This is a genomic window from Puniceibacterium confluentis, from assembly GCF_007923445.1.
Taxonomy (GTDB): Bacteria; Pseudomonadota; Alphaproteobacteria; order Rhodobacterales; family Rhodobacteraceae; genus Puniceibacterium; species Puniceibacterium confluentis.
Map to the genome: position 1 here is coordinate 56,755 of NZ_VOJI01000003.1, position 110,661 is coordinate 167,415.

Sequence of the window (110,661 nt, forward strand, 5' to 3'; positions counted from 1 at the left end):
CCGGACTAAGCCCCCACAGCAGGGAACGACCGCCCGCAGGCGGGACAGCAGGAGGACAACAGATGCAGTTCGACACGGTGATCCACGACGGCACCATCGCCACCGCCGACTACACCGCCAAGGGCGACATCGGCATCAGGGACGGGCGCATCGCCGCGATTGCCGAAACCCTTTCGGGCGGCGCGCGCCGCATCGACGCCGGCGGGCGCATCGTCATGCCGGGCGGCATCGAGGCGCACGCCCATATCGCCCAGGAAAGCTCGTCCGGTGTCATGACCGCAGACGACTACCTCTCGGGCTCGATCTCTGCCGCCTTTGGCGGCAACTCGTCGTTCATTCCCTTTGCCGCGCAGCAGCGCGGCCAGTCGGTGGACGATGTCATCGCCACCTATGACGCGCGCGGCGCTCGGTCGGTCATTGATTATTCCTACCACCTGATCATCTCGGACCCGACGCCCGAAGTGCTCGAGGACCAGCTGCCCCGCGCCTTTGCCCGCGGCATCACCTCATTCAAGGTTTTCATGACCTATGACCTGATGAACCTGGGCGATGGCGGCATGCTCGACATTCTCACCGTGGCACGGGCGCATGGCGCCATCACCATGGTTCATGCCGAAAACAACGACATGGTCAAATGGATGAACCGGCAGCTGGCGGCCAAGGGGCTGACCGCCCCGAAATACCACGCCGTCTCGCGCCCCGAGCTGGCCGAGGAAGAGGCGATCAACCGCGCCATCCAGCTGGCCAAGCTGGTCGACGCGCCGCTGTTCATCGTGCATGTCTCGACCCGGGGCGGCGCCGAGATCGTCCGGCGCGAAAAGTTCAACGGTGCCAAGCTTTTTGCCGAGACCTGCCCGCAGTATCTGGCGTTGACCCGCGCCGATCTCGACCGGCCGGGCATGGAGGGGGCGAAATACATCTGCTCGCCGCCGCTGCGCGACGCGCAGACCCAGGACGCGCTTTGGCATCACATCGGCATGGGCACCTTCGAAAGCGTCAGTTCCGACCATGCGCCCTACCGGTTCGATGACACCGGCAAGTTTCTGAACGGGCCGGACGTGCCCTATCCCAGGATCGCCAACGGCATGCCCGGCATCGCCGCGCGCCTGCCCTACCTGTTTTCCGAAGGGGTGGTGAAGGGGCGGATCACGCTCGAGCAGTTTGTGGCGCTGTCCGCGACCAACGCGGCAAAGACCTTCGGCTGCGACACCAAGGGCCGGATCGCCCCGGGCATGGACGCCGACATCGCGATCTGGAACCCCGAGACCCGGCTGACCGTCACCGCCGCCGACCAGCACGACAACATGGATTACACCCCCTTCGAGGGCATGGAACTGACCGGCAGGCCCGAGGTGGTGATGAACCGCGGCGCGGTCATCGTCGAACACGGCGTGCTTCGGGCCAAGGAGGGCCAGGGCCGCTTTGTCGCCCGCGCGCCCGTCGACCTGCGCGGCAGACCCGGCTGGACCGCCAAGGAACTCGATCCGTCGCAGAACTTTGGCGCGGTGCTGCGATGACCGGCCCGATCCTGATCATCAACCCCAACTCTGCCGCCAGCGTGACGCAGGGCATCCGCGAGGCGGTCGCGCATCTTGCCCCGGCGCGGGGTCCGGACTTCGAGGTCATCGACCTGCCCGCGTCGCCGGCGACGATCCTGACCGCGCAGGACGTGGCGCGCGCCGGACTCGGCTTTGCCGACGCGGCGCAGGCCCGGCCCGACGCGGCGGCCTATGTCTCGGCCTGCTTTTCCGACCCCGGTGTCGAGATGACCCGCACGCTGGTGAAACAGCCGGTCATCGGCGTGCAGGAGGCAGGCATGCTGACCGCCATGGCGCGCGCCGATCTCTTCGGGATCATCGCGCTGGCCCCCGGCTCGGTCGCCCGCCACCGGCTGCGCATCCGCGCCATGGGCATCGAAAGCCGCCTCGCGGCAGAGCTTGCCCTGCCTGGCGTCTCGGCCGAAGCCTCGGGGCGCGACGCGCAGGTCTACGACATGTGCGTGGCGTTGGGCCGCGAACTGGCGGAAAGAGGCGCCGGTGCCGTCGTGCTGGGCTGTGCCGGCATGGCCCCGATCCGGGCGCGGCTGGAGCGCGACATCGGCATTGCGGTGATCGACCCGGTTCAGGCCGCCGCCGCCATGGCGCTGGGGCTGGTCGGGGCACCGGAATGAGTGCCGAACCGGGGCTTCCCGACGTTTCGCTGCGACTGCTCGAGATCTTTGCCGCGATGATGCGCTGCGCCACGACCGTCGAAGCCGCCGAACAGTTGCGCATCTCGCAGCCAGCGGTCTCGGCGGGGCTGCGGCAGCTTGAGACACAGCTCGGCCTCAAACTTTTCGAGCGCACCGGGCGGCGGCTGCAACCCACCGCCGAGGCGAAAACCCTCTACGAAGAGATCCGTCCGGTGTTCAGCCTGATGCGCGGCTTCTCGCAACGCGCGCGCGACATGAAACTGGGCATGGCGGGGCGGCTGAAGGTCATCGCCACGCCGCCGCTTGGCTATTCGGTGGCCCCGGTCGCCCTGCGCCGCTTTCTCGAGGCGCGCCCCGACGTGTCGGTGGCTTTCGACGTGCGGCGGCTGGAACAGGTGAAGGACGCGGTACAGAGCGGTCAGGCCGATATCGGCCTTGCGATTGATCACGACCGGCAGACGGCGGTGAATGTCGATGTGCTGCAACGCGCGCATATGGTGGCGCTGGTGCCCAGAGCCAGCCCGCTGGCGGCGAAACCGCATCTGACCGCGCTGGACCTGCAGTCGGAGCCGATGGTCGGGCTCGAGACCGGATCGAACCTCGGGCAGCTGGTGCGCAAGGCCTATGAACAGGTCGGCGCGGTCTACGCCCCACGCATCGAGGTGCGCTATTGCGCCACAGCCACCGCGCTGGCGGCGCAGCATCTCGGGGTCACTGTCGTCGACCCCTATTCCGCCACCACCCATGCCACCGACACGCTGGTGTGCAAGCCGTTCCTGCCGGCCTGCGAGATCAAGGCGGTGATGTACACCCGGCGCGGCGTTCCCTACTCGGGGCTGCTGCACAGTTTCATGTCGGACCTGCGTGCGGCCTTCGCCGACAGCGACCTGCTGATCGCGGAACCGCCAAGGGGCTGACCCCCATTATGACCCCAATCAACCAAGGACCCAAGCCATGAGCCTGCTTGCATCCGACGCCCGCGGCGTCTTTGTCATCTCTGTCACCCCCTTCACCCAGACCGGCGCGGTCGACTGGGACAGCCTCGACCGGGTGGTGGACTTCTACTTCGAGAAAGGCGCCGACGGACTCACGATCCTCGGGATGATGGGCGAGGCGCCCAAGCTCACGCAGGCCGAGAGCCGCGCCGTGGCCGAGCGGGTGATCAGGCGCGCCGCGGGCAGGCCCGTCGTCGTGGGGGTGTCGGCGTCGGGACTGGCCGCGATCGGAGAGCTTGGCAAGGCGGTGATGGACGCGGGCGCGGCGGGCTGCATGGTGACCACTCCGGGCAGCCTGAAGACCGACCCGCAGATCCACGGATATTTCGGGCAGGTGGCCCGCACGCTCGGCGACCAGGTGCCCATCGTGTTGCAGGATTTCCCGCTGGCCACCGGAGTGCAGATCTCTGACGACGTGCTGGGCCGGATCATCGACGACGTGCCACAGGTGGTCATGCTCAAGCACGAGGACTGGCCGGGGCTGAGCAAGATCAGCACGCTGCGCGCCGCCGAGGCACGGGGCCGCCGCCGAATCTCGATCCTGTGCGGCAACGGCGGGGTCTTTCTGCCCGAGGAAATGGCGCGCGGCGCCGACGGCGCGATGACCGGCTTCGGCTACCCCGAGATGCTGGCCGATGTGGTGCGGCTGGCCGACATCGGCGACATGGACCGGGCGCAGGACATCTTTGACGCCTACCTGCCGCTGGTACGTTACGAGCAGCAGCCGGGCGCGGGGCTCGCCGTGCGCAAATACGTGCTGGCCAGGCGCGGCGCCCTCGCGAGCGCAAACCTGCGGGCACCGGGCGCGGGCCTGACGCCCGAGGCCACAGCCGAGGTCGAGCGCCTGCTCGCCCGGCAAGAGAAACGACTGAAGGAGCTGAACTGATGGATCTGGGACTGAAGGGCAAGACCGCGCTGGTGCTGGGCGCAAGCCGCGGGCTTGGCGCGGCAAGCGCGACGCTGCTGGCCGCCGAGGGCGCGCAGGTGATTGCCGCATCGCGCAGCGGCGCCGCCCCGGCGCAGGGCATGGAGGGACTGACGCTGGATCTGGCGGACGCCGCCAGCGTCGCGGCGCTGATCGCGCGGCTCGGCGAACAGCCGGTCGACATTCTGGTGAACAACTGTGGCGGGCCTGCCGCCGGACCCGCCAAAGGCCAGAGCCGCGCCGCCTGGCAGGCGGCCTTCGACACCATGGCCGCGCCGATCTTTGCCATCACCGACGCCGCCCTTCCGGCGATGATCGCGGGCGGATGGGGCCGGGTAGTGACCATCGGCTCTTCGGGGGTCGTGCAGCCGATTCCGAACCTCGCGCTCTCGAACGCGGTGCGCGGCGCGGTGGCGGGCTGGTCGAAAACCCTTGCCGACGAGGTCGCGCCGCATGGGGTGACAGTGAACATGGTGTTGCCCGGGCGCATCGCCACCGACCGGCTGGCGCAGCTCGACGGCATCAGGGCCGAAAAGACCGGCGCCTCGCTGGACGCCGTGCAGCAGGCCAGCCGCAAGACCATCCCCGCGGGCCGTTACGGCACCCCCGAGGAGTTTGGCGCCATGGTGGTTTTCCTGTGCTCGCAGCAAGCGGGTTACGTCACCGGCTCGATGATCCGCGTCGACGGCGGGATGATCCGCGGCCTCTGAGCGGGCCGGGCGGCGGTCGGTTGCCATCCGGGTGGTGTGATCGCGCACGAGGTTTCGGCAGATCAGCTGGTATTGCCTTCGAACGGTGCCTCAAGCCTCTCGCCCGACCGCGTTTCCCGGGCCGCCGAAAACGAGGCGATCACCGAACCGGGCAGGAAATGCGTTTGTTTGTCTGATCGCAGAAACGGAAAGAGCCGGATGACCTCTCGTCACCCGGCTCTTTTCCATTTCCGGCACAATATGCTGTCAGGCCTGCGAGCCCGGCGCCATGCTGCGAGTCAGCAAGTTGCGCAAGCGGCGTTGCCCGGCGATATCTGCCGCCCGGAGAGACGTCACGTCGGGCCCGGAAGGCCGAAACTGGCAAGCCGTCGTTATTGCAAGGATTTTTGACATTCATGGCTGGGGTGGTAGGATTCGAACCTACGATACACGGTACCAAAAACCGATGCCTTACCGCTTGGCTACACCCCAACTGAGCGGCTACTTACGCTGACATTTCCGGGTGATCAAGCCCTGCTCTTGCAAAAATTTGGGCAATTTCACCTGCGCGTTGCCGGGCAGCGGATTGTTTCTACATGCTCCGGCCCTGGCAGCCTCGTGGCTGGGCCGCAGAACCTGTCACGACAGCCGCCGCACTTGCCTGTTCCCAAGTCCCTGTCCGTGGCGGATGCCGACATGACCCGGCCGTACGGAGCAGCGTCTCACATGCCGCAGGGCCGCAGGGTGTTCGCGGATCAGGCTCCGGACAGGCGCACCGTCACGGGATGCCATCGCGACGACGCGATACTGCAGCCATCCGAAAATCCCGGGACATGCCCCCGTTACAGCGTCCTGTCAGGGACCGCGCCCTAGCCGAACATCGTGATCCAGCGGATCAACATCGGCGTGAGGCAGATCATCAGCAAGACCGGCATCATGAACAGCGCCATGACGCCGGACATCTGCACCGGCAGGCGGTTGGCCTTTTCCTGTGCCCGCAGTTCCCGGTCGAGCCGCATGTCCAGCGCAAAGGTGTTCAGCGCCTGAGACACGCTGGTGCCGAAATGACCCGCCTGCAGTATCACGTTGGCAAAGGACATCACTTCCGGCAGTCCGGTGCGTTCGGCCATGTCCAGAAAGGCTGTCTGCCGCTCTTTGCCGGCCTGGATCTCGAGTTCCAGCATCATGAACTCCTGCGAGATTTCCGGCGCCACGGGCGCCAGCTCGTGCGACACCCGGACGATGGCGGCGTCGAACCCGAGCCCGGCCTCGACTGAAATCTGCAGCAGGTCAAGCGCATTGGGCAGGCTGTACTTGATCGCCTGCCTGCGCGCGCTGATGCGTGCACCAAGCCACGCGGCGGGCCCGTAAAAGCCAAGCACCATCAGGGCCGTGATGACCTGAAGGGCGGTGACCATGGTTATGCCGTTCAGGGGATCGGCGAAAGGCAGGGCGTTTTTCCAACTCGCCGGCAGCATGATCCAGGTCAGGAAAAGTGACGGCAGAACCAGCCCCAGCAGCGCGCGGATGGCGTAATAGTACCGGACCGAGTTGCGGCGTTGAATGCCCGCCTGACGCAGGCGCTTCTCGACCTTTGTCCGGTCACGCTTGGACGTCGGGACAAAGGCCTTGAGGAACCCCATCGGGTCGTTGTCCTCGCCGAGGATGAGGTCGAAATCGGTACCATGTGCGCGGGTGTTGCCATCGACGTCCATTCGGCGCATCGGCGCCGTCTTGCCGGTCGCGTTGGACAGGCCCAATGTAACCAGAAGAACCCCGAACCCGATGCCCGCAAGGGTTGCCAGTTCCACCCCCCAGGTGAGAGAGGACAGTTGGTCCATGACGGTCGAAAGCATCACCTGTCCTCCTAGAATTTGAAGTTGATCAGGCGGCGCAGGATGAGTCCCTGTGCCACGATCAACATGATTATCGCGAAGCCGAAGTAGCGGAACAACGGATGAGCATAGACGTCGCCGTAGAAGGACGGTGTCGAAAGATGGATCGACAGGAAGATCAGCACAGGCAGAAAAGTAAGGATCACGCCGCTGAGGCGACCTTCGGCCGAGATCGCCCTGATCTTTTTCTGCATCGTTTGTCGATCGCGGATCACTTTTCCCAGCACATTCAGGACCCGCGCGAGATTGCCCCCGGTCCCGTGCTGAATGCCCACACTCACGGCCAGATAGCGGGCGTCTTCGGTTCCGGCGCGTTCGGCAAAATCGTGGAAGGCCGTCACCAGATCATCGCCATAGCTGATCTGGTCCTGAATGACCCCGAACTCCGAGCCGATGGGATCGGCCATGTCGGTCGCGACGCTGGCCACGGTGACGGCGAGAGGGTGGCCGACCTTAAGTCCCCGCGCCATCAGATCCAGGGCATCCGGCAGTTGTTCGGTCATCTTCTTGGCGCGGGCCTCTTTCATCTGCTGAAGTACCGCAAGTGGCACGCCGAAAGCGGCGAACAGGGCGGCGGGCGCTGCAACCATGGGATCGACGAACTGTACGGCAGCGGCAAAGACCGCCGCGGCCAGCAGCACAACGATCGAAAAGAAACCGACCAGTCCAATTTGCCCGCCGGCGTGGGCCAGCAGGCGGCGCAGACGCAGGATCAGCGAACCCGAGGAGTTGCCTTGCTGCAGAGAGGGATCGCGCAGCAGGTTCAGCACCGTTTCGGTATTGGCCCCGCCCTGGATCATCCGCATGCGCCGGTTACGGGCTTCGGACCCGGTTTCACGCTTCGAAATCAGCTGAAACATGCCGTCCAGAACCAAGAGCACGCCGATGAACAGCCCCATGTAAATCAGAATGGACCATTGGATGGAGAGGGTCTGTATCATGACAGAACCTCCTCGCGCTGGAACATCTGGGGATCAAGCTTGATCCCGGCCGCGCGCATCAGATCGTAGCATTTCGGCCGGATGCCGGTTGCGACGAACTTTCCCAGAACCTGACCGGAGGTGGAAATCCCCTGGCGCTTGAACACAAAGATGTCCTGCATGGTGATGGTTTCATCTTCCATCCCGGTGATCTCCGAAATGCTGATGACACGGCGATGGCCATCGCTCAACCGGCTGAGCTGGATCACGATGTGAATCGCCGCCGCGATCTGCGAGCGGATGGTCTTGATCGGAAGATCGGCTCCGACCATCGTCACCATCTGCTCGACCCGTCCCACGGCGTCACGCGCCGAATTTGCGTGGATCGTCGTCATCGACCCGTCATGACCGGTGTTCATCGCCTGAAGCATGTCAAAACATTCGGCACCGCGCACCTCGCCCACGATGATGCGATCCGGACGCATTCTCAGGGCATTGCGGACCAGGTCGCGCTGCAGGATCGCGCCCTGGCCTTCGGAATTCGCCGGGCGGGTCTCGAGACGCACGACGTGATCCTGTTGCAACTGCAGTTCCGCGGCATCCTCGATTGTGACGATGCGCTGGCGGGCATCAATGAAGGATGACATCGCATTCAGCATTGTGGTCTTGCCCGAGCCGGTGCCCCCGGAGATCAGCACATTCAGCCGCGCTTCGACCATCGCGGTCAGAATGTCGGCGGCTCTGTGGTCCAGGGCGCCCTGCTCGATCAGGCGGTCAAGGGTCAGCGGGCTGCGCGAGAATTTCCTGATCGACAGGGCCGGGCCGTCAACGGTGCAGGGACGGATGATCGCATTCACCCGGCTGCCGTCCTCAAGGCGTGCGTCGACCCAGGGCTGGGATTCGTCGATGCGGCGCCCGACCTTCGAAACAATCTTGTCGATGATCCGCAGAAGGTGGCGTTCGTCCCGGAACCTCACCGTGGATTTCTCCAGCATTCCGAACCGTTCGACATAAACCTGATCGTGCGAGTTCACGAGAATGTCGTTTATCGTCGGGTCTTCCAACAGCGGCTCGAGTGGCCCGAGCCCCATGACCTCGAAGATCAGCTCCTCGACCAGAGAGGTGAAGGCGGCCGCGCGCATCTGCACGCCTTCGGTCTCAAGAATGCTCGTGACCAGTGCCGAGATCTGCCGCTTCAGTTCAGAGGCTTCGACCTTGTCGATCATCGACAGGTTCAGCCGGTCGAGCAGTTCTGCGTGCAGGCGGCTTTTCAGCTCCAGGTGGGCCTGCAATTCCAGGTCGATCCCGGGTTCCGGCACCGCAGGCAGTTTCGCCTCAGCAGCAGGTTGCACCAATTTGACAACCTTTCCAACTGACTGTGACTTGCGGGATTTGAAATCCTTAAACATTTTTCGTCATCCCTGATCTGGCTTTTTTGGTTAAGGTTTTAGAATCCATTAGAAATGTGGAGGACATTCTGGTCAGCGCCTTGCCGAGGTCAGAGCCGCCATGCGTCGCGATGACAGGACGGCCGAGATCAACCGATTTGCGCGCGACCCTGGGATTATCCGGCAGCCAGTGTGACAGCCGGACCCCGAGAACCCTTTCCGCCTCGCGTACATGATCCGATTTCAGGAACGGCTTCTTTTCGTGATTGACCACGATGTCGACCTTGAGATGGTCCCGTTCCGACCGGAAGAAATTCAGCAGGCGGCGCGCCTGACGCACGCAGGGCACGCTGGTATCCGTAATGATCAGCAGCTGTGACGCGGTGCGGACGACCGGTTCGATCCAGTCCACCAGGGCTCTGGGCATGTCGACGATGATATAGTCATATTCGCGTTGCAACAGCGCAAGGATTTCGGTGACCATTTCGACCGAGACCGACTGGAGCGGCGCAACGGTGGCAGGAGCGCAAAGCACATCTATTCCCAGTTCGTGCTTGTGCATGATCCCGGCCAGATACCGGGCGTCGGGCATTTCCTCGCTCGCGATCATCCGCAGGAAACCGCCGTTGTCTTCGATATCCAGGAAAACATTCGCGTTCCCGAACTGAAGGTCAAAGTCCAGCAGGGCCACCCGCTTGCGTTCCTGTTTCCGGAACATCGAGCCCTTGCGCGCCAGACTGCACGCCAGATTGACCGCCACAGTGGTCGCGCCGATTCCGCCGCGCGCCTGGGTCACGGCGATCACCTGCGCCAACTCTGTCGCCTCTTTCGGCGCTTCAATCAGATGAACGGGGGCATGATGGATCTCCAGCGTGTGGTCGATCACCTTCTTCAGCGCTTCTGGCGTGATATCGATCGGCAGAACCTCGTCTATTCCGATATCTGCCAGGTGGCGGGCCTTGGCGATGGACAGGTTGCTGTCGGTCAGGGCGATGAAAAGTGTCAGGCCCTTGCGGTTTCGCAGCCGTGCCTCGATGGCGTTGCATTCCGGCACATCCTCCGGGTCGGCATCAAAGACCACCACATCGTACTTGAACACAAGATCAAGCGAGTCGTTGTTCAGGGATTGGAAGTTCGAATTTTCGATCGACACGACCGAATCTTTCCACATCGGTCCCAACTCGGAAAAGCACTGAACAAACGCCGGATTCGCCGAGAGCACCAGGATGGTGCTGGATTTTCTGTTGGCAGATATTTCAGATAGGTGGATCATCCGTTTTCTCCCGATGCGAGGTCTTCCGCAGGCAGCGAAATGCTGAAATTTGAATAAGAAATGGGGTTGCCCAATGTGCCGGGGGAGGATGCCCCGGCGGCAGCGGCCAATTGGCCAAGTGGCGAAATGAACTGGAAATTCGGCAGGTTGAGTTCGACGGTGACGACCGGCGTATAAGGACCGCCCAGAAACCCGAGATTGGAATCGTAGGTATAGGTGAACTCCAGCGCCGCAATCGTGGCGTCCGTTGGCAGAAAGACCCTGATCCGGTTCCAGATCTCGTTCGCCGTCGGGTTCGCAGCGGCGCCCACACAGGTGACTTCGGCAGCGGCAGCACAGACCGATGCGCCTGCCTTGCAGGACGTCCCGTAGCGGGGGGGCGTTGTTCCCGGTGCGACTGTACCGCGCGCGTGCAGTTCGGGGACCCCGGCACAGGCCGGCGGGCGCACGACGGCGATTCGCGCCGCCACCTGCGCGGCGGTCTGTGCCATGACATTGTTGCCGGACAGGCGGCCGAAATCGAGCAGGGTAAAAAAGAGAAAGAAGAACAGAGAGATGACAATGGCGAATTCAACGAGAACCGCACCGCTGTCGTCACCGGCAAAGCCGCGGTCCTGCTGGAGAGGACGGTTATGCCATACACCGGTCATTGTCCGAATATCCGGGCCTGGTCAGTGATGGTCGTCGTCTGGGTCGAAAGGCTTCCGCCGAACAGATCAAGAATGCCCGACAGCGGAAACTGGAGCGTCATGTTCGCTGTTACCGTGCCAACCGGTGCCGGACTGACCCGATAGCTGCCGATGACACAGGAATACGACGGGGTCACGTAATTGACTGTCACCGAACTTGGCATCAAGGCGGTTCCGCCAAGATCATTTTCGACGATGTCCTTCAGTGTCGCCGTGAGGTCCGCCACGCTGCCGCCGGTGTCGCAGATGTTCGACGGCGTGGTGCGTGCCATGTAACGCGCCGCATCCCGGACGCCCGCCACCGCCGCCTGATATGATTTCATCATCTTGGCGCTTTCCACCGTCACGGCAAAAACAGCCAGCATGAGCGGCATGACCAGGGCGAATTCAACGAGAACGGACCCGTCCTCTCGGTTCAGGAAGTTGCGGATTCTGGAATTACGGCTGCGGGTCATCGGCGCACACTCTCAGCGATACAACTGGACGACATCGCGGAAGATACCGCCGAAATTGCTGGTGCCCCCGCCCGCGACATCCGTAAAACCGACGACTTCCCCGTAAATGCCGAATCCCGGGGGCGACGAGCCATCTTCGCCCACGGGTTCGGTGAGGAAGACCGAGATATACTGTGTGACCGGCACACCCGTTGTGCTGCCGTTGATCGTGGTCGTGGTACAGTCGACCCCTGCCGCATTGACAACCCGGCGTTCCGGCAGGGTCGACATCTGCGACGAACACTTTGGACGACCGGTTTCCGACAGCGTGGGATTGAGGATCGCATTGGCGTTTGGCGGCGAAAACGGGTTAGAGTTGCCGTATGCGATTTCACGGAGGTACATTCCGAACCGCGTATTCGCGTATTGGGTATTCGTGCCGGTCAGGGCGGGCAGATGCGTATCGCTTCCCACGCCGTCCGCGGTCCCGTCGGCGAGGTCATGATTGACGTTGAGATACCCCTGCCGGTCCCATGTTCCGTCGCCAAAGCGGTTGTTGCCGCCGCAGGTTCCCGCGATCATGCAGGAGTCGCGCGGCAGTGCCCGGGTATCTGGCGTCACCGTCGCGGAGCCCTGGATGCAGGCGCCCGCTCCGCCAGGCTTGATCCCCTTGATCACGTTCGGAGCCGGAGCATAGAGCGGGTTGTTCTTTTTGCCGTTCAGCACGGCGCGGTAGATGTCAAAGCGCACGTTGAAGGCAGCGTTGGTGATGCCGACCTTCTGCCCCGGTTCGGTGTCGATGCCGTTGGACAGGGCACATTGCGTGATATTCTGCTGTGCGGCGATCAGGCAGGCCAGCTTGTTGCCGCCCTGGTCCGCGCAGACACCGGACAGGTCCTGGAAATTGTCCAGGTCCACGAACCCAAAGTTTCCCGGGGCCCACGCGCTGCCAGAGCCGCCGCTGCGCAAGTCGATCATGTCGCCCACGTCCAGCGTCGATTCCCAGTTCGGCGGCAGGCAGAACATGAGGGGTGAAATGTCACAGGCAGCCTGGGTGTACCCGGCCACCGCTTCTGCGCTGAGATCGGTGACAGTAAAGGTCGCGCCACCCAGCATCTGCCTGACGGCCGAGGCGAGCTGCATGCTGACCGAGCGGGGCGTGATCACGACCCGTGCGTACTTTGCCTGCCGGGCGGTCGGTGCCGGAGATTCCACCGTCATCGGAGTCTGGTCCGACGCAGGCAGGGAGCTGTGGAATGTCAGGGTGTAGTCGCTGGACCCCGAGAGGTTCGCCGTCCCGGATGCGAAGGTTTGACCACGCGAAATCATGTTGGCCGCCGCTGCTGCCGAGCGCGTCAGCGCATCGGATCTTCCATCAAGTTCACCGGCCGCCGCGAGCGCGACGTTGTCTGCAAAGGACTGGAACTCCGCATGAGTGGAAGAGACCCGGCCAACATCCAGCGCAATCGCCATGAAGCCGAAAAAAGCCACCATCGATGCGGCCCAGAGAATGGCGATCGTTCCTTCGTCATCCCTGCGGAAGCCGGACAGGCTGGTATAAAGGCGCATATCCAAATCTCCCTTCCGAGTTCCCGATCAATTATCGGGCGGTTGATGTTTTTGGCGGGGTGAATTCAACGAATGGATTCTTCCGCCACGAAATTGGCGCGGCGCACTGTGATGGTCGGGCGCTTGTCCTCGTCCTCTACGGGCGAGTCGTTCTGCAACAGGTCACGCATGTCGACCATGTCCATCAGCTTGTCTTCGACGTTGTTCAGCGTCCGCAGCGTGAGGCTCAGCGATCCGGCCTTTTGGGCCAGAGCCAGCCGCTGACCCTGATCCGGTGTCACTTCTACCGTCAGAGTCCGGGCCACTTCGGGCTGGTTTTTCTGCTCTTCGGATTGCTGGTCCACACCAAGAACCCGGATGTTCTGAAGGATCGTGACGGCGGTATAATTGCCGGAATCGCTCTGAGTCATCAGGATGTCGATATAATCGCCCGGCGTCACAAAGCCGCCCACGGCTGTGACGGCGTCCACCTTTATCGCCATGGCGCGGGTGTTCTCGCCCAGTTTCTGAACGAGGGTCACTTTCTCTCCATAGCCCGAGACTTTCGACGCCAGGATGACCTCTCCCATAAAGAAACGCCCCTTGGCGCGGCGCGGCTCCTGACCTGATCTTGCCACAATCTGTTCGATCTCTGTGAATGCACCAATCGGCATCGCTTCAATCGGCCAGGCCTGCACGGTCAGCATGTGTGCTTCGACCGGCTGGCTGAAATCTATATCGGCACGGGCCACGACGACCTGTGCCAATCCGGATGCCATATCCTTGGTCCCGGGCTGGAAAATTTGTTCTCTGGCAAAGAGGACCGAGCCTGCGGCGATCGCGACCCCAAATATTGTGGTGACTATCGGTTTGATACGCATGGCTGTCTCCCTGGCGCTGCGCGCCATAAAATCTGCCTTGAAAAGAAAATGACCTCTTTAATGGACGCAGTACTGTCTGTTTGTTCGCAATGGCTTAGAGGTCACGCCCCTCCGAAGGCCGAAGCCTGGAGGAGCGAGATTTGGCATAAAGCTGTCTGAAATAGACGGAAATGACTTTAGCAGGTTGCGCTGCCCAAGGCGGTGCATGCACCGGTCACGTTCGTATTGGTCGTGGTGCCCAGATAGGTGAAGGCGCCAACTGCAATAGAGCCGACGACCAGAAGTGCGAGGCCGTATTCAACGATGGCCGCACCGCTTTCGTCCTTGGAAAAGGTCTTCATGAACTTGGCAAACTTGGACATAGGATCCCCCTATTTATGTTACTTAAAATGAAACCCCTGGCAGTTATGGGGCTGGAATTCGAATAAGTTGGCTTCGAACTCAATTGCCATCATATCGCCGCAATCTAATGCTCCACATCCGTCACTTGATGTATTAATTCCCGCATAGGTTGATTTTGTAGGATTTTATAACCTGTGAAAGTGAATAATTAATCTATCTGAAAGTTGGATGAGTGATTCCCGGCGAATCAGCGAGTCGGCACCCCTGACGCGAGATCTTCACAGGAACACAACCCAAAGATTACATCGCGCGGTACTTTTTTTCGGGCCGCCGTGAAAGGTCAGATCTGTAACGCAGGCTGTCCTGGTTGCCACAACCCTGTAAACATAGGGGAAAATGGTGTCGGGGAGTATATTTCAGTCTGTTACAGGGATGTGGCCGTCAAACTATCTGTTGTTCGAAAATTTCGTTAGGCTTAATTTTTAGTGACTTTTTTGTGAATTGATTAATCTCTGCTCATTTTGTCAGAGTTCCGGGGGTAAATTGTGAAATGCATTACACGGATAAGTTGAATTTTCAGGGGCATGCAACCGCGTCGAGCTTCGGAATTGTTGCGGACTGGATGAACGCGTTGCACGGAGCATCAGAGGCGCAGGATGTCCTGAAGAGCCTGGTCCATCTGGTCAGGGCAGATGCCGCAAACCTGCTGCGCGCCGATGAGACCACCGACCGGATACGCTATGTTGCGCGGCATGACGTCGGTGCCGGACGTTTTCTCACGAGTGCACCGTATACCTATCTGCGCGAAATCATGGGCGCGAGCCTTCATGTGGCCAGGCCCGGTTCGATCTGGTGCCTCTCCGAAGTGATCGCTGCCGACGACCGGGCGCACTCTGACGGGCTGGGGTCGCAAACTGACCGCCCGGCGATTTCAGAGGCGCTGATCCTGACGCTCGCCACTGGTAAATCGCGGGCCGATTTTCTTGAGATTCAATTTTGCTCCGAACCCTTGCAACACAATCTGGATCTGCTGCGGGTTCTGTCCGGTACGCTGGTCACCTGCTGGCAGCGCCGCACGCCGCTGACTGTCAAGAAATGGCTGGTCCGATCCCAGGTGAACCCGGTGGGGAAACCGTCACAGACAAGCGAAGTGGTATTGCTGGACGCGAACAATCCGGCTGGTCTCAGTCGGGCCGAGTTCCGGGTCTGCTCGATGCTGAACCAAGGCATGACCGTAAAAGTCATCGCCGCCACATTGGCGCTTTCTGAATCCACCATCCGATGCCACCTCAGCTCCATCTTTTCCAAGACGGGGGCAACCTGTCAGGTGGAGCTGCTAGGATTGATGAACGCCGCGCATGTCGCGATCGCACCTGGCAAAACATCCGCCTGTACCACCTGAAGGCTTCTGCAACGCCCTGGATGTCTATCGGACCCTGTGTCCTGAGGGGCTGGTACCTGCGGCTTTTGTGCTACGCCCAAGGGCGCGCGACGGATGACCCTGAGGATCCGGGAAGGTGGAGCGGATCATGCAAGGGTCAAAATGTGCCGCCACCCCGCTGTACGTCAAACGGGTTCATCCCCACAGAGGTCACCTGCCGGGCACGCACCTTGCCGACCTCGTCGCAGGTGCCATACTTGCTTACAAATTGCTGACCCTCGGTGGTCACGAACCCTAGGCAGACATCTGCAAATTCAGGCATCTGATCCGGATCGGTTCATCCTGAACCCGATCCACCGCAGGCCGGGACCGAACCCCCAAGGTGACCCCGACTGCCATCCGCTGCCCTTGTCTTGCTGACCCAGGTACGCCAGCACGCCGTTGTGTCTGTCACAGCGGTCTGATCTGTGCCGCAAGTTCCATTTTCGAGAGTTGTGGTGTGATCAAGGCTCTGCCGAAGTCTGGGCACTGGCTGCGGAAAACACAGCATGGTGAGCCGAGTGGACTTCGTCTTTCCCCAAGCCTCCGCTACTCCGCTGCCGTGGCGCCAGGCTCTGCATCCTGACTCATCCCAGCGGCGTAAAATTTGTGTTGCGCCCGTCCACCGTGTTTGGAGGCGTAGAGAGCAAGATCCGCTTGGTGCAAGAGGTCGGTGGCGGCAGTGGTTTCGCGGCCCCGCGACAGGGTAATACCGATGCTGCCCGAGATGCGGCACTGCTGGCCGTCAAACAGCATCGGACGTTCCACACGCGAGATGATGCGGTCCGCAATGTCCGCCAGCCGCCGCCTGTCGGCCAATCCGTCAAAAATCACCAGGAATTCGTCACCGCCCACCCGTGCGGCGATGTCGTCTTTGCGTGTTTCGCCGACAAGTATGCGGGCAACCTGCTGCAGAACGTAGTCCCCGGCCGCATGACCCATCGTGTCATTCACCGCTTTGAAGAAATCCAGATCAAGATGCATCAAGGCGAAATCTTGCTTGCTGCCGGAAAGGCGCGCCAACACGTGGTCGGTCGCGCGCCGGTTCTTCAGACCGGTCAAGGTGTCGGTATAGGCCTGTTCCTCGGCGGCGATCCGGGCACCTTGAAGGCGCCGGTTCAGCCTGCGTGACGCCTCCATCGCAGCAGATTTGGCCTCGACCAGGTACAGCATTTCGATGGTCAGGTCAGTGGCCGCAAAGTCAGAGGCGCTCAGGTTGTAATCGCGCACCGCATCCACGACCGAAATCCCGAAGGACAGGTTGAGCACGGCGCCCCCCTGCCCGTCGGACACCAGCAGCCCCTTGAGCGCGGTGCGCGGCGTGTTTCTGAACCGAAGGTGCAGCTTGGCGCCTTCCTGGCGCAACAAGTCAGCCATGGTGGCGAGTCGTCGGGGTCGATACACCTCGAAATGATCCAGAAACCGGGTTCCCGCCAAAGGCAGCCCGGGGCGCAGTTTTTGCAGTGTCGGTCCCGCCTGCGACACATGACCGGTGGGCGTGAGACAGACGTGCATCGGGCACACGGACATGAGAATGGATGCGGGAACCGTCAAGATGCGGCCCTCCTGTGATCCACCGGTGTGCCGTAGAGGTCGAACTGACGGCCTTCGGCAAATTCCGTTTCGATTAAGGTAATGACGATTCGTTCGCATCCCAGGTTCCAGCCCTCGTATTCCAGAATGACCAGTGCGCCATAGTCATCGGCCATCGCCCGCAGCACGCCGACCAGCACCAGTCCGAATCCGGGAACAGGGCCGGTACAGCGCAGGGCGAACCGGTCCTTGGCATATTCGGTGAGCTCCAGTCCGGGAAGATCCAGATCCGGCACCGCCAGCCGGGCACGGTCCGGCAGGTCATCCATGGAATGCAGGAATTCCGCAAAGGTCACGCCGCCGAACCGCAGAAGACGCCGCAGTGCTTCCGTGTTCGGATGCGAGACAAGGTAGGTGCCAACGTCTTCGAGAATGGCCTCGCGCGGTTTGCACAGGTGCAGGGCGGCGCTGTCCAGAATTTGATCCGTCTGCTCGGGCTCGTAGTGCAGCATCGCCTCGAATTCCGGGGGATCAATGTCCGCCCGTCGGGCTATTTCCGCCCATGTCTCACCGCCATAGGTGTCCTGAAGAAAGCATTGCAATGTGTTGTTGATCAATCCGTGCATCTGTTCCAGCCGCTCTTGCCCCTGGCGCAGAGGGTGGCATCGCAGGCTTAAGAAAGATGAAATGTCCTCAATTGTGCGGAAATATTGCGTGCTCTCCCACGATCAGGGCATTGATGTCGGGTGCCGCGATACGGGCCGTTCCGGCATGAACCGCCTCCAGAACGTCAACCGGCAGATCATAGGCCGGGCCCTGCCGCAGATCCATCGCATAGCCCCAGAACTGCAACCGCCCGTGCTCGAGCCGCAGACTGGTCGCCGTCACCCTGCCGTCGGCGTTTCTCAGCAGCAGCAACCCGGTCTTGTCGGTCGCCCCCGGCACGAAATCGCCAAAGATCAGGGCGCAGCCCGGACCGGCTGCGACACCCAGGCGGCAAGACTGCAACCACCCGGCAAGAATGTCGTCGCTGATATCGCTCAGTTGCGGCACGCTCAGTGCCTCGGCGCCCACCACGACCATCAGCGCCACCACGTCATCGCGCACTGTCGCTGCCGTCCATGTCTCCTCTGCGTCCAGCGCGGCGATCCGTTCGGCCAGAACCTGATCCTGGCGGATTGCGTCCAGCGCCGCGGTACCGGGCAGGCCCCATTCGCGCGACATTTCGCGCAACGGCACTTCGGCGGGCGGCAGGCTGCCCGCCTGATAACGTGCCAGCTGATCGCGGGCAGAAATACGTTCGGGCACGAGAACCGGACTGAGCCAGATCAGGATCACCGCAAGTGTCACAAGCGCCAGAGCCACATTTGCCTGACGGATACGCTCGGCCCAGCGCCGCCGCAGCACGACGGAGCCGCCGTAGGCCAATCCGTACAACAGCACCATCGCCGCAACCGTCGCCGCCATCAGCCGCTGCGGAGTCCAGCCATAGGCCTCCACACGCAGCCACAGCGCATAGACAGCCAGAGCCGCCAGGACCGGCACCAGCAACGCCAGCACCTGAACCATGCCGCGCAACCAGCGCAGGCGCACCTCTTCGGCCTGGTCGCGGTCGACGGCGACGGTGATCAGAACAATCGCCGACAGGGCCGCCGACATCAGCGTTCCCGCCGCGGACAGATCGCCAACAAGGTTCGACAACCCCTGCACCGGCAGCGCCAACAGAAACACCACCACAACTCCAAGCACCACCGGCAGCAACAGCCTCAGCAATTGCAGCACCAGATATGGCGACAGGTACTCCCTGAGCTCGTGCACCACCGCGAGAGCGAGCCCGAACACCGCTCCGCTCAGCACCCAGGCCAGCGGGTTGACCGCGGTTATCAGGTGCAGCAACCGCAGGCCGACAAGGTTGAGCAAGGCGTCGGACAGACCAATCAGCCCCCAGAACAATGCAGTGAACAGCACCGCCGCAAGGTAGCGCACGAATATCCGCCAGCTCAGATCGAACAGCGCAGGATAGGACAACCACCCATCCCCCGGGCGCAGACGCGCCGCCACAAAGGGGGTCGCGATCACCAGAAACAGCCAGAACGCGACCAGCGGATAGGCAGCGCTCAGGAACGATTCCGCCGAGGCGTGGCGGAACGACGCCCCGTAGAGCAGGGCCGAGGCGCCGGCAGAAACGCCCGCCGCCCAGCGCAGGCTCGGCCAGAGCCGCGCGGGCCCCACCAGCGCCAGCAGCATGAAAAAAGTGCCGTAGGTTGTGGCGGCCAGCAGCATGAACAGCCGGTGATCAGCGATCCCGTCATAGAGAACATCCCAGATCAACCAGCCGGCCACCCCTGCCAGCGCGCCCAGAACAGTGACCTGAAGGCGCAGCGGCGCTGCCTGCGTCGGTGCCATGTACATGCTCCCCTTTATCTGCGCGCACGATGCCTTGCCGCGACGGTCTGGGCAAGGCCGGGTCAGGAGCAGCGCCGCGCCAACCGCATCCAGCTGTCGCACGTCGGCTGGTCATGTCCGAGTGGCGGCGTTGCCGAAAACCATGTGTCGGCCGCCAACCGGGGTCGCACGATCCGGATTGCGCGGCGCGGCCCGGAGTGCCGCACCCCCGCGCCGCTAGGACAGCGAGGCGATCCATCCCGGCAAATGGCCGATGTCAGGCAGTACGATATCTGCCAGCGGCGCCAGCACGTCAGCCTGTGCCGGACCGGTCAGCACGCCGACACAGCGCATTCCCGCCGCGCGGCCCGCCACAAGGTCATGGGCGCTGTCCCCCACCATGACACAGCGCCCCGGCACAACCCCCACCGCCCGCGCAAAGGCCAGCAGGGGATCCGGGGCTGGCTTTGCGCCATAGCCACTGTCGAACCCGGCGACAAAATCGAACATATCCGAAACGCCCGCCTGCCTGAGATGCGCCAGCGCGCCAAATTCCGTGTCGTTGGTCATCACGCCCAGCTTCAACCCCGACTGCGCCAGCAGTGACAGCAGCGGGACGAGCGCCACGGCAGGGGCCAGCGGCGCCACGGAGGACGTCAGCATCAGATGCCGCTCGATGTCCTCGACCCGGCGCGCGGGCAGGGCCTTTGCCAGACACTGGGCGGCCTCGCGGTTTGTGCCCGCGATGATCGGGCTGTCGGGCCGGAACCGCGCCGCCTCCAGGTCGAAACACGCAACGGTGGCCAGGTCCTGCAGCACGACTTCATCCCCGTCCGCCAGATCGCGCAGGGTCCGCGCCGCCCAACCGTCCCAGGTTGCACCGAAATCGAACAGCGTGCCGTCCTTGTCGAAAAGCACCGCACCGATCGCGGACGGTGTCATGTCCAGTGCACCTGGTCTCCTCCGGGCAGCATCGCCCGCGCCTGCTTCGGCAGGTCATAGGCAAGCGACTGAGCATCACAAAAGGCGATGACCCAGGCATCGTCCATCAGCAGAAAGTCCAGAACCGAACCCTGAAAATCCGGATCCGACAGTCCCTGCCGGAAATCGTCCTCGCTGGCGCCCGAGGCCCCCTGAAACACTGGCAGCAGCTCGTCGTTCGCCGCCAGCCAGGCCACCGCCTGCAAGCCGATCAATTCAGCACGATCTCGCGCAAGTGCCATGTTGTCAGACCTCCGAAAGGGTTTGTTAACCATTCTCACTAAAGACTTACACTGTCGCGCGTTGCAAGCGTCGCTTCGTTTCGCGCACTGAAAGGGTGGCTTTCCGCATGACCGGCCGCATACTGATTGTAGACGGACTTCCGACAAACCGCATCATCCTGCGGGTCAAACTTGCCGCCGCCTATTATGATGTGACACTGGCCGATTCCGGCGCAGCGGCTGTCGCGATGATCGCTCGCAGCATGCCGGATGCGGTGCTTGTGTCGATGGACCTGCCCGACCAGAGCGGACCGGAGCTCTGCGCCCGGATCAAGGCGAATCCCCGCTGGGCGGATATTCCCGTCATTCTGGTACATGGCCCGGATGAAACCGAAGCCCGGGTCGCCGCCCTGACGGCCGGGGCCGACGATATCCTGAGCCGCCCCATCGACGAACTGGTGCTGCTGGCGCGGCTGCGCAGCCTGCTGCGCGCCCGGGATGCAGAAGCGGAACTTCGATTGCGAGATGATACCCAGCGCGCGCTTGGTCTGGCCGAAGAAAGCCCCGGCTTCGCGGTTCCGGCACGGCTGGCGATCGTTCCCACGGGGGCCCCGCGCAATTTCAAGCCTCTGCTGAAACATCTGGGCATGGCGCTGCCGGACCGGATCAGCCTTGTGGCGCAGGATGTCCTGCTGCGGGACCTGCAAGTTCCGCCGGAAGTGGTGGTCATCGTCGAGCATCCGGCCTGTGACGGTGAGGGGCTGGAATTGCTTGCCAACCTGCGGGCCAGCACCGTCACCCGTCACGCCGCCATCCTCTATGTCACCGAACCGCATCAGCGGCGCAGTGCGGCCACAGCGCTGGATCTGGGGGCAAACGACCTGATGTGTGCCGGGCCCGAACCGCGCGAAATGGTGCTGCGACTGCAAAAGCAGATCCGGCGCAAACGCCATGTGGACCAGCTTCGCGACAACGTCCGCGACGGCCTGCGCGCCGCCCTGACCGACCCGCTGACCGGCCTGTTCAACCGGCGGTATGCGCTGCCGCACCTGTCGCGCATGGCCGAAAGAGCGGCGCGGCAAAACCGGCCGCTGGCCGTGATGGTGGCTGACCTGGATCACTTCAAGCTGGTCAATGACAACCACGGCCACGCCGCAGGCGACGCGGTCCTGACCGGGGTGGCCCGCCGGCTGGCCGACAACCTGCGGGCTGCGGATCTGTTGGCGCGCATCGGCGGCGAGGAATTCCTGATCGCGATGCCCGACACCAATTGCGCCAAAGCCCTGCACCTCGCGTCCCGCCTGTGTCAGCTGATTGCCGCCCACCCCTTTGCCGTCAGCGACCGGATCGGCCCCCTGCCCCAAACGCTCAGCATCGGGATCGCCGTCGCCCCGGCTGACGGCAATGTCCCCCCGGCACAGCTGATCGCGATGGCGGATCAGGCGCTGTACTGCGCCAAGGCCGAAGGACGCAACCAGGCCTTGCTCGGGTCGGCCGCCGCCTGACGCGACAGGCACCAGCAGCCGTGCCGTCGCACCCCCGCGATACCGCCAGGGGTTACTCGCTTTTCCGGTCCAGGTGGTCCCAGCGCTCTGCCAGACGCTCAATCTGGTGCGCAAGCCGGTCAGCATAGGCGCTGCGCTCGTCCGCGCTCATGGCGGCAACAAAGTCGGCCAGCACCCGCTGCCCGCCCTGCAACCGATCGTTTGCGCGGGCACTCTGCCGGTCCAGAACCGCGCTCAGCGACGCCCGGTCAAAGGGGTCCGCGCGCAGCGCCGCCAGCGCGGCGCCGTAATCCTCGGTTATCTGGCCACGGGTTCCGCGATACTGGCGGAAATCCTGGCGCAGGGCGTCGCGCAGCCGGTGCCGGTCGGTGTCGGTCAGCGCCCGCATGTAGGGCATCGCATCCGCCCGGCCGGCGGAATGCCCCTCCCGGCCATGCCGCCCCCCGACGAGGGAATAGCCGACGACAGCCCCGACGAATGCCAGGTTCAGCGCAAGAGAGGCGATCATCACCGGTTTGACCCAGCGGTTTTCGGTTGTCGCGGGTTTGGCCATCGACTCAGTTCTCCAGCATTGCAAAATCGTATCCGCTGAGGGGATCGACGCTCTGGATCGCGCTCGGATCCTCGAGCAGGGCGTCCAGTCGGTCCGGAGGGTTGATGCCGATCCAGACGCCGACGCAGGTGGCCGCCGTCAGCCCCGCCACCGCCGGCCAGCCGCCGAGTCCCTGCAAGAGTTCCCGCCACAAGGATTGTTTGCGCCGGATCATCGGCCGCGGCTGCATTCGCAAGGCGTCCGCTTCCATGCGCGCCATGAACCCGCCCGTTGGCTCGGCTCCGCCGAGCCGGGCGGCCTCAAAAAATCCAGCCAGGTCACCCTTTGCGGATGCGTCGTCGTCATGTGTCATCGTACAACCCCAACTCCTCGCGCTGCCCCAGCAGCATCACTTCCAGCGACCGTTTGCCCCGGGCCGTCAGGCTTTCCACCGCGCGGGTCGTCAAATCCATGATCTGGCCTATCTCGGGGTTGGCCAGCCCTTCGATGTGGCGCAGCACCACCGCCTGTCGCTGTCGCTCCGGCAACCGCATCAGCGCCGCCTGCAACGCCTGTTCCCGCGCCTGCCGCTGAAGCGCAACCTCGACCGGGGGCTGGTCGTCCGCGATCTCGGGCACCGAATCCAGATCGGTGCCACGCCGCCTGCGCAGCCGGTCGGTGCACAGATTGGCCGTGACGCGGTACAGCCAGGTGGTCACCTTCGCCTCGCCCCGGCGCCAGTCCGGGGCAATCCGCCAAAGACGCAGCAACGCCTCTTGCGTGACGTCCTCGGCTTCGGCCCGGTCGGCCAGCAGGCGATGGGCATGCGACAGCACCCGCGGTCCCAGCCGCGCCGTAAGGGCACGCGCCGCAGCAGCATCGCCGCAGGCATAAAGCTCCAGCAAAGCCTCGTCGTCACTGTCGTGCATCGCATCAAGGGGCAAATCCATGGCTCCCAACGCTACAGGTGTGGACCAGCCCGGGCAACGCCCTGCGCAGGGGCCGCCCCCGGCCCGGTCATGCAACTAGCCCCTGTCGTGATCACGATGACGACGCTTGCCGTGGCGGCCCCGCGTTTCGTGATGCCCACGCATCCCATGGCCGACCTTGGCAAATTCCCCTGCGCTCACGACACCGTCACCGTTGCTGTCGACCCGGCGGAACATCCTGCCCGGATCGCGTCCGGCCCGCATCTCTTCGGGACTGAGCAGGCCGTCGTCGTTCCGGTCCATGCGCTTGATCATCCGCGCTGTGCGCTCGGCCATGCGACTGGCCGCCGCGGCAGTCATTTCCTCGGCAGTCAGCAAGCCGTCACCGTCGGCATCCGCCGCAGCAAAGCGCGCTGTGCGATGGGCCGTCATCTCTTCCTGCGTCAGCTGTCCGTCCCCGTTGGCATCGAGGTCGCCAAAGACCATCGCCGCGCGCGCGCCATGGGCGCCGGCGTCGGATCCGGCGCCCTCTGCCTGCAGCGCGCCCCCAGACAGAGCCAGCACCGTCATACATGCCCCGGTGATCCATTTTTGGGATGCCATCGCAATCTCTCCTTGTCCCGCCAATCTGTGACCGGACCCCTTGTGGCTCCGGATGTGCCTGCTGATACGGAGGCGCGCGGCATTTCCGTCGGTCATGACCGGAATATCCGAGTTTGTGCCGGTCACCGGCGCGGGATAAAGCTGCGCTGACGGGACGTGCGACCCGGCGCGACATCCCGACGCAAGGACATTATGCACCCTTACAACAGGGCGCCCCGGGACCACATTTGTGACAAGACATATTCGCGAGGACAGTATGACCGACAGTGCCCCCCGACACGAGGAACGCCCCACCTGGCCCGCCGTCTGGAAAGGCTGGCGTCGCCGTTGCCCGAGCTGCGGCAATGGCCCGCTGTTGCGCGGCTACCTGACCGTACGCGAAGCCTGCCCGGTCTGCCGGGAAGAGCTGCACCATCACCGCGCAGATGATGGACCGGCCTATCTGACCATTCTGATCGTCGGACACCTGATGGCGCCGCTGCTTTTGATGGTGTTCACCGCGTTCCGGCCGGAGCCGCTGATTTTGTTCACCATCTTTGCCGTTGGCTGCATCTCGCTTTCGCTCTATCTTCTGCCCAGACTGAAAGGCGTGATCGTGGCGCTGCAATGGTCACGCTACATGCACGGCTTTTCCCGGGCCGCCTGATCACCCGTCGGCAAAGAGGCCCTGATGCGCGCAGTTCAAGATTCGACAAAGCCGGTCGACAAGACCGCCATCCGCAATGCGGCCACCATAATCCTGCTGCGTGATCGCGAGACCCGGCCCCGCATCCTGATGGGACAGCGTGGCGCCGCAGCAGCCTTCATGCCCAACAAGTTTGTCTTTCCCGGAGGCGCGGTGGATGCCGGGGACGGTCAGGTCCCGCTGGCCGAACCGCTGAACGAACTCTGCGCCGCCCGGCTGTGCGAAGACGCGGCCCCCGGTCTGGCCCATGCGCTGTCGGTTGCGGCAATCCGCGAACTCTGGGAAGAAACCGGCCAGATCCTCGGCACTCCCGGCACCTGGGGCGAAACGCCTGCGCCGGACTGGGCCGGGTTTGCATCCACGGGCCATCGTCCGCATGCCGGGGCGCTGCAGTTCGTGTTCCGCGCCATCACGCCACCGGGCCGCCCGCGCCGCTTTGACGCCCGGTTCTTTCTGGCCGATGCCGCAAATCTGGCATCCGATCCGGATGACTTTTCCTCTGCCTCGGACGAGTTGAGCCTGCTGCAATGGATCGACCTCGACGAGGTGCGCAATTTCGATCTGCCGTTCATCACCGAAGTGGTGCTGGCCGAAGTGGCGGCGCGTGCACGGTCGTCGACCGCCCCCGAGTCGGTGCCGTTTTTCCGCAACGACGACGAGGAAAGCCTGTTCCTGCGCCTGCGCGGACACCCGATGACGGATTAGCCCCAGTGCGCTGAACCGGACCATCGGTCTGCGCGGCTGCAATCACCGACCGCATGAAAACGCCCTTACGGCGAAGGTCTGGCCCCTTCATGCGCTTGAGGACAAACGCCGGGCTGGATGCACCGGGTCTGGTCAGACTGCGAAAGCGCGCGGCTGTGCCACGGGGCCGGCGGCTCTGTCGCCACGGGGCTGTTGTTTCAGCCGACCCGCACAGGTCGCACGTGACCAGCGGAACACCTCGGGGTGGCCGCGTTCCGGACTTCGCATGGGCCATGACGGGCGCGGGCGGCGGCTTTTGCACGCCCGCTCCGGCAAAGGCGTCAGTACGGCATCGGATGCGCTTTGTGCACCTCGTCCAGCCGGGCAAGCAACTCGGGCGGCAACGTCACGTCCCTGGCGCCCAGCAGCCGCTCGAGCTGTTCCAGCGTGGTGGCGCCAAAGATCGACGCGGCGACAAAGGGTCTTCGCGCTGACCAGGCCAGCGCCATATGCACCGGATCCAATCCAAAATCTGCGGCCACCGCGAGATAGGCGTCCACCGCGGCAAAGGCCCGTTCGGTCCTGCGCCCGCCCAGATCCTTGTTCAGGGACATGCGGGACCCTGCCGGCACCGCGCCGTTCTGGTATTTGCCGGTCAGCAGGCCCGCAGCCAGCGGCGAGAACGGCAACAGGCTGACGTCTTCGTTTACCATCAGTTCCGCCAGATCCGTATCCGCCAGCCGGCACATCAGCGAATATTCATTCTGGATCGAGGCGACGCGCGGCGTCGCGGTGTCCTCGGCCACCTTCAGCCACATTGCCGTGCCCCAGGCGCTTTCGTTGGACAGGCCGAAATTCCGGATGGTGCCGCGCGTGACCTGATCTTTCAGTGCGCCGAGAGCATCGTGCATATGCTGCAGCGTCGTGGCCTTGTCCTGACCGCTGGGGTCAAAGGTCCAGTTCTTGCGGAACATGTAGGATCCGCGGTTCGGCCAGTGGAACTGGTAAAGGTCGATCACATCGGTCTTCAGCCGCTTCAGCGACGCCTCGATACAGCCGGGAATCGTTTCGGACGAAATCGGCGCCCCGTTGCGCACCATCATCTGGCCCTCGCCCGAATGCTTGGTGGCGACGATCCAGTCATTGCGTCGGCCCGAAGCGGCAAACCAGTTGCCGATGATCTCTTCGCTCAGCCCTATGGTCTTTTCCAGGATCGGATTGACCGGGTACATCTCGGCGGTGTCCATGAAATTGATCCCGGCATCCTGTGCCATCGCGATCTGGCGGTGCGCCACGGTCTCGTTGGTCTGGTTGCCATAGGTCATGGTCCCGAGACACAGCTCGGACACCATCAGGCCGGTGCGGCCCAGCGGATTCATCTTCATCTCGGAAACCTTTCGTTCTGCGTTGCGGCACAACCTAGGCGCAGCGCTCAGGTGTGCAACCCCAGACCGATGTCCGTCTGGGCCACGGCCACCGATTTCAGCACGGCAAAGCAGGCCTTGCCCGGCTGCAGGTTCAGTGTGTCGGCGGACCGGCGGGTGATCCGGGCCAGCAGGGTGTCGTTGCCCGCACGCAACTGCACGATCACCCCCGGCCCGTCGCCGCGCCGCAGGGCCAGCACCTGCACCGGCAGAATGTTGAGCGCCGAGATGCCCCGCGGCCGCTCGACCGCCAGCATCACGTCCTGCGCCAGAATCCGCACACGCAGTTCGGAACCAACTGTCGCCTCGACTTCGGGCAGGCACAGGACCCCGCCAGAGAACTGCAGGTCCGTCACCCCGTCGTCGGAATGGCGCAGAACCCGCGCCTCGATCACCGCACCGGCATCGCGCACCCCCATGACCCGGACCATGCCCGGATCGGCCAGAAGCCTGCCGGCGGGCCCCGCCTGCAACACCCGCCCCTCCTCGAGCACAACAACCTGCGTCGCCAGCCGCGCGACCTCCGAGACATTGTGGCTGACATACAGGATCGGCACCCCCGCCTCGGTGCGCAGCCGTTCGAGGTAGGGCAGGATTTCCGCCTTGCGCGCTCCGTCCAGCGCGGCCAGCGGCTCGTCCATCAGCAGCATCACCGGATCGGCCAGCAGGGCGCGCCCGATCGCCACCCTCTGCGCCTCTCCGCCGGACAGCGCGCCGGGCTGACGGTCGAGCAGGGCACCAAGCCCGAGCAGATCGACAACCCGCGCCAGACCCTCTTGCGACTTGCGGCCGGTGACCCGCCGTGCATACAGCAGGTTCTGTCGCACGGTGAGATGCGGAAACAGCCGTCCTTCCTGAAAGACATAGCCCATGCGGCGCCGATGTACCGGCACCGATATGCGCTGGCTGTGGTCAAACAGCACCCGGCCCGCAACTTCGATCCGGCCCTGATCGGGCGTCAGCAGCCCGGCCACCGCGTTGACCACCGACGTCTTTCCGGACCCCGAGCGGCCAAACAGCACCGTGACGCCGTCCGGCGCTTCGAACCGGACATCGAGGCGGAAATCGCCCAGCGCGTGGCTGATGTCGACCGAGAGGCTCATCGTCCGGCAATCTTTCGCGCCACACGCCGCGCCAGCCATTCCGACAGCAGCAACGCAAGCATGGCGATGGCGACCGAGACGACAACCAGCCGCACCGCCGCGTCCTCGCCTCCCGGGACCTGCAGAAAGGCATAGATGGCGGATGGCACGGTGCGGGTCTGGCCGGGAATGTTCGAGACAAAGGTGATGGTGGCGCCGAACTCTCCCATCGCCTTGGCAAAGGCCAGCACCGCCCCTGCGATCACCCCCGGCAGGATCAGCGGCAGGGTCACGGTCAGGAAGACACGTCCGCGCGACGCCCCCAAAGTGGCCGCCGCCTGTTCCAGCTTCGGGTCCACGGCCTCGATCGCCAGCCGCATCGCCCGGACCATCAGCGGAAACGCCATGATCGCCGCTGCCAGCGCCGCGCCGGTCCAGCGGAAGGCCAGGACGATGCCAAACCATTGCTCAAGGACTGCGCCCGCCGGTCCACGCCGCCCGAATGTCATCAGCAACAGATAGCCCGTGACCACCGGAGGCAGGATCAGCGGCAAATGCACCAGCCCGTTCAACAGATGCCGCCCGGGGAAACGCCCCCGCGCCAGCAGCATCGCAACCCCCAGGCCAAATGGCAAAGAGGTCAGCGTCGCCCAGAACGCGACCTTCAGAGACAGCGCAACCGCCTGCCATTCCTCTGGGCCCAGAAACTCCATCACCTAGGCTGTAACCTACTCTCTCGGCAGGACAAAGCCATGTTGTTGCAGGATCACGCCCGCCTCGGTGCCGCCCAGCCAGTCGAGAAAGGCCGCCGCCGCTTCGGGCTCTGCCGCTTCACGCGTCACCGCACCGGGGTACAGGATCGGCGGATGGCTTTCGGCGGGAAAGGTCGCAACCACATGCACCCGCTTTTCCGCGGCAGCGTCGGTGGCGTAGACGATGCCATAGGGGGCCTCGCCCAGCGCCACCAGCGCCAGTGCCGCGCGCACATTGTCGGCCTGTGCCACGCGGGGGGCAAGTGCCTCCCACTGGCCCATCCACGCAAGCGCCGCCTGGCCATAGATACCGGCGGGCACCGCCTCGATCAGTGCCATTGCCAGACGCGCGTCTGGTCCGAGCCGGGCGGCGATATCAAAATCTGGCGTGATTTCAGTGGCTTTCCCCCATGCGGGGCCGGTGCGGATCAGCACCAGCGCGTTGCCCATCAACACCCTGCGGGTCTCGGTCCGGATCATGCCCTGTTGATCCAGCCAGTCCATCCATTCGGGGTTGGCCGAGACGAACAGGTCGGCCGGTGCCCCTGCCGCGATCTGCCGGGCCAGCGCGGAACTGCCCGCCGGAACAACGGTGACGCTGTTGCCTGTCTCCGCCGCCCAGACCGAGGCGGCCTGCGCCAGCACATCGCCGGTCGAGGCGGCGGCAAAGACCGTGACTTCGGCCGCCGCGAGCGGACCGGCGGTGCAGGCAAGCGCCGCGCTGATGGTCAGCGCACGCATCCATCGGAAGTTCAGCATGTCAGCTCCGGTGACGGCATTTTGCGCAAACCTGTCAAAGTTGGATGCGCCTCACAAGGGGTCTTTGGTCGCGCAGGCCCGGCCCGCGCCGCCGCTGACGCCGAGGCATGCGACACCGACTCACTTGAGAACAAATACGGAACATTGTATTCTGCACGGATGCCCCAGACCCTTCTCGGACGCGCGGCGCACCAGCCGCCTCCCAGCCTGACCCTGCTGGACGAAATTGCCCTGCCGCTGTCGCGCGTGCACGAAATCTGCGGCCGTGCACGCCGCACCCTTGCGCTGGTGATCGCAGCCCGCGCCGGGGCGCCGGTCTTCTGGATCGCACCGGCGTGGACGGCGACGCAGCTTAATCCCGACGGGATGCTGTCTTTCCTGCAACCACAGGACGTGACCTTTCTCAGCCCCCGGCGGAGCGAGGACATCCTGTGGTGCACCGAAGAGATCCTGCGCTCGGGCGCTGTGCCGGTGGTCGTTGCCGAACTGCCCGAGCCGCCGGGCCTGACACCGGTGCGCCGCCTGCACCTTGCCGCCGAAGCCGGCACGGGCGAAGGCCACTGCCGCCCGATTGGTCTGCTGCTGACCCCGGGCACCGGCGGCGCGCCGGGGATCGAGACGCGCTGGCAGATCGACCCGGATCACACCCCGGGCCGCACCTGCTGGCAGCTGTCGCGCACCCGCGCCCGCATGGCACCGCCAAAACGCTGGCAATTGCGCGACGAAGGCGGCGATCTGCGGCTTGGACCCCCTTGATCACCTGTCCGGATCATCACTGCCACAGGCAGCCGGCACCCCGGCCGCAGCCAGGACGCAGCTTCAGCCCTTTAGCGCCGAAACCACAAACTCCGGCATCGCCGTGGTGGGCCGCCCGATCAATGCCGCAAGATCACCGCTGTCGCCATACAGCCCGCCCTGCGCCAGACCGGCATCGGAATCCGCCAGCACATCGGCCAGACCGTCCGGCAGCCCAAGCTCTTTCAGCCGGCCGGCATAATCCGCCGGTGTCATGTCGACATAGGACACTTGCCTGCCCGACGCCCCTGCGATCTCGGCGGCAAGGTCCGCCATGGTAAAGGCCGAATCCCCGCTCAGCTCGTACACCTGCCCCGTCGGCACATCATCCCGCAACAGAACCGACGCCGCCGCATCGGCATAATCCCGGCGGGCCGCCGCCGACACCTGCCCGGACTGCGCCGCCCCCAGCACCGCGCCGTGTTGCACGGCCATGCCGACGGCGGACTGGTAATTCTCGAGATACCAGCCGTTGCGCAGCAGAACAAACTCCAGCCCCGATGCAGCAAGATCGGCCTCGCTCGCCCGGTGCTCTGCGGCCAGCATCAGCGGAGAGTCCGCCGCACCCAGAATGCTGGTGTAGACGATCCGCGTCACACCTGCCGCCCTGGCAGCCGCAATGACGGCCCGGTGCTGCGCCACCCGCTTGCCGATGTCGCTGGACGAGATCAACAACAGGGTACGCACCCCGGCGAAAGCTGCCTCCAAAGTCGCAGGCCGGTCATAATCCGCTTCGCGCACGACAAACCCCCGCGCCGCGAGATCGGCGGCGGCGGCTGGTCGGCGCACGGCCGCCACAATCGACGCCGACGGCACCCGGTCGGCCAGCGCGTCGATGACATGACGGCCCAACTGACCTGTCGCCCCAGTAACAGCAATCATCACGGTATCTCCTTTTGAATTTCAGTGACACGGGCCAGATAAATCCATTACTAATTAAAAGTAAGTACGCACAAAAATGTTAGTTTTAGGAAAGTGGCGCCGATGTCGGAAAAAATCGCTCTCAACGTCTCGGAACAGGTACGCCGGGGTCAGGTGCTGTCCGCCGACTGCCCGTCGCGCACCGTGCTGCGGCATGTCACCAGCCGCTGGGGCGTGCTGGTCCTGATCGTGCTACAGGATGGCACGCTGCGGTTTTCGGACCTGCGGCGCAGAATTGGCGGCGTCAGTGAACGCATGCTGGCCCAGACGCTTCAGGCGCTCGAGGCGGACGGCATTGTCCGTCGGGTGTCGCATCCGGTCGTGCCGCCCCACGTGGAATATTCGCTGACCGACCTGGGCGACGAAATCTCGGTCCGGGTCGTTGCCCTTGCCGACTGGGTCGAAATCAACCTGCCCCGGGTGCTGGCTGCGAAAGCTGGCTGAGCACCCCTGTTGCCGACACCTGTCAGCCCCTATAGAGGGGCAAACGCCCCCTTCGGATCCAAGGACAGCCCCATGCCAGCCTCGCCTTTCGACAGCGCTCACCTCGGCAAACTCTTTGACACCACAGAAGCCGCCCGCCTGTTCAGCGACAGCGCCGAGATCCGCGCCATGCTGCTGGTCGAGGGCGCACTGGCCAAGGTGCAGGGCGCCGCGGGGGTGATCCCGGAGCTCAGCGCTGCCGCGATCCATCGCGCCACTCTGGAAATCCAGCTTGATCCCGCCGGATTGGCCGAAGCCACCGGTCAGAACGGCGTGCCGGTGCCGGCGCTTGTCACAGCCTTCCGGACGCTGATGCAGGCACCGGAACACGCACAATACCTGCACTGGGGCGCGACGTCGCAGGATATCCTCGACACCGCGTTGATGTTGCGCCTGCGCCAGGTGCTAGCGCTGTATGACGACGGTCTCGAAAAAACACTCGCGGCGCTGGCCGTTCTGGCCGAGTCGCATGCCATCACGCCGATGGCGGCGCGGACCTATGGCCAGCACGCGACGCCCACCAGCTTTGGTGCCACCGTGGCCAGTTGGGGCTGGCCGCTGCTGACATTGCTGAAGGAATTGCGCCAGATCCGCTCTGATGGCCTGCCTGTGTCGCTCTCGGGGGCGGCCGGAACCGCGACCGAACTGGGCGCCGACGCCCCGGCCCTGCGCGCGTCGCTGGCGCAGGCCCTTGGCCTGTCTGACCCCGGGCGCAGCTGGCACAACGACCGCACCCCGATCCTGCAACTCGCGGCCTGGATCACCCGCGCCACCACGGCATTGGGCAAGATGGGCGAGGATCTGTTGCTGCTCACCCAATCCGGCCTTTCCGAGGTCCGGCTCGGCGGGGCCGGCGGGTCGTCAACCATGCCGCAAAAGCAGAACCCGGTGGCCCCCTCTGCTCTGGTTGCCCTCTCGCATCATGCACTGGGGCTGAACAGCACGCTGCAGGGCGCGGGGCTGCACCGTCAGCAACGGGACGGCGCTGCCTGGTTCACCGAGTGGCTCAGCCTGCCCGCGCTCTGCCTCAGCCTGTCGGCGGCGCTGAACCACGCGCAGCGGCTTGCCGAAACCCTGGCGCCCAATGCAGAGGCGATGTCGGAAACGCTCGACAGTGCCCAGGGGCTGCTTGCCGCCGAAGCCCTGTCCTTTGCGCTGACAGACCGCATGTCGCGCCCCGATGCCCAGTCCGAGGTCAAGGTGCTCTGCAAGCAGGTGATGGCAGACGGCACACACCTGCGCGACGCGGCGCTGGCGCGCTGGCCGGACCTGCCCGCGGCCCTCTTCAGGTCCGCAGCCCAGATGGGACAGGCCCCGCAGGAAGCACGCGCCTTTGCCACCGCGGTCCGCGCGCTCTGATCCCGCGTCCCGTCGCGACCAATCCGTGACGCCGGCGGGGTCGCGCTGTCCGCGCACCGGACAACCGTGATCTTGCCAGCGGCATCCGCAGGCCGCCCGCCCACGTGTCCTTGAACATCCCCATGCCGTCGCATTCAGGCTTGTGCCGCCCGGTGCGGCATCGCAGGCTGCCGGGGACAAACTGGAGATCACGATGACCCGCATCACTGCCGCTGTCTGCGCTACCCACGGTGCGCCACTGCAGATCGAACAGCTTGACCTGCGCGCGCCGCTGGCGGGCGAGATCGAAGTCACCCTCGAAGCGGTGGCCATCTGCCATTCGGACATCCACTACGCCGATGGGGCGTGGGGCGGCGATCTGCCTGCGGTCTACGGACACGAAGCGGCGGGCCGGGTTTCCGCGCTGGGTGACACCGTCACCGGGCTGGCTGTCGGCGATCGGGTGGTCGTCACCCTGATCCGGTCCTGCGGCACCTGCCCGAACTGCTCGGGGGGCAAGCCGACCCTGTGCGACACTCCGCGGGCCAATGCCTCGCCCCTCAGCCGACAGGATGGCACAAGCGTTGTTCAGGCGATGAATTGCGGCGCGTTTGCCAGCCATGTCGTGGTGGACCAAAGCCAGGTGGTCCCGTTGCCCGACGACATTCCACCCGAAGCGGTCGCGCTTCTGGCCTGTGGCGTGATCACGGGCATCGGCGCCGTCGTAAATGCGGCCCGGCTGCGCCCCGGTCAGGATGTCGTGGTGATCGGCGCCGGCGGAGTCGGCCTGAACGCGATCCAGGGCGCGCGCATCGCAGGTGCGCGCCGCATCGTCGCGGTCGACGTCACGCAGGAAAAGCTGGACATTGCCCGCGACTTTGGCGCCACCGACGGTGTGCTGGCGACCTGCCCGGCGCCCTGGAAGGCGGTGCAGCAGATCCTGGGCCGCGGCGCTGACGCGGTCATCGTCACGGTCGGAGCCATTCCCGCCTACAACGACGCCCCGCGTTATCTGGGTTGGGGCGGCAAGGTGGTGATGGTCGGCATGCCCCATTCCGGCGCCATGGCGGAATTCGAACCGGTGGTGCTGGCCTACATGGCGCAGGGCATGGTCGGCTCCAAGATGGGCGACGTGGTGATCCGCCGCGACATTCCCTGGATGGCCGACCTGTACCGTCAGGGCCGCCTGAAACTGGACGAACTGGTCTCGGGCCGCTGGCGACTGGATCAGATCAACGACGCCATCGCCGATACCAAGGCGGGCGGCGCGAAACGCAATGTGATCCTGTTCTGAAATCCCGCCCGCGCGCCCGCACCAGGACACGCCGCGACAGGAGAAGCTGACATGAAGCTGACAGATCTCGATGTCCTGATCACCGCTCCGCCGGCCCCGGGCTGGGGCGGGCGCTACTGGATCCTGGTCAAGGTGACGACCGCAGATGGCATCACCGGCTGGGGCGAATGTTATGCAGCGTCGGTCGGTCCTGTGGCAATGGAGGCGGTGATCCGGGACGTGTTCGAGCGGCACTTTCTGAATCAGTCGCCGGAAAACATTGAATGGCTGTTCCGCCGCACCTTCAGTTCAGGCTTTACCCAGCGCCCGGACCTGACGGTGATGGGCGCCTTTTCGGGACTTGAAATTGCCTGCTGGGATATTCTGGGCAAAGCCCGGGACCGCCCGGTCTGGGCGCTGCTGGGCGGGATGATGAACCCGCGCATCCGGGCCTACAGCTATCTTTACCCCTTGGCGCATCATGACCTGACAGGGTTCTGGAACGACCCGGATCAGGCCGCCGAATCCGCCCTCGATCTGGTGGCGCGCGGCTATACGGCGGTGAAATTCGACCCTGCCGGCCCCTATACCATTCACGGCGGTCACCAGCCGGCCCTGTCCGACATCTCGCGCTCGGTTGCCTTTTGCCGCACCCTGCGCGCCGCTGTCGGTGACCGGGCCGACCTGTTGTTCGGCACCCACGGCCAGTTCTCCACCTCGGGCGCGATCCGTCTGGGCCAGGCGATCGAACCCTATTTGCCGCTCTGGTTCGAAGAACCCATTCCGCCCGACAACCTGCTGGAGTTCAGCGAGGTCGCCCGCGCCGTGCGGATTCCGATAGCGACCGGCGAACGGCTGACCACGAAGTCCGAGTTCGCCACTCTGCTGCGCACCGGTGGCGCAAAAATCCTGCAGCCCGCGCTGGGCCGTTCCGGTGGCCTGTGGGAGACCCGGAAGATTGCGGCGCTGGCCGAGGCATTCAACGCCGAAATGGCGCCGCATCTCTATGCCGGGCCGGTGGAATGGGCCGCGAATGTACACCTCGCCGCCGCGATCCCGAACCTGCTGATGGCCGAGACCATCGAGACTCCGTTCCACAGCGCCCTGATCCGCGACAGCATCACGATCGACAACGGATATATCCTGCCGCCCACCACCCCCGGGCTCGGAATCGACGTGGACGAGGCGCTGGCCCGGGCCCATCCCTTTACCGGCACCGGACTGCACCTGCAGATGCAAGACACGCCCTGTGACTATCAGAACGACAATCTGTTCATGGGTGGCGCACCGCCCGTCCCCAGATGAAGCCGCAGGTGGCCCGGCGCCAGTCTGGGACGGCAAGGCATCGCCCTCGCAGACGGCATGGCGCGCCCTGGCATCTACCGGGAGGTGGCCCGGGCGCGCGCCACCGCAGGCGCCCGAGACCTCGGGACCTTGCGGAATTGGCCGACCTCAGTCGGTTTGCCACTCCCACGGCCGGGTGAAGTCCCCGAGCACAGCCGAGACCTGCGCGTCATCTGCACCATTGGCGGCAAGTTGCGCCACCAGCCCGCGCTTCTTGTCGTCGACCACAGCAACCACCCGCGCCGGGCAGTCCGCCTGTTCCAGCGCGTCATTGTACACCCGGGTGATGGCCAGCTTGCGCAGGTCCGGTTTGAAAACCTTGCCCACCGCCGTCTTGGGCAACGCGTCCAGAATGGTCATGTGCTTGGGCTGTGCCGCGCGTTCGTGGACATGGACCCGCGCATATTCCAGCAGCTCTTCTTCGCTGACCGTGGCACCGCCCACCAGTTCCACATAGGCGCAGGGCAGCTCGCCTGAATGTGCATCCGGCTGGCCGATGGCTCCGGCAAAGGCCACCGCCGGATGACCCAGAAGGGCCTCTTCGATCTCGGCCGGGTCGATGTTGTGACCCCCGCGGATGATCAGATCCTTGGCGCGGCCGGTAATCCACAGATACCCCTCTGCATCCAGCCGCCCCAGATCGCCGGTGCGCAAAAAGGTGCCGTGGTGATAAAGATCCCGGTTCTTGTCGGCCTCGGTATAGGTCTTTCCGGCATAGACCCCCGGATTGGACACGCAGATCTCTCCGACTTCGTCCACACCGCAGTCGACCGGCGAACCTTCCACCGTCTTCAGGATCCTGACCTGCGTATAGGGCAGCGGGATGCCGGTCGATCCGACCTTTTTCAACCCTTCGGTCGGGTTCACCGAAACAAGACATGTCGCCTCGGTCAGTCCATAGCCTTCGACGATGGTCACGCCGGTCGCCTCTTCAAAGCGCCGGAACAGTTCCAGAGGCAGGGGCGCCGAGCCGGAAAACGCCGTCTTGACGGTCGAGACATCGGCATTGACCGGGCGTTGCATCAGTGCCGAAAGCGCCGTGGGAACGGTGATGACAAAGGTGATCTTCCAGCGTTCGATCAGCTTCCAGAAGTTGTCGAACACGCCTTCGCCGCGATACCCCTGCGGCGTCGGGAACACCACATGCGCCCCCGAGGCCAGAGACGCCATCAGGATCACGTGACAGGCAAAGACGTGGAACAGCGGCAGCGGGCAGATGATGTTGTCCTGCTCGCTGAACAGCAGTCTGTGCCCCAGCCAGCCGTTGTAGATCATGCCGGAATAGGTGTGCTGCGCCACCTTGGGCATCCCGGTCGTGCCACCGGTGTGGAAATAGGCCGCCACCCGGTCCTTCTGGACATCCTCGAACTGCAGGGTCTTTGGCTGTTTGGCACATTCGCGGTTGAAATTCTTCACATCCACATGACCCGCACCCTGCAGCTTTGGCCGCAGCAACGGAACGATCCACTGCTTTGGCGGCGTCAGATACCGGTTGAGATCGACCTCAAGCACCGTTTGCACGCCCGGTGCATGGCGACAGGCCTCGTGCACCTTCTGCGCCACGTCGGTCTTGGGAAAGGGTTTGAGCGTGACGACGACCTTGGCCTTGGTTTCACGCAGGATCGAGGCAATCTGCTCGGGTTCGAGCAGCGGGTTGATCGGGTTGGCAATTCCCGCCACCATCGCCCCGAGCAGCGCCACGGTTGTCTCGTTGCAGTTGGGCAGCACATAGGCGACCACGTCGCTTTCACCGACACCCAGAGACCGGAACAGGTTGGCGGCCCGGGTCACCCGGTCCAGCAACTGGTCCCAGCGCAGCGTCTCGGCCTTGTCTTTCGGCCCCGAAAAGATCTGGTAACTTACCGCAGGACGGTCCGGAAATTTCCCCGCTGTCCGGCTGAGCACGCCGAACATGGTCTTGGGCACGTCCCTCTGCTCCCAGGGCATCTCTGCCTCAATCGCATTTCGATCCGCCATGGATGCAAAACCCATCAGCCGTCTCCTCCCTCTGTTCCGACCTCGTCGCGGGTCGTCTCCCGGGTACAGTCTCCGAAGGATCGCGTCGTGACGCAAGCCCGACCGACGCTGCGGCATCAAAACTCTGACGCAACGTCCCGCGCCGCCCGGCCGACGCAAGCCGGGACACTGCGGTGTGCAGGCCCCGTGCGTTCCGTGTCGGTGATCGCGCTAGCTCTCCGGAGCTACTCCGCCGCCATGCCGTCGGTGAACTGCAACTGCGCCAGCCGGGCGTACAGTCCGCCTTCGGCGACCAGCGTATCATGCGCCCCGGTCGCGACGATCCGGCCATGCTCCAGCACCACGATCCGGTCGGCCTTTTTCACCGTCGCCAGACGATGCGCCACGATGATCGTCGTGCGGGTGCGGGACAGCTCGTCCACCGCCCGCTGCACCGCCCGTTCGCTTTCGGCATCCAGCGCGCTGGTCGCCTCGTCCAGCAACAACACCGGCGCGTCGCGCAGGATCGCCCGGGCGATGGCGATGCGCTGTTTCTGCCCGCCGGACAGCATGACTCCGCGCTCGCCAAGCCAGCTGTCATAGCCGTCGGGCAGACGCGTGATGAACTCGGCTGCGGCTGCGGCCTCGGCGGCCTGCTCGATCTCGGCGTCGGTGGCATCGGGACGCCCGAACCGGATGTTTTCGCGCGCGGAGGCGGCAAAGATCACCGGGTCCTGCGGCACCAGAGCGATGTGACGGCGGAACGCGTCGCGTTCCAGATCCTTCAGCGCGACGCCATCCAGCCGCACCGCCCCCTCGTCAGGATCATAAAACCGCTGGATCAACTGGATGATCGTCGTTTTGCCGGCCCCGGAGGGCCCGACCAGCGCCACGGTCTCGCCGGCGCGGATAGTCAGGTTCACCTCATCCAGCGCGGAAATGCCCGGACGGGCCGGATAGGCAAAGCTCACATTGTCGAAACGGATCTCTCCGCGCACCGGCCTGGGCAGCTCCTGCGCCTCGACCGGGTCCATCACCGGATCCGTGGTGTGCAGCAGTTCGACCAGACGCTCGGTCGCGCCCGCCGCGCGTTGCAACTCGCCAAAGACTTCGGACAGGGCCGCAACCGACCCGGCCACCATCACCGCATAGATCACGAACTGCACCAGCTCTCCGGGTGTCATGATGTCGGCGCGCACATCCCAGGCACCGATCCACAACACTCCGACCACACCGGTGAACACCAGAAAAATCACAATCGCCGTCATCAGCGACCGCGTCCAGATCCGCCGCCGCGCCGCGTCAAAGCTTTTCTCCGTCACTTCGGCAAAAGCGTTGCGCGAAATCGCCTCGTGGGTGAAGGCCTGCACTGTCTGCACCGAGCTCAGCGCCTCGGAGGCGTTGCCCGAGGACGCGGCGATCCAGTCCTGATTTTCGCGGCTGAGGGTGCGCAGCCGCCGCCCCAGCGTCAGGATCGGCACCACCACGGCGGGCACGATCAGCAGAACCATCAGCGTCAGCTTCCACGAGGTGAACAGCATCAACACCAACCCGCCGGCAAAGATCAGCACATTGCGCAGCGCAATCGAGACCGACGAGCCGATGACGCTCAGGATCAGCGTGGTATCGGTTGTGATCCGGCTGAGCACTTCGCCGGTCATGATCTTTTCGTAAAACACCGGTGAAAGGCCGATCACCCGGTCGAACACCGCCTTGCGGATGTCCGCGACGACCCGCTCGCCCAGTCGTGTGACCAGCGCATAGCGCAGCGCCGTCCCCACCGCCAAAAGCGCCGTGATCGCCAGCGCGGCGCCAAAGTACTGGTTCAGCAACTGGCCCGAGCCATCCTCGAAGTTGTCCACCACGCGCCGCACCGCCAGTGGCAGCACGAGCGAGACGCAGGCGGTCAGCACCAGCGCCATCACCGCCATCGCAAGAAGTCCTCGGTAGGGCAGCATGAACGGCCAGAGGCTGCGGAGCGAGCCGAGCTTCTTGGATTTCTGACGTTCGTCCTGACCCGTGGCCGGTGCGGTCTCTCGGGCCATGACCCCTCCTTGGTATGCTGCTGCCCGTGTTTCGCCACTCACGGGCGCAGGGTCAAGCGCCTCGTTGCCGCGCCCCGGGGCGGACGTGCGGGAAAATCACGTTGCCGGGTGGCGTTCCGGGTCCGGACCCTGTGGGATGACGTCTGACGACACGACGCGCGGCCCGGCCGGTCTAGCGCTCGTTCACACCCTTGCCCGCCAGAATGCGGGTGCGGAATTTTGCGATGCGTGCATATCGCGTCTCCGGTTTCTTCGCCGTGCCGAGATTGAGCGCGTAGCCGCGCTGGCGGCCGGGTGTCAGCCCGAAGAACGCCTCGGCAAGTTCGGGATCGCAGTCCAGCGCCGTAACCAGTTCATCGGGCAGGTCGATGACACGCGGCTCCTTTGCCGGAAGGATGCCGGCGTCGGCATAGCCTTGCGCCTGAGCGATATAGGACCGTATCACCGGCTCCAGGTCGGCGACGCGTCGCAATTGGTCAAAACGGATCATGCTCGGGTGCAGGGCATTGGCGCCTTGCCTTTCGAGAATCCCCTCGGAATCTTTCATCAGGGCCGCGTTGAAAAAGGTCAGCCGGACGTCGCCGCGAAAGGCGCCGATGATGGCGATGTTGCGCCCCGCATGCATATAGCAGGGATGCCCCCACTTCACGGTTTCCTCAAGGCCCGCCGCAAGGCAGATCCGGCGCAGTTCCCGCAGGTCGGTCGCCCAGAGCCGGACCGAACAGTCCACGGTGTCAAAGCGCCCGCAGCGCCCGCACCCGCGTCGGAAATAGTCGTCACTTTCGGTGATCATGGCTGCGCGCTCTCCCCGGGCTGCCAAAACGTCCTGTACAACAGTACCTCAGTCCGGTCCACCGCCGAAAGCAAGGGCCGCAGCGCGGCAGCGATGACAAAAGGACAGGTCCCCGGCATCGATTCCCCCGGAGCGGACCGCAGCGGGTGCAACGCATAAAACGACACCGATGGTCGCATCCCGTCTCGACAGGCAGGACGCGGCACGGTCTAACAATCCCATGCGCCTGCCCCTGTCCTTTGTGGCCCTCTTCCTTTCGGTGATCCTGCTGCAGCTTTCCTCGGGAGCCCTTGGCCCGCTGGATGCGCTTTCGGGGTTTGCGCTGAATTTCACCACCGCTGAAATCGGCATGCTGGGATCGGCGCATTTCCTTGGCTTCTTCATCGGCTGCTGGTTCGCGCCGCGACTGATGGGATCTGTCGGACACGCCCGCGCCTTTGCTGCCTTCACCGCCTTTGGCGCCATCGGCCTGCTGGCGCATATGATGGTGGTGAACCCCTACGCCTGGGGCCTGATGCGCATCGCCTCGGGGATGTGCGTTGCGGGCTGCTACACGGTGATCGAGGCCTGGATGCAGGCAGAGGTCACCAACGAGACCCGCGGCCGCGCCATGGGAGCCTATCGGGTCGCGGACATGGGCGCGTCGCTGGTGGCGCAGCTGATGATCAGCGTTCTCGATCCGGCACATTACGTCAGCTACAACCTGCTGGCACTGCTGTGCTGTGCAGCACTGCTGCCGCTGACGCTCACCACCTCGAAACAGCCCGAGACCCCCGCCGCCCCGCGCCTGCGTCCACGCCTGGCGGTCGACCGCTCGCCACTGGCCGCCGCCGGTGTGATCGTGGCGGCGCTGTCCTCGGCCAGCTTCCGGATGGTCGGCCCGGTCTATGGCCAGGGCGTCGGCCTTGCCGTCGACCAGATCGCCTGGTTCCTGGCCGCCTTTGTGCTGGGCGGCGCGCTGTCGCAATATCCCGTGGGCTGGCTCGCTGACAAATTTGACCGGCGCGCGGTGCTGATCTGGCTGTCCGTCGCCGCGATCCTCAGCTGTGCGCTGACCGCCACGCTCACCGATCTGCCCACCGCCGGGATCATGCTCACCGCCACCATCTTCGGGCTGACCACCTTTCCGATCTACTCGGTCGCCTCGGCCCATGCCCATGACTTTGCCGACAGTTCGGAAAGGGTCGAACTCTCGGCGGCACTGATGTTCTGGTACGCGGTCGGCGCCATCGCCGCCCCCTATGTGGCGTCGCTTCTGATGAACGCCTATGGCCCGCCCGCGCTGTTCATCCTGATTGCACTCGGCCATGCCGCGCTTGTGGTGTTCGGCCTGGTGCGCATGCGTGCGCGTCCAGTGGCCCGTCCCCGCACACCGTTTGTCTATGCCCCGCGGACCAGCTTCCTGATCGGGCGTCTCATGGCCCGCGCCCGCGACCGCAGCTGACGCAACCCCGCCGCGACTTCGGGCCGCAAGGATCTACAGGCGCGCCCGGGGGCAGACGGCCCGTGGTTCCCGCCACTGGCCACGCCGCACAACATCCGTTACAGCAACAAAAACCCTGACATCAGCGGGACCAAAGACATGGCACGCCACCTCATCACCTCTGCGATTCCCTACATAAACGGGATCAAGCATCTCGGAAATCTCATCGGCTCGCAGCTTCCCGCCGACCTGTATGCCCGATACCTGCGGGCGCGCGGACACGAGGTGCTGTTTCTCTGCGCGACGGACGAGCATGGCACCCCGGCCGAACTGGCCGCCAGCAAGGCAGGCAAGCCGGTTGCGGAATACTGCGCCGAAATGCACACCGTGCAGGCCGACATCGCCAAGGGCTTCCGCCTCAGCTTTGACCATTTCGGCAGGTCCTCTTCGCCGCAGAACCATGTGCTGACGCAGCACTTTGCCGGAGTGCTGTATGATCGGGGCCTGATCCGCGAAGTCTCGGAGACCCAGATGTATTCGCCGACCGACGGGCGATACCTGCCGGACCGCTATATCGAGGGCACCTGCCCGAATTGCGGCTTTGACAGCGCCCGCGGCGATCAATGTGACAATTGCACCAAACAGCTGGACCCGGTGGATCTGATCAATCCGCACAGCACGATCTCGGGCGCCACCGATCTCGAGATGCGCGAAACCAAGCACCTGTATCTGTGCCAGTCGAAAATGAAGGACCAGATCGCCGCCTGGATCGACACCAAGGCGGACTGGCCCATCCTCACCACCTCGATCGCCCGAAAGTGGCTGACCGATGGCGACGGGTTGCAGGATCGCGGAATCACCCGTGATCTGGACTGGGGCGTGGCGGTGAAACGCGGAACCGAGGACTGGCCGGGCATGGAGGGCAAGGTGTTCTATGTCTGGTTCGATGCCCCGATCGAATACATCGCCTGCGCCCAGGAATGGGTCGATGCAGGCAACGGCACCGACTGGCAGCGCTGGTGGCGTACCGACAGTGGCGCCGCCGACGTGCGCTATACCCAGTTCATGGGCAAGGACAACGTGCCGTTCCACACCCTGTCCTTCCCGGTCACGATACTCGGCAGTGAGGAGCCGTGGAAGCTTGCCGATTACATCAAGTCCTTCAACTATCTGAACTACGAAGGCGGCCAGTTTTCAACTTCGCGCGGGCGCGGCGTGTTCATGGATCAGGCGCTTGAAATCCTGCCGCCGGACTACTGGCGCTGGTGGTTGCTGTCGCATGCACCGGAAAGCTCGGATGCGGAATTCACCTGGGAGAACTTCCAGTCCTCGGTGAACAAGGATCTGGCGGATGTGCTGGGCAACTTTGCCAGCCGGGTGACAAAGTTCTGCCGTTCGAAGTTCGGCGAGGCCGTCCCCGCGGGCGGCATCATGGGCGCACGCGAAGACCAGCTGATCGCTGACCTCGGCGCACGCCTGGCCGACTACCAGAGCCAGATGGATACGATCGAGGTGCGCAAGGCCGCGGCCGCGCTGCGCGCCCTCTGGGTGCTTGGCAACGAATACCTGCAGGAAGTGGCGCCCTGGACCACGATCAAGACCGATCCCGAACAGGCGGCGATGCAGACACGTCTCGGGCTCAACCTGATCCGGCTCTACGCGGTTCTGTCGTCGCCCTTCATACCGGATGCCTCGGCCCAGCTGCTGGCGGACCTGAACGCCGACGACGCCGCATGGCCCGATGACATCGCAGCGGCTTTGAACGCATTGCCCGCGGGCCACGCCTTTACAGTCCCGGAGGTCACATTTCGCAAGATCACCGACGACGAGCGCGCGGCCTGGCAGGAACGGTTCTCCGGTCAGCGCTGAAGGCCGGAAAACAGCCGCCCGGCCGTGTCGCCGGACGCGACGCGGCCCAGGTCCACTGCGTACAGACGTTCGGCAATCACCCGTGTCTGTGCGGCGCGTTCCAGCGCGGATTTGGGAAAGGTCTCTCCCTGTCCGGTCAGCCAGGTGTCTTCCACCGGCGCGGGTCCGGCGTGCGGCGCGTCCCCGGTATAATGCCGGTGCCGCATGGCTTGCAGCCCCGGCAGATCGTCCACCGGGCTTGGCGTCAGGCCAAGTTCGTCCTCGACAGCGCGCAGCCCTGCACCCAGGGGCATGTCATCCAGGTTCAGTGTGATCACCCTGTCAAACGGCATGTCCCACAGCGGGTGAAACTGCGCGCAGATGTGCATGTCCAGCCCCGAAGGTGTGCACAGGTCGTGCTGCTCAAGCACGCAGCCCACTTCCGTCAGCGATGCACCGCTGACCGAGGTGTCCCGCCCCAGCGCCGGGTCCAGCACGTCCTGCAACAGGTTGTGCCGCATCACGTGGCGAAAACTGGACACCAGCCGCCGGTGCGGTGCACGCGTCACCCGCAGCAGCGTGTACCCCCGCCCCCGGCTGTCGCGCAGCGCCGACGCCGCACGGCGATAGGACAGCGAGCGGTAATACACCTGGCCGCGGAATGTATGCGGCCAGTCGCCGTAATACAGCGCCGCCGGAAGCAGGTTCTGATGGTGCAGAAACCACATCAGCACATGGGTACAGGCCGTTTTAGGCGACCACGAGACCACAAGTGGACGGTCGGCAAAGACAAGCGGCCGCGCCCCCTGGAACAATGGACCCGTGCCGCCTTTGACCGGGATAAGCGGTCGTGTCTGTTCAGTCATGGCGCCCGGCTCCAGTTGTCCCATGCCTCATATACGAACACGGGGGCACCCACATACGCAAAATGCCGGTCCCCCGAGGGCCCGGCATTTTCCGTCATATCGGCCTGGCCGCAGTCTATTCAACCGGGTCAGGCCCGGTCAATCGCGGGCCGACGGCGGCGTGATCAGGCGATCTCGACCAGTTCGATGGCAAAGGTCAGATCCTTGCCCGCCAGCGGGTGATTGGCGTCCAGCGTCACTTCCGCCTCGGTCACCTCAACAATCGTCACCGGCATCACCTGCCCGGTGGGCGTCTGAACCTGCAGCTGTGTTCCCAGCTCGAGCGGGATTTCCGCCGGAATCTCGGTACGCGGCACGGCCTGACGCGCCTCGGGGTTGGGCTGGCCATAGGCTTCGTCAGCAACGATGGCGACGGTCTTCTTGTCACCGACATTCATGCCCGGCATGGCCTTGTCCAGACCCGGGATGATCTGTCCCGATCCGACGGTGAATTCCAGCGGGTCGCGGCCCGCGGAACTGTCAAAGGTTGTGCCGTCGTCCAGCGTTCCGGTGTAGTGAATACGCACGGTGTCACCCGTTTTGACCTCGGTCATAAGAATTTCCTGTCTGATCTGGGAAGGTTGCTTTGCGAGGCCGCGTCCTGCGCGGGTGCTCATGCTCAGCGCTCAAGGTAAGGTCCGGACGGCGGAATTGCAAACAAAGACCCGCAGAACAGTCGAAAACGGCGCCAAACTGGCGGGTTTCCCACCATCCCGTCCACTCGGAATGTCCAGATTTGTGGTTTTTGACCGGTTTGATTTCACCCTTTCCCCGACGGCTTTGGCGTGACAATCTGCCGCCAGCACAAACCGGAGGATCCATGGCCATCAACACCTGCATCTTTGACGCCTATGGAACTTTGTTCGATGTGGCATCCGCGGCACGCACCGCCGCGAGCGAGCCGGGCCGGGATGCTCTGGCAGAATGCTGGAAGGAGCTGGCAGAAGACTGGCGCCTCAAGCAGCTGCAATACACCTGGCTGCGCGCCATCACCAATGAACACGCCCCGTTCTGGGAAGTAACCTGCGACGGGCTCGACTGGGCGCTTGAACGCCGGGGACTGAACGGCGATCCGGAGCTGCGTGAACGGCTTCTGGCGCTTTACTGGGAACTGCGCGCCTACCCCGAAGTGCCGAAAATGCTTGCCACCTTGAAGGCGCGCGGGCTGAACTGCGCGATCCTGTCGAATGGCAATCCGGACATGCTGGAGGGCGCCGTCGACAGCGCCGGCATAGGCACGTACCTTGACGCCGTTCTTTCGGTTGAAACGGTCGGCATCTTCAAACCGTCATCCAGGGTCTACGATCTGGTGGGCGGGCATTTTGGCTGCGCCCGCGACGAGGTGCTGTTCGTGTCGTCCAATGGCTGGGACATTGCCGGCGCCTCCGGCTATGGCTTTCCCACAGCCTGGGTCAACCGCGCGGGTGATCCGGTCGACCGGCTGCCACACCGTCCGAAACACATCCTGACCGACCTCACAACAGTTCCGGACCTCGCCAGCTGATGCCAACGTTCATCACCTCTGACCAAGTGACGCTCAATTTTTCGGATGACGGCACCGGGCCCGCAGTGCTCTGTCTGGCCGGGCTGACCCGCGACCTGCATGATTTTGACCATGTCGCGCCGCATCTGACCGGGGTCCGCCTGATCCGCCTGGACTACCGGGGCCGCGGCCTTTCGGAATGGGCGGACCCCGAGACCTACACAATCCCCACCGAAGGCCGCGATGCACTAGAATTGCTCGACCACCTCGGGGTCGAAAAGGCCGCCGTCCTCGGCACTTCGCGCGGCGGGTTGATTGCCATGGTTCTCGCCGCCACGGCCAGACATCGCCTGCTCGGGGTCGCGCTCAACGACATCGGCCCCGAAATCGCGCAGAGCGGGCTGGATTTCATAAAGGGCTACCTTGGCCGCAATCCGCCGTGGAAGTCCTGGGACGAGGCCGCCGCAGCCCGCGCGCGGGCCGACGACGGCTTTGACAACGTGCCTCTGAGCCGCTGGCAACACGAGGCCGAGACCCTGTACCGCGAGACGCCGGACGGCCTTGTCATTCGCTACGATCCCCGGCTGCGCGACAGCGTGCTGGCCAGCGGAGCCCAGCCGGCGGCTGATCTCTGGCCGCTCTTCGACGCTCTTGACGGCCTGCCGCTCTGTACCCTGCGCGGGGCGAATTCCAACCTGCTCACGGCCCGGACCTTTGCCGAGATGCAACGGCGCAGACCTGACATGATCGCCGCCGAAATCCCGGATCGCGGACACATTCCCTTCCTGGACGAACCCGAATCCCTCAGGGCGCTTGCCGACTGGCTGGATTGGCTGAAGCGCTGACCATGCTCCGGCACCTGGACCGGTTCCGGTGTTTCCACCCCCGATTCTTCTGCTCCACGTCCGCGTCTCACGTCCTCACAACAGGCTCTCAGCATGAACATTGACATGATCGACGCCGCAGCACTGCGCCTTTGTGGCCACGCCCGCCGCACGCCACTGCTGTCTTCGCCATTCCTGGACGCGATCGCGGGCCGACGGGTCTATGTCAAAGCCGAATGCCTGCAACACACCGGCAGCTTCAAGTTCCGCGGCGGCTGGTCAGCGGTTTCGGCCCTGTCCCCCGAGGTGCGGGCTCGCGGGGTCATCGCCTTCTCCTCGGGCAACCACGCGCAGGGCGTGGCGCTGGCGGCAAAGGAGCACGGAATTCCGGTTGTGATTGTCATGCCCTCCGACGCCCCGCAGATGAAAATCGACAACACCCGCGCGTTTGGCGCCGAGGTTGTCCTCTATGACCGCGCGACCGAGGATCGCGACGCCATCGGTGCCCGCCTGGCTGCGGATCGCGCAATGACCCTGATCAAACCCTATGACGAGCCGCAAGTGATTGCGGGCCAGGGCACCATCGGCCTTGAAATCGCCGAAGATGCGCAGGCGTTGGGCGTCAGCCAGGCAGATGTTCTCGTCTGTTGCGGCGGCGGTGGCCTGACATCGGGCATCGCCCTCGCACTCGAGACCCGGGCGCCGGGGCTGCGGGTGCGCCCCGTGGAACCCGAAGGGTTCGATGATGTGGCCCGGTCACTGAGGTCCGGCAGGATCGAGCGCAACGCGCGCAGTTCCGGCAGCCTGTGTGACGCCATCATCACACCGCAGGCGGGCGACCTCACCTTTCCGATCCTGAAGCGGCTTTGCGGCCCCGGCCTCGTGGTCAGCGAGGACGAAGCGCTGCACGCCATGTCGCAGGCATTTTCCCGGCTCAAGATCGTCGCTGAACCGGGCGGCGCCGTCGCACTTGCCGCGGCACTCTTCCGCCCGGACGATGTCCAGGGCGACGCCGTGATCGTCACCATTTCCGGTGGCAATGTCGATGCCGCGGTCTTTGCCCGGGCGCTGCGATCGTTTCCGGCGTGATCCCGGTGCAGCCGCTGCGACCAAGAGTTTTCCGAAAAACTCTTGGCAAAACTTTTTAAAAGTTTTGCGCCCGCCCGAACCGGGCTAGAAGCGGGAAATGCTGCCGCCAAGGAGATACAAAACATGCATATCGCTCGTCTCGACGGAATCTGTCTGAACTATCGGATCGACGGCGACCCTTCCGGGGCGCCGGTGGTGTTTTCCAACTCTCTGGGCACCGACCTGCGCCTCTGGGACAAGGTCATCCCGCTGCTGCCGCAGGGATTAAAGTTCATCCGTTATGACAAACGCGGGCACGGTCTGTCAGACTCCCCCGCCGCGCCTTATGGCATGGGCACGCTGGTGTCGGATGCGGAAAAGCTCATGGAATTCCTCGGTGTACAGAATGCAGTTTTTGTCGGTCTCTCGATCGGTGGCATGATCGCTCAGGGCCTCGCCGCCAAACGTCTCGATCTCATCCGCGCTCTGGTGCTGTCGAATACCGGGGCCAAGATCGGCACCCGTGAGATGTGGCAGGAACGCATTGACGGCGTCCGCGCCGGAGGTATCGAAGCCCTCGCCGATGCGACCATGCAGCGTTGGTTTTCCGCGGCGTTCCGTGCAACCGACGAATTCACGGCCTGGCGCAATATGCTCGTCCGTCAGCCATCCGAGGGATATCTGGGCTGCTGCGCCGCAATCGCGGGGACCGACTTTATTGCCACCACCTCGGGTTTGCGCCTTCCCACCCTTGGCATCGCCGGATCCGAAGACGGATCCACCCCTCCGGACATGGTACGGGAAACCATCGAACTGATACCCGGTTCTGAATTTGCCCTGATCCGTGACGCCGGACATTTGCCCTGTGTGGAAAAACCCGAAGAATATGCACGCATCCTGTCGGATTTCCTCACCCGTCAGGGCCATCCCGCGTCCTGAATCAGAAGTGATCGTACTGTATGGCCGAATTTCTTCTGATCCACGGGTCCTGTCACGGTGCATGGAGCTGGCGGTACCTCACACGGGAACTGGCGTCACTGGGTCACACCGTGCGCGCCCTGGACCTTCCCGGTCATGGACAGGACAGAACACCGATCAGTGAGATCAGCCTCGATTGCTATGCAGAAGCGATCCTTGACGCGATGCACGGTCCGACAATCGTCGTTGGCCACTCGATGGCAGGTTATCCGATCAGTCGGGCCGCCGATCTTGCCCCCCTGCACTTCCGGCGTCTGGTCTATCTGTGCGCCTACGTCCCCTGGACCGATCACAGTCTGGTCGAGATGCGCCTTCGGGCTCCGCGCCAGCCGATCATGAAGGCAATCCGCAAATCCGGTGACGGAAAAAGCTTTTCGATTTTGCCGGAACATGCCCGCGAGATCTTTTATCACGATTGCGACGACAGGGACGTCGCCTATGCACTGCAACATCTGTGCCCTGAGCCGACATTGCCGCAGGCGACGCGCGTGACCCTGGGCCCTGCCTACGCCACGGTGGCCCGAAGCTATATCCTCTGCGAACAGGACAGCGCGATCCCCACTGAATTCCAGCACACCATGAGCCAAGACTTTGCCCCACAGGATGTCATTCGGCTGGCCACCTCGCACTCTCCCTTCTTTTCGGCCCCGGCGGAACTGGCGCATCATTTGCACCGGATTGCCCAGAGCCCCGGCACGCCTTCCAGCAGGTGACCGGCCAGGGCAGAGGGTTCCGTCCGAACCGGTTCGGCTGGATGCGCAAGTTGCCCGACACCCGGCACGGATAAACCGTTTGATTGCCCTTGACTGCCGGGCCGCGCCATTCTATCCGAAGCGCTGTGTAGGGGTATAGCTCAGTTGGTAGAGCGACGGTCTCCAAAACCGTAGGTCCTGGGTTCGAGTCCCCGTGCCCCTGCCATTGAAATCATCGCATAAATTGACTTCACGCTGCGACCGACCCGGACGCGTTGGGGACGCCGTTCGGAAGTTCCGGTTTGGCTGTGCGCCGCGCGCGCCTGGCGCGCGCTGATTCTGCCAGCGGTGCATCGCGGCTGGGACCGTGGCGTCGAGGATCGCGGCCAGGTCATTAGGCCGTGCCCGGTGGGGGTTGCGATCTCCGCGTCGCGGCACCCCGCATCGGCCAGGCGGGTCAGGACGGCGCCGCGCCGCAATTTTGCCAGATTCCGCGGCTATCAAGTGATCAATCCGAAACGGGTGGGGCCGCCGCGACCAATTCAGGAGCATTCCATGCTGCGCAAAACTGCTTTTCTTTCCGCCTTGGCCGCTTTGGGCCTGGCAGGATCCCTGCAAGCTGAAGAACATTATGTGCTGTTGCTGGGCCAGGGCTATTTCCCCGACGTGGTCCACCCAGCGGTTGGCGACACCATCCGCTTTGTAAACATCACCGATATCCCGATGGCCGCGATCGCCGAAGACGGCAGCTGGTCCACAGGTGAACTGCCTGAAAACGGCGAGTTCATTCTTGCCGTGACCGATGGCATGACTCAAAACTACGTCAGTGCGCTGCCGGAGCCCGAAGCGCCCGCGACGGAGACCACGTCTGCTGAGCCGGTTACCGATCCGGCCGCACCACCTGCGCCCGAGCCGATCATCGCCGCCGGCGTCATCGACTATGTCAACCCGGCCCCGGTCGAGTTGAACTCCAGTGGCAAGCCGCTCATGCAGGCGGACGCCGCCTACGACAGCTGATACGCCCGTCCTAGGTACCCAGAGGCTCCGACAGTTCGGGGCCACTGGCCCGGTTCGAATTGACCGCCGTGCCGACGCGATAGAAATCCAGCGCCGTTTCGGGCGCTGGCACCATCAGTGCCGCGGCCCCCTTGCCCGTCTCGCCGAGCCACAAAGACCAGTCATCGGGCGCAAGGATCACCGGCATCCGGTGATGTATCCGTGACATACTGGAATTCGCAGCGGTGGTGACGATGGCACAGGTGCGCAACATCTGATCGTCGCGTTCCCAGTCCTGCCAAACCCCTGCAAAGGCAAGCACCTCACCTCGGGCCGGGTGAATGTACCACGGCAGCCGGTTGTCGGCGCTGTCCCTGGTCCATTCGTAAAAGCCGCTGGCCGGTATCAGGCAGCGCCGCGCGCGGCAGGCGGCCTTGAAAGCTGGTTTGTCGGCAAGCGTCTCGCCCCGCGCATTGATCAACAGCGGCCCGCCGTTCACCGTCTTGTACCAGTGCGGCAGAAACCCCCAGCGCATTGCCCCGAGCCGACGCTGCCCGTCCGCGTTCCAGACAACATGCACGTCATTGGTCGGGCAGACGTTGTAGTTCGGCACCTCGGGCAGCGCATTGGCGGGCGCGGCGGCGAACAGCTGCGCCATGGCGTCCGGCGGCAGGGTGATCGCAAACCGCCCGCACATCGCGCTATTTTCCCAGCCCGGAATAAAGCATCAGCCCCCAGTCGCACAGCTCGTGTTCGACCTGGCTCCACCCTGACCCAAAGGCGATCGGATCCAGCCCCGACGTCGCGGCGATCTGCGCCACCGTGCGGCGGCCATCCACAGCCGCCAGCGCCCGGCCCATGCCGCGCGGCAGGGACAGCGTGGTCGTCACCTGCCCCATGCGCACCGGCACCGGTTTGCCCTGGGCAACCGCCCGCCCCAAAGCCACCGCCCCCACACCGCGCAAATGCGGCACCAGGGTCCGGTCACGCCCCTTCGGCACGTCGCGCGCGTCGTCGGCGGGCACGGCATAGCCCACATGCATCTTGATCGTGCCGCGCAGCTTTTCCGCTACCCCCCAGGCGGTGATCCTGTCGATCCCGGGTGGCACCGGAGCGAGACGCGCCAGATCATAAAGCGCTGGCGTGGCAAAGGACAGCAGCCGCCAATCCGTCGCCTCGAGCACCCCGTTCAGGTCCGTCACGTCATAGGCACGGTCCTGCGAATGCAGCAGCAGGTCATAAAAGCCGGCATCGCTCTGCAGGTGGTCGCTCAGATTGGGGTTGGTACGAAACGGATGTCCCTCGGGCAGCCCGGCCACCACAGCCCGCGCCGCCTCCAGCCGGTCTTTTGGCGCGGCCTCCGCCAGCAGGGTGGCAAACGCCTCCTGCAAGGGATAAACGCCCGAGCGGCCGTAGGGGGCGTAGACCATGAATCCCAACCCGCCGCCGGGGGCGAGTGCCGCGCGCAGAGCGCGAAATCCGGCCGCCGGATCCGGCAGATGATGCAGCACGCCACAGCAATCGATATAGTCGAAGGTTCCGTGGTCAGGCGCGTCAAGCAGCGAGCCGGTCACAAAGGTGATGCCCGCCAGATTGCGCATTGCGGCGCGCGCTTCGGCCACCCTGCGGGCGCTGACCGACAGGTCGAGATAGGTGATTTCGTAAGGTCGCCCGGCGCTTGCAAGCACCTGCGCAAGCTGGATCAGACCGTCGCCGGTGCCGCCGCCAGCAACCAGCGCCCGCAGCGGCTGTGACCAGTCGCGCTGCCCCTGAAAGAGGAAATGGTCGATTTCCAGCGGATGCGACGGTGATCCGGTGATCAGCCGTCCGGCTTCGTCCGCCGGGTCGCGTTCCGGATACGGATAGGCGTCGTACTGTTCCTGCACCGAAACCATGTTCTGTCCCTGACTGGTTGCGGGCGCAATTTGCCACGGCAGGTCCGGGTTGTCACGCCGGACCCTGGGGCGCTGCCCCCCGGAGAGGAGCCAAACAGTCCCGGCCTCTCCGGGATGCAACTCTCCCGCCGGAGGCAAAGGAGACAATCGGCAGACTTATCGCAGCCCGACACCGCCTTGCCGATGCGGCGCGCCAGGGACCCCGGCGCGCCTCTTTCATCGGTGCTGCACCGTCTACTTCATGGTGATACGACCGTCCGTATAGGGCTTGTACGGTCCCTTGGCCGCCAGATATTCCGCCGTGACATCCGCCAGGTCGGGCCCGAAGTCATAGGCATCCTTTGCATCTATGAACATCTTGTAGCCGTCGCCGCCGTTGCGCACATAGTTGTTGGAGACCAGTCCATAGGTCGCCGCGGGGTCGATGGGGGCGCCGGCCACCATCACGTCCGATACCCGGCTGCCCGGTGCGGCGGCCTTGTCCACAGCAAAGGTCATGCCCGCGACCTGCGGGAAGCGACCGGCACCTTCTTCAATCTGGCCAACCCCGTTTTCCAGCGCATCGATCACCGTCTGGCCGCTGACAAAAAAGGTGGACAGGGTGTTCTGGAACGGCAGAACCGTCAGCACCTCGCCCATGGTGACTTCGCCCGCGTCAATCGAGGCGCGCAGCCCGCCGGAATTGGCGATGGCAATCTGGATGCCCTGATCCGCAACCCGTGCCAGCATGGCATCGGCCACCAGATTGCCCATGGCGCATTCCATCGCCCGGCAGACGTTGCGGTCGCCAACGATCGGCTCGGCGGTTTCGGCGACAACCTTGTTGCGGATTTCTTCCAGAGGCGCGGCAGCTTCGGCGATGCGCGCTTTGGTCGAGTCATCCTCCGCCACCGCTCCGTCAAGTATGATCGGCTCACCCACCGCCTCCTTGATCACACCGGCGTCGTCGAAGGTCACGTTCAGTTCCCCCAGGAACTTGCCATAGGCGTAGGCCTGCACGATGGCGGTGTCGCCCACCATCACCGGATAGGGCCCTTTTGCCCCTTCGATTGTGTTGGACAGCAGGGAATTGTCATGCCCGCCGACGATGACATCCACGCCGGTGGTGTTCTCGGCCACGGTCCTGTCGACGTTCAGACCGGAATGCGACAGCACGATGATCTTGTTCACCCCCTCGGCCGTCAGCTTGTCGACCTCACCCTGCACCGCGGCGGAGGGATCGGAGAATGTCACGTTCGGCCCCGGACTCGCCAGTTCGTCGGTGTCCTGCGGCGTCAGTCCGATCAGGCCGATCTTCTCGCCCCCCTTCTCGATGACCGCGGACTTCATCAGCACATCCGCCAGAAGCGGTTCCCCCGAGACATCGGCGTTGGACATCAGGATCGGAAAGTCGAGCGCATCCATGAAGCCGCGCAGCACCTCGGGGCCGTCGTCGAATTCATGGTTGCCGACGGTCATGCCGTCATAGCCCATCTTGTTCATCATTTCGGCGGCAAGCTTGCCCTTGTAGTAGGTGTAGAACAGCGTGCCCTGGAACTGGTCGCCACCATCGACCAGAATCGAATTGTTGGTCCGGGTGCGGGCCGCCTCGATTGCCGTCACCAGGCGCGCGGATCCGCCAAAGCATTCGCCCGCGGTGTTGTCCTCGGCGGAACATCCCGAATCATATTTGCTGATCGGCTCGAATCGGGCATGGAAGTCGTTGGTGTGCAGGATGGTCAGGGAATAGTCTGCGCTTGCGGCACCTGCGGTCAGGGCCAGAGCTGCTGCACTGGTCAAAAGGCGAAGGGACATGGGGTCTTCCTCTCTGTCGGTTGCCCGGGCTTGGCTGCCCGGTGGTGTTCCGGCCATGATGTTGCAACGCGGCCGGCCGCGAGTCAAAGTTTACCCAAGGAGAGAAACCGGCGATCATTTCCGGGCTGCCTGCCTGTTGAGCGGCCTCCGGAGCCCGGGCGGCGCGGCGCGTCAGGCGCCGTCACGGCGGGACGCGGGCCAACAGGTGCCGACCCGCTCCGACCACGCTTGACGCAGCCGCGTCCCCAAGGCAAACCGCAGGTATGGCTCATATATACAAGATCTTCCGCGCGCCCGAATATGACGCGTTCGTTCAGACCGGCAGCACCCTCGGCGCCCCGATTGACCTCGCTGACGGCTACATCCACATCTCGACCGGCGATCAGGTCGAGGAGACCGCCGCGAAACACTTTGCCGGAGCGGCGGACCTGAAGATTCTGGCGCTCGACTCCGACGCACTTGGCGAGGCGCTGAAGTGGGAGGTGTCCCGCGGCGGGGCCCTGTTCCCCCACCTCTACCGGGCATTGACGACCCGGGATGTGCTCTGGGCCAAGGACCTGCCGTTTGCAGACGGACAGCACCGTTTTGACGGGTTGACCCTGTGATCGGCGAACGCCTCGGACTTGCGCTGCTGCACCGGTTCGAGCCGGAAACCGCGCATCGGCTGGCGCTGCAGGCGCTCAAGCTGGGGGCCGCCCCCTGCCCCGGGCTGGTCACGTCCGAACGGTTGCGCACCACGGTCGCAGGGCTGGCGCTGACCAACCCTGTTGGCCTTGCGGCCGGATTCGACAAGAATGCCACCGCGCTTTCCGGTCTGTCCCGCGCCGGTTTCGGCTTTATCGAGGTTGGGGCCGCGACCCCGCGCCCACAGCCCGGCAACCCGAAGCCGCGCCTGTTCCGTTTGTCCGAAGATGCCGGGGTGATCAACCGCTTCGGCTTCAACAACGACGGGATGGAGGCGATCGCCGCCCGCCTCGCCAGCCGCCCGCGCGATGCGGTGATCGGCCTGAACCTCGGCGCGAACAAGGACAGCCTCGACCGCGCCGGTGACTTTGCGACAGTGCTGGCGCACTGCGGCGCACAGCTGGATTTCGCCACCGTGAACGTCAGTTCCCCCAACACCGAACGACTGCGTGACCTGCAGGGCAAGGATGCGCTCGCCGCGCTTCTGGCCGGCGTGATGACGGCGCGCGGAACGCTGGACCGGCCGATACCGGTGTTCCTCAAAATTGCCCCGGATCTGGACGCAGACGGCCTCAGGGACGTTGCCGAAGTGGCGACGGCCAGCGCAATCGCGGGCATCATTGCCACCAACACGACCCTGTCGCGCGACGGCCTCAGATCGCCACTGGCACATGAAGCCGGCGGGCTTTCTGGACAGCCGCTGTTTGACAGGTCCACCCGGGTTCTGGCACGGCTGTCCGCCCTGGTGGGCCCCGGAATGCCGCTGATCGGCGTTGGCGGAGTTGGATCGGCGGACCAGGCCTATGCCAAGATCCGCGCCGGGGCGTCAGCCGTGCAACTCTACTCGGCGCTGGTTTACGGCGGGTTGTCGCTGGTGAAAGACATCGCCGAAGGGCTGGACCGCCTGCTGATGCGGGACGGCTTTGCCAATGTCTCCGAGGCCGTCGGCACCGATCGCGCGGCCTGGCTCTGATCATGCAGATCACCCTGTGGCACAATCCGCAGTGCTCAAAGTCCCGCGCGGCGCTGAAGCTGCTCACCGATGCCGGTGCGACCGTCACGGTCCGGCGCTATCTGGAGGATCGGCCAGACCTGGCAGAGCTGCGCGCCGCGCGGCAGGCCCTGAAACGCCCGGTCATCGACATGGTGCGCACCAATGAGCCCGCGTTTCTCCGCCTTGGCCTGACGGCGGATACCGACCCGGAAACCCTGCTGGGGGCACTGGCGCAGACGCCGGGGCTGATCGAACGCCCGATTGCATTCGCGACCGACGGCGCGGTGATCGGCCGCCCGCCCGAAGCGGTGCTCGACCTGCTGTGATCTAAAGCTTCGGCACCGCCCCCCGCCCCGATCGCGCCATGGACACAAATGCCCCGATCAGCGCGGCGTCCTTGACGCCCGGTGCGGATTCCACCCCCGAGGACACATCCACCTGCCGCACGCCGGTGACGGCGATCGCCTCTGCCACGTTCTGTGGCGTCAGCCCGCCGGCCAGCATCCACGGCACCGACCAGCGCCGCGCAGAAATCAGTCGCCAGTCAAAGCTGAGTCCGTTGCCGCCCGGCAGCACCGCATCGCGCGCGGGCTTGGCGTCGACCAGCAGCTGATCCGCCACCCGGCTGTAGAGGTCCAGCTTGTCGACATCCTCCGGACCGGCGATCCCGACCGCCTTCATCACCGGCAAACCGTACCGCCGCTTGATCTCCGCAACCCGCTCGGGAGTCTCGGTTCCGTGCAGTTGCAGCATGTCCAGCGGCACCGCTCCGGTGATCTCATCCAGAAACGCATCGCTTGCATCCACCACCAGCGCCACCTTTGCCAGCCCCACCGGCGCCTCGACGGCAAGCGCGCGCGCCTGCGCGACACTCACGGCGCGGGGCGATTTGGCAAAGAACACGAAGCCCGCATATGCCGCCCCGGCCCCAGCCACTGCCGCCACATCCTCGATGCGTGTCAGACCACAGATCTTTACCCGAATGTCAGCCAAGACATGTCTCCCCGCAGGCGTTCAGCCCCTGCGTCACTGGGTCCCGAATATCCCGGGAGAGCCGCCCGGCGGGCGACGGGGGCAGCGCCCCCGAACCACCCGAGGCCCCGGACCACCAGCGAGTTGCGATCAGCTGGCCTGATCCAGCAGCGCGAGAACCTCGTCCTTGTCCTTGTCCCGCTCGCCGCGCACCCGGCGCAGCTCACGTTCAAGCCGTTTGACCTCGGACTGGCGCCGCGCTGCCTCGGCACGGTGCTTGTGTTCGCGCAGCCACTCCCAGAAGAACCCGATCAGCAGGCCCGCGACGATACCCCCGAAGATCACGAGGAACAGCGGCAGTTCAATCCGCTCCTGCACGCCCAGCAGGATCGACAGATCGGCGGGCAGCAGTTGCAGGGTGACAAAGCCGCGGTTGGCCAGGGCCACCGAGACAAGGATAATGGCCAGACAGGCCAGAAAGGCGTAGCGAATGTAGCGCATCTGTTTACTTTCCGTTCAGGCGGTCGCGCAGAAGTTTTCCGGTCTTGAAGAAGGGAACATGCTTTTCCTCCACCTCAACTGATTCACCGGTGCGCGGGTTCCGTCCCACCCTCGCATCCCGCTGCTTGACCGAAAAGGCGCCAAAGCCGCGCAGTTCGACCCGGTCGCCCCGGGACATCGCATCCGTGATTTCGTCAAAAATGGTGTTTACGATCCGCTCAACGTCCCGTTGATACAGATGCGGATTATCGTCTGCAATCTTCTGGATCAATTCAGACCTGATCATGGTCTCCATCCCCCTGTGCACGTTGTGCAGCCATTTCGAATGACTCGAACTATACGTGGAAGTCCCTGAAACGGAACTACGATCTGCAGGAAAAACCCATTAATTGCAATTGCTTTGCAGATTCCCTGTGTGAAACAGCATGATTCGGCGCTGATACACACCGGCGGCCGAGCACCGGGGGTCGGCACGCGCCCGCACCACAAGGCCATTGATTCGCGACTTCTGCGCCGCAAAAAAAGGCCCCGGAAACTCCGGGGCCTTTTCAGAATCTTGCCGGACGTCAGTCCCGGATCACTCGTCGCGCTTGAGAGCCGCGCCAAGAATGTCGCCCAGGCTCGCACCCGAATCGGACGACCCGAACTGCTCGACTGCCTCTTTCTCTTCGGCAATCTCGCGGGCCTTGATCGACAGGCCCAGACGGCGGGTTTTGGCGTCGACGTTGGTGACGCGCACGTCAACCTTGTCGCCAACCGAGAACCGCTCGGGACGCTGCTCGGCACGATCCCGCGACAGATCAGAGCGGCGGATGAAGGACTTCATGCCTTCATATTCCACTTCGATGCCACCGTCTTCGATGGCCGTCACGTTCACGGTCACGATCGAGCCGCGCTTGGTGCCGCCGACGGCTTCCTGGAACTTGTCGCCACCAAGAGCCTTGATCGAGAGCGAGATACGCTCTTTCTCGATGTCGGTTTCAGAGACAACCGCCTGAACGATATCGCCCTTGCGGTAGTTCTGGATGGCGTCTTCGCCGCGCTCGTCCCACGACAGGTCGGAAAGGTGGACCATGCCGTCGATCTCGCCGTCGAGGCCGATGAACAGACCGAATTCGGTGATGTTCTTGACCTCGCCCTCGACCTGCGTGCCCTCGGGGTGTGTTTCCGCGAACACTTCCCACGGGTTGCGCATGGTCTGCTTGAGACCCAGCGACACGCGGCGCTTGGCCTGGTCGATCTCGAGCACCATGACCTCAACCTCTTGCGAGGTCGACACGATCTTGCCCGGGTGCACGTTCTTCTTGGTCCAGGACATTTCGGACACGTGGACCAGACCTTCGACGCCCGGCTCCAGTTCAACAAACGCACCGTAATCGGTGATGTTGGTTACGCGGCCCGCATGGGTCGATTCCAGCGGGTACTTGCCGGCCACCAGATCCCACGGATCTTCCTGCAGCTGCTTCATGCCGAGGCTGATGCGGTGCGTTTCCTTGTTGATCTTGATGACCTGAACCTTGACCGTCTCGCCGATCGCCAGGATCTCGGAGGGGTGGTTCACACGGCGCCATGCCATGTCGGTCACGTGCAGCAGGCCATCGACGCCACCCAGATCGACGAATGCGCCGTACTCGGTGATGTTCTTGACCACGCCGTCCACGGCCTGACCTTCGGTGAGGTTGCCGATGACTTCGGCACGCTGCTCGGCGCGGCTCTCTTCGAGGATCGCACGGCGCGACACAACGATGTTGCCCCGACGACGGTCCATCTTGAGAATCTGGAACGGCTGCTTGAGACCCATGAGCGGGCCGGCATCGCGCACCGGGCGGACATCGACCTGCGAGCCGGGCAGGAACGCCACGGCGCCGCCGAGATCGACGGTAAAGCCACCCTTGACGCGGCCAAAGATCGCGCCTTCGACGCGGGCATCGTCAGCATAGGCTTTTTCGAGACGATCCCAGGCTTCTTCGCGGCGGGCCATTTCACGGGAAATGACGGCTTCGCCGCGCGAGTTCTCGACCTGGCGCAGAAACACTTCGACAGTGTCGCCGACGGTGATGTCGGGCTGTTCGCCGGGGTTCGCAAATTCCTTGAGATCAACGCGGCCTTCCATCTTGTAGCCGACGTCGATGATGGCCTGGCCCGCTTCGATCGCGATGACCTTGCCTTTGACAACCGAACCTTCGTCCGGGGTGTCCATTTCGAAGCTTTCGTTCAGAAGGGCTTCGAATTCCTCCATGGATGCTTTAGCGCACATACGGTTTTAATATCCTATCTACTACAGCTTTTCTGGCCGCGCGGTTGTCTCCGCCGGTCTGGGGTTGTGCCCACCTTGGGTGGAACGGATTGGTCTTGAGCCGCCACAAAACATAAAGAGGGCCGGTGAAGTCCCGACCCTGCCTGCGTCTCTGGTTCTGCGGCATTATTCGCCTTATCGACCCGGGCGCTATAGCGCCTGAGCGTCCAAAACGCAAGACTATGCGGGCGGTCCGGGGATTTATTCCTCGTTGCCGCATCTTCGGACCGACATCATTCAGACAGGATACAGACGGCACATTCCGCCGCCGCAACCGCTGGCTCGGGCACCGAAACGCCCGCCCGCCAGCTTGATGCCAACCAGCATCAATCCGACACAGTTTACAAAGCCAATTCCCGGAATACGGGATTTTCGTTTCCAGATTCACGGCAAAACCGTTAGAAATAACAGGTCTGAGCCACGCGCCGACAATGACACAAGTTACTTCTGGGCCGCATCGCGACGCCACGTTATATTCTTTGTACGAGTTCTGGGTCGGGGGCACCGACACAAGGAATCGAAAATATGTCACGGCAAGAGCGTATTCTTCCGTTTGATCAGTTTTCTGTTGAAGAGTACCCAGTCAAATCCAACACACGCAGGACAACTGCGTGGCGTCATCAGGACGCACATGTTCAACTGCGCGACAGCAATGGCGACGCAGACGTCTCGGACCGGTTGTTTGACCGTCTGGACGCGCGGCTGGATGCCAGGATCGGCAAGGCCGCAGGCGCCATGGCGCATATGGACATGGTGTTGCTGCACGGCAAGAATCTGGGCCTGGCCCCGATTTTTGATCGGATCGGCGACGAATTCCGCTCTTTGGAGGTCTATCGCTCCAAGGCGCTGGCATTTCGTGCCGCCAGCCAGCGCGTCGGACACAAGACAGTGTTTGCGATCGATCTGGATTCCCTCGGCCATATCGACAAGGCGCTGCCGAAGCTGATGCACCTGCGCAAGATCAACCCTCTGCTGTCAGTGCTGTTGCTGTCCGCCCACTTCAAGCGGGATGATTTTTCCGACGAACGCGAAGCGATTGCGGACGCCTCGATCCGCCTGCCGTCCAACGCCTCCGGTATCATGCGCGGCATTGGCTACGCGGTGAACAACACCCGTAAACGTCAGGGGCTTTGATCGCGACCTAGCCCGGCGGGCGACTCCTGTGTCCATCGGATTACCCTTGTTGCATCCAGTTTTCTGGAAGCTTCCAGGGTAATCCGCTGTTACCCGGGAAGGATGGCTGGAGATTGTGCCAGAACATCCGGTGTTTTCCCGCCGCGCTGTCCTTTCAGCAAAACCAATCCTGAATCCGTCGCAACGACGCATGCGTGCGCGGTGGCGCGGCACCCATACCGTGTGCCGCCGCGATCCCCGGGGCCGGAGCCAACGCCCGGCTGCACTGCTTCGCCGCATTCGCGCCATCCAGAGGCCCTGCGCCCGACGGCATCGGCCTATGCGCCATTGCGGCGTCTGACAGGGCTCACCAATGGCCTTTGCTGATCCTGTGGAAATCGTGCAGCGCTCCTGACCGCGCGGAACCAGACCTCAGGTCGATCGGCGTGCAAGGTTGACAGCATCGATGGCACGCGCAACCGCGGCGTCAATATCCATCTCGGATGTGTCGATCAGCACGGCGTCACGTGCCGGACGCAGCGGCGCCTCGGCGCGTCCCATGTCGCGGGCGTCGCGCTCCCTGACGTCGGCCAGAACCCGGTCGTAACTGGTGATCACCCCCGCGCCGGCCAGCTCGGCAAAACGCCGTTGCGCCCGCACCTCGGCGCTGGCGGTGACAAACAGCTTGGCTTCGGCCTCGGGGCAGATCACCGTGCCGATGTCGCGCCCATCCAGCACCGCACCGCCCGAACGCCGGGCAAAGGCGCGCTGGAAATCCACCAGTTCGGCGCGCACCTCGGGCATGACCGCGACCTTCGATGCGGCCTGCGCAACCGCGGGTGCGCGCAGATCCTCTGCGTCCAGGTCCTGCGCCATCAGGGCGCGGGCCGCGTCCAGGGCGGGCACACCATCCAGCATCCGGCGCCCGACGGCCCGGTACAGCAGCCCGGTGTCCAGATGCGCAAAGCCGAAGTGCTGCGCCACGGCTTTCGAGATCGTGCCCTTGCCCGCCGCCGCCGGTCCGTCAATTGCAATTGTGAATGCCATGCCTGTACTACCCCTGCCCCGCTGCGCGCCCGGACCGGCGCAGACCCTGCGCGACGACTACGCCGACGGCACAGACCAGAGCCGCGTATTTGCCCATCGTCGACAGCGCCGCAAGTTCCACCAGATGCGGGTCCAGCCGTTCGGCCCCGGCGCGCAGCAACTGGGCGACAAACATGTTTTCAAGCAGGTCGAGCAGGACATAGACCACTGCGGGCAGCACCAGAACGCGCGCCCCGCCCGCCCGCGCCGCCAGCACGAGCACGGTCCCGAGCACCACCGGGAACACGGTGTCCAGCCACCGCACCTCGAGCAGGTAGACCGCCCGGCCCCGCGATGACAACGTCTCGAGATAGTGCCGAGCCGTTTCGGCGGAATAGCCGAGCACCCGCATGTCAATGGTCCAGAGCCCACCGGCCTCGGGAATCACCACCGTGTAGGTGTAGTAGCTGAGGGCAACAAACAGCGCAGCGGCAAGCGCGGCCAGCAGCGGCAGCGCGACCTTCACGTCTCGGTCCGCTCGATCCGGGCGCCGAGGGCGCTCATCAAGGGCTCGAAAATCGGAAAGGAGGTGGCGATCGGGCCGCCATCGTCCACCGAAACCGGCTTTTGCGCCGCCATGCCGAGAATCAGGAACGACATCGCGATGCGGTGGTCCAGATGGCTCTGCACCGTCTCGCCGCCCGCCACACTGCCGGGGCCGCCGCCGGTGACGATCCACCAATCCTCGCCCTCCTGCACGGCCACGCCGTTGGCGCGCAGACCCGAGGCCATGGCATCAATCCGGTCGCTTTCCTTGACCCGGAGTTCCTTGACGCCGCGCATCACCGTGTCTCCGGTGGCAAAGGCCGCCACAACCGACAGCACGGGATATTCGTCGATCATCGAGGCGGCGCGTTCGGGCGGCACTTCGATGCCCTTCATGTCGGGCGAAAAGCGCGCGCGCAGATCGGCGACCGGCTCGCCGCCTTCTTCGCGGAGGTTCTCGAAGGTGAGGTCCGCGCCCATGTCCTGCAACGTGGTAAACAGCCCGGCCCGGGTCGGGTTGAGGCCGATGTTGGGCACCAGCACGTCCGAGCCTTCGACCACGAGTGCCGCGCAGACCGGAAAGGCCGCAGAGCTGGGATCGCGGGGCACAACAATGGTCTGCGGTTTCAGCTCGGGCTGGCCCTGCAGGGTGATCACCCGGCCCTGGTCCGTGACTTCCGTCGAGATCACGGCGCCAAAGCCTGCCAGCATCCGTTCCGAATGGTCCCGCGTCGCTTCGCGTTCGATCACGACGGTTTCGCCCGGGGCGTTCAGCCCGGCCAGCAGCACCGCCGATTTCACCTGCGCCGAAGGCACCGGGACCGTGTAGCGCACCGGCAGCGGGTCGCGCGCGCCGATCAGTGTCATCGGCAGCCGTCCGCCGGTGCGTCCATGGGACTGCGTTCCGAACAGCGCCAGCGGATCGGTGACCCGTGCCATCGGCCGCTTGTTGAGCGAGGCGTCGCCGGTAAAGGTCGCGGTGATGGCCGAGGTCGCCATCGCCCCCATGATCAGCCGTACCCCGGTGCCGGAATTGCCGCAGTCAATGACATTGTCGGGTTCACCAAAACCGCCCACACCGACACCCTGCACCGTCCAGACGCCCTGGCCATGGTCGGTGACCTCGGCGCCAAAGGCGCGCATGGCCCGGCCGGTGTCGATCACGTCCTGACCTTCCAGCAGTCCGGTAATGTGCGTCTCGCCCACCGCCATCGCGCCGAGGATCAGCGACCGGTGCGAGATCGACTTGTCGCCAGGCACATGCGCCTCGCCCTTCAGCGGGCCGGAACGGTGCGCGGTCATCGGGATCGGCGTGCCATGTGCAGACATCTGAAATTCTCCGTGGTTTGCGCGCCTGATAGCAATCCGCCGGCGTGGCGTCCATCATCGTGGCCTGGTATTCTGACGAATTACGCGAAACCGGCCGGACAGGCGGTCACCACCGGTCGCCTATAGTCGGCGGAAGGTCAGGTAATGCGGCACCCGACCCTCGCGCAACGCCTTTTGCTCGTAGCGTGTCGAAATCCAGTCGTCCCAGGGCTCGCGCCAGTCGGACGGTCCCTGGGCCAGCCACTCGAATCCGGCCTTCGGCACTTCCAGCAGTGTCTGGCGCACATAGTCGGGGATATCGGTCGCGACGCGGAATTCGGCGCCGGGCTTCAGGGCGCGGTGCAGCGGGACAAGGTATTCCTGGGTCACAAAGCGGCGGCGGTGATGGCGCTTTTTCGGCCAGGGATCGGGATAGAGCAGAAACGCCTTGTCAAAGGTGGATTCGGGCACGACATCAAACAGGTTGCGCACATCACCGGGATAGATCCGAAGATTGTCGACCTCCGCCTTGCGCACCTTTCCCAGCAGCATGGCGACGCCGTTGATGAAGGGTTCGCAGCCCACCAGACCGGTGCCGGGGCTGGCCGCCGCCTGATGCACCATGTGTTCGCCGCCACCAAAGCCGATCTCGAGCCACAGCGGCACCGCGCCGAACACGTCCGTAAGATCAATGGCGGTGCGGTCGGGATTTTCTTCCCAGCTGACAGGCCCCGGGGACAGCGCCGCGAGATCCTCGTCCAGGTACACCTCCTGCGACGGGCGCAGGGTCTTGCCCTTGAAGCGACCATAGAAGTTGCGCCACGGGGCACCGGAAGGATGTGTGTCATTGTTCATGCGCTGCCGTTTAAGGCCGCCCGGCGCGACGCGCAACCGGGCAGGATGCCGGTCCGGACGCCGGAGAGACGCAAAATGCGCAGATACAGGTGCCGGAATGGCGTCTGGGCAGGGGGTCGGCAGACCGCGCGCCGCAAACAGCAAGGGCGCCGCACTGGCGACGCCCTTGCCGAATCTACTGCCAAATGGCTCAGACCGCCTTTTTCAGCGCCTCGACAAGATCGGTCCGCTCCCACGAGAAGCCGCCATCGGCTTCGGGCGCGCGGCCGAAATGGCCATAGGCCGACGTCCGTGCATAAATCGGCTTGTTCAGCTCGAGATGGGTGCGGATGCCGCGCGGGGTGAGGTCGATGACCTTGGGAATCGCCCGTTCGATCGCCGACGCTTCGACTTCGCCGGTGCCGTGGGTGTCGACATAGATCGACAGCGGCTTGGCCACGCCGATGGCATAGCTCAGCTGCACGGTGCAACGCCGCGCCATGCCCGCAGAAACGACGTTCTTGGCGAGGTAACGCGCCACATAAGCCGCCGAGCGGTCAACCTTGGTCGGATCCTTGCCGGAAAATGCACCGCCACCATGCGGCGCCGCGCCGCCGTAGGTGTCGACGATGATCTTGCGCCCGGTCAGTCCCGCGTCGCCGTCCGGGCCGCCGATCACGAAGACACCCGTCGGATTGACCCACCATTCGGTGGCTTCGTCAATCCAGCCGTCGGGAAGCACTTCCCGGATGTAGGGTTCGACAATCGCGCGGACATCGTCCGAGCTCTGGCGCTCGTCGGCGTGCTGTGTCGACAGCACGATCGAAGTCACCCCCACCGGTTTGCCGTTCTCGTAGCGCACAGACAGCTGCGACTTGGCATCCGGGCGCAGCAACGGCTCGGTGCCGTCCTTGCGCACTTCGGCCAGACGCCGCAGGATTGCGTGCGAGTACTGGATGGGCGCGGGCATGAGCGCCTCTGTCTCGTTCGTCGCATAGCCGAACATGATGCCCTGATCGCCGGCGCCTTCATCACGATCACCGCCGCCGGTCACGCCCTGGGCGATGTGGGCGGACTGTTCGTGCAGAAGGTTGGTGATTTCACAGGTCGCGTGGTGGAACTTGTCCTGCTCATAGCCGATGTCCTTGATGCAGGCCCGGGCAATATCCGGAACCGCCGCCATATAGGCGGACAGCTTGTCCTGATCGGTCAGGCCGACTTCGCCACCGATCACCACGCGGTTGGTGGTGGCGAACGTTTCGCAGGCGACGCGTGCCAACGGGTCTTCGGACAGAAAGGCGTCAAGAATTGCATCCGAAATCCGGTCACAGACCTTATCGGGATGCCCTTCCGAGACGGACTCGGAAGTGAAAATGTAGTTGTTACGCGACATGGGAGTGCTCCGTTGATACCTGCCGTCACGCCAGGAAGCCGTTGTGACGGGATGTTTTAGGCTGACGCCGGGGATACGCTGCGTCAGCCGGAGGGTCAATCGGAATTGCGCCGCCGCCCCGCCAGGGCCCCTCCGGACAGCACGAGCAGCAGAATCAGTACCGGAAGGTCGCCGAGGCGGCTGTACAACGTCGGCGCCAGCGCCGCCGGCAGCGGCAGATCCAGATAGCCCGCCTGCCCGAGCGGAATCTGGCCGAGGGTGCGGCCCGCACCGTCAATCACGGCGGAAACGCCGGTGTTGGCGGCGCGCAGCATCGGCAGACCCTGCTCGATCGCGCGGATTCGCGCCTGAGCAAGGTGTTGGTACGGTCCCGACCAGTCACCGAACCAGGCATCATTGGTGATCTGCAACAGCATGTCGGCGCGTCCCGGCACCCCATGCACATCCTGCGGAAACACCGCCTCGTAGCAGATCAGCGGCACGGCGCGGCCCAGCGGACCAAGATCCAGCAGCACAGGCCCCGGCCCGGCCGCAAATCCGCCATCCGCCCGTGCCGCAAGGCCAAGGATGTTGAACCTGGCAAACAGGCTGGCCCAGGGCATGTATTCGCCGAACGGGACAAGGTGATGCTTGTCGTACAGCTGCGTCACCGCGCCATCGGCGCCGGTCACCACCAGACTGTTGAAATAGGCGCCATTGTCTTCGCGCTGCACCCCGACCACCACCTGGGTTGCGGGGCCCGCGGCATCCGAGACCACCGCCAGAGCTTCGTCCGCATGGGCCAGCAGCATGGGCAGGGCCGTCTCCGGCCAGATGGTCATCGCCGGAACCGGGCGGCCCGCTGTCGGCGGCGCGGCGGTAAAGTCGACCTGACGCTCAAAGAACATCCGCGCCTTGTCACGATCCCACTTTTCCTCTTGCGGCGCGTTGGGCTGCACCAGACGCACCCAGGGCCGGGCGCTGTTGTCTTGTGGCGGCGGCGTCAGCCAGTGCCCGCCCGCCAGCAGCAAGGCGCCCAGCGCGACGGCACCTGTCATTGGCAGCACACGCCGGGTCACAACGGCCTGTGCGCACAGGGCGGCGAGGGTCAGGGTCAGCAGGCCCAGTCCGTGCGGGCCGAACAGGGACACCCACTGAATTGCCGGCGACGGCGCCCAGAGATAGGCCACATGCGCCCAGGGAAATCCGGTCAGGACATAGGCCCGCGCCAGTTCCGCAGCGGCCCAGAACGGCACCAGCGCCCAGACGCGGCCCACCTGAGCCGCCCCCCAGAAGGCCAGAGCCCAGAACAACGCCAGACCCGCGGCTATGCCGAACAACGCAAAGGGGGCCATCCAGCCCGTCGTCGCGGCATCGACCTGAAACGGTTCGACAATCCAGCCGAGCCCAAGACCGAAATACCCCAGACCAAAGGCCCATCCCGCCCCGATCCAGCCGTGTGGCATGATCCGGATCAGGGCAAAGACCGCAACCAGCCCCGGAAAGGCCAGCATCCAGAGATCGTAAGGTGCCTGCCCCAACGCAAAAATGCCGCCAGCAGCAATCGCCAGCGGCAGCCGACTCCACTGCGGCAGATGCGCGGCCCGGACACGGGCCGCAGGCGGCGTAGTGTCAGACACGGCCCGCCTCGGCAGCGGCATTGGCGGCGGCGGCCGCAGCCGTGCCGGGGCTGCCGGGCATACGGACGCGCAACCGCTTGATCCGGCGCGGGTCAGCATCGACAACTTCGAATTCGACGCCGTCCGGATGCGGCACCATCTCCCCGCGAGCGGGCACATGTCCGGACAGCACAAAGACCAGACCGCCCAGGGTGTCGATTTCCTCGCCGTCGATATCGTCGTGATCGGTCAACTGCATGCCGATCTCGGCTTCGAACTCTTCCAGCGGCGTGGTGGCCAGCGCCAGATAGCAGCCGGATTTTTCCTGGGTAAAATTCTTGCCCTCGTCGGTGTCGTGCTCGTCCTCGATCTGTCCGACGACCTGTTCGATCAGATCTTCGATGGTGACGAGCCCGTCAACGCCGCCGTATTCGTCGATCACCAGCGCCATGTGACGCCGTTCGGTCTGCATCTTGGTCAGCAGCACGCCGATCGGCATCGAGGGCGGCACAAAAAGCAGCGGCCGCAGCATCTTCTTCAGGTCGAACTGGGTGTTCGCACCGTTGAAGCCATGCATCAGGGCAAAATCCTTGAGGTGCGCCATGCCCACCGGCGTGTCGAGCGTACCGCTGAACACCGGCAACCGCGTCATGCCGCTTTCCCGGAAGACCCTGACCAACTCGTCCTTGGAGATGCTGTCGGGCACCGAAACGATCTCGGCCCGTGGCACGGCCACATCCTCGACCCGCATCCGGCGCAGATTTATCATCCCGTGCGTCGGCTGCGGAACAGAGCTCTGCACCTCGCCATTGACGTCGGGCGTCGCGCCCTCTCCGGGGGTCAGTACCCCCACGATCCGGCGGAAGAACCCCACCGACCTGTTATCCTGTTCCTCGTCCTGCGCGCTCTGCGCTGCGTTAGAAGAACCGTCGCTGTCGCCCATCTTATCCCTGTCCAAATCAGCAATGCGCCAGGCACTGCCGTTCCTTTTACGTCGTCTAGTCGTCCCTATATGGGTCGTCGATACCCATTTTGCCAAGTATGGCGGTCTCATGCCCCTCCATTAACGTGGCATCGCCGTCACGGACATGATCATACCCCAGCAAATGCAAAATTCCGTGCACGATCAGGTGCGACACATGGTCAGGCATGGATTTGCCCGATTCTGCGGCTTCGCGCGCGCAGGTGTCCCAGGAAATGGCAATGTCGCCAAGGCTTTCGGGGTCGGCCTCGGATCCTGGCGGCGCGTCGTCGGGTGCCGCGCCCTCGACTTCGGCCGACAGGTCCCAGGCCGGCCAGCTGAGAACGTTGGTCGGTGTCGGCTTGCCCCGAAAATCGGCGTTCAGGGTCGCGATGCGGGCATCGTCGCATGCCAGCACCGCAATGTCGTACTGTCCGGGGTCAAGGTTCAGGTGATTCAGGGCCGCACGGGCCGCCGTTTCGGCCAATGCGTCCAGACCCAGACCTCTCCAGCGGTCGTCCTCTGAAATGATGTCCGTGATCATCTTCGGGTCCGACGGCATTATGCGCCCCCGGTGTCCTTTTCGTAGGCTTCGATGATCGCCGCCACCAGCGGGTGACGCACCACATCCTTGGCCGTGAAGTAGTTGAAGCTGATCTTGGGTATATTCCCCAACAGCCGCTCCGCATCCTGCAGCCCCGACGGCACGCCGCGCGGCAGGTCGATCTGCGTGCGGTCGCCGGTGATCACCATGCGCGATCCTTCGCCCAGACGGGTCAGGAACATCTTCATCTGCATCGTGGTGGCGTTCTGCGCCTCGTCCAGCACCACAAAGGCATTGGCCAGGGTCCGCCCCCGCATGAACGCCAGCGGAGCGATCTCGATCACCTTTTCCTCACGCAGCTTGGCAAGCTGCTTGCCCGGCAGGAAATCGTTCAGCGCATCATAGAGCGGCTGCATGTAGGGATCGACCTTGTCCTCCATCGCGCCCGGCAGAAAGCCCAGCTTTTCCCCGGCCTCGACGGCAGGTCGTGACAGGATGATCTTGTCGACCATGCCGTTGATGAACATGTTCACGCCGACAGCAACGGCAAGATATGTCTTGCCGGTGCCCGCCGGCCCGATGCCGAACGCCAGTTCGTGCTGAAACAGCGACCGGACATAGGCCTTTTGCGCATCCGTGCGCGGCTCGACCAGCTTCCTGCGGGTCTTGATCTCGACCTTGCCGCCGGAAAACATCTCCATCTGCGCATCCGCGCCTGCGGGCTCGTCCGGGGCCATGCGGAATTCCCGGTCAATGTCGCCCTGCCCGACACTGCGGCCCTGCTCGAGCCGGGCGTAGAGGGCATTCAGCACCTCTTTCGCCTCTGCCTGCGCAGCGGGTTCGCCGTGGATCGCCAGGATGTTGCCGCGACGCAGGATCTGAACCCCGAGCCGCGTCTCGATATCGGTTAGGTTGCGATCAAACTCACCACAGAGTTCGATAAGCAAACGGTTGTCGGGAAATTCGAGGCTGACTTCGGTCAATGTGCCTGTGGTCACGCATGTCTCCAAGCTTGCGGTTCCGGGTGAGGGTGCCAAGCCCGGACGGACAAGGCAAGCGAATGCCGACGTATGGCAGGGGTCGAAATGGCAAAAGGCCGCGCAGCTGGCAGCTGCACGGCCTGAGATATGCAGGCGATGCCCAAGATGCTAGAGCGGATCGCCGATGATATTGGTCGAGCCCTGCTTGAAATCGCCGGTGGCGATGGTCGGCGGGGCCGTGCCCGAGCAGACCGGCTTGCCGTATTTGTCCAGCCGACCCGACAGGTAGCCCTCGACGCCGTCGTCGATGATCCAGTGGTCGCAGCCATTGGGGTCGACCCAGATCCCGGCCTTCATCTGGGTCAGGTCGTCGCGATCAAAGAAGTTGCGGTCGGCGCTCTTGTCCGGGCCAATCGGAATATCCGGCGAGCAGGCCGCCAATGCGCCCATCAGCGGCAGGACCAGAAGTGTTCTTGCGAATGTCATTTATCCGGTCCCCTTACTGAATGCAGATGATTTCGACACGACGGTTCTTGGCCATGCCTTCGTTGGTGCCATTGGTCGCCACCGGCATCCGTTCGCCGTAGCCGCGCACATCCACGATGTTCGCGCCGACGGATTTCCCGACGGCCGCAACGGAATTGGCGCGGTTGTAGCTCAGGCGCATGTTGTAGTCGTCCGAGGCCCGGCTGTCGGTATGGCCGACGACCACGAAGGCAACGGCAGAAGACGAGCGGAAGAAATCGGCCAGGCGCTGGCGTCCCGCCGGAGCGATCGCATATTTGTCGGTCGCAAAAAACTGGTCCGTGTTCATCACGCCGCAGACGTTCTGACGACGGCAGACCGGGATGCCCTGACGGGTCAGATGGTTGTCCATGTAACCTTCGACACCATCATCCATCACCCAGTGTTCACATCCGTCGGGATCCACCCAGATACCGGGAATGTACTGTTCACCACGGATGGTGCGGGTGTTCTGCGTCGAAACGACGGGTGTGCGGGCATCGACAGCGCCGCCGGACACACCGGTCGACTGGGCATAGCCGGGCACCACCGCTGACACCCCCACGACACTGACAAGCGCCGCGACCGTCATCGCGGATCGAACGGCTTTGGAAATACGATTGGCCACAGCCTCTGTCCCTCTTGTTGTTCCCCCAGGAGACCGCGCGCGAAAAAATGCAGGGCGGCGCAAACTGACTATAATCAACACATTAGCAAACAAAATGCCTATGTGAAGCGAAAACCACAAGATATTGTGGCTATTTGGGAAACACTGTCTACCAGAAGCCGCGAATATCTCGTGGTTTACACAAATTCAGGGAATTTTCAGAGGCTTGCCGCCCGCTATTAATCTGCGTGGTTCGCGAACAGATGCGGGGCCGGACATCTCTGTCAGGTCAGATCAAAACGCCTTTCAGCGAGTTTCGGGCGCTCTCGGTGATTCTGACCCGCGCCATGTCACCCGGCCGGGCCTCGGGCGCCAGGACATGAACCGCGTGCAGATATTCGGACTTTCCGCCCATCTGTCCGGGCATCCGACCCGGCTTTTCGAACAGGACAGTCAGGTCGCGCCCAACCATCGACTGCTGTACGGCCTGCTGCTGCCGGGTGATCAGCGCCTGCAACCGTTGCAGGCGATCGTCCTTCACGTCCTCGTCAACCTGCGCCCGATCCGCCGCCGGGGTGCCCGGGCGGGTGGAATACTTGAAGGTGTAGGCATACCCGTAGCCCACCGCCTCGATCAGATCGAGCGTCGCCTGAAAGTCTGCTTCGGTTTCTTCGGGAAAGCCGACGATGAAATCGCCCGACATCAGGATGTCCGGGCGCGCCGCACGCAGCCGTTCGATCAGCCGCAGATAACTTTCGGCGGTATGAGACCGGTTCATCCGCTTGAGAATGCGGTCGCTGCCGGACTGCACGGGAAGATGCAGATAGGGCATGAGTTTTGGGCAGGTTGCATGTGCTTCGATCAGATCGTCGCTCATGTCGTTGGGGTGGCTGGTGGTAAAGCGGATCCGCTCCAGCCCGTCGACATCGTTCAGCGCCCAGATCAGCCGGGCCAGGGACCAGTCCCCCCCGGCCCCTGCCCCGTGATAGGCATTTACGTTCTGCCCCAGCAGGGTGATCTCGCGGACGCCGCGCGCGACCAGATCCCGTGCCTCGGCCAGCACACGGTCCGCCGGGCGGCTGACTTCGGCGCCGCGGGTGTAGGGCACGACACAGAAGGCACAGAACTTGTCACATCCCTCCTGCACCGTCAGAAATGCCGCCGGCGCACGGCGTGCCCTGGGGCGGGCCTTCAGCGCCTCGAACTTGTCCTCTTCGGGAAAATCGGTGTCGAGCGCGCGGACCCCGGTCCGGACCTGCGCCTCCATCTGCGGCAGTCGATGATAACTCTGCGGGCCGACCACCAGATCAACCAGCGGCTGGCGCCGCATGATCTCGGCGCCTTCGGCCTGCGCCACACAGCCGGCGACACCGATCTTGAGGTCAGGTCTTGCCTCTTTCAGCCCCTTGTAGCGCCCCAGCTCGGAATAGACTTTTTCCGCCGCACGTTCGCGGATATGGCAGGTATTGAGCAGGATCATGTCCGCGTCGTCGGGCGTGTCGGTCGCAACATATCCCTGTTCCCCCAGCGCCTCTGACATCCTCTCGGAATCATAGACGTTCATCTGGCAGCCATAGGTCTTGATGAACAGCTTCTTGGGCGAGGTCATGGCGGGGGCTCCGGGATCGGGTTCAGGGGCGGGAGATACCGCGAAACAGGGGTCCGTCTCAATGCGAAACTTTGCAGGGCGATCAAGCGCCCCGTATGAGACGGCAGCGCGCCCTGCTGACAAAACTGGCGGAACTCCGCATAATTTCCGCACTGGCTTGCAATAGTGGGAAAATTCACCAAATCTGGCGCGAATGCTAACAGAGGTGGCATGCAGTACTCGGGTCTGAACAACTTTCTGTCGCGCGGAGCGGCGTCGCTGGCCACCGGGCCGGTTGCGCTGGTCTTTGCCGAGGACGATGTCGAACTGGATACAACCCTGCGGCATCACCAGCAGAGCGGCTTTCACAGCGTGGTCGTGTTCATGCCGACCGTCTTTGACCTGCCGCCCGACCTGACCGACAGCGTCCACCGCGTCGACTATGACCCGGGCGCCGAAGGTGCGGTCGAGGCGGCGGTCAATGCGGTGATTGATGCGGCGCCGGGGATCTGGCTCTATTACTGTTTCAACGCCGAATACCTGTTCCACCCGTTCTGCGAGACCCGGGTCATCGGCGAAATGCTTGCGTTTCACGCCGAGGAACGGCGCGATGCCATGCTGTGCTATGTCATCGACCTGTACGCCGGGGACTTGAACAGCGCGCCCGATGCCGTCTCCCTCGACGAGGCGTACCTGGACCGCTCGGGGTATTACGCCCTGGCGCGCGCGGATGCCGCAAACCACAACCACCCCAAGGACCGGCAGCTGGACTTTTTCGGCGGGCTGCGGTGGCGCTTTGAAGAGCACGTGCCGCCGGAGCGGCGGAAAATCGACCGTATCGCGCTGTTCAAGGCAAAGCCGGGGTTGCGTTTGCGGTCGGATCACACCTTTGACGACGAGGAATACAACACCTACGCCTGCCCCTGGCACAACAATCTGACCGCGGCGATTGTCTCGTTCCGTACCGCCAAGGCGCTCAAGAAGAACCCCGGATCGACATTCGACATCAGCAGTTTCCGCTGGCATAACTCGGCCCAATTCGAATGGCATTCCCGCCAGCTTCTGGATCTGGGCCTCATGGAACCCGGACAATGGTTCTGAACACATGCGGGCAGGCTAGCGGCGCAACGCGGACGCGTAACGGGGCGGCCCGCCCTGACCTGAACCGTACCAGCAGGATAGACATCCACTCCCTCCAGGACAGAGCACACGCGCGCGTATGAAAAACTCCGAAAAATTTCCCGACCTTCTGAATTGCGCGTTGCTGGATGACATGCCGGTGGCGGAAAAGGCGGCGTTTCTGGATCAATGCATCGCCAAACAACACACAAAGGCGACCGAAATCCTGACTCAGGGCGAGCTTCCTTCGGGAATTTACATCATCGCTGCGGGGACCGCCGAAATCTCGTTCATCACCCCCAACGGCAACCGGGCGATCATCACGCATCTCGGGACGGGAGAGGCCATGGGCGAGGCCGAAGTCATTGGTCAACTGCCCTGCGTTGCCACGGCGGTTGCTCCCGTGGGGACCACTACCCTGCTCTGCCCCAACAGCCGGATCCGCACGGTCATGCAATCCGAGTTCTTCATACGCAACGTGGCGCGGACCTATGTCGGCCGGATGCTGCGGGACAACCAGTTCAAGGCGATCGACCAGTTTCAGCCGGTGGAACAGCGGATCAGCAGCTATCTGTGGCATCTCTCGACTGCGGATCCAGTGGTGCGGGTCAGCCAGTCTTATCTCGCGAATGTCGCCGGCTGCTCGCGCCAGACCGTGAACCGGGTCCTTGGCCGCCTGCGGGACGACGGGCTGATTGCGATCCGCAAGGAAGAGATCGAAGTTCTCAACGCCGAATTGCTGTCGGCGCAGATCGCGAACAGCGCCTGAAACCGGTCTGCTGCATTTCGCGGGCGGCAGCGACTGGCGTGCCCTGTCTGTCCTGACGATGCACCGCCCCGACAGCAGCCGTGACAGCGTGTCAGAAAGAAAAAGGCGGGTTCAGGCACCTGCCCAAACCCGCCGAAGCTAAAACAATACTCATCACTCTTGTATATTGGTATACCACGACCGCCTGCCCCGGTGTCGCCAAGGCGACTTGGAGGGTCGGGTATTTGATATTTTTCCGAAACCCCCTGATTTTCGGGGAAATTTCACTGCACAACTCACCCATTGATTGATGGGAGTCACGGGGTACGCCCATGAGTTGCCGGGTATCGATGGCTGGACGCGCAGATATGAGTCGCGCGCGTCGGTCGCTGGATCCGAATCGGACCGAACGACACGGCGCGCGCGCCAGACCCGGACTTGCAGGCAGGGACTAAAGGTTTTCGTACTGCGGCATGCCCAGGATATGAAAGCCGCCGTCGACGTGAATGATCTCGCCCGTGGTGCAGGCACCAGCATCCGACACGAGGTAGACAGCGGTGCCACCGACGGCGTCCAGCGTCGCATTGGCGCGCAGCGGCGCGTTCATGTCGGTGTGCTTGTAGGTTTTGCGGGCGCCGCCGATGGCGGCCCCGGCCAGAGTCTTCATCGGCCCGGGGCTGATGGCGTTCACCCGAATGCCCTCGGGGCCCAGATCATTGGCAAGATACCGCGTCGCAGCCTCAAGCGCGGCTTTGGCGACGCCCATGACGTTATAATTGGGCACCACCTTGTTGCTGCCCTGATAGGTCAGGGTGATCAACGTGCCGCCGTTGTCGACCATCAGCGGGTGCGCCCGCCGGGCAATCTCGACAAAACTGTAGGCTGAAATGTCCAGCGACCGCTTGAAGTTGTCGCGCGAGGTGTTGAGAAACCGCCCGGTCAGTTCCGACTTGTCGGAAAACGCGATGGCGTGCACCACAAAGTCGATGCTCGGCCAGCGCGCTGCCAGCTGCTCGAACGCCGAGTCCAGCGAGGCATCATCGGTCACATCCACATCGACCATGAAATCCGATCCGACGCTTTCGGCCAGCGGCTTCAAGCGCGAACCGAAGGCTTCGCCCTGGTAGGTGAACGCGAGTTCGGCCCCGGCCCCGGCCAGCGCCCTTGCGATGCCCCAGGCGATCGACCGTTCGTTGGCCACCCCCATGACAAGCCCGCGCTTGCCTTTCAGCTGATCCGACATGTCTTTGATCTCACCCGTGATATTTGCTGAGCAGCATGGAGCCGTTGGTGCCGCCAAAGCCAAAGGAATTGGTCATCACCGTATCGAGCCCGGCATTTTCCACAAGGCTTGTGGCGATTTCCGCAGGTTTGAGGGCTGGATCAAGCGTCTCGACGTTGATCGACGGCGCGATGAAGTCGTTCTGCAACATCAGCAGGCAATAGATCGCCTCCTGCGCGCCGGTGGCACCCTGGCTGTGGCCGGTCATCGACTTGGTCGAACTCACCGGGGGGGTAGAGCCGTCGCCGAAGACCCGGCGCACGGCCTCGATCTCGCCGACGTCTCCGACCGGTGTCGATGTGCCGTGGGCGTTGATGTAGCTCACCTTGCGGTCAGTCAGGGATTGCAGCGCCAGTCGCATCGCCCGTTCACCGCCCTCGCCCGAGGGCGCGACCATGTCGTGGCCATCGGATGTGGCTGCATAGCCGGTGACTTCGGCATAGATTTTGGCACCGCGCGCCCTGGCGTGCTCCAGTTCCTCGAGCACCAGGATGCCGCCGCCGCCGGCGATCACAAAGCCGTCGCGGCCCGCATCGAAGGCGCGCGAAGCCTTGTCCGGTGTGTCGTTGTACTTGGACGACATCGCGCCCATCGCGTCGAACAGGCAGGACAGGGTCCAGTCCAGTTCCTCACCGCCACCGGCGAACATCACGTCCTGCTTGCCCATCATGATCTGCTCGGCCGCATTGCCGATGCAGTGCAGCGAGGTCGAGCAGGCCGAGGTGATGGAATAGTTGATGCCCTTGATCTTGTAGGCCGTGCTGAGATTGGCGCTGATGGTCGACGACATGCACTTCGGCACCGCAAACGGCCCGATCCGCTTGGGCGCGCCATTTGTCAGCACGATCTGATGCGCCGCCAGCATCGCACTGGTCGACGGCCCGCCGGACCCGGCGACCAGTCCGGTGCGCGGGTTGGAAATGTCGCTTTCCTCAAGCCCGGCATCCGCAATGGCCTGGGCCATGGCGATGTGGGCATAGGCCGCCCCCGGCCCCATGAACCGCAGCGTGCGCTTTTCCACATGCTCGGTCACGTCCAGCTTGACGTTGCCGGCGATCTGGCTGCGAAAGCCGCGCTCGGCCATCTCGGCATTGGCGGTGATGCCGGATTTCCCCGCCTTCAGCGAGGCGAGAACCTCCTGGGCATTGTTCCCGATGGACGAGACGATGCCCAGCCCAGTGACGACGACGCGGCGCATGGCGCTCTCCTCCTGTTGGGTCGCAGACAGCCGGATCAGCTCTCCGACAGTGCGACCTTCATGTCCTTGACCTGATAGATGACCTCTCCGTCGGCCTCGACGATGCCGTCGGCAACGCCCATGGTCAGACGGCGGGTCTGTATGGCTTTGGTGAAATCGACCTTGTAGGTCAGCATCTTGCGGTCAGGGCGCACCATGCCGGTCAGCTTGACCTCGCCCACGCCCAGCGCATAGCCGCGCCCCTGCCAGCCACGCCAGCCAAGGTTGAACCCGGTCAGCTGCCAAAGACCGTCCAGCCCCAGACAGCCGGGCATGATCGGATTGCCGGGAAAGTGGCAATCAAAGAACCAGAGGTCCGGTGCAATGTCGAATTCGGCCACCACATGGCCCTTGCCGTGCAGCCCGCCGTCACCGGAAATCTCGGTGATCCGGTCCATCATCAGCATCGGCGGTTCGGGCAGTTGGGCATTGCCGGGGCCGAACAATTCGCCACGGGCGCATTTCAGCAGATCTTCCTTGTCGAACTGGCTCGGGTAATCAGCCATATAGCGCGCGCCTCATCTGTTGGTCTCAATCCGTCTGCTTCCTCTAGCATCGGGGTCGCGCAGGGCGCAAGCCTGCGGTTCAAGCCTCAGCGCCCGGGGGGCCTGGGCAATTTCGTTTGAAATCCCGGCCCCTGACGCTCTATATATGATCACATGAGACCAGAGGACATGCACCCGATGACACCTGACGCGGCAAATCGTGGAACCGACTGGCTGGCCCGGGCCGACCTGCGCCCGACCCGTCAGCGTCTGACACTGGCCGCGCTTCTGGTCGGTGACGGCCAGAACCGGCATGTCACCGCGGAAAGCCTGTTCGCGGCCGCCAAGGAGAACGGTGAGCGGGTGTCACTGGCAACGGTCTACAACACGCTCAGGGCATTTTGTGACGCCGGCCTCATGCAGGAGGTCACGGTGGACGGGTCAAAAAGCTATTTCGACACCAACACCCACGACCATCCGCATTTCTACTGGGAAGATGACGGCTCGCTGACCGATGCGCCCTCGGACCAGCTGGAAATCGCCCGCCTGCCGCAGGCACCGGAAGGTGCCGAGATCGCCAGCGTCGATGTGGTGATCCGCCTGCGCCGCACGTCAAGGTGACGCCGCAAGCCAGCGGCAGAGTCTGAGCAGTCGCTAGACCGGCGACAGAGGCACCGGTTGACCACGCTGCCAGACCGCGCAGAGTTCGAGTGCGTCGCTCAGGTACACCAGATCCGCCGCGCAACCCGCCTGCAGAACGCCCGCGTTCACCCCGGCCGCGCGCGCCGGGCGCCGGGTTGCCATCGACAGCGCCCGCTCCAGCGGCACCCCCACCCCGACAAGATTGCGCACCGCCGTCGGCAGATCCAGATCCGCCCCGGCAAGTGTGCCGTCGCCCAGTCTCAGCGTGCGGTCGCGCCGGAACACCCGCTGTCCGGTCAAGGTGAAAGCGTCGATGGCGCTGCCTGCCGGCGCCATGGCATCGCTGACCAGAAACAACCCGTCCTTTTGTGCATCCGCCGCCAGTGCGACCTGCAATGTCGCCGGATGCACGTGCACCAGATCGGCGATGATCCCCGATGAAACGCCCGGCGCGCCAAGTGCCGCCCCCACCAGACCCGGCGCGCGGCTGCCAAGCTGGCTCATGGCGTTGAACAGATGCGTCACCATCCGCGCACCGGCGCCAAACGCGGCCTGCGCCTGTTCCAGGCTGCAGTCGGAATGCCCGAGCGAGACGGTGACCCCGGCTTTCGCCAGCGCCGCGATCTGCTCCGGTCTGACCGATTCCGGCGCCAGGGTGACAATCAGCGTCGGCAGACGCCGGGCCGCCCCCAGCAACACGGCCAGATCCGCATCGTCCATCTCCCGGATGCGGCCGGGATCATGTGCGCCCTTGCGGGCTGGCGCGATGTGCGGCCCCTCGAGGTGCAGGCCGCCGATTCCCGGCACGTCCAGCGCCATCGCCTCGCAGACCGCAGCGATCGCGGCCAGTGTCCTGTCGGCGGTGTCCGTGATCAGAGTGGGCATTATCGTCGTTGCCCCCAAACCCGCATGGGCCTGCGCGATGCGCTGCAGGGTCGGCACATCCGGCCGGTCGTTGAACAGAACGCCGCCGCCGCCGTTGACTTGCAGGTCAACGAACCCCGGGCTCAGGATACCGCCGCCCAATACCATGTGCGCCACGTCGTCCCGCGCCAGGTCGTCCTGCACCGCCTCCAACGGCGCCAGCGCGGCGATCCGCTGCTGGTCCATCACGACCGCCAGGCCGTCGTGCAGGGTCGTGCCATCAAACACCCTGGCACCCGAAAGCACGGTCCGCCCTGTCATCGCTCTGCACGCTCCGCCAGGGTTGCCGCCAGTGCCAGTGCGCCATCCAGCGCACTGCCGCGCGGCGGCACCAATGCCGCCAGGATTTCGGGCGCCAGCCACGGCGCGTATCTGGGACCGAGCCCGCCCAGCAGGCAGACCGGTTCGCCCGGGCGCCAGCCCAGCGCATGCAGCCCCCGGACGATGTAACCGGCTCCCTCCGCCAACAGACCCTGCGCCAGGGCATCATCGGCCTCGGCCGCCGTCACGATCTCGGGGGCCAGCGCCGCAAACTCTGCCGCGCCCGCACTGCGGGCAAAGTCTATCACGCCTGTCACCCCGCCCAACCTGTCACGTATCGAGATGCAGAGGGCGGTGTCCGGCACGATGTCATCCGCCGCCTGCAAGGCCCCGGCCAGCGCGCGGCGTCCCAGCCATGCGCCAGAGGCCTCGTCGCCCAGCACCATCCCGTGCCCGCCGATGAATTTTGTCCCTGCAGAGGTCTTCCGACCCAGAAACGACCCGGTGCCCACCGAAACCACACATCCTGTGCCGGCCCCCAGCGCCCCCGCCAGCGCGGCAGGCCGGTCTTCTTCGACCATCACCGTCGCAAACGGCAGCGCCGCCGCGACCCGCGCCGCACACCGGGAATCCAGCACTCCGGCCAGCCCGATGTAGGCAGGCACCGCCCAGAGGACCTCGGGCCTGAGCTGCGCCCGTTCACCCAGCGCGGCAAGGCAGTCGCGCAGAACCGCCAAGGCCGCGTCGAAATCGCTGGTGACATTGGCTCCCGCCCCGATGACTTCATGGCGCTGACCCTGCCAGAGCAGGGCAACGCGGCAGGTGCTGCCACCTCCGTCCACGCCCAGCACCGCCCGTGGCTCAGCCATGTGACACCACGTGATGTGCCGACCGCCCGCCGCGGCGTTCCCTGTCAGATGTGCACGTCACTTCTTCTTGCCACGCAGTTGCATCGTCCGGTTGCCGCGCGGTCCGGTGGCGACCGGCGTATTGTCGCGGTTCTCGAGGGAAAGCTTGCGCCAGCGCTCCAGCCGCGCCGGGTCGAGATCGCCGCGCTCGATCGCTGCCTGCACGGCGCAGCCCGGCTCGTGCGCATGGGTGCAGTCTCGAAAGCGGCACTCCGGGGCAAGCTCGGTGATCTCGGAAAACACCAGATCCAGACCGTCCGCGGAATCACTCATGTGCAGGGTCCGCATCCCCGGCGTGTCGATCACCCAGCCGCCCCCCCGGATCCTGTGCAGCGACCGCGAGGTGGTGGTGTGCCTGCCCTTGGCGTCCGCCTCGCGGATACCACCGGTTTCCTGCACATCGCCCTCGTCACTCGCGGCCAGCGTGTTCAGCAGGGTAGATTTTCCAACCCCGGACGATCCCACCAGCGCCACGGTCTGCCCCGCACCGCACCAGGGCACCAGAGGGTCCACGGCCTCTGGCGTCTTCGCGTTCAACGCGACCACCGCCAGCCCGCGCTGCAAGGCCGCCGCCTGCGCCAGATAAGGCTCGGCGCTCGCGACCTTGTCGGCCTTTGTCAGCACGATAACCGGTTGCGTTCCCGCCTCGTTGCACAGCGCCAGATACCGCTCGAGCCGGGCCGGGTTGAAATCCGCGTTGCAGGAGGTGACGATGAACAGCGTGTCGACATTGGCCGCGATCAGCTGCGGCTCCCGTCCGCCTTCCGTTCGGCGCTGCAACAGGGATCCCCGCTCGAGACGGCGCAGCAGCAGGTTGCTGCCCGGCTCGGCCAGAACCCAGTCTCCGACAGCAAAGTCCGCTGTGCTGGTCCGGGGCCCGAGCCCCAGCCGCACCGGCCCGGCGACGCCGATCGCCGTCATCCGTGCCCGATGCACCGTCGCCACGCGCAGGCGCAGCAGTCCGGTCTCCTCCTCGGACAACTGGGTGTCAAAGGCCGCGCTCCAGCCAAGCGCCGCAAGGTCAGTAGGAATATCTCTGCCGGTCTGTGTCATGATCTCCTGCATGAATGCGGCGCGCCGCGAAAGCAAGCCTTGCCGCAGTGCTTCCTGCATCGGAGCGGCCTTCTGACCACGTCGCACACCGGCCCCACCGCCCCGCGGTCCGGCGCCGCATCGGGGCTGACGCGTCCCGGCGGGGGCGGCGCGGAGCCACCTGCCGACGGCGGGTGGCGACACACCCGGCGCGCCGCAGGCGCTCCGTCGGATCGGCGCGAGTGATTCATCGGCTCGGGCGGTTCACCCGGACCGCGACGCACAGCCCTGGCTTATGCCTTGCCCGGCCTCACCGGTATTGGTAAGCAATCCCGACCAATCCGCAGAAAAGGCCGACGTCCATGCCCGTGATCACCGAGATTGCCGACCTCAAGCGCCTCTATCGCCGCCGGGTGCCGCGGATGTTTTACGACTATGCCGAATCCGGCAGCTGGTCCGAACAGACCTTCCGCGAAAATTCCAGCGACTTCGACAAGATCTATCTGCGCCAGCGGGTTGCCGTGGATATGGCGGGGCGTACGACCGGGTCCAGGATGATCGGCCAGGAGGTGGCGATGCCGGTGGCGCTGGCACCGGTCGGGATGACCGGGATGCAGCACTGCGATGGCGAGATCAAGGCCGCGCGGGCTGCGGAAAAATTTGGTGTGCCCTATTGCCTCTCGACCATGTCGATCTGCTCGATCGAGGATGTCGCCGCCCACACCAGCAAGCCTTTCTGGATGCAGGTCTACACGCTCAAGGACGACGACTACATGCAGCGCCTGTTCGACCGTGCCAAGGCGGCGAACTGTTCGGCTGCGGTGATCACGGTCGATCTGCAGGTGATGGGGCAGCGCCACAAGGACATCAAGAACGGCCTGTCCGCGCCGCCCAAGCTGACGCCCAGGTCGATCGCCGACATGATGACCAAGGTGCAGTGGGGCCTTGGCATGTTGTCCACCAAGCGGCGGTTTTTCAGCAACATCGTCGGTCATGCCAAAGGGGTGAGTGACCCGTCGTCGCTGTCCACCTGGATCGCCGAGGCGTTTGATCCGTCGCTCGACTGGGACCGCATCCGGCAATTCCGCAAGATGTGGGACGGGCCGCTGATCATCAAGGGCATCATGGATGCCCGCGACGCCCGCGAAGCCTGCAACGTCGGCGCCGACGCCATTGTCGTGTCGAACCACGGCGGGCGGCAGCTGGACGGCACACTCAGTTCCATCCGGGCCCTGCCGGCCATACTGGACGCGGTCGGCGACCGGATCGAGGTGCATCTCGATTCCGGTATCCGCTCCGGTCAGGACGTGCTCAAGGCGTTGAGCATGGGGGCGAAGGGCACCTGGATCGGGCGCGCCTATGTCTATGGTCTGGGTGCAATGGGCGAACAGGGCGTCACCCGCGCCCTCGAAGTGATCCACAGGGAACTCGACCTGTCGATGGCGATGTGCGGGCGGCGCGATGTGGCCACCCTAGACCGCGACATCCTGCTGATCCCCGAAGATTTTGTCGGCCGCTGGCAGTAACGCCACGCGGCCCGGACCGCCCGAGCCCCGGGTTGCGGCTGCGGGCGGCGGGCCACAAACCGCGCCTGGCCTTGCACCCCACATCCACTGGCTCTAGAAGCGGCCCGTCACAGAGGTGAAAAGGAACACATCATGGGCTTCAAGATGGGAATCGTGGGTCTGCCCAACGTGGGCAAATCGACCCTTTTCAACGCGCTGACAAAGACCGCCGCCGCCCAGGCCGCAAACTTTCCGTTCTGCACGATCGAGCCCAACGTCGGCGACGTCGCCGTGCCCGATGCGCGACTGGACCGGCTGGCCGCGATTGCGAAGTCCAAGCAGATCATCCCGACACGCATGACCTTTGTGGACATCGCCGGGCTGGTCAAGGGCGCCTCCAAGGGCGAAGGTCTGGGCAACCAGTTCCTGGCCAACATCCGCGAAGTCGACGCCATTGCCCATGTGCTGCGCTGTTTCGAGGATGGCGATGTTGTGCATGTCGACGGACGTGTCGACCCGGTCGCCGATGCCGAGACCATCGAGACCGAGCTGATGATTTCCGACATCGAATCGATCGAAAAGCGGCTGGTCAACATCACCCGCAAGGTGCGCGGCGGCGACAAGGAGGCGGTCCAGCAGGAGCGCCTGATGAAAGCCGCGCTCGCCGCTCTGGAGCAGGGCCAGCCGGCCCGCACGGTGCAGGTCGACGCCGAAGATGCCAAGGCGTGGAAGATGTTGCAGCTGCTGACCACCAAGCCGGTGCTCTATGTCTGCAACGTCTCTGAAGAAGAGGCCGCCAGCGGCAACGCGCATTCCGAGAACGTGGCGAGGATGGCCGCGTCGCAGGGAAATTCCCATGTGGTGATCTCGGCCAAGATCGAAGAGGACATCTCGCAGCTTGACGCCGACGAAGCCGAGATGTTCCTGTCCGAGATGGGTCTGGAAGAGGCCGGGCTCGACCGTCTGATCCGCGCGGGCTATGCCCTGCTGCATCTCGAGACCTATTTCACCGTTGGCCCGAAAGAGGCGCGCGCCTGGACCATCCGTCATGGCACCTCTGCCCCCCAGGCCGCCGGGGTGATCCACGGCGATTTCGAGCGCGGCTTCATCCGCGCCGAGACAATCGCTTATGACGACTTTGTCACTCTGGGCGGCGAACAGCCGGCCAAGGACGCCGGCAAGATGCGCGCCGAGGGCAAGACCTACACCGTCAAGGACGGTGACGTGCTGCACTTCCTGTTCAACACCTGAGGCGCGGACGCCCCGGCGCGCAACTCCGGCGCGCTGAGGATTTGCAGCCGCGTCGCAAGCCGGACGGCATGATCCGGCGGGCCAGACGCTGAACGGCGCGCATGGGTCGGCACATTCCGCCCGATTTTTCCAGCCAAAGCCCGGCTCCGGCGCGCCTGTCAGATCGAGCCCCGGTCCGGGGCCCGAAAGCGGGCTGTGACGGGCTCACCACGCACCAGCCACTGTCGCCGTCCGCGCCTCTGACATCGAAGGCGCGATTTCACGCAGAGCGCCGCGCCCGGGCCGACGAATGTCTGAAACAGCTTAAACCCTGACAAGGTTTCTGACAGAATTGGCCGACCTGGACGCCCGTCCGCCGATCAGAAAGCCCGACATGGATGCCAACCTGCCCTCGGATCTGAACTGGAACCATCTGCGGATGTTTTACATGATCGCCAAGGAAAAGAGCATTACGAAAGCCGCCCGGCGCCTTGGGCTCAGCCAGCCCTCGGTCAGCAGCGCCCTGCAAAAACTCGAGGCGCAACTGGACTGTCAGCTGGTGTTCCGCGACAGCCGCCACTTTGAGCTGACCCTGCGCGGCGACAAGATCTTTCAGGAATGCCGCGACATCTTTCACAGCGCCGAGCGTATCTCGCTTCTGGTGCGCGACGCGACCGAAGAGGAGCGTGGCCAGGTCCGGTATCAGATCATCAGCAATCTGGTTTCACCCACACTGGACGAACTGCTGCGCCTGTATCACCAGCGTCACCCCTCGGTGATGTTCCAGAGCGAGATCCAGAACAGCCAGGTGATTGTGCACAACATTCAGCAGGGCCGGTTGGGGCTGGGGTTCTGCCTGCTGGCAAAGCCACTGATCAACCTGACTTCGATCCGGCTGTTCCGCGAAGAGTTCCGGGTGTTCTGCGGTGCCGAACATCCGTTCTTTGGCACCGAGACCGTCAGCGTCCGTGACCTGCAACGCGAACCCTTCATCTCGTTCGCCTGTGCCACCGAAGGCATGGGCCTGGAGCCGATGTCGGTGCTGCGCGAGGGCACACACCTTGGCAACCGGATCAACGGGCTGAGCACCAATCTGGAAGAGGTGCGCCGGATGATCGTTGCCGGGCTGGGCATCGGCATACTGCCCCTGATGTCGGTGACCAGCGACATTCGGGACGGATCCCTCTGGCCGCTGAAGATCACCGACGAACCGATTGGCGCGGATGTGTACCTGGTGCATGCGCCAATGGACAAGCTGACCCCGTCCGAGCAAAAATTTGTGCAGATGGCGCAGGAGCTTATCGCGCTTTACCCCGATATGAACTGATCCCGGGCCAGCATCGCCGTTGGCCGGTCAGAGGGCTCATCGGTCCGCCCTTGCGACAACGGCGTGCAACAGGATGTTCAGGCCGGCAACAAAGTCCGAGGGGTCACAGCTTTCTTCGTTGTTGTGGGTGATGCCGTTCTTGCATGGCGCAAAAATCATCGCGGTCGGGCAGTGGGTAGCCAGAAAATAGGCATCATGTCCCGCCTGGCTGTCGATGTCGCGCCAGTTGTAGCCCATGCGGATGGCCTGCGTGCGCAGGCTCTCGATCAAGGTGTGGTCAAAGATATCGCCCCCCCATTCCCACTCATCCTCGATCACCGCGTCGCAGCCACAGCGCGCGGCGGATTCGAACACCGCCCGGCGCATCCTTTCCGCCATGACGCGGGTGGTGACCGGATCGGGATGGCGCACATCACAAATGGCCTCGGCGGACTCGGACAGGATGCCCGGTTTGTTCGGCCAGGCGGTCAGGCGCGCCGCCGTCGCCTTGCCGTCATGCACCGCAAAGTCCCAGCCCAGATCATCAATCGCCGTCAGCCAGCGTGCGCCGGCCGCCAGCGCGTTGCGCCGCAGGTCCATCGGCGTCGGCCCGGTGTGCGACGTCTGCCCCTGGAACGAGGCCCGCATCCCGCGCACCGGATAGCCGCCGGTCACGATGCCGACCGCGCGGCCTTCGGCATGCAGGATCGGGCCCTGTTCGATGTGCAGTTCGAAATAGGCGTCGATCTCGCCCGCCTTGCAGGGCCGCGTGCCCTTGTAGCCGATGCGTTCCAGTTCATCGCCAAAGCCGGCGCCATCGTCCGCGATCAGATCATGCACCCAATCGATGTCGTATTTCCCGACAAAGCAGCCCGACGCGACCATCGGGGGTGAAAACCTGGCGCCCTCTTCGTTGGTCCAGTCGACCACCACAACCGGGCGACGGGTGACGTGGCCCAGGTCGTTCAGGCAGCGCAAGACTTCCAGCCCGGCCAGAACACCGGCGATGCCATCGAACCGTCCGCCATTGATCTGTGTGTCCAGGTGGCTGCCGATCAGGATCGGCGGCAGGTCATTGTCCGTCCCGTCGCGCTGGCCAAAGATGTTGCCCGCGGCATCCACCTCAACGCGCAGCCCCGCGTCGCGGCACCAGGTGCAGAACAGGTCGCGCATGTCCCGGTCGTCGTCGCCCAGCGTCAGGCGCGACAGGCCGCCGGGGCGCCCCTTGCCGATGTCGGCAGAGGCTTCGATGGTGGACCAGAAACGGTCGAGATCGACGCGGGCGTCAGGTGTCATCGGCATGGTTCGGTGTCTTTCTGTCTGGACGTGCGGTGTCAGAAGACAACCGCGGGAAGGTCGGTGATCAGGGCGGGAAACAGCACCAAAAGCAGCAGGACGCCCGCCATCACGCCCAGAAACGGCAGCAAATACCGGAGTGATGCGCTCAGCGGGATCCCTCCCACCCGGCAGGCGGCCATCAGGTCGATGCCCAGCGGCGGGGTGTTGGCCCCGATCGCCAGGTTGATGGTCAGCAGGATGCCGAAATAGACCGGGTCGATGCCGTAGTGTTGCAGGATCGGCAGGAACACCGGCGCAAGGATCAGGATGATCGCGATGGATTCCATGAACGTGCCCAGGATCAGCAGGATCAGCATCATCAGCAGCAGTGCCACCGTCCCATTCCGTGTGGCGCCGGTGATGCCGGCCACGGCCATCTGCGGCACCTGTTCCGCTGCCAGGATCCAGCCGAAGACCGATGCCGCCGCGATGACCAGAAGGATGGCCCCCGTCATCTCGGTGGTTTCGCGCAGCAGACGCATCAGCAGCGACAGGCTGAGCGCGCGATAGACGAAGACGCCGATGAACAGGGCATAGGCAACACCGATTCCCGCCGCTTCTGTCGGGGTAAAGATCCCCAGCCGGATGCCGCCGACGATGATCAGCGGCGCCAGCATCGCCAGGATCGAGCCCCGGGCCGCGGCGCCCAGCCTCCGCCATGAAAACGGATCCCCCCCCTGCCAGCCGTTGCGGCGTGAAATCCACCAGGCGACCAGCATCAGGCCCAGCCCGAGCAGCAGGCCGGGAATGATGGCGGCGATGAACAACTGCCCGATCGAACTGTTGGTCGCCGTGCCGTAGACGATCAGCACGATCGACGGCGGGATGACCGTGCCCAGCGACCCGGCACAGCCCAGGGCAGAGGCGCTGAACCCCGGCGCGTAGCCCTGATCGCGCATCGCCGGCAGCATCATCGTGCCGATCGCCACCACATCAGCCACACCGGACCCGGAAAGCGAGCCGAACAGCATGCAGGCGATGATCATCACCAGGGCCAGCCCGCCGGTGCGCCGCCCGATCAACGCCGCGCAGAGCGCGATGATGCGCGGTGCCAGCCCGCCATGGACCATCAGCAGTCCGGCCAGCAGGAACAGCGGAATGGCCAGCAGGGTGAAACTGTCGATTCCCGACACGGCGCGTTGCGCCACCACCATCATCGGCGCGGTCCCGGAGATCAGCAGATAGAACATCGACGACAGGCCCAGCGCCACGGCGATGGGTGCATCAATCAGCACCAGCAGCACAAAGACCAGCAACAGCAAGACAAGAGCAATGCTCATACCCGGCCACCCTTCAGGATCAGGCCAAGCAGCGCCAACCCGCAGCACACCGGCAATGACAGATAGAACAGCCCCACAGGCAGCGACAGCGCGGTGGTGGTGTGTGACCAGGTGAGGCCGGTCAGACGGGCGCCCGTCACGACGAAGACCGCCAGAAAGACGCCACTGGCCAGCCCGGCCAGAACCGACAGGACGCGGCGCAACAGTGGGGGCAGGCTCAGAAGATCCAGCAGTCCGGCCCGGAAATGGCTGCCCCGCACAAAGCCGGACACCGCACCCGTGAAGGTCAGCCAGACCAGCAGCAGGCGGGGCAGTTCCTCGGCCCAGCGCGGGGTCGAGGAAAACAGGTACCGCGACGCGACGACATAGACCACCATCAGGGCAAAGGCCGCCACAAGACCCGCCCCGACCCAGCGCGCGGCCCGGTCGATCCATCCCGCAGCGCCCCGTGTCGCACAGGACAGGGTCATTGCGGCGACATCCCGCCAGAGCCGCGGCGCGACATGCATTCCTCGCCAAGGGCCATGGGCGAGAACGGCACCTTCTTGCTGAAGTCGCAGAGTTGCACCGGGTTCACCGATGCAACGAGGGTCATCTCCGGAGCCGGTGCGCTCATTTCCGGTAGCTGTCCAGAATGGCCAGCAGGTCCGCGCCGTACACGTCTTTCTGGTCTTCCCAGATCGGTGCCACCGCCTCGATGAATGCCGCTTTGTCGACCGCGTTGAATGCCATGCCCTTGGCTTCCAGCTGCGCAATCAGGTCGGCGTTGGCAGCAGCAACCATGTCGCGCTGGGTCTGGCCCCAGCGTGTGGCGGCCTCCGAAACCACTGCCTGATCTTCGGGCGCGATCTTGTCCCAGACCGATTTCGACATCGTCAGAGTGGCCGCGCCCCAGATGTGTTCCGACATCGACACGTACCTCTGCACCTCGAAGAACGACGACGAATAGACGATCGCCAGCGGGTTCTCCTGGGCATCAAAGACCCCCTGCTGCAATGCCGAGTAGAGTTCGCCAAAGGACAGCGGCGCAGGTTCCGCGCCCAGAAGCTCGAAGGTCGCCAGACGCACCTTGTCCGGAGTGACGCGAATTTTCAGCCCGGCCAGATCTTCGGGCGTCTCGATCGGGCGCACGCTGTTGGTGATGTTGCGGAACCCGTTTTCCCACCAGCCGATGACCTTGATGCCCTTGGCATCCAGCATATCCGCCAGTGCGGACCCCAGGTCGCCGTCCAGCGCGGCAAAGGCCTGCTCGCGCGCGCCCCAGGCATAAGGCATTTCGATGATGCCCATGCGCGGCTCGATCGCCTGGAACGATCCCGACCCGATCAGCCCGGCCTGGACCGAGCCGAATTGCAGACCTTCGATCACCTCTTTTTCGCTGCCCAACTGGCCGGACGGGAACACTTCGATGGCGACGCGGCCCTCGGTGCGGGTCCGGACCTCTTCGGCGAATCCGGTCGCGGCCTGATGCCAGCTGTGGCTTTCGGGCAGGACATGGCCCAGACGGATCGACACATCTGCCGCCAGCGCCACGACAGGCGTCAGGGTTGCCAGACAGGCGGCGACCAGGCCACTCCGGATCAGATTTCGCTGCTGTTTCATTTTCTTTGCTCCTGTTGAACCCGAGGTTGCCGAATTCAGATACGCTTCGGGCCGGGCGCGCAAATAGGCCCGGACTATGGCTCAAACAGCCTGCGCAAATGTGCCGCGGCGCCAGGGCGCGCGGCGCAAAATGCCATGCCCTCCGCCCCCCGCGTGCTTGCAGCCCGGCGCAGGTTTTGCTTTGTGAAGGCGCAGCCGCAACGGAGTGACTCATGGTACAGGCAAGAAAACTGCAGCCGATGGGAGTCGCGCTGATCGGCGCGGGCATGATTGCCAAAACCCACGTGGCCGCGCTGTCAGATGCAGGTGACCGGCTTCGGCTGGCCGCCGTGATGTCGCAGCGCCCGGAACGCGCCAGGCATCTGGCAGAGCACTATCGCGGCCCGGAACCGGTGTTCACCGCGGATCTGACAGTGATCACCGGCAACCCGAACATCCAGATGGTGATTGTCGCGACCCCGCCCAGTGTGCGGATCGACCTGATCGGCCAGCTTGCGGCTGCGGGAAAACACATCCTGCTGGAAAAGCCGGTGGCCCGGACAACCGCCGAAGCCACGCAGGTGGTCGAGATATGCGAAACCGCCGGTGTCGCACTCGGGGTGCTGTTCCAGCACCGGATGCGTGCGCCCTCCAGGGCCGCAGCGCAGCGCATCGCCAGCGGTGCGCTTGGCAGGCTGGGACATGTCGAGATTGCGGTTCCGCTGTGGCGTGACCAGTCCTATTACGACGAACTTGGCCGGGGCACCTACGCCCGCGACGGCGGCGGCGTGCTGATCACCCAGGCCATTCATACCCTCGACCTGGCCCTCAGCCTGGCCGGCCCCGTGTCGACCGTGCAGGCGATGACCGCCACAACCCCGCTGCACCGGATGGAAGCCGAGGATCTCGCCGTGGCCGGACTGCGGTTCGCCTGTGGTGCCGTCGGCTCGCTTGTGGCCAGCACCGCGACCTTTCCGCATGGTCAGGAAACCATCACCCTGCATTTTGAACAGGCGTCGATCTGCGTGCGCAAGGACGCCTTGCACATTCACTGGCGTGACGGGCGGGTCGAGGTCGACGCACAGGACAGCCAGGCGCCGGGTGACAGCGGGCCGGTGGTGGTCAGACACGACTGGCACCAGGGGATGATCGAGGATTTTGCCGATGCCCTGCGGCAGCGGCGCGCGCCGATGGTCACCGGGCGCCAGGCACTTGCCTCTCACCGCCTGATCGACGCCGTCGAAACATCGTCGCGCACCGGGCGCCCTGTCGACATACCCCCGTCGTGAGCCCGCCCTGACAGCACGGCCATGCCGGGCAACAGGCTGCCCGGCGCCCGGCTTGTCGCCTCTATGGCGTGATTTCCCGGGCAGTGATGCCGTAGTAGCTGTTGGCGTAATCCAGCGGGTCAAGCCGTGCGCCGTCCACCTCGGCCTGCGGATACATCAGGAACGGAACCGGCCCCTGATCCGACCCCGGCAGCGGGACATCGTGCGCGAAATTGTAGCCGACCCAGTTGCCCTCCCAGCCCCCGAACAGCGCGGCGCGCGCATCGGCGACCAGCGGATGATCCAGCGGCAGGTTCTTCGGCGGCTCCTCCAACATGACCTTGCGCACGTCCGCAGGGTCAACAGCGACCCAGCCGAAGCCTTCCAGAAAGACTTCGGCGCGGCAGTGCTGCGCCTTCGTGACATCCGACGATCCCGCGCCCAGGCTCTTGTAGCCAAAGGCGGACGGAGCCACCCGAATGCCATAGACGTCACGCGCCGCCAGCCCCGCCGCGCGCGCCAGACCGACATACAGCGCGTTCAGATCCGCGCATTTCCCTGTCAGATCCCCCAGCGCCAGCATCGAAGCCACGTCACCCAGCCCGCAGCCCCGCGTTTCCGGGTTGCGTGCGGTGTTCTCGACGATCCAGTCATAGATCCGGCGGGCCTTTTCCAGATCGCCCCGCGCCCCGGCGGTGATCAGGTCCGACGTTTCCTTGACGATCCCGTCCACCGGGATCAGCTCGGTTGCGGCGGTGTACAGGGCCCGCTCGGCAGCCGACAGCGGATCGGCAGCGCCCGCAACGGAAAGGTCCGCAGCCCGGTTCTGCGTCGCCACCGTCGCGCTCAGGTCAAGCACCCGTGTTGCCGCCGACGCCTCCCAGACCGCGTGCACAAACCGGGCACCGCTCACCGGGTCGGTCCTGAGTTCGGCCTGATCCGCGGTCGTCGTCCACGACGCCACGCCGGGCGCCATCCAGTCGGGCTCCGACACCGAGGGCACCGGCACCCAGACCTGTGCCGGGCTCCCTGTCGCGGGCAGCGTGATCCGGGTGGTGACTTCAAAACGCCGCCAGCCGTCCGGCACCGGCGCAAATGCCGCGGCAGCGCTGCGCGGCAGCAGCGCCAGAGCCGATGCCGCCCCGGCGAACTTGATCAACGTACGTCTGTGAAATTTCATGCTGCCAGCCCCTTATCCAATTTGGGCGGTTTTAGGCGCGACCAAAGCCACCCGCAAGCCGGATCACGAGCACGCGCATCAGGCCGCGCCGAGGCAGCCGGAACCCAGTCTCTGACCACGGGCGCCCGCGCACCCGCCGCCACAGGTCGGCCATAGCCTTGTCCGCAGCGCGGCGACCAGACCGCCGCCGCCATCCCCGGGCCTTGTCCGGAAATCTCGGACGCGGCCCACGCCACCCCGCCTCCAACACCGACAGCCCCCGGCTTCTTCTCTTTCCAAATACTCACATTGCGCCGGTCAAACCGCCGCCAGCGTCTCGGCGATGCGCTGTGCCAGCCGGTCCCCGACCGCACGCTTGCCCATCCGCGGCCAGACCTCGGCGCCCGCGCCGGAGATCAGTGTCACCGCATTTTCGCTGCCGCCCATGATCCCCGTCGCCGGGCTCACATCATTGGCGACAATCCAGTCACACCCCTTGCGCAACCGCTTGGCGGTGGCATGCGCCTCGACATTGTCGGTTTCGGCGGCAAAGCCGACCACCAGCCGGGGACGGCCCCGGGACAACTGTGACACCTCGGCCAGTATGTCCGGGTTCTCGGCAAACTGCAGCACCGGCAACCGTCCCTCCGCCTTCTTCATCTTCGATGTGACCGCCTCGGCCATCCGCCAGTCGGCGACTGCGGCGGCAAAGACCGCGGCGTCCACCGGCAGCGCCGCGAGCACCGCATCACGCATCTGCTGCGCGGTCTCGACCCGCACCACCTCGACCGCTTCTGGGGGCGGGACCTGCGCCGGTCCGGTGACGAACACCACCTCGGCCCCCAACGCGGCCAGCGCGCGGGCAATCTCGGTGCCCTGCGCCCCGGACGAGCGGTTGGCGATGTAGCGCACCGGATCAATCGGCTCGTGCGTCGGCCCAGAGGTCACGACCACCCGCCGCCCGCTCAGCGGCCCGCCGACCAGCATCGCCTCCGCCGCCGCCACGATCTCCAGCGGTTCGGCCATGCGCCCCGGCCCGTATTCACCGCACGCCATGTCACCGTCATTCGGCCCGACGAACCGCACCCCGTCCCCCCGCAGTGTGGTCAGATTGCGCTGCGTCGCCGCGTGCTGCCACATCCGGACATTCATCGCGGGCGCAACCAGCACGGGCGTGTCCGTGGCCAGCAGCAACGTCGAGGCAAGGTCATTCGCCAGGCCCTGCGCCATCTTCGCCATGAGGTCGGCAGTCCCGGGAGCAACCACCACCAGATCCGCCACCCGGCTCAGCTGGATATGGCCCATTTCAGCCTCTCGCGTCAGGTCGAACAGCGCGCCATGCACCGCTTCGCCCGCCAGGGCCGCCGCCGACAGCGGGGTGACGAACTCGGCGGCGGCCGTTGTCATCACCGGCGTCACCGCCGCCCCGCGTTCCCGCAGCCGGCGGATCAGGTCCAGCGCCTTGTATGCCGCAATTCCGCCGCCGATGATCAGAAGGATCCGCCTGGCTTTCAGCATTCTCGCGCCTCTCGGAAAATCTTGGTCCCGCGCAGTGTTACGCAGCCCGGCAGAGAAACTCAATCACCCGGAGCCGCATCGCCGTCGCCGGACACCGGAGCATCCGCAAAGGCGGCACAGGGATCGCCGCGATCCACCTTCGGCGAAAGCTCCACCAGATCGAAGACGCCCACCGGTGCACCAAGGGTTTTTTCGCCCTGGCCGAGAACCGCAATCTTCAGGTCCGGGCGGGCCTGTTCCAGAAGCGCCGGTGCGCCCCAGTCGCGCCGGGCGTGTCCGTTGCCGGTGATCACCACGACCGGCCCGCCCGTGTCATCCAGAGCCTGCGCCGCAGCGCGCGCAAGCTGGGCGTCCCGCAGCCGCTGGATTTCCACCATCCCCGGCAGCATCGACTCCGGCAGCTGGTCGCAATGCGCCTCTGACTGCAAGGCCTCGCGCCGGGCTTGCTGGTCCGGGCCCAGAGCCGCGTCGAGACCGTATGCCGACGCCCCGGCTCCGAACACGGTGATGCCGCCTTCTTCCATGACCCGTCGCGCAGCTTCCCGCGGCAGCGCGGCACCGTAAACCCTGGCGTGAGCCGCCACGAATATCGGGTAGTACATCGAGAAATCGGGCCATCCGCTGTCAGCCCAGGCCAGCGCCGCCTCAAGCGCCGCCGGATTGGCCAAAAGATCCGGGGTTATGCGCGCGGCCTGATCCTCGGTCAGCATCTCGAACACCAGCGCGCGCGGCGCTATCCGGGCGACAAGCTCGGCCTGACGGGCATGATGGTACGGGTTGTCGTGATATTCGCCCAGAAACACCACTTCGCTGTCCGCAAAAAAGCCCCCGTCAGCAATGGCTGCGGAGGCCCAGCACACCACCAGGGCGGCGATCTGGAGAAAATGCATCATACGAGAAAGGAATGCACCTCGGAGGACTGGTTTTCAAGCGTTCTGCGCATCTTGACGAAGGCCGCCGCCTCGAGCTGGCGCACGCGTTCCTTGGACAATCCCAGTTCGGTCCCCAGGCTTTCCAGTGTCCGGGACTCGTCGCGCAGCTTGCGCTCGCGCACGATGAACCGCTCGCGCGCGTTCAGGGAATTCATCGCCTTCAGCAGCCACTCGCGCAATTGCGCGGTGTCATGGCTGATTTCCACGATTTCTGCGGCCTGTGCGCCGTCATCCTGCAACGCGTCGATCCATTCACGGCCCTCGTCCTCGGCGGACTGGGTTGCATTCAGGGAATAATCCGAGCCGGACAGCCGCCCCTCCATCATCTCGACGTCGTGCAACGGCACACCGATCTCGGTCGAGATCATCTGGCGCAGCTGGTGTCGGTCCAAAGCCTCGCCGGCTGCCGCCGCCTCGCGCTCGAGCCGCGCCTGCACCCGCCGCATGTTGAAGAACAGCGATTTCTGCGAGGAGGTCGAGCCGGTCCGCACCATCGACCAGTTGCGCATCACATAGTCCTGAATGCTCGCCTTGATCCACCAGACCGCATAGGTCGAAAACCGCACTCCGCGATCGGGGTCGAACTTGTCCGCCGCCTTCATCAGGCCCAGACCGGCCTCCTGGATAAGATCGTTCATCGGCGCTCCGTAGCGCCTGAACTTCGAAGCCATGGAAATCGCCAGACGCATATAGGCCGTGATCAGCCGGTGCAGCGCCGCTTCGTCACGTTGATCGCGCCAGGCATAGGCCAGACGCAATTCGGTTTCTGCGTCCAGCAATTCGGCCTTCATGGCACGTCGGGACAGTGTCTGGTCGTTGAAAGTTCCGATGGCCATGCTATCTCCCCTCAAATCACGCGTCGGTGTCGCACCCTTTGAGGGCGCTACACACAGATATACGGGTCACAAACGCCGCCGGATCGCTTTTGGTTTCCAAAATATCTTGCATGCTCACGCATTCTTGAAGCCAATCATCACGCGAGGTGATGCCGCAGGGCACAGAATCGCGCTGGGTTCCCTGCCGGGGAGCGGCTAAAACCATGCCGAGGCAGTTTGGAGAAACCGACATGACATATCAGCTTTATCTGGGCGACTATTCCTACTCCAGCTGGTCGCTGCGCGGGTGGCTGCTGTTGCACCGCTGGGGTCTGCCGATGGACATCACCTTTGTCGATTTCTCCGAAGCCTCTGTCGCGCAGCAGATGCAGGCGATCCCCCCCGCCCGGACGGTTCCGACCCTCGTCACCCCCGAAGGCAGCGTGATCTGGGACAGCCTCGCCATGGCCGAAGAACTGGCGAGCCGCCATCCCGACGCCCAGATCTGGCCTGTCGATCCAGCCGCCCGTGCCACCGCCCGTTCCCTCGTGGCGGAAATGCACTCCGGCTTTACCGCGCTGCGCAGCGAATGCCCGATGAACCTGCGCGCCGCCTATTCCGACTATGCCCCGCCGCCCGAGGTTCTCGCCGACCTGAGCCGGATCGACCTGATCTGGTCCTATTCCCGAAACAGGCACGGCGCGGGTGGTCCGTGGCTCTGCGGCACCTATAGCGCCGCGGATGCGTTTTTTGCCCCTGTCGCGATGCGCATTGCCGGATATGGCCTTCCCGTCTCGCCCGAGGCACAGGCCTATGTGCAGGCGCATCTGACCGATCCGGCGCTGCGCCAATGGCGCGCCATGGGCCTGGAACGTGGCTCTGACCTGCCGCAATACGCCCGGACCCACAGCCGCCGCCCCTGGCCCGGCGACACCGCGTCCGGGTCGGATGCCGCCGAGAGCCTGGACCTGTGACGGGCTGCTGTCGCGGCCCCTGCGGGAAAACGCACAAAGTTAACGTGCGCGGGCCTTTGTTAACCATTCGATAACCCTGCTCGCGCCACCCTTGCCGTGGCAACGAACAAGGGGCGGTATGGTCGCAACTTCCTACACCGTCGCGTTCGAAGGGGTCGAGGCCCGCCCGGTCGAGGTGCAATGCGCCGTGACCCCGGGGCTGCCGTCCTTTTCCATCGTCGGCCTGCCGGACAAGGCGGTGTCCGAAGCGCGTGACCGGGTCCGCACCGCGCTCACGTCGATGGCCATCGCCTTGCCGTCCAAGCGCATCACGATCAACCTGTCGCCCGCGGACATGCCCAAGGAAGGGTCGCATTTTGACCTGCCCATCGCGCTGGCGCTGCTTGCCGCGCTTGACATCATCCCGCAGGACGAGGTGGCGCAGCTGATGTCGCTGGGCGAACTCTCGCTGGACGGTTCGCTGGTCCCGGTGCAGGGGGCCCTGCCCGCCGCAATGACCGCCGCCGAAGAAAGCCGCACCCTCATCTGCCCCAGCGCCTCCGGGGCCGAGGCCGCCTGGGTCGAGGCCTGCACCGTGCTTGCGCCGGGCAATCTGCTGCAGCTAGTCCATCATTTCACCGGGCGCACCATCCTGTCGCCCAGCACCGCGGGCGAAGTGCAGACCGCGCCCGTGACACGTGACCTGTCTGACGTCAAAGGCCAGGAAAGGGCCAAGCGCGCGCTGGAAATCGCCGCGGCCGGCCGCCACCACCTGATGCTCATCGGCACACCCGGTTCGGGAAAATCCATGCTTGCAGCCCGCCTGCCCGACCTGCTGCCGCCGCTCAACGCGGTCGAGGCGCTGGAAACCTCGATGATCCACTCGCTTGCCGGGCTGCTGGACGAAGGCGGCATCTCGCGCAGCCGCCCGTTCCGCGATCCTCATCATACCGCCTCCATGGCGGCGATCGTCGGCGGCGGACGCCGGGCGCAACCGGGCGAAATCAGCCTCGCGCACAACGGCGTGCTGTTCATGGACGAATTCCCGGAATTTTCCCGCACCGTTCTGGAAACGCTGCGCCAGCCCATCGAAACCGGCGAGATCATGATCGCCCGCGCCAATGCGCATGTCACCTATCCCTGTCGCTTCATGCTGGTGGCCGCCGCCAATCCCTGCAAATGCGGCTATCTTTCCGATGCCTCCCGGGCATGCTCGCGGGCTCCGGTCTGTGGCGAAGACTACCTTGGCCGCATCTCGGGGCCGCTGATGGACCGGTTCGACATGCGTGTCGAGGTGCCGCCCGTTGCCTTCACCGACCTCGGCCTGCCGGCCTCGGGCGAAAGTTCGGCCACCGTAGCGCGGCGCGTCGCCACCGCCCGCGACCTGCAAAGCCGCCGGTTCGGCGGTCAGACCGGCCTGCGGACCAATGCCGATGCCCAGGGCCGGGTGCTGGAAGAAATCTGCACTCATGACAGCGAAAGCCGCAGCTTGATGCTGCGCGCCGCCGAGCGGTTCGGCCTGTCGGCCCGCGGCTATCACCGGGTGCTGCGGGTAGCGCGCACCATCGCCGATCTCGACAGCGCCGAGATCATCCGCCGCCCGCACATGGCCGAGGCCCTCAGCTACCGGCTGTTTTCGGCAAACGACGCCTGAACAAACCCCGCCACGCGGCGCAGACTGGCGCGGGCTTCGGGCAGCCAGCCATCAAAGATCTGCCACACATGTGGACAGTCGGGTTCGATGTCGACCGCGACGGTTGCGCCGAATTCGCGCAGTCTCGCGGCCATCCTGAGACCGTCATCGCGCAGCACTTCGGTCTCGCTCAGCTGGATCAGCACCGGCGGAGCGCCGGGAAAATCTGCATAAAGCGGCGACGCACGCGGATCGCGCCGGTCCGCCTCTTGCATGTAGATGCCCACAAGCTCTTCCAGCCGCTCGACCGGCAGCAACGGATCGCGCTGCCGGTTGGCGGTCAGGCTGCCGCCGGTTCCGGCCAGGTCCACCCAGGGCGAAAACGCAAAGGCCGCACGCGGCGCCCTGCCCTGGGCACAGGCCCAGGCGAGCAGTGCGAACATCAGCCCGCCTCCTGCGGAATCGCCGCCCAGCACAATGTCCTGCGGCCGGTATCCCAGGGCCTCCAGCCGCTGAAAGGCCGCCACAGCATCGTCGAAGGCCGCCGGAAACCGGGCCAGTGGCGCCAGCCGGTAACGCGGGGCGCAAACTTCGATGCCGGTCATCCGCGACAACCGCCCGATGAGCCCGCAATGGGTGCGCGGATGTCCGGAGATATAGGCGCCGCCATGCAGGTACAGGATCACCCGGCCGGGCTGGCAGGCCCCGGCCGAAATCCAGTGCAGCCCGCCAGGTCGCTCGAGGTGCCGCAGATAGGGCGGCGCCCGAAACAGCCAGCGCGCGGTGCGGGCAAAGTCGCGGTCCGCATGATCCGGGCCCCGGGTGCGGCGCAACCTGGGTTTGGCGACCAGCCGCATCTGCCAGTTCAGCAGACGCAGCTGCCAGCTCATGCGCGCCGAGCTTCGATCGCGATCCAGATCTTTTCGGCGATGTTCACCCCGTCGAAACGCTCAAGCTCCTGGATGCCGGTTGGCGAGGTCACGTTGATCTCGGTCAGGTAATCTCCGATCACGTCGATGCCGACAAAGATCTGGCCCTTTTCCTTCAGCAGCGGCCCGATCGTCGCGCAGATCTCGCGGTCACGCTCGGTCAGGGCAACCTTTTCGGGACGTCCCCCCACATGCATGTTTGACCGCACCTCCCCCGCCGCCGGCACCCGGTTGATCGCGCCCACTGCCTCGCCATCCACGAGAATGACCCGCTTGTCGCCCTTGGACACGGCGGGAAGGTATTTCTGGACGATCAGCGGTTCGCGGCTGAATCCGGAAAACAGCTCGTGCAGCGATGAAAGATTGCGGTCATTGGCATCCAGACGGAACACGCCGGCACCGCCATTGCCATACAGCGGCTTCAGAATGACATCGCCATGCCGCGCCTTGAAATCGCGGATTGTCTGAAGGTCACGCGCAATGGTCGTCGGCGGGGTGAGCTGCGGAAAGTCCAGTACCATCAGTTTTTCAGGGTAATTGCGGACCCAGAACGGATCGTTGACCACCAAGGTGCCGGGTGCCAGCCGATCCAGCAGATGGGTCGTGGTGATGTAATGCATGTCAAACGGCGGATCCTGCCGCAGCCAGACTACATCAAAGCCTGACAGATCGACCGTTTCCATGTCACCCAAAAGGGCGTGATTGCCCTGGACCCGCTGCACGGTCAGGGCGTGCCCCCGCGCTGTTATACGTCCTTCCTCATAAGCGAGGTGGTCGGGCGTGTAATAAAACAGTTCGTGGCCGCGGGCCTGCGCCTCTTCGGCCAGCCGGAACGTGCTGTCTGCATTGATATTGACCGGACCGATCGGGTCCATCTGAAAGGCGATTTTCATGCCGCATCCCTTGCATTTTGGCCCCTTTACATGGCGCAACCTGCAGGGCGGTGCAATGGCCCGCTAAAATTGACCGAAGGCGTTTTCAATCACCTGGATGGCACCCTGACCGTCGACGAGGGCCACGTCAAAGCGCACATCGGTCAGTTGCCCGCGCGGCTGTGTGCCCAGATATTCTTCTGCGGAGGCATAGATCCGCCGCATCTGCGCCCTTGAAATGCGCTCTGCCGCACGTGAAAAGGTGCGGCTCTTCTTGACTTCAACAAAGATCAGACCGTCCCCGTCGCGGGCGATCAGGTCGATTTCACCACTCTTGCCACGCCAACGTTGCCGGTCCGTCGGAAAGCCCCGGCGTTCGTAGTCCTGCGCAATCCGTATTTCCGCCGACATCCCGGAGTGATGGTTGACGGCGCCACGGTCACTGATCTGGCTGCTGCACGCCTGCCCTGCCGTCATCCTTACGGTTCCCTTCTTGTTGCTCGCACTGGCCTGCCGGTCAATCCTGCCGCCCCAGCCGCATCGCCTGCTGATACACCGGACGACGGGGCAGGCTGTACATCTGCGAAACAAAGTCCGACGCATCCCGCACCGACATCGTCTTCAGTGCCGTCTCCAGTGCGGTGGTAACATCCTGTTCGCTAATATTCGGTGAATCGCCACGCGCCACCAGCACAACGATCTCGCCCTTGACCGTGCTGCCTGTCAGGGATTCGGACAGGGATGTCAGGGTGCCGCGAAGACATTCCTCGAATTTCTTCGTCAGTTCCCGGCACACCACCGCCTTGCGGTCGCCCAGCACCTCGGCCGCGTCACGCAACATCGCGGCGACCCGCTTGGGTGATTCGTAGAACACCAGCGTTGCAGGAACCTCGGCAAGGGACCTGAGCTGTGTCTTGCGCTGGCCGCTGGCGTTCGGCAGGAACCCCGCGAACAGAAACCGGTCGGTCGGCAACCCGGCCAGGGTCAGCGCCGTTACCACTGCCGAAGCTCCGGGCGCGGCGGTCGCCGACATCCCTTCTTCGACGCAGGCGCGCATCAGATCGAACCCCGGGTCCGATATCATCGGCGTTCCTGCCTCGGAGGCATAAGCGACTGATTTCCCCGCGGCCATGTCGGCCATCAGCCGTGGCCGTGCACGGTCGCCGTTGTGGTCGTGATAGGGCACCAGCGGACGGTCCCCCAGCGAAACCCCGTGGATTTCCATCAGCCTGCGCAGGCTGCGGGTGTCTTCGGCGGCCAGCACATCCGCGGTCGCAAGAATGTCCAGCGCCCGCAGAGTGATGTCGCGTGCATTGCCGATCGGCACCGCCACCAGGTACAGACCCGGCGTCAACTTGCTCGCTCCCGGAATCTTCATTGGACCAATCCCCCGCCTCGTTTATGCTTCCCGGCAATATACGCGGGTCCAAACCCGCGCCCAAAACCCGAGGGAGTTCGTCCACCATGATTGCCGTTTTGTCCACCGCCCGCAAGGCGATCCGCCGCGGAGCCGTGCTCGCCTCCTGTCTGTGGCTTGCTGCCTGTGATCCGTCAATGATGGGGCCACTGGGCGGATCCAGTGGTGCGGGCGGGCCGCAGATCGACACCAATGCGCCGGTTCAGGTGGCGTTGCTGGTGCCGAAATCCGACCCCGGCGCCGCCCCGGTGGCGCGCGGACTGGAAAACGCCGTGCGGCTGGCCATGGCCGACCTGCAGGGCGTCCGCATTGATCTCCGGGTCTATGACACCGCCGGATCTGCCAGCGTTGCGGCCTCCAAGGCGCAGCAGGCGGTGGACGAAGGTGCCAAGATCATCCTTGGCCCGCTGTTCGGCGAATCGGCCAATGCCGCCGCGGTCGCCGTCGCCGACGAAGGCGTCAACGTTCTGAGTTTTTCCAACAACACCTCGATCGCCGGCGGCAATCTGTTTGTGCTGGGTGCGACCTTTGACAATACCGCTGACCGGCTGATGAGCTATGCCACCCGCCAGGGCAAGGGGGACGTGGTCGTACTTCACACCGACAGCGTCGCCGGCCAGTTGGGCCGCAACGCCATCACCGCCGCCGCGGCGCGCAACGGCGGGTCCGTGGTCGGGTCCGTGCCCTACAAGCTGAACACCGACAGCCTGAATTCGGCGCTCAATCAGGTCAAGGGCATGGTCGACAGCGGTGCCGCCAAGTCGATGTTCATCACCGACAACTACGACGGCGGCCTGTCGGTCGTGCTGCAACTGGGGCCGGAACGCGGCATCAACCCGGCCTCGACCCAGTACATCGGCCTGACCCGGTGGGACGTGCGTCCGGACGCCTTCCGCCTGCCCGGGATCGAAGGCAGTTACTTTGCGCTGCCCGACGTCGCGATGAACAACAACTTCGAGGCGCGCTATGCCAATGCCTACGGCAGCGCGCCGCATGCGCTGGCCGGGCTGGGCTATGACGGCATCGCTGCCATCGGTGCCCTGGTAAGTCAGGGTCGCCGCGATGCGCTGACGGGTCGCGCCCTGACGCAAGCGTCTGGCTTCCAGGGCACAGGCGGTGTATTCCGGCTGCTGTCGGACGGCACCAACCAGCGTGGCCTGGCTGTCGCGACAGTACGCAACAGCCAGGTGGTGATCCTTGACCCTGCCCCAAGAAGCTTCGGCGGCGCCGGTTTCTAACCCCGCCAACACCCCCGCGCTGCCGGATGACCTGATCCTTCCGGCGGCCCAGATCTTTGACCGGCCCGCAGTGCGCGAAGCATTGTGGGCCGCCGTCGCAGAGGCCGCCGACGAACGCGCGGTGCGTGCCGCGACGGTCCAGCTTTTGGGCCGCGCCCGGGACGAGGGCCGGGCGGCCATCGCCGCCGCGCTGGCGCTGCGTCCGTTCGAAGCCGCCGGAACAACCCGCGCCTATACCTGGATCACCGACTGTCTTGTCACGCTGACCTGGGAAGTGGCCACCGAGCGCCTGCACCGCAACGCCAACCCCACCAAGGGCGAACAGATCGCGGTCATCGCGGTCGGCGGTTATGGCCGGGGCGAAATGGCGCCGTTCTCCGACGTCGACCTGTTGTTCCTGACACCTTACAAGATCACCGCCTGGGCCGAGAGCGTCATCGAATCGATGCTCTACGTCTTCTGGGATCTCAAGCTGAAGGTCGGGCATTCGTCGCGCACGGTCAAAGACTGCCTGCGCCTCGGTGCCGAAGATTACACCATCCGCACCGCCATGCTCGAGCACCGGTTCCTGACCGGCAATGCGTCGCTGGCCAAGGATCTGGACACGCGGCTTTGGAAAGAACTGTTCAACGGCACTGCCCGTGAATTCGTTGCCGCCAAGCTGGCCGAACGTGATGCGCGGCATGAAAAGCAGGGCGGTCAGCGGTATGTGGTCGAACCGAACGTGAAAGAGGGAAAAGGCGGTCTGCGCGACCTGCAATCCCTCTACTGGATCGCGAAATACGTCTATCACACCGGCGATACCGGCAAGCTGGTGTCGCGCGGGGTCTTCCGGCCCGAAGAATACGCCACTTTCGTCAAGGCCGAGACTTTCCTCTGGGCGGTGCGCTGCCATCTGCACCTGCTGGCCGGGCGGCCGCTGGAACAGCTGACCTTTGACATGCAGGTCTCGGTCGCCGAGGCGATGGGATATACCGACCGCGGCGGCCGCCGCGCGGTCGAGATCTTCATGCAGCACTACTTTCGCCACGCCACCTCGGTCGGTGATGTCACCCGCATCCTGCTCACCTCGCTGGAGGCGGACCATACCAAGGACGCGCCGCTGCTGATGCGGATGTTCAAGCGCCCGCCCCGGGTGCGCGAAGGTTACGAGGTAATCAACAACCGCATTGCCATCTCGGACGACAAGGCATTCCTCGCCGCCAAGATGAACATTCTGCGGCTGTACGAAGAAGCCCTGCGCACCGGCCTGCTGATCCACCCCAACGCCATGCGGCTGGTGGCGGCCAACCTGCACCTGATCGACGACGACATGCGCAACAACAAGGAAGCGCAGCGCATCTTTCTGGACCTGATGCTGAAACACGGCAACCCTGACCGCGCCCTGCGCCGGATGAACGAACTGGGGGTTCTTTCGGCCTTTATCCCCGAGTTCGAGCCGATCGTCGCGATGATGCAGTTCAACATGTACCACCATTACACGGTGGACGAACATATCATCCAGTGCATCTGGCACCTGTCCGAACTCGAGAATGGCGCCCGGGTCGAAGAACTGCCTGTGGCGACGCAGATCCTGCGCGACGGCATCAACCGCAAGGTGCTGTACACGGCACTGCTGCTGCACGACATCGGCAAGGGGCGGGACGAGGACCATTCCATTGTCGGTGCCCAGATCGCCCGCAAGGTCGCGCCGCGCCTGGGTCTCGGGCCAAAGGATTCCGCCACGGTCGAATGGCTGGTGCGCCATCACCTGCTGATGTCGGACATGGCGCAGAAACGCGACATCGCCGACCCGCGCACCGTGCGCGACTTTGCCAAGGCGGTGCAGACCCGGGAACGGCTTGACCTGTTGCTGGTGCTCACGGTCTGCGACATCCGGGGGGTCGGCCCCAACACATGGAACAACTGGAAGGCCGCACTGCTGCGCGCTCTGTACCGCCAGACCCGCAACGGGCTGGAGAACGGCATGGAGGCGCTCAACCGCGAGCGCCGGGGCACCGAGGCAAAACGCCTGCTGACCGACGCCCTGTCGGATTGGGACGCCAAGGATCTCCGCACGGAAAAGGCGCGTCACTATCCGACCTACTGGCAGGGTCTGCATGTCACCGCGCATGTGGTCTTTGCCAACCTGCTGCGCGACCTTGGCACCGACGAAATCCGGATCGACATTCACCCGGACGATGACCGCGATGCCACCCGAGTGTGTTTTGCTCTGGTCGACCACCCCGGCATCTTTTCGCGTCTGGCCGGGGCGCTGGCGCTGGTCGGCGCCAATGTCGTCGATGCCCGCACCTATACCTCGAAGGACGGCTTTGCCACAGCGGCCTTCTGGATCCAGGACGCCGATGGCAGCCCCTATGAATCCACGCGGATCCCCCGCCTGCGGCAGATGATTTCCAAGACGCTGCGCGGGGAAATCGTCGCCCGCGAGGCGATCAAGGACAAAGACAAGATCAAGAAACGCGAGCGCGCCTTCAAGGTGCCCACGTCGATCACGTTCGACAACGAAGGCTCGGAAATCTACACCCTGATCGAAGTCGACACCCGCGACCGCCCGGGCCTGCTGTATGACCTGACCCGCACGCTGGCGGCGCACAACGTCTACATCGCCAGCGCGGTGATCGCGACTTATGGCGAACAGGTTGTGGACACCTTCTATGTCAAGGACATGTTCGGGCTGAAATTCTACTCGGGGGCAAAACAGAAATCGCTGGAGAAAAAGCTGCGCGATGCCATCGAGGCCGGTGTGGTGCGCGCCACGTCCTGACGGGGCGGGCAACCGCCCGCGCCCCCGCGCGGGGCATCCGCCGCCTAGAAAGCGGCGTCGCCCGTTGTCCGTTGTAAAGACCGCGCTGCCGTGCGCGCGCCGGTCCGGCTCCCGGGACACGGCGCGGAAAATCGCACGGCCGCCCCACTTTCCTCTGCCCGCACGATGCTCTACTCCTTGCGCGCATATCCTGCCCGGACCGGAGCGCTCATGAAACCCATCCGCCTGATGTCGGGCATTCTCACGGTCGGATTCTGGACCCTTGCCAGCCGGGTGCTGGGCGTCGCGCGCGAAATCATCATTCTGGCCCTCATCGGCCCCGGCCCGCTGCTGGATGCCTTTGTCGCGGCCTTTCGACTGCCCAACATGTTTCGCCGGTTCTTTGCCGAGGGCGCCTTCAATGCCGCCTTTGTGCCGATGTTTTCCAAGAAGTACGAAGCCGGTGAGGATCCGCTGGGGTTTGCCCGCGACGCGATGAACGGCCTGGGCCTGGTGCTGCTGGCGGTCAGTGCCGTGGCGCTGATCTTCATGCCGGCGCTGGTCTATGCCACAGCCTCGGGATTCGCCGGTTCGGACCGCTTTGACCTCACGGTCGGCTACGGGCGCGTGGTCTTCCCCTATATCTTCTTCATCTCGCTGGCGGCGCTGTTTTCCGGCGTCCTGAACGCCACCGGGCGTTTCGCGGTTGCCGCGGCGGCGCCGGTGCTGCTGAACATCTTTGTCATCGTCGCGATGCTGGGCGCGCATTTTGTCGGCGGCAGCGTCATCAGCGCCCTGATCTGGACCGTCCCGGTCGCCGGCGTCGCGCAACTGGCGCTGACGTGGTACGCAGCGGAACAATCGGGGGTCAGGGTGCGCCCGGGGCGTCCACGCCTGACCCCGGACATGCGGCGCCTGATGCGCATCGCCCTGCCTGCAGCCCTTGCCGGCGGCGTCATGCAGGTCAACCTGCTGGTCGGCCAGCAGGTCGCCTCGAACTTCGACAAGGCCGTCGGCTGGCTCTATGCAGCCGACCGCCTGTATCAGCTGCCGCTCGGCGTGGTCGGCATCGCGGTCGGGATCGTGCTGCTGCCCGATCTGTCGCGGCGGCTCAAGGCGCGCGACGACACCGGCGGACGCGCGGCATTTTCCCGCGCCGGCGAAATTTCACTCGCGCTGACCATCCCCTGCGCGGTCGCGCTGGTGGTCGTGCCTCTGCCGATGGTGTCGGTGCTGTTCGAACGCGGCGCCACCGGGCCGGACGACAGCGCTGCCATCGCCCTGGCCGTGGCACTGTACGGGCTGGGCCTGCCCGCCTTTGTGCTGCAAAAGGTGCTGCAACCGCTGTTCTTTGCCCGCGAAGACACCCGGACGCCGTTCCGGTATGCCGTCTGGTCGATGATTGCCAACGCGGTGATCGCCATCGGCCTTGCGCCCAGCATAGGCTGGATCGCGCCGGCCATCGCCACCACGACCGCGGGCTGGCTGATGGTTGTCCTGCTGCTGCTGGGCGGGCGCCGACTGGGTGAAGTCGCGCGATTTGATGCCCGGTTTCGCCGCAGGCTCTGGAGAATTTGTCTCGCGTCGGCCCTGATGGGTGCTGCGATGTGGGGAACCTTGATCCTGCTCGGACCGTTGTTCGGGCAACCGGGATGGCGCTATCTCGCCCTGCTTGTGCTGCTGGCCGTGGGCGCCCTGTCCTATGCCCTGGCCGGTCAGGCGACGGGCGCATTCCGGCTCTCGGAATTCCGCAATGCCCTGCGCAGAAAGCCCCGCTGACCCCATGACCCTGACACCGCTGATCACCGCCGCCGAAGGATTTCCCGCTCTGGAGCGTCTGGCATACGACGCGCAGGAAGAATTGTTCCTGTCGTTCCGCATCTTTGATCCCCGCACCCGCCTGCGCACCGCGGAACTGCGTGAACAAGGGCTCGACACCTGGGGCGATCTGCTGGCGCTGATCGCCCGGCGCGGCGTGCGCATCCGCATGATCCTGTCGGATTTCGACCCGCTGTTCACGTCGGACCTGCACCGGCGCGCCTGGGCCTCTGCCAGCGCCTTTGCCGTCCGGGCCGAGGGAGATGTTCAGGTGCTGGTCGCACCGCACGGGCAGGACGCGGGCTGGCTGTGGCGGACATTGCTCTGGTTCAAGATCCGCGCCAGGGTGCGCGCCCTGCAAGCGGACGATCCGCTGAAACTCACACCGGTTCAGCGCAAACTGCTGGCCTCGAAACCGATCCTGCGGCCGGTCACGCTGCACCAGAAGTGCGCCGTTGCAGATGGCAGGGCCTGCATCATCGGCGGGCTGGATGTGGACGAACGCCGCTTCGACACCCCGGATCACGACCGCCCGGCGGAGGACACCTGGCACGATGTCAGCATGGCGGTGACCGGCGACTTCGCGGCCACGCTGCGGGCGCATCTGGCAGACACCTGGAACGCGGCGCTCAAGTGCGGTGCGGCCTCGCTGGCACAGCGCGCCCTGCCGATCGACGCAGCGGTGCATCCCCAGGGCACCACCCAGCTGCGGCTGGTGCGGACGTCTTCCACGCCCTGCACCGGCTTTCGGGTTCTTGAGCCGCAGCCCTATATCACTGAGCACGAAGAGGTTCTGATCAAGGCCATCGGCGCGGCACGGCGCAGCATCTATATCGAGACACAGTTCCTGCGCCACCTTCCGATCGCCAGGGCTCTGGCCGAGGCCGCCAGCCGGGTTTCGGATCTGCAATGTATCATCCTGCTGCCGGCAGAACCGGACCGGGTGATGTTCGACGGCGATACCGGCTGGGATGCGCGCCACGCCCAGTCGCTGCAATTGCGGGCTCTGAAAACCGTGCGCGAGGGCTTTGGTGACCGCCTCGCGCTGATCGCGCCGGGCAAACCGACCACCGCCCCGGTGGGCAAGGCTGCAATCTGCGACGCCAGCCCGATCTACGTACACGCCAAGGTCACGCTGATCGACGACGATTTCGGCCTGGTCGGATCCGCCAACCTCAACGGCCGGTCGATGCGCGCCGATACCGAAGCCTCGGTCCTGTTCCGCGATGCCGCCACCATCCAGGCACTGCGCGCGCGACTGGCAGACAAGTGGTTATCAGAAGCGGCCGGGTCCGGCGACATTGCCCGGGCCGCCCTCTGGACCGCCGAAGCCGAAGCAAACGCCGCCCGCGACCCCGAGCAGCGCCGCAGCTTTGCCCTGCCCTTTCCCTATGAACGGCTGCGCCGGTTTTCCCGCGCCCTGCCGATCCTGCCGTCGAATATTTTCTGAGCGCTCAGTCGCGCCGCACCAGCGACAGGATCTTGCGCCAGCCGCCTGGCACCAGAAACAACGACAGCCCCAGCCCGACGCAGAAGCCGCCCAGATCCGCCACCCAGTCGTTGCTGCTGCCAAACAGCAGCCCGAACAGCAACTGCAGCCCCAGCAGCATCCCGATCAGCGAAAACGCCCGCAGTTGCTGTGCGCCCATTTCGCCCAGTCGCACCCAGAGCAGATAGGTGAAGGCGCCGATCAGCCCGTAGACCGCCGGAAACGCCCCGATCAACGGCACCGGCGTCTCAACGATCAGCCCATAGGCCAGCGCCCCCCCGACCGAGGACAGGACAAAGATGGCGAGCGTGGCCAGCGCGCCGAACACTTCGCCCACCATCTTGCCCAATGCCAGCAGCATCACCGCACCGACCAGCGCATGGGTAAAGCTGCCATGGATGAACGGATAGGTGACCAGACGCATCAGGTGTTCAACCGGGTACTGCCCGGTGGCCAGCATCCAGTTCAGGATCTGCCCGGAAAACGCATACCTTTCGATCGCCTCGAGCCGCCAGCCCACCGCGCCCGGACCGCCGATGATGCCACGTGCCCCGAGGGAAAATGTCACCTCGACGCCGACCATCAACAGAAACAGCGCCACCACCACCGGGGGCAGCGGATTGACCGGGCTTTCGTTGTGCGGGCTTTTCATCCTGGGGACCTCATGCATGGTGCGCCTGCCCGGGGGGCATGTTGACGGCGCTCAAGCGCATGGGTAAGCCAGCGGCAGTCATAATTCCAGACGGAGAATTGCCATGTCCGAGGGGGTCCAAACCTCTCCCGCCTTCACGCCCCGGGTTTTTTCGGGGATCCAGCCTTCGGGCGATCTGCATCTTGGCAACTATCTTGGCGCCCTCAAACGCTTTGCCGACGCCCAGAACCAGGGCATCCAGTCAATCTACTGCATGGTTGACCAGCACGCGATCACCGTCTGGCAGGACCCGGTCAAACTGGCCCGCGCTACCCGCGAACTGGCCGCCGGGTTCATCGCCTCGGGCATAGACCCGAACAAGTCGATCCTGTTCAACCAGAGCCAGGTCGCGGAACATGCCCAGCTCGCGTGGATCTTCAACTGTGTGGCGCGCATGGGCTGGATGAAGCGCATGACCCAATTCAAGGACAAGGCCGGAAAGAATGCCGAGAACGCATCGCTCGGGTTGTTCGGATATCCGGCGCTGATGGCGGCGGACATCCTGATCTATCACGCCACCCATGTGCCGGTGGGCGAAGATCAGAAACAGCACATCGAACTGACCCGCGACATCGCGGCAAAGTTCAATCACGACTACGGGATCGAATTCTTTCCGATGACCGAGCCGGTGATCGAAGGCGCGGCCACCCGGGTGATGTCGTTGCGGGACGGGTCCAAGAAGATGTCGAAATCCGATCCTTCGGACGCCAGCCGCATCAACATGACCGACGACGCCGATACGATCGCCAGCAAGATCCGCAAGGCCAAGACAGATCCGGACGCGCTGCCATCCGAGGCAGAGGGGCTCAAGGACCGGCCTGAGGCGCGCAACCTGGTGAACATCTACGCTGCGCTGTCGGACATGTCGGTGTCCGAGGTGCTGGCTGAAAACGGTGGCCAGCAGTTCTCGGCATTCAAGCCAAGGCTGTCGGAGCTCGCGGTGACCAAACTGGCACCGATCTCGACCGAGATGGCACGGCTGATGACGCAGCCGGACGAAATCGACGCCATCCTGCGCCATGGCGCCGCCCAGGCGCGTGAAATCGCGGCACCGATCCTGCAAAAGACCTATGACATCGTCGGCATGGTGCGCTGAGTCCATCGGGCGGGTTTTCACCCGCCCGCAGCCGCTCACATTTGCAACGCCTTCTTGCGCTGCGTGAATTCCTCGGCATCTATCTCGCCCCGCGCCAGCCGCTCGCGGAGGATGCCCAGCGCGGCGCCGCCGTTGCTGTCCGCAGCACCCGTCGGGCCGAGCCAGCGCAGCAAGGCGACTGTTCCCAGAACGACGCCGATTGCGATCACCAGCATCATGCCGCCACCGATCAGGCCGTAGC

The 110,661-nt window shown here is 64.5% G+C and carries 110 protein-coding genes, 2 tRNA genes and 1 riboswitch (2 of these 113 cut by a window edge); of the genes, 42 read left to right on the forward strand and 70 right to left on the reverse strand.

Annotated elements, in window-relative coordinates; genetic code table 11:
- The 6 genes in view from FOY53_RS04575 to FOY53_RS04600 are tightly spaced (at most 53 nt apart) and all read left to right on the forward strand, a layout consistent with a single transcriptional unit that may run on beyond the window.
- Positions 1 to 9, forward strand: partial view of an N-carbamoyl-D-amino-acid hydrolase gene (locus FOY53_RS04575; RefSeq protein WP_146586197.1) — the 3' portion only. 918 nt of this gene lie to the left of the window's left edge; only the last 9 of its 927 coding nucleotides appear in the window; its start codon lies off the left edge, out of view; its stop codon occupies positions 7 to 9.
- Between the two features lie 53 nt (positions 10 to 62).
- Complete coding sequence (gene hydA, locus FOY53_RS04580) at positions 63 to 1,517, forward strand: dihydropyrimidinase (RefSeq protein WP_146586199.1); 1,455 nt, start codon at positions 63 to 65, stop codon at positions 1,515 to 1,517.
- Complete coding sequence (locus FOY53_RS04585; protein WP_146586201.1) at positions 1,514 to 2,170, forward strand: aspartate/glutamate racemase family protein; 657 nt, start codon at positions 1,514 to 1,516, stop codon at positions 2,168 to 2,170. Before hydA ends, FOY53_RS04585 begins: the two co-directional genes overlap by 4 nt.
- A complete protein-coding gene (locus tag FOY53_RS04590; RefSeq protein WP_146586203.1) occupies positions 2,167 to 3,108 on the forward strand; it encodes a LysR family transcriptional regulator in 942 nt (313 codons plus the stop codon). The genes FOY53_RS04585 and FOY53_RS04590 overlap by 4 nt, the downstream gene beginning before the upstream one ends.
- A 37-nt stretch (positions 3,109 to 3,145) precedes the next feature.
- Positions 3,146 to 4,072 carry a dihydrodipicolinate synthase family protein gene (locus FOY53_RS04595; RefSeq protein WP_146586205.1) on the forward strand — a complete coding sequence of 309 codons (927 nt, stop codon included), beginning with the start codon at positions 3,146 to 3,148 and terminating at the stop codon, positions 4,070 to 4,072.
- A complete protein-coding gene (locus tag FOY53_RS04600) occupies positions 4,072 to 4,821 on the forward strand; it encodes an SDR family oxidoreductase (RefSeq protein ID WP_146586207.1) in 750 nt (249 codons plus the stop codon). The genes FOY53_RS04595 and FOY53_RS04600 overlap by 1 nt, the downstream gene beginning before the upstream one ends.
- Before the next feature lie 396 nt (positions 4,822 to 5,217).
- On the opposite strand, the gene FOY53_RS04605 is transcribed toward FOY53_RS04600, so the two are convergent.
- The 10 genes from FOY53_RS04605 to FOY53_RS04650 all read right to left on the reverse strand — a co-directional run bounded on the left by FOY53_RS04605 (position 5,218) and on the right by FOY53_RS04650 (position 14,190).
- Positions 5,218 to 5,292 (reverse strand) — tRNA-Gln (locus FOY53_RS04605).
- A gap of 377 nt (positions 5,293 to 5,669) precedes the next feature.
- Entirely contained in the window at positions 5,670 to 6,656 is a 987-nt protein-coding gene (locus tag FOY53_RS04610) for a type II secretion system F family protein (protein ID WP_146586209.1), read from the reverse strand.
- Between the two features lie 11 nt (positions 6,657 to 6,667).
- A complete protein-coding gene (locus FOY53_RS04615; RefSeq protein WP_146586211.1) occupies positions 6,668 to 7,636 on the reverse strand; it encodes a type II secretion system F family protein in 969 nt (322 codons plus the stop codon).
- Positions 7,633 to 8,967 carry a TadA family conjugal transfer-associated ATPase gene (locus FOY53_RS04620; protein WP_246107283.1) on the reverse strand — a complete coding sequence of 445 codons (1,335 nt, stop codon included), beginning with the start codon at positions 8,965 to 8,967 and terminating at the stop codon, positions 7,633 to 7,635. The genes FOY53_RS04615 and FOY53_RS04620 overlap by 4 nt, the downstream gene beginning before the upstream one ends.
- Before the next feature lie 49 nt (positions 8,968 to 9,016).
- Complete coding sequence (locus FOY53_RS04625; protein WP_146586215.1) at positions 9,017 to 10,276, reverse strand: CpaE/TadZ family protein; 1,260 nt, start codon at positions 10,274 to 10,276, stop codon at positions 9,017 to 9,019.
- Positions 10,273 to 10,926: a TadE/TadG family type IV pilus assembly protein gene (locus FOY53_RS04630; RefSeq protein WP_146586216.1), complete on the reverse strand. Its 654-nt coding sequence runs from the start codon at positions 10,924 to 10,926 to the stop codon at positions 10,273 to 10,275. The genes FOY53_RS04625 and FOY53_RS04630 overlap by 4 nt, the downstream gene beginning before the upstream one ends.
- On the reverse strand, positions 10,923 to 11,420 hold the full coding sequence (locus FOY53_RS04635; protein ID WP_146586218.1) for a TadE/TadG family type IV pilus assembly protein: 498 nt from the start codon (positions 11,418 to 11,420) through the stop codon (positions 10,923 to 10,925). Before FOY53_RS04635 ends, FOY53_RS04630 begins: the two co-directional genes overlap by 4 nt.
- 12 nt (positions 11,421 to 11,432) lie before the next feature.
- A complete protein-coding gene (locus FOY53_RS04640) occupies positions 11,433 to 12,968 on the reverse strand; it encodes a pilus assembly protein TadG-related protein (protein WP_146586220.1) in 1,536 nt (511 codons plus the stop codon).
- Positions 12,969 to 13,033: 65 nt separating this feature from the next.
- Entirely contained in the window at positions 13,034 to 13,855 is an 822-nt protein-coding gene (gene cpaB / locus FOY53_RS04645) for a Flp pilus assembly protein CpaB (RefSeq protein ID WP_146586222.1), read from the reverse strand.
- A gap of 149 nt (positions 13,856 to 14,004) precedes the next feature.
- A complete protein-coding gene (locus tag FOY53_RS04650) occupies positions 14,005 to 14,190 on the reverse strand; it encodes a Flp family type IVb pilin (protein ID WP_146586224.1) in 186 nt (61 codons plus the stop codon).
- A 602-nt stretch (positions 14,191 to 14,792) separates the two neighbouring features.
- On the opposite strand from FOY53_RS04650, the gene FOY53_RS04655 reads away from it, so the two are divergent.
- The gene (locus FOY53_RS04655; RefSeq protein ID WP_186766511.1) at positions 14,793 to 15,572 is read left to right on the forward strand and encodes a helix-turn-helix domain-containing protein; all 780 of its coding nucleotides are present in this window, start codon (positions 14,793 to 14,795) and stop codon (positions 15,570 to 15,572) included.
- 136 nt (positions 15,573 to 15,708) lie between these two features.
- Here the strand turns inward: FOY53_RS04655 and FOY53_RS22990 are convergent, their stop codons facing one another.
- The 6 genes from FOY53_RS22990 to FOY53_RS04680 all read right to left on the reverse strand — a co-directional run bounded on the left by FOY53_RS22990 (position 15,709) and on the right by FOY53_RS04680 (position 20,731).
- The gene (locus FOY53_RS22990) at positions 15,709 to 15,873 is read right to left on the reverse strand and encodes a hypothetical protein (RefSeq protein WP_186766512.1); all 165 of its coding nucleotides are present in this window, start codon (positions 15,871 to 15,873) and stop codon (positions 15,709 to 15,711) included.
- Between the two features lie 266 nt (positions 15,874 to 16,139).
- Positions 16,140 to 16,967, reverse strand: coding sequence for a diguanylate cyclase domain-containing protein (locus FOY53_RS04660; RefSeq protein ID WP_342783957.1), 828 nt, complete (start codon positions 16,965 to 16,967; stop codon positions 16,140 to 16,142).
- Between the two features lie 173 nt (positions 16,968 to 17,140).
- A complete protein-coding gene (locus tag FOY53_RS04665; RefSeq protein ID WP_146586228.1) occupies positions 17,141 to 17,749 on the reverse strand; it encodes a heme NO-binding domain-containing protein in 609 nt (202 codons plus the stop codon).
- Positions 17,750 to 17,816: 67 nt separating this feature from the next.
- Positions 17,817 to 19,529 (reverse strand): DUF4153 domain-containing protein, encoded by a 1,713-nt coding sequence (locus tag FOY53_RS04670; protein ID WP_186766513.1) that lies wholly within the window; start codon positions 19,527 to 19,529, stop codon positions 17,817 to 17,819.
- A gap of 216 nt (positions 19,530 to 19,745) precedes the next feature.
- Positions 19,746 to 20,450 carry an HAD family hydrolase gene (locus FOY53_RS04675; protein ID WP_146586232.1) on the reverse strand — a complete coding sequence of 235 codons (705 nt, stop codon included), beginning with the start codon at positions 20,448 to 20,450 and terminating at the stop codon, positions 19,746 to 19,748.
- Entirely contained in the window at positions 20,447 to 20,731 is a 285-nt protein-coding gene (locus FOY53_RS04680) for a DUF3572 domain-containing protein (RefSeq protein ID WP_146586234.1), read from the reverse strand. Before FOY53_RS04680 ends, FOY53_RS04675 begins: the two co-directional genes overlap by 4 nt.
- Positions 20,732 to 20,838: 107 nt before the next feature.
- Between FOY53_RS04680 and FOY53_RS04685 the strand changes: the two genes are divergently transcribed.
- Positions 20,839 to 22,215 (forward strand): diguanylate cyclase, encoded by a 1,377-nt coding sequence (locus FOY53_RS04685; RefSeq protein ID WP_146586236.1) that lies wholly within the window; start codon positions 20,839 to 20,841, stop codon positions 22,213 to 22,215.
- A 52-nt stretch (positions 22,216 to 22,267) separates the two neighbouring features.
- Here FOY53_RS04685 and FOY53_RS04690 read toward each other — a convergent pair whose 3' ends face one another.
- From FOY53_RS04690 to FOY53_RS04705, 4 genes are all read right to left on the reverse strand, one after another.
- Positions 22,268 to 22,768: a periplasmic heavy metal sensor gene (locus FOY53_RS04690; RefSeq protein WP_146586238.1), complete on the reverse strand. Its 501-nt coding sequence runs from the start codon at positions 22,766 to 22,768 to the stop codon at positions 22,268 to 22,270.
- Positions 22,769 to 22,772: 4 nt separating this feature from the next.
- Positions 22,773 to 23,120, reverse strand: a complete 348-nt coding sequence (locus FOY53_RS04695) for a hypothetical protein (protein ID WP_146586240.1) — start codon at positions 23,118 to 23,120, stop codon at positions 22,773 to 22,775.
- Positions 23,110 to 23,697, reverse strand: a complete 588-nt coding sequence (locus FOY53_RS04700) for an RNA polymerase sigma factor (protein ID WP_146586242.1) — start codon at positions 23,695 to 23,697, stop codon at positions 23,110 to 23,112. The genes FOY53_RS04695 and FOY53_RS04700 overlap by 11 nt, the downstream gene beginning before the upstream one ends.
- 75 nt (positions 23,698 to 23,772) lie before the next feature.
- Complete coding sequence (locus FOY53_RS04705; protein ID WP_186766514.1) at positions 23,773 to 24,279, reverse strand: EF-hand domain-containing protein; 507 nt, start codon at positions 24,277 to 24,279, stop codon at positions 23,773 to 23,775.
- Positions 24,280 to 24,535: 256 nt separating this feature from the next.
- Between FOY53_RS04705 and FOY53_RS04710 the strand changes: the two genes are divergently transcribed.
- Together FOY53_RS04710 and FOY53_RS04715 are read left to right on the forward strand one after the other, a co-directional pair.
- Complete coding sequence (locus FOY53_RS04710; protein WP_146586247.1) at positions 24,536 to 24,925, forward strand: DUF983 domain-containing protein; 390 nt, start codon at positions 24,536 to 24,538, stop codon at positions 24,923 to 24,925.
- Positions 24,926 to 24,949: 24 nt separating this feature from the next.
- Complete coding sequence (locus FOY53_RS04715) at positions 24,950 to 25,669, forward strand: NUDIX hydrolase (RefSeq protein ID WP_146586249.1); 720 nt, start codon at positions 24,950 to 24,952, stop codon at positions 25,667 to 25,669.
- 320 nt (positions 25,670 to 25,989) lie between these two features.
- Here FOY53_RS04715 and FOY53_RS04720 read toward each other — a convergent pair whose 3' ends face one another.
- The 4 genes from FOY53_RS04720 to modA are packed head-to-tail and all read right to left on the reverse strand — an operon-like array spanning position 25,990 to position 29,665.
- Positions 25,990 to 27,033: an aldo/keto reductase gene (locus FOY53_RS04720; protein WP_146586251.1), complete on the reverse strand. Its 1,044-nt coding sequence runs from the start codon at positions 27,031 to 27,033 to the stop codon at positions 25,990 to 25,992.
- A gap of 47 nt (positions 27,034 to 27,080) precedes the next feature.
- Positions 27,081 to 28,175, reverse strand: a complete 1,095-nt coding sequence (gene modC / locus FOY53_RS04725; RefSeq protein ID WP_146586253.1) for a molybdenum ABC transporter ATP-binding protein — start codon at positions 28,173 to 28,175, stop codon at positions 27,081 to 27,083.
- Complete coding sequence (modB, locus tag FOY53_RS04730; protein WP_146586255.1) at positions 28,172 to 28,867, reverse strand: molybdate ABC transporter permease subunit; 696 nt, start codon at positions 28,865 to 28,867, stop codon at positions 28,172 to 28,174. The genes modC and modB overlap by 4 nt, the downstream gene beginning before the upstream one ends.
- Before the next feature lie 15 nt (positions 28,868 to 28,882).
- A complete protein-coding gene (gene modA / locus FOY53_RS04735; protein ID WP_146586257.1) occupies positions 28,883 to 29,665 on the reverse strand; it encodes a molybdate ABC transporter substrate-binding protein in 783 nt (260 codons plus the stop codon).
- Between the two features lie 159 nt (positions 29,666 to 29,824).
- Here modA and FOY53_RS04740 point away from each other — a divergent pair, with 159 nt between their 5' ends.
- Positions 29,825 to 30,421, forward strand: coding sequence for an ImuA family protein (locus tag FOY53_RS04740; RefSeq protein WP_146586259.1), 597 nt, complete (start codon positions 29,825 to 29,827; stop codon positions 30,419 to 30,421).
- Between the two features lie 63 nt (positions 30,422 to 30,484).
- Here FOY53_RS04740 and FOY53_RS04745 read toward each other — a convergent pair whose 3' ends face one another.
- The gene (locus FOY53_RS04745) at positions 30,485 to 31,342 is read right to left on the reverse strand and encodes an NAD(P)H-binding protein (protein ID WP_146586261.1); all 858 of its coding nucleotides are present in this window, start codon (positions 31,340 to 31,342) and stop codon (positions 30,485 to 30,487) included.
- Positions 31,343 to 31,444: 102 nt separating this feature from the next.
- Between FOY53_RS04745 and FOY53_RS04750 the strand changes: the two genes are divergently transcribed.
- The 4 genes from FOY53_RS04750 (at position 31,445) to FOY53_RS04765 (ending at position 35,780) form a co-directional block, all read left to right on the forward strand.
- A complete protein-coding gene (locus FOY53_RS04750; RefSeq protein ID WP_146586264.1) occupies positions 31,445 to 31,825 on the forward strand; it encodes a winged helix-turn-helix transcriptional regulator in 381 nt (126 codons plus the stop codon).
- A 72-nt stretch (positions 31,826 to 31,897) separates the two neighbouring features.
- Entirely contained in the window at positions 31,898 to 33,223 is a 1,326-nt protein-coding gene (locus FOY53_RS04755; RefSeq protein ID WP_146586265.1) for a lyase family protein, read from the forward strand.
- A gap of 193 nt (positions 33,224 to 33,416) precedes the next feature.
- Positions 33,417 to 34,496, forward strand: coding sequence for a Zn-dependent alcohol dehydrogenase (locus FOY53_RS04760; protein WP_146586267.1), 1,080 nt, complete (start codon positions 33,417 to 33,419; stop codon positions 34,494 to 34,496).
- A gap of 51 nt (positions 34,497 to 34,547) precedes the next feature.
- Positions 34,548 to 35,780: a mandelate racemase/muconate lactonizing enzyme family protein gene (locus tag FOY53_RS04765; protein WP_146586269.1), complete on the forward strand. Its 1,233-nt coding sequence runs from the start codon at positions 34,548 to 34,550 to the stop codon at positions 35,778 to 35,780.
- Between the two features lie 147 nt (positions 35,781 to 35,927).
- Here the strand turns inward: FOY53_RS04765 and FOY53_RS04770 are convergent, their stop codons facing one another.
- From FOY53_RS04770 to FOY53_RS04780, 3 genes are all read right to left on the reverse strand, one after another.
- Positions 35,928 to 37,811 carry an acyl-CoA synthetase gene (locus FOY53_RS04770; RefSeq protein WP_146586271.1) on the reverse strand — a complete coding sequence of 628 codons (1,884 nt, stop codon included), beginning with the start codon at positions 37,809 to 37,811 and terminating at the stop codon, positions 35,928 to 35,930.
- 209 nt (positions 37,812 to 38,020) lie between these two features.
- Positions 38,021 to 39,820 (reverse strand): ABC transporter transmembrane domain-containing protein, encoded by a 1,800-nt coding sequence (locus FOY53_RS04775; RefSeq protein ID WP_146586273.1) that lies wholly within the window; start codon positions 39,818 to 39,820, stop codon positions 38,021 to 38,023.
- A gap of 172 nt (positions 39,821 to 39,992) precedes the next feature.
- On the reverse strand, positions 39,993 to 40,613 hold the full coding sequence (locus FOY53_RS04780; protein ID WP_146586275.1) for a YdeI/OmpD-associated family protein: 621 nt from the start codon (positions 40,611 to 40,613) through the stop codon (positions 39,993 to 39,995).
- Between the two features lie 220 nt (positions 40,614 to 40,833).
- Here FOY53_RS04780 and FOY53_RS04785 point away from each other — a divergent pair, with 220 nt between their 5' ends.
- Positions 40,834 to 42,057, forward strand: coding sequence for an MFS transporter (locus FOY53_RS04785; RefSeq protein ID WP_146586277.1), 1,224 nt, complete (start codon positions 40,834 to 40,836; stop codon positions 42,055 to 42,057).
- Positions 42,058 to 42,195: 138 nt separating this feature from the next.
- Complete coding sequence (gene metG / locus FOY53_RS04790) at positions 42,196 to 43,905, forward strand: methionine--tRNA ligase (RefSeq protein WP_146586280.1); 1,710 nt, start codon at positions 42,196 to 42,198, stop codon at positions 43,903 to 43,905.
- On the opposite strand, the gene FOY53_RS04795 is transcribed toward metG, so the two are convergent.
- Both FOY53_RS04795 and FOY53_RS04800 read right to left on the reverse strand, forming a co-directional pair.
- Positions 43,896 to 44,750, reverse strand: coding sequence for a hypothetical protein (locus FOY53_RS04795; RefSeq protein WP_146586282.1), 855 nt, complete (start codon positions 44,748 to 44,750; stop codon positions 43,896 to 43,898). The genes metG and FOY53_RS04795 overlap by 10 nt on opposite strands.
- Before the next feature lie 164 nt (positions 44,751 to 44,914).
- Entirely contained in the window at positions 44,915 to 45,343 is a 429-nt protein-coding gene (locus tag FOY53_RS04800) for an FKBP-type peptidyl-prolyl cis-trans isomerase (protein ID WP_146586284.1), read from the reverse strand.
- A gap of 266 nt (positions 45,344 to 45,609) precedes the next feature.
- Between FOY53_RS04800 and FOY53_RS04805 the strand changes: the two genes are divergently transcribed.
- The 7 genes from FOY53_RS04805 to FOY53_RS04835 all read left to right on the forward strand — a co-directional run bounded on the left by FOY53_RS04805 (position 45,610) and on the right by FOY53_RS04835 (position 50,851).
- Positions 45,610 to 46,293 carry a haloacid dehalogenase type II gene (locus tag FOY53_RS04805; protein WP_146586286.1) on the forward strand — a complete coding sequence of 228 codons (684 nt, stop codon included), beginning with the start codon at positions 45,610 to 45,612 and terminating at the stop codon, positions 46,291 to 46,293.
- Positions 46,293 to 47,117, forward strand: coding sequence for an alpha/beta fold hydrolase (locus tag FOY53_RS04810; protein WP_146586288.1), 825 nt, complete (start codon positions 46,293 to 46,295; stop codon positions 47,115 to 47,117). The genes FOY53_RS04805 and FOY53_RS04810 overlap by 1 nt, the downstream gene beginning before the upstream one ends.
- A 93-nt stretch (positions 47,118 to 47,210) precedes the next feature.
- The gene (locus tag FOY53_RS04815; protein ID WP_146586290.1) at positions 47,211 to 48,185 is read left to right on the forward strand and encodes a threonine ammonia-lyase; all 975 of its coding nucleotides are present in this window, start codon (positions 47,211 to 47,213) and stop codon (positions 48,183 to 48,185) included.
- 123 nt (positions 48,186 to 48,308) lie between these two features.
- Positions 48,309 to 49,103: a 3-oxoadipate enol-lactonase gene (pcaD, locus tag FOY53_RS04820; protein WP_146586292.1), complete on the forward strand. Its 795-nt coding sequence runs from the start codon at positions 48,309 to 48,311 to the stop codon at positions 49,101 to 49,103.
- Positions 49,104 to 49,123: 20 nt separating this feature from the next.
- Positions 49,124 to 49,855 (forward strand): alpha/beta fold hydrolase, encoded by a 732-nt coding sequence (locus tag FOY53_RS04825; protein ID WP_146586295.1) that lies wholly within the window; start codon positions 49,124 to 49,126, stop codon positions 49,853 to 49,855.
- A 129-nt stretch (positions 49,856 to 49,984) separates the two neighbouring features.
- Positions 49,985 to 50,060: transfer RNA gene (locus FOY53_RS04830), tRNA-Trp, on the forward strand.
- Between the two features lie 329 nt (positions 50,061 to 50,389).
- Positions 50,390 to 50,851 (forward strand): cupredoxin domain-containing protein, encoded by a 462-nt coding sequence (locus tag FOY53_RS04835; protein ID WP_146586297.1) that lies wholly within the window; start codon positions 50,390 to 50,392, stop codon positions 50,849 to 50,851.
- A gap of 10 nt (positions 50,852 to 50,861) precedes the next feature.
- Here the strand turns inward: FOY53_RS04835 and FOY53_RS04840 are convergent, their stop codons facing one another.
- From FOY53_RS04840 to FOY53_RS04850, 3 genes are all read right to left on the reverse strand, one after another.
- A complete protein-coding gene (locus tag FOY53_RS04840; protein ID WP_146586299.1) occupies positions 50,862 to 51,527 on the reverse strand; it encodes an SOS response-associated peptidase in 666 nt (221 codons plus the stop codon).
- 4 nt (positions 51,528 to 51,531) lie between these two features.
- Positions 51,532 to 52,725 carry a class I SAM-dependent methyltransferase gene (locus tag FOY53_RS04845; protein WP_146586301.1) on the reverse strand — a complete coding sequence of 398 codons (1,194 nt, stop codon included), beginning with the start codon at positions 52,723 to 52,725 and terminating at the stop codon, positions 51,532 to 51,534.
- Positions 52,726 to 52,959: 234 nt separating this feature from the next.
- Positions 52,960 to 54,519, reverse strand: coding sequence for a bifunctional metallophosphatase/5'-nucleotidase (locus tag FOY53_RS04850; RefSeq protein ID WP_146586303.1), 1,560 nt, complete (start codon positions 54,517 to 54,519; stop codon positions 52,960 to 52,962).
- 263 nt (positions 54,520 to 54,782) lie between these two features.
- Here FOY53_RS04850 and FOY53_RS04855 point away from each other — a divergent pair, with 263 nt between their 5' ends.
- The 3 genes from FOY53_RS04855 to arsC are packed head-to-tail and all read left to right on the forward strand — an operon-like array spanning position 54,783 to position 56,523.
- Positions 54,783 to 55,124, forward strand: coding sequence for a DUF952 domain-containing protein (locus FOY53_RS04855; protein ID WP_146586305.1), 342 nt, complete (start codon positions 54,783 to 54,785; stop codon positions 55,122 to 55,124).
- Positions 55,124 to 56,176, forward strand: coding sequence for a quinone-dependent dihydroorotate dehydrogenase (locus tag FOY53_RS04860; protein WP_372834520.1), 1,053 nt, complete (start codon positions 55,124 to 55,126; stop codon positions 56,174 to 56,176). Before FOY53_RS04855 ends, FOY53_RS04860 begins: the two co-directional genes overlap by 1 nt.
- A gap of 2 nt (positions 56,177 to 56,178) precedes the next feature.
- Positions 56,179 to 56,523: an arsenate reductase (glutaredoxin) gene (gene arsC / locus FOY53_RS04865; RefSeq protein ID WP_186766515.1), complete on the forward strand. Its 345-nt coding sequence runs from the start codon at positions 56,179 to 56,181 to the stop codon at positions 56,521 to 56,523.
- Between the two features lies 1 nt (position 56,524).
- Here the strand turns inward: arsC and FOY53_RS04870 are convergent, their stop codons facing one another.
- From FOY53_RS04870 to rpsA, 4 genes are all read right to left on the reverse strand, one after another.
- On the reverse strand, positions 56,525 to 57,190 hold the full coding sequence (locus FOY53_RS04870; protein WP_146586309.1) for a phosphoribosylanthranilate isomerase: 666 nt from the start codon (positions 57,188 to 57,190) through the stop codon (positions 56,525 to 56,527).
- A 129-nt stretch (positions 57,191 to 57,319) separates the two neighbouring features.
- Positions 57,320 to 57,670 (reverse strand): lipopolysaccharide assembly protein LapA domain-containing protein, encoded by a 351-nt coding sequence (locus FOY53_RS04875; protein ID WP_146586311.1) that lies wholly within the window; start codon positions 57,668 to 57,670, stop codon positions 57,320 to 57,322.
- Between the two features lie 4 nt (positions 57,671 to 57,674).
- A complete protein-coding gene (gene ihfB, locus FOY53_RS04880) occupies positions 57,675 to 57,965 on the reverse strand; it encodes an integration host factor subunit beta (protein ID WP_186766516.1) in 291 nt (96 codons plus the stop codon).
- Positions 57,966 to 58,247: 282 nt separating this feature from the next.
- Positions 58,248 to 59,927, reverse strand: coding sequence for a 30S ribosomal protein S1 (gene rpsA, locus FOY53_RS04885; protein ID WP_342783958.1), 1,680 nt, complete (start codon positions 59,925 to 59,927; stop codon positions 58,248 to 58,250).
- Between the two features lie 564 nt (positions 59,928 to 60,491).
- On the opposite strand from rpsA, the gene FOY53_RS04890 reads away from it, so the two are divergent.
- On the forward strand, positions 60,492 to 61,100 hold the full coding sequence (locus FOY53_RS04890; protein WP_146586316.1) for a hypothetical protein: 609 nt from the start codon (positions 60,492 to 60,494) through the stop codon (positions 61,098 to 61,100).
- Between the two features lie 411 nt (positions 61,101 to 61,511).
- Here FOY53_RS04890 and FOY53_RS04895 read toward each other — a convergent pair whose 3' ends face one another.
- From FOY53_RS04895 to miaB, 12 genes are all read right to left on the reverse strand, one after another.
- Complete coding sequence (locus FOY53_RS04895) at positions 61,512 to 62,126, reverse strand: (d)CMP kinase (protein WP_146586318.1); 615 nt, start codon at positions 62,124 to 62,126, stop codon at positions 61,512 to 61,514.
- A gap of 7 nt (positions 62,127 to 62,133) precedes the next feature.
- Positions 62,134 to 62,631 carry a hypothetical protein gene (locus FOY53_RS04900; protein ID WP_146586320.1) on the reverse strand — a complete coding sequence of 166 codons (498 nt, stop codon included), beginning with the start codon at positions 62,629 to 62,631 and terminating at the stop codon, positions 62,134 to 62,136.
- On the reverse strand, positions 62,628 to 63,980 hold the full coding sequence (aroA, locus tag FOY53_RS04905) for a 3-phosphoshikimate 1-carboxyvinyltransferase (RefSeq protein WP_146586322.1): 1,353 nt from the start codon (positions 63,978 to 63,980) through the stop codon (positions 62,628 to 62,630). Before aroA ends, FOY53_RS04900 begins: the two co-directional genes overlap by 4 nt.
- 120 nt (positions 63,981 to 64,100) lie before the next feature.
- Complete coding sequence (trmB, locus tag FOY53_RS04910) at positions 64,101 to 64,814, reverse strand: tRNA (guanine(46)-N(7))-methyltransferase TrmB (protein WP_146586324.1); 714 nt, start codon at positions 64,812 to 64,814, stop codon at positions 64,101 to 64,103.
- A 190-nt stretch (positions 64,815 to 65,004) separates the two neighbouring features.
- Entirely contained in the window at positions 65,005 to 66,186 is a 1,182-nt protein-coding gene (gene metK / locus FOY53_RS04915) for a methionine adenosyltransferase (RefSeq protein WP_146586326.1), read from the reverse strand.
- Between the two features lie 5 nt (positions 66,187 to 66,191).
- Positions 66,192 to 66,239, reverse strand: a riboswitch (SAM-SAH riboswitch).
- Positions 66,240 to 66,281: 42 nt separating this feature from the next.
- Entirely contained in the window at positions 66,282 to 67,805 is a 1,524-nt protein-coding gene (lnt, locus tag FOY53_RS04920; protein ID WP_246107284.1) for an apolipoprotein N-acyltransferase, read from the reverse strand.
- A complete protein-coding gene (locus tag FOY53_RS04925; protein ID WP_146586330.1) occupies positions 67,798 to 68,727 on the reverse strand; it encodes a hemolysin family protein in 930 nt (309 codons plus the stop codon). Before FOY53_RS04925 ends, lnt begins: the two co-directional genes overlap by 8 nt.
- Positions 68,728 to 68,782: 55 nt before the next feature.
- Positions 68,783 to 69,289 carry an rRNA maturation RNase YbeY gene (gene ybeY / locus FOY53_RS04930; protein ID WP_146586332.1) on the reverse strand — a complete coding sequence of 169 codons (507 nt, stop codon included), beginning with the start codon at positions 69,287 to 69,289 and terminating at the stop codon, positions 68,783 to 68,785.
- Between the two features lie 17 nt (positions 69,290 to 69,306).
- Positions 69,307 to 70,287 carry a PhoH family protein gene (locus tag FOY53_RS04935; protein WP_146586334.1) on the reverse strand — a complete coding sequence of 327 codons (981 nt, stop codon included), beginning with the start codon at positions 70,285 to 70,287 and terminating at the stop codon, positions 69,307 to 69,309.
- Between the two features lie 150 nt (positions 70,288 to 70,437).
- Positions 70,438 to 70,755, reverse strand: a complete 318-nt coding sequence (locus FOY53_RS04940) for a hypothetical protein (protein WP_146586336.1) — start codon at positions 70,753 to 70,755, stop codon at positions 70,438 to 70,440.
- A 13-nt stretch (positions 70,756 to 70,768) separates the two neighbouring features.
- On the reverse strand, positions 70,769 to 71,401 hold the full coding sequence (locus tag FOY53_RS04945) for an OmpA family protein (RefSeq protein WP_246107285.1): 633 nt from the start codon (positions 71,399 to 71,401) through the stop codon (positions 70,769 to 70,771).
- 268 nt (positions 71,402 to 71,669) lie between these two features.
- Positions 71,670 to 72,989, reverse strand: a complete 1,320-nt coding sequence (gene miaB / locus FOY53_RS04950; RefSeq protein ID WP_146586338.1) for a tRNA (N6-isopentenyl adenosine(37)-C2)-methylthiotransferase MiaB — start codon at positions 72,987 to 72,989, stop codon at positions 71,670 to 71,672.
- Between the two features lie 210 nt (positions 72,990 to 73,199).
- On the opposite strand from miaB, the gene FOY53_RS04955 reads away from it, so the two are divergent.
- Complete coding sequence (locus tag FOY53_RS04955) at positions 73,200 to 74,069, forward strand: hypothetical protein (protein WP_146586340.1); 870 nt, start codon at positions 73,200 to 73,202, stop codon at positions 74,067 to 74,069.
- 118 nt (positions 74,070 to 74,187) lie between these two features.
- Positions 74,188 to 74,856: a Crp/Fnr family transcriptional regulator gene (locus tag FOY53_RS04960; protein ID WP_146586342.1), complete on the forward strand. Its 669-nt coding sequence runs from the start codon at positions 74,188 to 74,190 to the stop codon at positions 74,854 to 74,856.
- A gap of 430 nt (positions 74,857 to 75,286) precedes the next feature.
- Here the strand turns inward: FOY53_RS04960 and FOY53_RS04965 are convergent, their stop codons facing one another.
- From FOY53_RS04965 to fabA, 3 genes are read right to left on the reverse strand one after another with little or no spacing between them, the layout of a single operon-like run.
- Positions 75,287 to 76,078 (reverse strand): enoyl-ACP reductase FabI, encoded by a 792-nt coding sequence (locus FOY53_RS04965; protein ID WP_146586344.1) that lies wholly within the window; start codon positions 76,076 to 76,078, stop codon positions 75,287 to 75,289.
- A 10-nt stretch (positions 76,079 to 76,088) separates the two neighbouring features.
- The gene (fabB, locus tag FOY53_RS04970) at positions 76,089 to 77,315 is read right to left on the reverse strand and encodes a beta-ketoacyl-ACP synthase I (RefSeq protein ID WP_146586346.1); all 1,227 of its coding nucleotides are present in this window, start codon (positions 77,313 to 77,315) and stop codon (positions 76,089 to 76,091) included.
- A gap of 35 nt (positions 77,316 to 77,350) precedes the next feature.
- Complete coding sequence (gene fabA / locus FOY53_RS04975) at positions 77,351 to 77,860, reverse strand: bifunctional 3-hydroxydecanoyl-ACP dehydratase/trans-2-decenoyl-ACP isomerase (RefSeq protein WP_146586349.1); 510 nt, start codon at positions 77,858 to 77,860, stop codon at positions 77,351 to 77,353.
- Between the two features lie 177 nt (positions 77,861 to 78,037).
- Between fabA and irr the strand changes: the two genes are divergently transcribed.
- Positions 78,038 to 78,460: a Fur family transcriptional regulator Irr gene (irr, locus tag FOY53_RS04980; RefSeq protein ID WP_146586659.1), complete on the forward strand. Its 423-nt coding sequence runs from the start codon at positions 78,038 to 78,040 to the stop codon at positions 78,458 to 78,460.
- 33 nt (positions 78,461 to 78,493) lie between these two features.
- On the opposite strand, the gene nagA is transcribed toward irr, so the two are convergent.
- From nagA to rsgA, 3 genes are read right to left on the reverse strand one after another with little or no spacing between them, the layout of a single operon-like run.
- Positions 78,494 to 79,666, reverse strand: a complete 1,173-nt coding sequence (gene nagA, locus FOY53_RS04985) for an N-acetylglucosamine-6-phosphate deacetylase (RefSeq protein ID WP_146586351.1) — start codon at positions 79,664 to 79,666, stop codon at positions 78,494 to 78,496.
- Positions 79,663 to 80,535: a glucosamine kinase nucleotide-binding domain-containing protein gene (locus FOY53_RS04990; RefSeq protein WP_146586353.1), complete on the reverse strand. Its 873-nt coding sequence runs from the start codon at positions 80,533 to 80,535 to the stop codon at positions 79,663 to 79,665. Before FOY53_RS04990 ends, nagA begins: the two co-directional genes overlap by 4 nt.
- 57 nt (positions 80,536 to 80,592) lie before the next feature.
- Positions 80,593 to 81,627: a ribosome small subunit-dependent GTPase A gene (gene rsgA, locus FOY53_RS04995; RefSeq protein WP_146586355.1), complete on the reverse strand. Its 1,035-nt coding sequence runs from the start codon at positions 81,625 to 81,627 to the stop codon at positions 80,593 to 80,595.
- A gap of 341 nt (positions 81,628 to 81,968) precedes the next feature.
- On the opposite strand from rsgA, the gene FOY53_RS05000 reads away from it, so the two are divergent.
- The 3 genes from FOY53_RS05000 to FOY53_RS05010 all read left to right on the forward strand — a co-directional run bounded on the left by FOY53_RS05000 (position 81,969) and on the right by FOY53_RS05010 (position 85,668).
- Positions 81,969 to 83,132: an alpha-hydroxy acid oxidase gene (locus FOY53_RS05000; RefSeq protein ID WP_146586357.1), complete on the forward strand. Its 1,164-nt coding sequence runs from the start codon at positions 81,969 to 81,971 to the stop codon at positions 83,130 to 83,132.
- A gap of 132 nt (positions 83,133 to 83,264) precedes the next feature.
- Positions 83,265 to 84,362: a redox-regulated ATPase YchF gene (gene ychF / locus FOY53_RS05005; protein ID WP_146586360.1), complete on the forward strand. Its 1,098-nt coding sequence runs from the start codon at positions 83,265 to 83,267 to the stop codon at positions 84,360 to 84,362.
- Positions 84,363 to 84,693: 331 nt separating this feature from the next.
- Complete coding sequence (locus FOY53_RS05010; protein ID WP_246107286.1) at positions 84,694 to 85,668, forward strand: LysR family transcriptional regulator; 975 nt, start codon at positions 84,694 to 84,696, stop codon at positions 85,666 to 85,668.
- 36 nt (positions 85,669 to 85,704) lie between these two features.
- Here the strand turns inward: FOY53_RS05010 and FOY53_RS05015 are convergent, their stop codons facing one another.
- Genes FOY53_RS05015 through FOY53_RS05035 form a run of 5 tightly spaced genes read right to left on the reverse strand, consistent with a single transcriptional unit; the run spans position 85,705 to position 89,867 of the window.
- Entirely contained in the window at positions 85,705 to 86,949 is a 1,245-nt protein-coding gene (locus FOY53_RS05015; RefSeq protein WP_146586362.1) for a Zn-dependent hydrolase, read from the reverse strand.
- 32 nt (positions 86,950 to 86,981) lie between these two features.
- Positions 86,982 to 88,265 carry a TRAP transporter large permease gene (locus tag FOY53_RS05020; RefSeq protein ID WP_146586364.1) on the reverse strand — a complete coding sequence of 428 codons (1,284 nt, stop codon included), beginning with the start codon at positions 88,263 to 88,265 and terminating at the stop codon, positions 86,982 to 86,984.
- Positions 88,262 to 88,735 (reverse strand): TRAP transporter small permease, encoded by a 474-nt coding sequence (locus FOY53_RS05025; protein WP_146586366.1) that lies wholly within the window; start codon positions 88,733 to 88,735, stop codon positions 88,262 to 88,264. Before FOY53_RS05025 ends, FOY53_RS05020 begins: the two co-directional genes overlap by 4 nt.
- Entirely contained in the window at positions 88,732 to 88,860 is a 129-nt protein-coding gene (locus FOY53_RS23950) for a hypothetical protein (RefSeq protein WP_281289549.1), read from the reverse strand. The genes FOY53_RS05025 and FOY53_RS23950 overlap by 4 nt, the downstream gene beginning before the upstream one ends.
- 17 nt (positions 88,861 to 88,877) lie before the next feature.
- Positions 88,878 to 89,867, reverse strand: a complete 990-nt coding sequence (locus FOY53_RS05035) for a TRAP transporter substrate-binding protein (protein WP_146586368.1) — start codon at positions 89,865 to 89,867, stop codon at positions 88,878 to 88,880.
- Between the two features lie 212 nt (positions 89,868 to 90,079).
- Between FOY53_RS05035 and FOY53_RS05040 the strand changes: the two genes are divergently transcribed.
- Positions 90,080 to 91,135: a Gfo/Idh/MocA family protein gene (locus FOY53_RS05040; RefSeq protein WP_246107287.1), complete on the forward strand. Its 1,056-nt coding sequence runs from the start codon at positions 90,080 to 90,082 to the stop codon at positions 91,133 to 91,135.
- Between the two features lie 61 nt (positions 91,136 to 91,196).
- Here the strand turns inward: FOY53_RS05040 and FOY53_RS05045 are convergent, their stop codons facing one another.
- The 4 genes from FOY53_RS05045 to FOY53_RS05060 form a co-directional block, all read right to left on the reverse strand.
- The gene (locus FOY53_RS05045; RefSeq protein WP_146586370.1) at positions 91,197 to 92,294 is read right to left on the reverse strand and encodes a transglutaminase family protein; all 1,098 of its coding nucleotides are present in this window, start codon (positions 92,292 to 92,294) and stop codon (positions 91,197 to 91,199) included.
- Positions 92,295 to 92,591: 297 nt separating this feature from the next.
- Positions 92,592 to 93,791 carry a bifunctional phosphopantothenoylcysteine decarboxylase/phosphopantothenate--cysteine ligase CoaBC gene (coaBC, locus tag FOY53_RS05050; protein ID WP_146586372.1) on the reverse strand — a complete coding sequence of 400 codons (1,200 nt, stop codon included), beginning with the start codon at positions 93,789 to 93,791 and terminating at the stop codon, positions 92,592 to 92,594.
- Positions 93,792 to 93,850: 59 nt separating this feature from the next.
- Complete coding sequence (locus FOY53_RS05055) at positions 93,851 to 94,684, reverse strand: ChaN family lipoprotein (protein ID WP_146586375.1); 834 nt, start codon at positions 94,682 to 94,684, stop codon at positions 93,851 to 93,853.
- Positions 94,681 to 95,559 carry an RNA polymerase factor sigma-32 gene (locus tag FOY53_RS05060; RefSeq protein WP_146586377.1) on the reverse strand — a complete coding sequence of 293 codons (879 nt, stop codon included), beginning with the start codon at positions 95,557 to 95,559 and terminating at the stop codon, positions 94,681 to 94,683. The genes FOY53_RS05055 and FOY53_RS05060 overlap by 4 nt, the downstream gene beginning before the upstream one ends.
- A gap of 230 nt (positions 95,560 to 95,789) precedes the next feature.
- Between FOY53_RS05060 and FOY53_RS05065 the strand changes: the two genes are divergently transcribed.
- Positions 95,790 to 96,512 carry a glutathione S-transferase gene (locus tag FOY53_RS05065; RefSeq protein WP_146586379.1) on the forward strand — a complete coding sequence of 241 codons (723 nt, stop codon included), beginning with the start codon at positions 95,790 to 95,792 and terminating at the stop codon, positions 96,510 to 96,512.
- 118 nt (positions 96,513 to 96,630) lie between these two features.
- The gene (locus FOY53_RS05070; protein WP_146586381.1) at positions 96,631 to 98,145 is read left to right on the forward strand and encodes a YifB family Mg chelatase-like AAA ATPase; all 1,515 of its coding nucleotides are present in this window, start codon (positions 96,631 to 96,633) and stop codon (positions 98,143 to 98,145) included.
- Here FOY53_RS05070 and FOY53_RS05075 read toward each other — a convergent pair.
- The 4 genes from FOY53_RS05075 to rsmI all read right to left on the reverse strand — a co-directional run bounded on the left by FOY53_RS05075 (position 98,115) and on the right by rsmI (position 101,303).
- Positions 98,115 to 99,014, reverse strand: coding sequence for an alpha/beta hydrolase (locus tag FOY53_RS05075; RefSeq protein ID WP_146586383.1), 900 nt, complete (start codon positions 99,012 to 99,014; stop codon positions 98,115 to 98,117). The genes FOY53_RS05070 and FOY53_RS05075 overlap by 31 nt on opposite strands.
- The gene (gene gshB, locus FOY53_RS05080) at positions 99,011 to 99,946 is read right to left on the reverse strand and encodes a glutathione synthase (protein WP_146586385.1); all 936 of its coding nucleotides are present in this window, start codon (positions 99,944 to 99,946) and stop codon (positions 99,011 to 99,013) included. The genes FOY53_RS05075 and gshB overlap by 4 nt, the downstream gene beginning before the upstream one ends.
- A gap of 63 nt (positions 99,947 to 100,009) precedes the next feature.
- A complete protein-coding gene (locus tag FOY53_RS05085) occupies positions 100,010 to 100,402 on the reverse strand; it encodes a YraN family protein (RefSeq protein WP_146586387.1) in 393 nt (130 codons plus the stop codon).
- Between the two features lie 40 nt (positions 100,403 to 100,442).
- A complete protein-coding gene (gene rsmI / locus FOY53_RS05090) occupies positions 100,443 to 101,303 on the reverse strand; it encodes a 16S rRNA (cytidine(1402)-2'-O)-methyltransferase (protein WP_146586389.1) in 861 nt (286 codons plus the stop codon).
- Positions 101,304 to 101,389: 86 nt separating this feature from the next.
- Here rsmI and FOY53_RS05095 point away from each other — a divergent pair, with 86 nt between their 5' ends.
- From FOY53_RS05095 to FOY53_RS05110, 4 genes are all read left to right on the forward strand, one after another.
- Complete coding sequence (locus FOY53_RS05095) at positions 101,390 to 102,580, forward strand: penicillin-binding protein activator (RefSeq protein WP_146586391.1); 1,191 nt, start codon at positions 101,390 to 101,392, stop codon at positions 102,578 to 102,580.
- Positions 102,540 to 105,347, forward strand: a complete 2,808-nt coding sequence (locus FOY53_RS05100) for a [protein-PII] uridylyltransferase (RefSeq protein WP_146586393.1) — start codon at positions 102,540 to 102,542, stop codon at positions 105,345 to 105,347. Before FOY53_RS05095 ends, FOY53_RS05100 begins: the two co-directional genes overlap by 41 nt.
- Positions 105,348 to 105,557: 210 nt before the next feature.
- Positions 105,558 to 107,105, forward strand: a complete 1,548-nt coding sequence (gene murJ, locus FOY53_RS05105) for a murein biosynthesis integral membrane protein MurJ (protein WP_146586395.1) — start codon at positions 105,558 to 105,560, stop codon at positions 107,103 to 107,105.
- A 4-nt stretch (positions 107,106 to 107,109) separates the two neighbouring features.
- Positions 107,110 to 108,594 carry a phospholipase D family protein gene (locus FOY53_RS05110; protein ID WP_146586397.1) on the forward strand — a complete coding sequence of 495 codons (1,485 nt, stop codon included), beginning with the start codon at positions 107,110 to 107,112 and terminating at the stop codon, positions 108,592 to 108,594.
- Positions 108,595 to 108,598: 4 nt separating this feature from the next.
- Here FOY53_RS05110 and FOY53_RS05115 read toward each other — a convergent pair whose 3' ends face one another.
- The gene (locus FOY53_RS05115; RefSeq protein WP_146586399.1) at positions 108,599 to 109,285 is read right to left on the reverse strand and encodes a rhomboid family intramembrane serine protease; all 687 of its coding nucleotides are present in this window, start codon (positions 109,283 to 109,285) and stop codon (positions 108,599 to 108,601) included.
- Between the two features lie 103 nt (positions 109,286 to 109,388).
- On the opposite strand from FOY53_RS05115, the gene trpS reads away from it, so the two are divergent.
- A complete protein-coding gene (gene trpS / locus FOY53_RS05120; protein ID WP_146586401.1) occupies positions 109,389 to 110,420 on the forward strand; it encodes a tryptophan--tRNA ligase in 1,032 nt (343 codons plus the stop codon).
- A 35-nt stretch (positions 110,421 to 110,455) separates the two neighbouring features.
- Here the strand turns inward: trpS and FOY53_RS05125 are convergent, their stop codons facing one another.
- Positions 110,456 to 110,661 carry the 3' portion of an SHOCT domain-containing protein gene (locus FOY53_RS05125; protein ID WP_222435222.1) on the reverse strand. 118 nt of this gene lie beyond the right edge of the window, so the window shows 206 of its 324 coding nt (coding positions 119-324); its start codon lies beyond the right edge, outside the window — the gene reads right to left on this strand; the stop codon is at positions 110,456 to 110,458.

Bases quoted from the DNA above. Each gene is read 5' to 3' on its own strand.
- FOY53_RS04760 (WP_146586267.1), top strand. From the start codon at position 33,417: ATGACCCGCATCACTGCCGCTGTCTGCGCTACCCACGGTGCGCCACTG.
- FOY53_RS04875 (WP_146586311.1), bottom strand. From the start codon at position 57,670: ATGCGCTACATTCGCTACGCCTTTCTGGCCTGTCTGGCCATTATCCTT.
- FOY53_RS04835 (WP_146586297.1), top strand. From the start codon at position 50,390: ATGCTGCGCAAAACTGCTTTTCTTTCCGCCTTGGCCGCTTTGGGCCTG.
- ihfB (WP_186766516.1), bottom strand. From the start codon at position 57,965: ATGGAGACCATGATCAGGTCTGAATTGATCCAGAAGATTGCAGACGAT.
- FOY53_RS04675 (WP_146586232.1), bottom strand. From the start codon at position 20,450: ATGACACCGTCCGCGATCGGTGCGGTGCTTTTCGACAAGGACGGCACG.
- FOY53_RS04700 (WP_146586242.1), bottom strand. From the start codon at position 23,697: ATGGATTTGCCCCTTGATGCGATGCACGACAGTGACGACGAGGCTTTG.
- FOY53_RS05020 (WP_146586364.1), bottom strand. From the start codon at position 88,265: ATGAGCATTGCTCTTGTCTTGCTGTTGCTGGTCTTTGTGCTGCTGGTG.
- FOY53_RS04615 (WP_146586211.1), bottom strand. From the start codon at position 7,636: ATGATACAGACCCTCTCCATCCAATGGTCCATTCTGATTTACATGGGG.
- FOY53_RS04955 (WP_146586340.1), top strand. From the start codon at position 73,200: ATGCAGTACTCGGGTCTGAACAACTTTCTGTCGCGCGGAGCGGCGTCG.
- FOY53_RS04775 (WP_146586273.1), bottom strand. From the start codon at position 39,820: ATGGCCCGAGAGACCGCACCGGCCACGGGTCAGGACGAACGTCAGAAA.
- fabA (WP_146586349.1), bottom strand. From the start codon at position 77,860: ATGGCTGATTACCCGAGCCAGTTCGACAAGGAAGATCTGCTGAAATGC.
- FOY53_RS04740 (WP_146586259.1), top strand. From the start codon at position 29,825: ATGCCCCAGACCCTTCTCGGACGCGCGGCGCACCAGCCGCCTCCCAGC.
- murJ (WP_146586395.1), top strand. From the start codon at position 105,558: ATGAAACCCATCCGCCTGATGTCGGGCATTCTCACGGTCGGATTCTGG.
- modA (WP_146586257.1), bottom strand. From the start codon at position 29,665: ATGCTGAACTTCCGATGGATGCGTGCGCTGACCATCAGCGCGGCGCTT.
- FOY53_RS04745 (WP_146586261.1), bottom strand. From the start codon at position 31,342: ATGATTGCTGTTACTGGGGCGACAGGTCAGTTGGGCCGTCATGTCATC.
- FOY53_RS04670 (WP_186766513.1), bottom strand. From the start codon at position 19,529: ATGGCACCGACGCAGGCAGCGCCGCTGCGCCTTCAGGTCACTGTTCTG.
- FOY53_RS04720 (WP_146586251.1), bottom strand. From the start codon at position 27,033: ATGAAGATGAATCCGCTGGGCCGCACCGGCCTGATGGTGTCCGAGCTG.
- metG (WP_146586280.1), top strand. From the start codon at position 42,196: ATGGCACGCCACCTCATCACCTCTGCGATTCCCTACATAAACGGGATC.
- FOY53_RS05115 (WP_146586399.1), bottom strand. From the start codon at position 109,285: ATGAAAAGCCCGCACAACGAAAGCCCGGTCAATCCGCTGCCCCCGGTG.
- FOY53_RS05000 (WP_146586357.1), top strand. From the start codon at position 81,969: ATGCCCGTGATCACCGAGATTGCCGACCTCAAGCGCCTCTATCGCCGC.
- FOY53_RS04650 (WP_146586224.1), bottom strand. From the start codon at position 14,190: ATGTCCAAGTTTGCCAAGTTCATGAAGACCTTTTCCAAGGACGAAAGC.
- trmB (WP_146586324.1), bottom strand. From the start codon at position 64,814: ATGAACAATGACACACATCCTTCCGGTGCCCCGTGGCGCAACTTCTAT.
- FOY53_RS04585 (WP_146586201.1), top strand. From the start codon at position 1,514: ATGACCGGCCCGATCCTGATCATCAACCCCAACTCTGCCGCCAGCGTG.
- FOY53_RS05060 (WP_146586377.1), bottom strand. From the start codon at position 95,559: ATGGCCATCGGAACTTTCAACGACCAGACACTGTCCCGACGTGCCATG.
- FOY53_RS05085 (WP_146586387.1), bottom strand. From the start codon at position 100,402: ATGACGGCAGGGCAGGCGTGCAGCAGCCAGATCAGTGACCGTGGCGCC.
- FOY53_RS05015 (WP_146586362.1), bottom strand. From the start codon at position 86,949: ATGCCGATGACACCTGACGCCCGCGTCGATCTCGACCGTTTCTGGTCC.
- FOY53_RS04965 (WP_146586344.1), bottom strand. From the start codon at position 76,078: ATGTCGGATCAGCTGAAAGGCAAGCGCGGGCTTGTCATGGGGGTGGCC.
- FOY53_RS04890 (WP_146586316.1), top strand. From the start codon at position 60,492: ATGTCACGGCAAGAGCGTATTCTTCCGTTTGATCAGTTTTCTGTTGAA.
- FOY53_RS04940 (WP_146586336.1), bottom strand. From the start codon at position 70,755: ATGACATTCGCAAGAACACTTCTGGTCCTGCCGCTGATGGGCGCATTG.
- FOY53_RS04840 (WP_146586299.1), bottom strand. From the start codon at position 51,527: ATGTGCGGGCGGTTTGCGATCACCCTGCCGCCGGACGCCATGGCGCAG.
- FOY53_RS04770 (WP_146586271.1), bottom strand. From the start codon at position 37,811: ATGGGTTTTGCATCCATGGCGGATCGAAATGCGATTGAGGCAGAGATG.
- FOY53_RS04680 (WP_146586234.1), bottom strand. From the start codon at position 20,731: ATGGCACTTGCGCGAGATCGTGCTGAATTGATCGGCTTGCAGGCGGTG.
- FOY53_RS04780 (WP_146586275.1), bottom strand. From the start codon at position 40,613: ATGATCACCGAAAGTGACGACTATTTCCGACGCGGGTGCGGGCGCTGC.
- irr (WP_146586659.1), top strand. From the start codon at position 78,038: ATGACACCTGACGCGGCAAATCGTGGAACCGACTGGCTGGCCCGGGCC.
- fabB (WP_146586346.1), bottom strand. From the start codon at position 77,315: ATGCGCCGCGTCGTCGTCACTGGGCTGGGCATCGTCTCGTCCATCGGG.
- modB (WP_146586255.1), bottom strand. From the start codon at position 28,867: ATGGAGTTTCTGGGCCCAGAGGAATGGCAGGCGGTTGCGCTGTCTCTG.
- FOY53_RS04630 (WP_146586216.1), bottom strand. From the start codon at position 10,926: ATGACCGGTGTATGGCATAACCGTCCTCTCCAGCAGGACCGCGGCTTT.
- miaB (WP_146586338.1), bottom strand. From the start codon at position 72,989: ATGACCTCGCCCAAGAAGCTGTTCATCAAGACCTATGGCTGCCAGATG.
- FOY53_RS04815 (WP_146586290.1), top strand. From the start codon at position 47,211: ATGAACATTGACATGATCGACGCCGCAGCACTGCGCCTTTGTGGCCAC.
- rsmI (WP_146586389.1), bottom strand. From the start codon at position 101,303: ATGAAGATTCCGGGAGCGAGCAAGTTGACGCCGGGTCTGTACCTGGTG.
- FOY53_RS04990 (WP_146586353.1), bottom strand. From the start codon at position 80,535: ATGGCTGAGCCACGGGCGGTGCTGGGCGTGGACGGAGGTGGCAGCACC.
- FOY53_RS04655 (WP_186766511.1), top strand. From the start codon at position 14,793: ATGAACGCGTTGCACGGAGCATCAGAGGCGCAGGATGTCCTGAAGAGC.
- FOY53_RS23950 (WP_281289549.1), bottom strand. From the start codon at position 88,860: ATGACCCTCGTTGCATCGGTGAACCCGGTGCAACTCTGCGACTTCAGC.
- FOY53_RS04805 (WP_146586286.1), top strand. From the start codon at position 45,610: ATGGCCATCAACACCTGCATCTTTGACGCCTATGGAACTTTGTTCGAT.
- FOY53_RS04855 (WP_146586305.1), top strand. From the start codon at position 54,783: ATGGCTCATATATACAAGATCTTCCGCGCGCCCGAATATGACGCGTTC.
- FOY53_RS04705 (WP_186766514.1), bottom strand. From the start codon at position 24,279: ATGGCATCCCAAAAATGGATCACCGGGGCATGTATGACGGTGCTGGCT.
- pcaD (WP_146586292.1), top strand. From the start codon at position 48,309: ATGCATATCGCTCGTCTCGACGGAATCTGTCTGAACTATCGGATCGAC.
- FOY53_RS05065 (WP_146586379.1), top strand. From the start codon at position 95,790: ATGACATATCAGCTTTATCTGGGCGACTATTCCTACTCCAGCTGGTCG.
- FOY53_RS05035 (WP_146586368.1), bottom strand. From the start codon at position 89,867: ATGAAACAGCAGCGAAATCTGATCCGGAGTGGCCTGGTCGCCGCCTGT.
- FOY53_RS04925 (WP_146586330.1), bottom strand. From the start codon at position 68,727: ATGGGCGACAGCGACGGTTCTTCTAACGCAGCGCAGAGCGCGCAGGAC.
- FOY53_RS22990 (WP_186766512.1), bottom strand. From the start codon at position 15,873: ATGCCTGAATTTGCAGATGTCTGCCTAGGGTTCGTGACCACCGAGGGT.
- FOY53_RS05075 (WP_146586383.1), bottom strand. From the start codon at position 99,014: ATGAGCTGGCAGCTGCGTCTGCTGAACTGGCAGATGCGGCTGGTCGCC.
- modC (WP_146586253.1), bottom strand. From the start codon at position 28,175: ATGAGCCTCTCGGTCGACATCAGCCACGCGCTGGGCGATTTCCGCCTC.
- FOY53_RS04845 (WP_146586301.1), bottom strand. From the start codon at position 52,725: ATGGTTTCGGTGCAGGAACAGTACGACGCCTATCCGTATCCGGAACGC.
- FOY53_RS04795 (WP_146586282.1), bottom strand. From the start codon at position 44,750: ATGACTGAACAGACACGACCGCTTATCCCGGTCAAAGGCGGCACGGGT.
- trpS (WP_146586401.1), top strand. From the start codon at position 109,389: ATGTCCGAGGGGGTCCAAACCTCTCCCGCCTTCACGCCCCGGGTTTTT.
- FOY53_RS04765 (WP_146586269.1), top strand. From the start codon at position 34,548: ATGAAGCTGACAGATCTCGATGTCCTGATCACCGCTCCGCCGGCCCCG.
- FOY53_RS05025 (WP_146586366.1), bottom strand. From the start codon at position 88,735: ATGACCCTGTCCTGTGCGACACGGGGCGCTGCGGGATGGATCGACCGG.
- nagA (WP_146586351.1), bottom strand. From the start codon at position 79,666: ATGACAGGGCGGACCGTGCTTTCGGGTGCCAGGGTGTTTGATGGCACG.
- arsC (WP_186766515.1), top strand. From the start codon at position 56,179: ATGCAGATCACCCTGTGGCACAATCCGCAGTGCTCAAAGTCCCGCGCG.
- FOY53_RS05095 (WP_146586391.1), top strand. From the start codon at position 101,390: ATGATTGCCGTTTTGTCCACCGCCCGCAAGGCGATCCGCCGCGGAGCC.
- FOY53_RS04660 (WP_342783957.1), bottom strand. From the start codon at position 16,967: ATGGCTGACTTGTTGCGCCAGGAAGGCGCCAAGCTGCACCTTCGGTTC.
- rsgA (WP_146586355.1), bottom strand. From the start codon at position 81,627: ATGACACAGACCGGCAGAGATATTCCTACTGACCTTGCGGCGCTTGGC.
- FOY53_RS04635 (WP_146586218.1), bottom strand. From the start codon at position 11,420: ATGACCCGCAGCCGTAATTCCAGAATCCGCAACTTCCTGAACCGAGAG.
- FOY53_RS04810 (WP_146586288.1), top strand. From the start codon at position 46,293: ATGCCAACGTTCATCACCTCTGACCAAGTGACGCTCAATTTTTCGGAT.
- FOY53_RS04785 (WP_146586277.1), top strand. From the start codon at position 40,834: ATGCGCCTGCCCCTGTCCTTTGTGGCCCTCTTCCTTTCGGTGATCCTG.
- FOY53_RS05070 (WP_146586381.1), top strand. From the start codon at position 96,631: ATGGTCGCAACTTCCTACACCGTCGCGTTCGAAGGGGTCGAGGCCCGC.
- ychF (WP_146586360.1), top strand. From the start codon at position 83,265: ATGGGCTTCAAGATGGGAATCGTGGGTCTGCCCAACGTGGGCAAATCG.
- FOY53_RS04625 (WP_146586215.1), bottom strand. From the start codon at position 10,276: ATGATCCACCTATCTGAAATATCTGCCAACAGAAAATCCAGCACCATC.
- FOY53_RS04640 (WP_146586220.1), bottom strand. From the start codon at position 12,968: ATGCGCCTTTATACCAGCCTGTCCGGCTTCCGCAGGGATGACGAAGGA.
- FOY53_RS04755 (WP_146586265.1), top strand. From the start codon at position 31,898: ATGCCAGCCTCGCCTTTCGACAGCGCTCACCTCGGCAAACTCTTTGAC.
- FOY53_RS04685 (WP_146586236.1), top strand. From the start codon at position 20,839: ATGACCGGCCGCATACTGATTGTAGACGGACTTCCGACAAACCGCATC.
- FOY53_RS04710 (WP_146586247.1), top strand. From the start codon at position 24,536: ATGACCGACAGTGCCCCCCGACACGAGGAACGCCCCACCTGGCCCGCC.
- FOY53_RS04850 (WP_146586303.1), bottom strand. From the start codon at position 54,519: ATGTCCCTTCGCCTTTTGACCAGTGCAGCAGCTCTGGCCCTGACCGCA.
- FOY53_RS04800 (WP_146586284.1), bottom strand. From the start codon at position 45,343: ATGACCGAGGTCAAAACGGGTGACACCGTGCGTATTCACTACACCGGA.
- FOY53_RS04600 (WP_146586207.1), top strand. From the start codon at position 4,072: ATGGATCTGGGACTGAAGGGCAAGACCGCGCTGGTGCTGGGCGCAAGC.
- FOY53_RS05045 (WP_146586370.1), bottom strand. From the start codon at position 92,294: ATGAAATTTCACAGACGTACGTTGATCAAGTTCGCCGGGGCGGCATCG.
- FOY53_RS04750 (WP_146586264.1), top strand. From the start codon at position 31,445: ATGTCGGAAAAAATCGCTCTCAACGTCTCGGAACAGGTACGCCGGGGT.
- ybeY (WP_146586332.1), bottom strand. From the start codon at position 69,289: ATGATCACGGACATCATTTCAGAGGACGACCGCTGGAGAGGTCTGGGT.
- coaBC (WP_146586372.1), bottom strand. From the start codon at position 93,791: ATGCTGAAAGCCAGGCGGATCCTTCTGATCATCGGCGGCGGAATTGCG.
- FOY53_RS05110 (WP_146586397.1), top strand. From the start codon at position 107,110: ATGACCCTGACACCGCTGATCACCGCCGCCGAAGGATTTCCCGCTCTG.
- FOY53_RS05055 (WP_146586375.1), bottom strand. From the start codon at position 94,684: ATGATGCATTTTCTCCAGATCGCCGCCCTGGTGGTGTGCTGGGCCTCC.
- FOY53_RS04825 (WP_146586295.1), top strand. From the start codon at position 49,124: ATGGCCGAATTTCTTCTGATCCACGGGTCCTGTCACGGTGCATGGAGC.
- FOY53_RS04695 (WP_146586240.1), bottom strand. From the start codon at position 23,120: ATGACACATGACGACGACGCATCCGCAAAGGGTGACCTGGCTGGATTT.
- FOY53_RS04690 (WP_146586238.1), bottom strand. From the start codon at position 22,768: ATGGCCAAACCCGCGACAACCGAAAACCGCTGGGTCAAACCGGTGATG.
- gshB (WP_146586385.1), bottom strand. From the start codon at position 99,946: ATGAAAATCGCCTTTCAGATGGACCCGATCGGTCCGGTCAATATCAAT.
- FOY53_RS04715 (WP_146586249.1), top strand. From the start codon at position 24,950: ATGCGCGCAGTTCAAGATTCGACAAAGCCGGTCGACAAGACCGCCATC.
- FOY53_RS04610 (WP_146586209.1), bottom strand. From the start codon at position 6,656: ATGCTTTCGACCGTCATGGACCAACTGTCCTCTCTCACCTGGGGGGTG.
- FOY53_RS04895 (WP_146586318.1), bottom strand. From the start codon at position 62,126: ATGGCATTCACAATTGCAATTGACGGACCGGCGGCGGCGGGCAAGGGC.
- FOY53_RS04665 (WP_146586228.1), bottom strand. From the start codon at position 17,749: ATGCACGGATTGATCAACAACACATTGCAATGCTTTCTTCAGGACACC.
- aroA (WP_146586322.1), bottom strand. From the start codon at position 63,980: ATGTCTGCACATGGCACGCCGATCCCGATGACCGCGCACCGTTCCGGC.
- cpaB (WP_146586222.1), bottom strand. From the start codon at position 13,855: ATGGCGCGCAGCGCCAGGGAGACAGCCATGCGTATCAAACCGATAGTC.
- metK (WP_146586326.1), bottom strand. From the start codon at position 66,186: ATGTCGCGTAACAACTACATTTTCACTTCCGAGTCCGTCTCGGAAGGG.
- rpsA (WP_342783958.1), bottom strand. From the start codon at position 59,927: ATGTGCGCTAAAGCATCCATGGAGGAATTCGAAGCCCTTCTGAACGAA.
- hydA (WP_146586199.1), top strand. From the start codon at position 63: ATGCAGTTCGACACGGTGATCCACGACGGCACCATCGCCACCGCCGAC.
- FOY53_RS04590 (WP_146586203.1), top strand. From the start codon at position 2,167: ATGAGTGCCGAACCGGGGCTTCCCGACGTTTCGCTGCGACTGCTCGAG.
- FOY53_RS05040 (WP_246107287.1), top strand. From the start codon at position 90,080: ATGGTACAGGCAAGAAAACTGCAGCCGATGGGAGTCGCGCTGATCGGC.
- FOY53_RS04595 (WP_146586205.1), top strand. From the start codon at position 3,146: ATGAGCCTGCTTGCATCCGACGCCCGCGGCGTCTTTGTCATCTCTGTC.
- FOY53_RS04960 (WP_146586342.1), top strand. From the start codon at position 74,188: ATGAAAAACTCCGAAAAATTTCCCGACCTTCTGAATTGCGCGTTGCTG.